The sequence below is a fragment of the Agrobacterium sp. O3.4 genome (assembly GCF_041414895.1).
Classification (GTDB): Bacteria; Pseudomonadota; Alphaproteobacteria; order Rhizobiales; family Rhizobiaceae; genus Agrobacterium; species Agrobacterium cucumeris.
The window spans coordinates 1-94,559 of the sequence record NZ_JALPZP010000010.1 but is presented as its reverse complement, the minus strand read 5'-3'; the positions used below and the strand labels follow the sequence as shown (position 1 = coordinate 94,559).

Genomic DNA, 94,559 nt, shown 5'->3' with positions numbered 1-94,559 from the left:
GCGCGTCGCCATCGGCCGCGCCATCGTGCGCGAACCGAAAGCCTTCCTGTTCGACGAGCCGCTTTCCAACCTCGATGCGGCGCTGCGCGGCACCATGCGGCTGGAAATCTCCGAGCTGCACAACACGTTGAAGACAACGATGATCTACGTCACCCACGACCAGGTGGAGGCCATGACCATGGCCGACAAGATCGTGGTGCTCAACCGCGGCAATATCGAGCAGGTCGGTTCGCCGATGGAGCTTTACCGCACCCCCGCCAACCTCTTCGTCGCCGGCTTCATCGGCTCACCGCGCATGAACCTCATCACCGGCGACTTTGCCCGCAGCAAGAACGCCACCACCGCCGGCGTGCGGCCGGAGCATCTGCTGCTGTCGAAGGAAAGCGGGCTGTGGCAGGGCAAGGTCACCGTTGCCGAACATCTCGGATCGGATACCTTCCTGCATCTCGAGGTGTCAGGCATCGGCCCGATCACCGCAAGGACCGATGGTGAGTTCGAATGCAAACATGGCGATACCGTGTTCATCACCCCGGACGAGACCAAGATACACAGGTTTGATGAGAAGGGTATCGCACTATGACGGGAAGACTGGAGGGCAAATCCGCGCTGATAACCGGCTCGGCACGCGGCATCGGCCGCGCCTTCGCTGAAGCCTATCTGCGCGAGGGTGCGACGGTTGCCATCGCCGATATCGATTTCGAGCGGGCGAGCAAGACCGCCCGCGAGATCGGCGAGAACGCCTATGCCGTCGAACTCGATGTGACCAAACAGCATTCCATCGATACCGCCATCCGCACCGTGGAAGGTCAGGCGGGCGGGCTCGATATCCTCATCAACAATGCCGCACTCTTTGACCTCGCACCGATTGTCGAGATCAAACGCGAGAGCTACGAGCGGCTGTTTTCGATTAACGTATCCGGCACGCTGTTCATGATGCAGGCCGCCGCAAAAACAATGATTGCTCGGGGAAAAGGCGGCAAGATCATCAACATGGCAAGCCAGGCGGGCCGGCGCGGTGAGGCCTTGGTGGCGGTTTATTGCGCCACCAAGGCCGCCGTCATCAGCCTCACGCAATCGGCCGGTCTCGACCTCATCAAACACGGCATCAACGTCAATGCGATTGCGCCCGGTGTGGTCGATGGCGAGCACTGGGACGGTGTGGATGCGCTGTTTGCGAAATATGAAAACCGCCCGGCCGGCGAAAAGAAGCGGCTGGTCGGCGAGGCGGTACCTTTCGGCCGTATGGGCCGTGCCGAAGACCTGACCGGCATGGCGGTCTTCCTTGCTTCTGATGAAGCCGAATACATCGTCGCCCAGACCTATAATGTCGATGGCGGCAACTGGATGAGCTGACCACCGGGGCTTCCCGGTGACCGGCACGAACAACGTTTCCCCTTTCGAGGATCGTGACATGACATGCAAACTCTCCCTCGCAACGCTTGACGAAGCCCAAAAAACGGCGGCGATTCCGACCTATTCCCGTGCTGATCTCTCCGCCGGCATCGTGCATTTCGGCGTTGGTAATTTCCATCGCGCCCATCAGGCGGTCTATCTGGATGATCTGTTCAATACGGGCACGGACCATGACTTCGCCATCATCGGTGCGGGCGTGCTGCCGTCCGATGCGGTGATGCGCGAAAAGCTTGCGGCGCAGGATTTCCTGACCACTGTCGTGGAACAGGACAATAACCGCACCGGTGCGCGCGTTACCGGGCCGATGATCGACATTCTGCAGGTCGGCGACACAAAGACGATTATCGATACCCTTGCCGATCCGAAGATCCGCATCGTCTCGATGACGATTACCGAGGGCGGTTATTTCATTGATGCTTCCGGTTCCTTCAACCCGCAGCATCCGGCGATTGCCGAAGACGGCAAGAACCCGGCTGCGCCAAAAACCGTGTTCGGCTTCATCGTCGCCGGGCTGAAGGCGCGGCGGGACAAGGGGTTGCAACCCTTTACCGTCATGTCCTGCGACAACATTCCGCATAATGGCAAGGTCACGAAAAATGCCGTGGTTGGGCTCGCGGCCTTGTCGGATCCGGCCTTCGCCAACTGGATCGGCGAAAATGTCGCTTTCCCCAATTCCATGGTTGACCGCATTACGCCTGCTACCGGCGAGCGTGAACGCACTATCGCCCGCGACGATTTCGGCATCGAGGATAACTGGCCGGTCTTTTGCGAAGAGTTCAAGCAATGGGTGATGGAGGATAATTTCCCCGCTGGTCGCCCGGCGCTGGAAAAGGCCGGCGTGCAGTTCGTTTCTGATGTTGCGCCCTATGAGCACATGAAAATCCGCATCCTCAATGGCGGCCATGCGGCAATTGCCTATCCGGCGGCACTGCTCGATATTCATTTTGTCCATGAGGCGATGGAGCATCCGCTGATCCGGGCGTTTCTGGCAAAGCTTGAAAATGAAGAGATCATTCCGGTCATTCCACCCGTTCCCGACACAAATCTTGCCGACTATTTCGGGCTGATCGAACGGCGTTTCCTCAATCCGAAAATCGGCGACACCATTCCGCGTCTGGCGCAGGACGGCTCCAATCGCCAGCCGAAATTCATTCTGCCATCCACCGCCGACCGGTTGGCGCGCGGCGAGGATATCGTCGGCCTTTCGCTGGTGTCTGCCCTGTGGTGCCGCTATTTCTACGGCACGTCCGACAGCGGCAAGCAAATCACCTTCAACGATGCAAGCGCCGAACGTTTGCAGGCGGCCGCCATCAGGGCCAAGGATGACCCTGCGGCTTTCCTCGTCTTCGACGATATTTTCGGGGAGGTTGCCGAATCGGAACTTTTCCGTAAACGCTTTGCCCATGCATTGAAGACGCTGTGGCAAGAAGGCACGGCGAAGACCTTGCAGCTTTATCTGGATGACAAGCTGGCTGAAAAGTGACGTGAAATGGAAGACCGGACCGGGCCTCTGCTGATTTTCGATTGCGACGGTGTTCTCGTCGACAGCGAGCCGGTCTCGGTCTCGGTGCTTCTCGACATGCTCTCCCATCTCGGTGTGACGATGGAAGAGGAAGAGGCTTATGAGCGTTTTCTCGGCCGCAGCGTCGCCAGCATGACGGCGACGCTGTTTGAGGATTACGGCGTCGAAACCGACATTGATTTTCTCGATCATATGCGGGCGACGCTGTTTGAACGCTTTCGCACCGAGCTGCGGCCGATCGACGGCATTGCGCAAACGCTGGACCGGCTTGTGCCCCTCAGACGCTGCGTGGCCTCTTCCAGCCAGCCGGAGCGCATTCGTTACTCGCTGGGGCTGACCGGCCTGATCGACCGCTTCGAGCCACATGTCTTTAGCGCCACGATGGTGAAGAATGGCAAGCCGGCACCCGATCTTTTCCTGCATGCGGCGCAGGCGATGGGCGCCGAGCCGCGTCACTGCATCGTGATTGAGGACAGCCCGGCCGGTATTGCCGCCGCAAAGGCTGCGGGCATGGGCGTTTTTGCCTTTACCGGCGGCTCGCATGCGCGCTTTCCCGCATTCCGCGAGAAGATCGCCGGGCTTGGTGCGGATGCCGTGTTTGACGCGATGCCGGATTTGGTCCAACTTGTCGGCAACTATGTGGGGAAGGGCGGTTTTGACGGCCAAGTGGAACGTGACGCAGGCTGAAGCGTATTTTGCCTGCCGTCGTCGGGTCGTTGCGCAAGGGATGGAATTACAGTCTTGATGCGTCAAAATCTCGTCGCTGTCGATGTCGGTACAGCCAGCGCGCGGGCTGGCATTTTCGATCCAACCGGCAGGCTTCTCGCCCGCTCCACCCACCCGATCCTGATGCAGCGGCCGCGTGAAAACCACGCCGAGCACGATTCCACCGATATATGGAATGCTGTCTGCATTGCCGTGAAAGCAGCCCTTGCCGATGCCGGCGTTCTGCCGCAAAGCATCGCCGCCATCGGTTTTGACGCCACCTGCTCGCTGGTCATTCGCGATGCGCGGGGAGAGCCGGTTTCAGTTTCGGTGACGGGTGAGGACAGGTTCGATACCATCGTCTGGCTCGACCACCGTGCGATCTCGGAGGCCGACCGGCTGACGGCCTCGGGCCATCGGGTGCTGGATTTTGCCGGCAACAGCGTGTCGCCGGAAATGCAGATGCCGAAGCTGATGTGGTTGAAGACGCATATGCCGGTAAGCTGGGGACGCATGTCCTTCGCCTTCGATCTGGCGGATTTTCTGACATGGAAAGCAACCGGTTCAACCAAGCGCTCAAATTGCACGCAGACGGCGAAGTGGAATTTTCTGGCGCAGGAAAATCCCGGCTGGCAGGCGGATTATCTGGAACTGGCGGGGCTTGCCGATCTGAAAGAGCGCGCCAGCCTTCCGGAAACCACGGTGATGCCAGGGGAGAGCATCGGCCCACTTTCGCCCGAGGCGGCGATGGAACTCGGTCTCGACACCGGCTGCCAGGTGGCGGCGGGCATGATCGATGCCTATGCCGGAGCGCTCGGTGCGCTGGGCGGTTGCCTTTCGGACGATGTCGGTCGGCACGTGGCGCTGATCGCCGGCACTTCCAGCTGCCTCGTTGCCATGTCCGAGCGGCAGATGCCCGGCCACAGCCTCTGGGGTCCCTATTGGCAGGCGATCCTTCCCGGTCACTGGCTGGTGGAGGGTGGGCAATCAGCCACCGGCGCGCTGCTTGATCATATCGTGCGCATGCATGCGGCGGGCGGTGAGCCGGATACGGCGCTGCATGCCCGCATCGTTGCCCGTGTCACTGAATTGCGCGCGCTTGAGGGAGAGGCCTTTGCCGAGCGGCTGCATGTGCTGCCGGATTTCCACGGCAACCGCTCGCCGCTTGCCGATCCGCATGCGGTTGGTGTCATCAGCGGGCTGACGCTGGATACGTCCTTCGACAGTCTTTGCCGCCTGTACTGGCGCACCGCCGTGGCGATTGCGCTCGGCGCGCGCCATGTACTCGATGCCATGGAGCGCTTCGGTTATTCGGTCGAAAGCCTGCACGTCACCGGCGGTCATGTGAAGAACCCGCTCTTGATGGAGCTTTACGCCGATGTGACGGGCAAGCGCATCGTGGTTCCCGCCACCGCCGATGCCGTGTTGCTCGGCACGGCGATGACGGCGGCCGCGGCCGGTGGGGTGCATGCGAGTATTGTGGCGGCTGGCGCGGCCATGTATCCGGGCAATGCGGAAATTTCCGGAAATCCGGCCCTCACTCCCCGTTATCAACGGGACTACCGCCGTTTTCTCGCCATGTATCGCCATCGCCAGGAACTGGAGAACCTCTGATTTTTGCCGGCAAATGGCGGGGCAAAATCAGGAGTGGACGGATACGGTTTGTTTGTTCTCCCCGGCGGGGAGAAGAAACAAGCGGCGCTCGCTCTAGGTCCCTGCTGCGAGCATACTGCCAATCAGATGCCCAGCGAACGCTTCAGCCCGGAGAGGTTTTTCATCCGCGTTTTGCGCGTTTCATCGGCCTCCGCCATCAGGCTGCAGAGGGTAAATTCCATCAGGGAGACGAGCTGCAGCAGACCTTGGCCGCCATTATGGGCTTGAGGTAGGGCCAGACAGATGTCAGCGCTTTCAGGACCCCATTCGTAAAACCGGGTGGTGATTAACAGCGTTCTGTAGCCGCCTTTGCGTGCGGTTGCCGACAGGTGCTGCAGGGGTGAAAGGCTGCCGCCGCAATCCATGATGACGAGAAGCGTCTGTGCCGGTTCGAAATCCCATAGGGCGACATAGGCGGCACTGTCGCTGCCGAGATAATGGACGTGGCCGCGACATTCCAGAAGTCGTCCGTGGAAGTGACGTGTGGCGCCAAGACCTTCCGGCGATGTCGCCAGAAAAACATCGGTTGCCGAGGTGATTTCGGTCATAGCCAGACGCCACATTGGCTGGGCGGTCATGTCGAATGCGGTCTGGATGGCCTGTATCTGCTGCGAGAGGAGTTGAGAAAACGGGTTGGACTGGCGCTCTCCGCTTTCGATCACCGTGGGCTGATCCGGGCCAGCCGTCTGTTCCGCATGGCGCAGATCGGCGCGGATGTCGCTGAACTGCCGATATCCGAGCGAACGCAAGAAACGTCCGACCGTCATCGGGCTGAGGCCGAGCTTGGCGGCCAGCGTCTGCGCCGTTTCGAAAGGTAGCTCGTCCAGATGCTCGATCAGATATTTGGCGATCTTGCGCTCGGAAGGTGTGCCGGCCTTCATGGCACGGGTAAGATTCAACAGCAGCTTTTCCACCAACGCCTCATTTTTTATCTTTATTGAACGATGATGCATCCGCGCGCTCGAAACGGGCGTGCGAACCACGATTTGACGGTGGGGGTAGCTTTCCCGGCCTTGCCCTCCACCGGACAGGAATGCGAAATATTATAGATAGATTATTATATTTTAGAGATACCTTTTATTCAAGGGAAATTCCATCTCCGGTTTAATTTCAGACGTTTGGCGGTTTTCACCCTGTCTTGCAGAGCACAGGCCCAGTTCTTATCTGTCGTCTGGTTAGAGAATTTCAACGCGAGAGGCCCCGGGGAGTTCCGAATGATTCTTGATGCAGCGAGGCTGGCATTCCAAAATCTGTTTGCGACCGAGACCCGGTCGGTGTTCTGGAAGGTTTTGGGGCTCACGCTTCTCGTGCTGGCGGCACTGTGGTTCGCCATCCGCTCCATCTTTATCTATTTCGCCCTGCCATGGGTGGATACGCTTATTCCCGGCATACCCGACTGGGCGGGGTGGCTGACCTTCGTTTTCGCCATTTTTGCCGGCATAGGACTGGCGCTGGCACTGGCATTGCTGATTTCGCCGGTCACCGCCGTCATTGCCGGGCTGTTTCTCGATGATGTCGCCGAAGTGGTGGAGAAAAAAACCTATCCAGATGATCCGCCGGGCAGGGCAATGCCCATTGGCGAGGCCGTGCTGTCGTCGATCAAGTTCTTCGGTGTCGTTATTGCCGGCAACCTCATTGCGCTTTTGCTGCTCCTGGTGCCGGGCGTCAACCTCATCGCGTTTTTCCTGGTGAACGGTTATCTGCTCGGCCGGGAATTCTTCGAATTTGCGGCAATGCGTTTTCGCTCGCCCGCCGAGGCACGGTTGTTCCGCTCCAAACACCGTACGACGGTGTTCATGGCCGGTCTGGTGATCGCCGCTTTCCTGGCCATCCCGTTCCTCAACCTTTTGACGCCGCTTTTTGCCGCCTCGATGATGGTCCATCTGCACAAGGCCGTCAGCCGGCGTGACCCCTCATTCGCTGCCGGCCGCACCGAACAGCTGCGCGGGTAGCTCCACCAGCGGGGCTGGAATGTCGAAGGTCTTTTCCGGCGACTTGCAGATATCGGCGATCACGCAGCGCTCGCATTCCGGCTTGCGCGCCTTGCAACAATAACGCCCGTGCAGGATCAGCCAGTGATGGGCATGGAACAGATATTGCTCGGGAATGATGCGGACGAGCCGGTCTTCCACTTCGTCCGGGGTTTTCCCCGGCGCAAGACAGAGCCGGTTGGCGATACGGAACACATGCGTGTCCACCGCAAGCGTGGGCACGCCGAAGGCCATCGACATCACCACATTGGCCGTCTTGCGGCCGACGCCGGGTAACATCACCAGCTCCTCGCGGGTCTTTGGCACTTCGCCGCCGAAGTTGTCGATCAGCATCTGCGACAAGGCGATGACGTTTTTCGCCTTGTTGCGGTAAAGGCCGATGGTCTTGATATGGTCAATCAGCTGCTCTTCGCCGAGCGCCAGCATCTTTTCCGGCCCGTCGGCCACCTTGAACAGTGCTCGTGTCGCCCGGTTCACGCCGACATCGGTCGCCTGCGCCGAAAGCGCCACCGCGACCAGGAGGGTGAAGGGATTGGTGTGTTCCAGCTCGCCTTTCGGCTCCGGCCGCTGAATGGAAAAACGCCGAAAGATCTCGGTCAGTTCGTCCTTCGAATAGGCCGTCTTCACCCGCGCTGGCTTACGCGCGGATGCCGGATTTGACTTTTTCAAGGTTTGGGTGCTGGATCGTTTTTTGGCGACTGTCATGGTCTATCTATAGCCAGCCCGCCCGAAGGAAAGCAACGTGGATACGCTTAACGACCAACCGATTTTCGCGGCGGAACTTGTTCCGCACCGTTCGCTTGGAAGAAGGGGATTCCGGCTGCTTCTTGCCCTGTCGGGGCTCGCCTGCCTGATCTATGGCGGCTTTTTCCTCGCCACCGGGGCATGGCCGGTCGGCCTGTTCTTCGGGCTGGATTTTCTGCTGCTCTACTTTGCTTTTCGCGCCAATTATCGCGCCGCAAAAGCACGGGAAGAGGTTCGCATCTCCCGCACCAGCCTGTCGATCCGCAAATTCTCTCCGGCCGGGCGCATGGTGGAACATCGCTTTAATCCCTTCTGGGCGCGCTTCAAGGTGCGGCGGCACGATGAGATCGGCATCGTTTCCATGCATGTGACGGGTGAGGGGCGGGCGACCGATGTCGGCTCGTTTCTCAATCCGGATGATCGGGAAAGTTTCGCCAAGGCATTCGGCGGCGCGCTCGCTACCGTGCGACGACGGACGTGACAGCGCGGCGCCTCTCATTCTCCGTTATGTCCGGGACAAGCACTGGGGTGGCGTTGCATAGGGGGGCGGGCGGGGAATCTACCCGCAAATGAAATCGGTGTTTCGCTCGCTCCGTGGTCGGCTCTTCAGCCTTTGCTGCCCGTAAGTTTCAAGCTGCCGTCGTCGTTGATGCTGACATCCAGTTCACCATAACCGCCAATGGAAAGATGCGCCGTTTCGATGGGATGGGAATGGGTGGCGTTGATGACCACCACTGTCGCGCCCATGCTTTCCCCGGCCTGAATACCAGCGGGCGCGTCTTCAAAGACAACACAGCGTTCCGGCGAGACGCCGAGCTTTTCCGCCGCCTTTTTATATCCTTCCGGGTCCGGCTTGCCGTTCACCACGTCTTCGGCGCAGATCATAATTGCGGGCGGTGTGAGGCCCGCCGCTGCCAGCCTGCGTTCGGCAAGCGCGCGAGCAGCCGAGGTGACGATGGCCCATTTGCCGGCCGGCAATTTTGCGAGAAACGCTGCCGCTTCGGGAATTTGAAGAATGCCGTCGACATCGTCCATTTCCTTCTGCAGCAGCATATCGGCCTCTGCCTGGACATCGAGACCCGGAACGGCCTCGCGGCGCACCACTTCCGAAGCGCGCATGCCGTGAATGCGCTGCAGGAAGGCGTTGGGCTCTATGCCATTATCCACGGCCCATTCGCGCCAGACCCGCTCCACCACAGCAATGGAATTGAGCAAAGTTCCATCCATGTCGAACAGGAAAGCGGCATAGTCTTGCGAAAATGTCTGGTTCTGCGGTGGGACTTTGCTGTGCATTTCATTCTTCCGTTGAAGGTGCCGGGCTTGCCCCCGTGTCTATAGCATCGGACGGCATAACGAAATCGCTTTTTCCCGCTTGAAGCCCATGACAGGCACTTGGCCGACGGCGGATAGTGTCCCGGAATCGGACGGTTCGCGTCTTACCGACTCGGGCAAGATGGGTTAGGGATGCTGGCGACGGATGCGGTCTCACGGAGCGTCAGGTTGCAGCAAGGCTCGACCGCTATCATGAGTTTTCGCAAGCGACGGAAATACGCAAAATCAAAAGCTAATGGATGTTTTTGAATGTTTTGCATGAGATTTTTCCTGACGAAAATTTCTTAACGAGACCGTCGCCTGGAGGGTGTCGTTAACCATTTGTTAACCATATTCGAGGTACCTAATTGTCAACGATTTGTTTACCAAGATGACCAAAGTGCTAACAGACCAGCGTTCGATCCGTATCAAAGGCCGCTCCTTCCTCGCGGTCGTCCTGTCCCCCGAATCTCCGGTCGATCAATGGCTGGAGCGGCTTGATGATCTCGCCGCCCGCTCGGCCGGCTTCTTCCTGTCGCGTCCGGTTGTTCTGGATGTGTCGGAACTGTCACTCGACAAGGCGGGACTGAAGTCGCTTCTCTCGGCGCTGACGGAGCGCAATGTCGGCATCATGGGCATTGAGGGCGTTCGCCCTTCGATGATCGAGCCGGGCATGCCGCCGTCGCTGAAGGGCGGGAAGCCCGCTTCCGATGTCGAGGTGGAGCCGGTTGCGGTTGCTGCCGAATTGCCGGAAGAAAAGCCGCGTGCTGCGGGCGAAATCCGTGCCGTGGTGCAGTCGCTGGTCATCAACGAGCCGGTTCGCTCCGGCCAGTCAATCATGTTTCCCGAAGGGGATGTGACCGTTATCGGTTCGGTCGCCTCGGGTGCGGAAATCATCGCCGGCGGTTCGGTGCATATCTACGGCGCCCTGCGTGGGCGTGCCATGGCCGGTTCGCTCGGCAACGTCTCGGCGCGCATCTTCTGCCGCAAGCTCGAGGCAGAGCTTCTGGCCATCGATGGCGTCTACAAGGTTGCCGAAGACATCGACGAAAAGCTGCGCGGCCAGCCGGTTCAGCTGTGGCTGGAAAACGATACGATCAGGGCCGAAAAACTTGGCTGATAAAACAGAGAAACAACTATTGGAACAGGAGAGCCATATGGGGAAGGTAGTCGTTGTTACTTCCGGCAAGGGCGGGGTTGGCAAGACCACCTCGACTGCAGCGCTTGGCGCCGCGCTGGCGCAGAACAAGCAGAAGGTCGTGGTCGTCGATTTTGATGTCGGCCTGCGTAACCTCGATCTCGTCATGGGTGCTGAACGCCGGGTGGTTTACGATCTCGTCAACGTCATTCAGGGCGATGCCAAGCTGACGCAGGCGCTGATCCGCGACAAGCGCCTCGAGACGCTGTTCCTGCTGCCTGCCTCGCAGACCCGCGACAAGGACAATCTGACGCCGGAAGGTGTCGAATGGGTCATCAACGAGTTGAAGAAACATTTCGACTGGGTGATCTGCGACAGCCCGGCCGGCATCGAACGCGGCGCAACGCTGGCCATGCGCCATGCGGATGTGGCCGTCGTCGTCACCAACCCGGAAGTCTCCTCGGTACGCGACAGCGACCGCATCATCGGCCTCCTGGATTCCAAGACGCTGAAGGCTGAACGCGGCGAGCGCATGGAAAAGCATCTGCTGCTGACGCGTTACGATTCCGCCCGCGCCGAACGCGGCGACATGCTGAAGGTGGATGACGTTTTGGAAATCCTCTCCATTCCGCTGCTCGGCATCATTCCGGAAAGCACGGATGTGCTGCGCGCCTCCAACGTTGGCGCTCCGGTAACGCTGGCGGATGCCCGCTGCGCCCCGGCCATGGCCTATTTCGACGCCGCTCGCCGCCTCTCCGGCGAGGACATTCCGGTCGTCATCCCCGGCGAGAAGCGTGGCATCTTCTCCAAGATCTTTGCAAGGAGGGCTGCATGAGCATCTTCAGTCTCTTCCGTAAACAGAAGTCGGCACCGCTTGCGCGTGAACGGCTGCAGGTGCTGCTGGCCCACGAGCGGGCATCGTCGGGAACCGATCTCGTCGCTGTCCTGCGGGAAGAAATTCTCGCCGTGATTGCCAAGCATGTGCAGATCGACAGCGATAGGGTGCATGTGAAGATGGATCGTGACGAGCATGTCTCCATCTTGGAGATTGATGTCGAGATACCGTTGAGTGCGGACCTGCGCGCTGCATAAGATATTTTGCGAAAGACGCCGCCCTTCAACGGGCGGCGTTTTCATTTGTCTGCCGTCGTATCAACGGGCCTTCGGAATACCTCGGCCAGATCGCCGGGCATTGGGCGCTTCAGGTTGATGCCGTTCGGCGGGATTGGCGCATTGAACCACTTTTCATAGATTTTTTCGATTTCTCCACTCTTGTAGATTTGCCCCAACGCTTCATTGACAGCATCCCGGAAACCGGTATCCCCGTGGCGGAGCATCAGGCCATAGGGCTGCGGCGGGGCGAGATATTCGTTCGATATGGAATAGTCGTCGGGCTTGCCTGTCTCGGCGACGAAGGACCGCAGAAGAATATCGTCCATGACAAAGGCAGAGGCACGGTTTTCCGTCACCATCTCGAAACCGCCTGCGGTGCTGTCATTCTGCAGAACGGCGATATTCAGCCCCAGCTTGCGGTTCAGCACATTCAACTGGCTGATATTGATGGTTCCGGTCGTCACCACCACGGTGCGGCCAGCGAGATCGGCAACCGTGTTCAAACGGCTGGATTTCAGCGCCACATAACGCGTGCCGGTGATGAAATGGCTGTAGGAAAACCACACCGCCTTGCGTCTTTCCTCCGTATTGGTACTTGCCACGCACTCAATGTCGATCGTGCCGTCATTGAGAAGCGTAATGCGGTTGCTGGGGGTGCGTTTGACGAAGTCGATCTTCAGGTCCGGCAAGCCCAGTTTCGTCTTGATGGAATCCGCCACCCTCAGGCAAAGCTCGATGCTGTAGCCGATCGGTTCTGCACCGGTGCCGAGATAGGAAAAGGGAATATTGTGATCGGCATAACCCAGCCGGATGGTGCCGGTCCTCGCAATGGTTTCGAGGGTCGGCGGCTGGCTATCTTCACTTGCCGCCTGGGTGGATAAAAGACTTAAAATTCCGAATGCAAGCCCCAATGTCGATCTCTGCATCGCGCATCTCCAGCTAAAATGATCTGTCAAAACATGTCTTCATAAAATGCAGGCGGGAGGGAGCGCCCTCAGTCACGATATTCACTCGGATGTTCGTAGGCCTGTTTCAAACTTGCCGCCATCGGCAGGTTCAGGTTCATGCCGTTGGGCGGAATGGGCTTGGTGAACCATTTTTCATAGAGGTCGTGAATGGCAGGACCGTCGAAAATCTGCTTGAGACTTTCGTTGACCGCCGCCTTGAAGGCTGGGTCGTCGCGCCGGAAAACCAGCCCATAAGGTTCCGGTGCGCTCAGCGTTTCCTGCGAAAGCGCATAAAGGTTCGGATTTTCGGATGTCGCAGCCAGGGCCGCTAGCAGGATACCATCCATGACGAAGGCGGAGGCCTTGCCGGAAACGACGAGCGCGAAGGCTTCCTCATTGGTTTTCGTCGGCATGACCGAGATATTGAGGTTCTTTTCCCGGTTTATGGCATTCAGCTGTTCGATATTGACGGTACCGGAAGCGGAGGTGACGGAGCGGCCAGCCAGATCGGCAAGGTTTTTCAGATTGTCCTGTCTGCGCGATAGAAACTGCGTCGCGGTCATGAAGTTCGGATAGGAGAAATCGACGATTTTCCGGCGTTCGCTGTTGTTGGTAGTGGCGGCGCATTCGATATCGATCTGGCCGCTGCGGACAAGAATGAAGCGGGTGGCGGGCGTGGCCTTGACATATTCGAGCTCGAGCCTGTCGAGCTTTAGCTTCTTGCGGATATCCTCACTGATCGTCCGACAGAGATCGGTCGAAAAACCCGTCACCTCTCCATCCGGCAGCTGGTAGGAAAAAGGCGGCTCGGCTTCGCGGTAGCCGATGCGGATTTTTGCGGTCCTGGCAATCTGCTGCAGCGTATCGCCTTCGCTGGCGGCCTGCAGCGGGGTGATGGGGGCAAAGCATGTGACGAAAAGGCAAAATACCGCAAGACGCATGTTATTTCCTTTTGGCCGGCGGCCGGTTTCTCAAATCGCTTTTTGTGGCGGGTTATAGGTTTCCTGCATTGGACGCCCGGTGTCGCGCAGCGACTGGTCGCCTCCGCTGCCAAACCCGTCTTTCCCGGCCGGCGTGATGATGGCGCGATTTTTGAGGATATGCGCAAGTGGCGCCGGTTCGGCGAAATAATAACCCTGCGCCTCGTCGCAGCCGCAAAGTTTCAATGCGGCAACCTGTTCGCTGTTTTCCACGCCCTCGGCGGTCACCTTCAGGCCGATCTGATCAGCCATGTCGATGATGGTGTTGACGATCGCCGAGCACATGGGATTGGCAGGCAGGCCGGAGACGAATTCGCGGTCGATCTTGATCTTGTCGAAGGCCACGTGGGTCAGCGTGCTCAAACCGGCATAGCCGGTGCCGAAATCGTCAAGGGCGAGACGGACGCCCCTTTCTTTCAACAGCTTCAGCGCTCTTGCGCTGCTGTCGCGCTCAAGCATTGCCGTTTCCGTCACTTCCAGTTCCAGCCGTTCCGCCGGGAAGCCGGATGTTTCAAGGGCGCGATCGACAACGGGGACGATGTCATCATTGCCGAGCTGGACAGCGGAGAGGTTGACGGCCAGCCTGATATCCTTTGGCCAGGCCATGGCATCCATGCAGGCCTGCGCCAGAACCCATTCGCCGAGCGGCTTGATGAAGTTGTTTTCTTCGGCAATTGCGATGAAGCGGTCCGGCGTGATGAGGCCAAGCTTGCTGTGACGCCAGCGGGCCAGCGCTTCATACGCGACGATGCGGCCGCTCTGCAGGTTGACCACGGGCTGGTAATGCAGCTCGAATTCGTGGTTTTCGAGGGCGGATTTCATGTCTATTTCCAGCGCATGCTTGTGCTGCGCCGCCATATCCATGCCGGGCTCGTAAAATACGAAAAGGCCGCAGCCCATGGATTTCGCGCGGTAAAGTCCGAGATCGGCCTGCTGCAGAAGCTGGGTGGCGGAGGTGCCGTGGTCCGGTGCGCAGGCGATGCCGATGCTGGTATCGACGCTGATGTCGCTGCCTTCGAGATTAAAGCTGCGTGAGACCGCGTGCACCACCCGTTTTGCCAACTGGGCTGCATCTGTCCGGTAGTCGTTGCTTCCCGCCTGAATGATGGCGAATTCGTCGCCACCGAGCCGGCTCACCATGTCGTTTTCACCGAGCACGGCGGAAATCCGTGAAGCGACGGCCACCAGCAAAGCATCGCCGGCGGCGTGGCCCAGCGTATCGTTGACGGCCTTGAAGCGGTCGAGATCGAGCAGCATGACGTTGAATGGCTGGCCGGATACGGCAAGATGTTCGAGACGGTTCTCCAGCGTCTTCATCAGCAATACGCGGTTGGGAAGACCGGTCAGCGCATCGTGATGCGCCATATGTTCCAGCTGCTCGGCCATATCCCGTATCTGCCTGAGGCGCCCGCGTTCCAGAACCGCTTCGCGCAGTGTTTCGATGGCGGTTGCCATGTCGCCAATCTCGTCTCTGCGTTCCTGAAACGGGGTAACAATATCGGTTTCCTCGCGGGCGATCCGCAGCGTTGCCTGCACCAGGGCCGGAACGGGCTTCAGGAAATGCCTCGCGATCACCGTAACAAGCACGCCCGTGACCGTCAGCACCACGATCAGGGCGGCGAGCGAATTGTAGATCAGCTTGCGCTGCGCGCCATAAAGCGCATCCGAACCGCCGATACTGACGGCGACCGCACCGATCGGCCTTTTTGTTTCCGTGCTGATGATCGGCAGCAGGCCGATGTAATGGCTGGACTCTCCGATGGTGGCAAAGCCGGTGGCGAACCGCGCCGCGACACCATCCTTCGCGAAAATGGGGTCCGTCGCGAGCGGTTTTTCGGCGTCATCGGTGGCGTTGTCGAAGGCTGCGGCGATCTGCCTGAAGCCGGAATCGGTTTCGTCATAACGGAAAAGCCAGACGGCATTTTTGGTCTGCGCGCCGATGAGGGCGAGAACATCGCTGGGATTGAAGCCGGTAACGAGAATGGATTCGTCGTCGCCGATCGGCTTGTCGGTCAATATGCCGTTGACCTGACCGCTCTCGTCGGCGGTAACGCTGACATAGGTGTAGATGCTGCGCAGCGTCGCGCTGGCGATCTGCGAATTGACGCGGGCCTGATTGAGCCATTGCTCGCTGGCGGCGGCAACGAACATGTACCAGCCGACGAGCGCACCGATGCTGTAGGAAAAGATCACACCGCCCAGAAATATGAGAGTTATCTTGCTGGCAAGCGAACGGCGGCGCGAAAACCGGGCATTTTCCGGCTGCGTCGTTGAGTCAAGCGTGTGGCCGGGTTCAGTCTGTCTATCTATCCCCCGATAGGCAGTCTCTTCCATTCGCGATATTCCCCCGCGATGTCGCGTTATGATTGTTTTATGGAATTTTATAGGGCATGCATTTCAATGCTGTCTGCTAAATAATTCAACAAAGTTTAGATGCGATTAAGAATTAATCCGTCTTTTTATAGTCGTCGCTTATATAAGGCGCTGCTTACCTGCACCCTGAGTTGAAAAAACCGGGTGCTGGTGATTATATTTTGCAGCGACACCACCAAGACTTTATGACACGCTTTACGTGTTCTTCAAGGTGGATTCCCGGCTGCAGGGGGACGACAATTGACCTTGCCAAGCAGCGGAGAAACGGCATGTTGTGCGCAACATGCCGGTTTCAGGGAAGATATCATGGCTCACAGGGGCAGAAACATCGCGCAACTTTCCGTTCTCATCCAGAGCGGCCATCTCGACCCTCGTAGTTTGGTGGAGGAGACGCTCGATGTGATTGGTCAGGACGACGACCAGGCGATTTTTATCCGCCTGACGGCCGAGCGCGCGATGGCGGAGGCGGAAGCGGCATCGAAACGCATTCGCGACGGCCGTTCCTGTGGCGTACTTGATGGTATTCCTGTGGCCTGGAAGGACCTTTTCGATCTCGAGGGCATGGCGACCACGGCCGGATCGACAGTGCTTGCGGAGAGCACAACGGCGTCCCGCGACGCGGATGTGGTAATGGCGCTGAAACAGGCGGGCATGATCTCAATCGGCCGCACCAATATGAGCGAGTTTGCTTTTTCCGGCCTCGGCGTCAATCCGCATTATGGCACGCCGCGTAACCCCGCCTCGCAGGATGGCCATCGGTTGCCCGGCGGTTCGTCCTCCGGCGCGGGTGTGGCTGTGGCCGCCGGGCTGGTGCCGGTGGCGATCGGTACGGATACCGGCGGATCCGTGCGCATTCCCGCCGCCTTCAACGGCGTGGTGGGCTACAAGGCAAGCCGCGGCCGTTATTCGATGCGCGGCGTCTATCCCCTGGCGAAAAGCCTTGATTCACTCGGTCCACTCACCCGCACCGTGCAGGATGCCGTCTGGGTGGATGCGGCCATGCGCGGCAAGGCCGCGGCTGATGTGGCGCACACACCTCTTTCCGGCCTGTCGCTGGTGGTGCCGGAGACAGTGTTTTTCGATGGTATCGAAGATGGTGTTGCTGCCGCCTTCGAGCAGGCGGTGGAGCGGCTGGTGCGTGCCGGCGCTTCGGTGCGGCGGCAGGCATTCCCGATTTTCTCCGAACTGTTCGATCTTATCAGGGAAAAAGGCGCGCTGGTAACGGCGGAAGCCTTTGCCCTGCATAAAGCCCGGCTGGAAGGTGCGGATGCCGCGCGTATGGACCCGCGTGTCGTTGCCCGAACGAAGCTTGGTGCGAATATCTCCATGCCTGACTATATCGCCATTCTCGAGGCGCGCGAACGCATGACGGTGGCGTTTTCCGGCATGGTCGGCCGGCACGAGCTTCTAGTCTCGCCAACATTGCCGCATGTCGCGGCAAAGGTCGCGCCGCTCATCGATGATGACGATGCCTTTTTCGCCATGAATGCGAAAACCCTGCGCAACACCCAGATCGGTAATTTCTTCGATCTCTGTGGTGTTTCGATCCCTTGTGGAACAGGCGAGGCAGAAATGCCGGTCGGCCTGCTGCTTTCCGGCCTGCATGGGACTGATGATCACCTGCTGGGTGTGGCGATGGCTGCGGAAGAGATTGTTCGGGGCTAAAAGAGTGCGGCACAAATAGCCACACTCTGTCACCCCAGACTTGATCCGGGGGCCAGCGCGATCAAGTCTTTGATCGCGAAAGGTTCCTGACGCCGCGCAGACGCGCGGCGGCTGGATGCCGGATCAGGTCCGGCATGACGGAGAGAATAGCTGACCACCTCCAGCCATTGTGTCACCGAGCCGCCCAGTTGGCGCCGCGGCGGAACATGGTTTTCATCTGCGGCACGGAGAACTCCTTGGCCTGATGCCCGAGCGCCGAATAGAAAACCCGGCCCTTGCCGTATTTGCGTTTCCACACCACCGGCATCACCACGCCGTCGATCCACCAGGCATGGTCGCCGGTGAATTTCGTCGTCGCCAGCACCTCGTTGGAGGGGTCGACATGCATGTAATATTGCTCCGACGTGTAGGGGAAATCGGAAATCCCCTCCATCAGCGGGTCATCGGGGCGGGTGATGTTGACGTGATAGTCGATGATGTTGCCGGGATGGGCGACCCACTGGCCGCCGATCATGAACTGGTATTCGACGCATTCGCGGAAACTGTCGCCCGCGCCCCCATGGAAACCGGCAATGCCGACGCCGTTTTCGACGGCGGCCGTGAGGTTCTTGATCTCTTCCTTCTCGATCTTCGACATGGTGACGATGGGCACGACGAGGCTCAGATCATGTACCGAAGGATCGGCGAAGGCCTCGGTTGAATGCTCCACATAGACCTTGAAACCGTCCTCCTCCAGCATGTCCTTGACGATGGTGGCGCATTCCTGCGGCTCGTGGCCGCTCCAGCCGCCCCAGACGATGAGTGCTTCACGCATTTATTTTCTCCTCCGGATTATTTGCCGAGCTGGCCGTCGACCAGCGATGTTTCAAGCGGAGCAGGACGCTCTGCCTTGGTGGTGATGGAAACGGTCGTGCCGCTGTCGGATGCCGTCTGGAAGGCTTCCATGACCTCCAGTACGTGCAAGGCCAGATCGCCATTGGCGCGGTGCGGGCGGTTCTCGCGGATCGCATGGGCCATGTCGGCGACGCCGATGGAACGGTAATTGCCGTCGGCATAGGGTGACGACAGCGCTTGCGGCTCGAACTGGCCACCCTTTTTCAGCAATTGCACTTCGCCGCCGAAATGGTTGGGATCGGGCACGATCAACGTGCCCTCTGTGCCGTAGAGTTCCAGCGGCACGTGTTTGTGACCCGCCACATCGAAGCTCATGCCCACCTGCACCACGGCGCCATTCTGGAAGGCCAGCACGCCGGAGACATGGGTGGCAACATGAACGGGAATTTTTTCGCCGTTCTTCGGTTCGCTGGTGATGAGGCGTTCATTACGCGGGGCGATGGCGAAACCCGCAACCTTGGCGACCGGGCCGAACAGGTTGACGAGATCGGTGATGTAATAGGGACCCATATCCAGCATCGGCCCGCCGCCGACCTCGTAATAAAAGGCCGGGTTGGGGTGCCAGCGCTCATGGCCGGGGCACATGAAGGTTGCCGTGCCGCCAACCGGTTGGCCCAGCACGCCTTCGTCGATCAGCCGGCGTGCGGTCTGGTGCCCGCCGCCGAGGAAGGTATCCGGGGCCGAGCCGATGCGCAGGCCCTTGGCTTTAGCGGCATCCGCAAGGCGTTTGCCTTCGGCGAAATTGATGCCGAGCGGCTTTTCGGAATAGGCGTGCTTGCCGGCGTCAAGGGCGCGCAGCCCCACCTCCACATGCGCCTTGGGGATCGTCAGGTTGACGATGATCTCCACGGAAGGATCGGCGAGAAGCGCGTCGATGCTGGTTGCCTGAAGGCCGAACTCATCGGCGCGGGCTTTCGCAGCCGCCTCGTTCATATCCGCAAGACCGCGAATGTCGAGAATGGGAAACGACGCCATGGCCTTGAGATAGGCGCTGGAGATGTTGCCGCAGCCGATGATGCCGATACCGACCCTGTTCATGTGATTTCCTCCCGTAAATCAGAAATGCTTAAAGCCTGCCGCTCCGCCCTGATGGCTAGAGCGCCGGCCCCGTCGTGTTCCATGGTGATTCGTAAAGTTCGTAGAGTGCTACGGCTGCAGCCCCCTGCGCCCACAACTCATCGCTCGCAACGTCGAAAACCAGCTCCGCGACGCCGGCCAGCGAAGGCGGCACGGCAGCGTTGTAGCTGTCGCGGATGCTGGTGATGAAGGGCTCGCCAAGTTCGAGGCTGGAGCCGGTGATGATGACCCGTGGCGGAGCAAACAGCGTGACGATATTGGCAAGTGTCAGGCCCAGCGCCGCGCCGGCGCGCAGGGCTGCCGCAATGAGATCGTGATCTTCAGCCGCAATCAGCGCATGGGCATGCTGCATGCCGCGACCGAGCCGGATCGCCTCGGCAAATCGCCCGTCCACCGGGCGTGAGCCCAAAATGGCATTTTCGCCGGCCTGGCTCGCCAGCCGCACCGTGCCTTCATTGGCAAGACCGATGACGAGGTCGCCGAGATTGTGGCTGAGGCCGCCGGCACCGCGAAACAGCTGGTTCTGATGCAAAACGCCAAGCCCGAGTGTCTGTTCAAGCGAAATCAGCACCATGTCTTCCAGATCGCGCGCATGGCCGAACCAGTGGTGGGCAAGGGTAATGGCGTGAGCGTCGCTTTCGATGATGGTCGGCGAGCTAAGACGCGCCGTCATTTCCTCGGCGAAATTGACGTTCACTTCGCGCAAAATCGGGCTGCTGCGGATTTTCCCGGTGCGATGCTCGATGACGCCGGGAAGGCCGAGACAGACCATGTCGACATCTTCCAGGGACAGGCCGGCATCGACCACGCAGCGGCGAACCCCATCCTCCACCAGATCGGCGATGACGCCAATCGGCTGGCGGTCGACACGGATCGGCAGGGCGAGGGTGGAAAGCACATTGCCGCAGAAATCGGTGACAACGAAAACCATGCGGCTTGCGGCGATCTTGGCGCCCACCACGCGGGCGGCATCCGGGTTCAGCTCCAGCATCACCCGCGGCCTGCCGCGTGCGCCTTCGGTGCGGATATCACCGAGATGACGGGTCAGTATAAGCCCGTCATCAAGCAGCGAGGCGGTAATCGCCGAAACGGTGGTGGTGGAAAGCTGCGTTCTTTCGCTGATTTCCACCCGCGAGATCGGCCCGTGGCGGCGGATGCTATCCAGCACGCTTAGCCTGTTGATCGCGCGCATCAATTCTGGGTCTGCGGTCTTCATGGTGTCCTGCTGCGATCAATGCCGGTTCGAGAACCGATTTATGTCGGGTTACGGATTAAATAACGGTCTAGGGGAGGGGGGTGTCAAGCGGTTCGCGCAAAAAATCGGCATAGCGCCTTGACATTATGCGAGGGCTAATGTGAATTAATCCGCATTGGGGAATAAATGAGGAAATCCCCGAGGGAGGATCACCATCATGACGATTTGGCACGCAGGCGCAAGCCTGAGCGGCAGGCTGACAGGCTTTGCCACAACGACAAGCATTGCTCTCATGCTCGGCACCGCCAGCGCCTCGGCCGCGACGGTGGTTAAATGGATGCATGTGGAACTGGACCCGAAAGCCGTGGCCGTCTGGGAGGAGATTGCCAAGGATTTCGAGACCAAGCACCCCGATGTGGATGTGCAGTTGCAATTCCTGGAAAACGAAGCCTTCAAGGCGAAATTGCCGACTTTGCTGCAATCCAATGACGTTCCGGATTTTTTCTATAGCTGGGGCGGCGGCGTTCTTGAGGAACAGTCCAAAACCGGTGCGCTGAAGGATCTGACCGAGGTTTTCGACGCCGATGGCGGCAAGCTGCGGCAGGCCTATAATGCTTCGGCGATCGACGGATTGTCTTTCGATGGCAAGGTCTGGGCCGTACCTTACAAGGTCAGCCTCGTCAGCTTCTTTTATAACAAGGAGCTGTTTGCCAAGGCCGGCGTGAAGGCGGAAGACATCAAGAGCTGGGATGATCTCGGCACCACGGTCAAGAAGATCAAGGAAGCCGGCATCGTGCCGATTGCCGGTGGCGGCGGTGAAAAATGGCCGATCCATTTCTACTGGAGCTACCTCGTCATGCGCAATGGCGGGCAGGCCGTGTTCGATGCCGCCCGCAAGGGTGAGGGCGACGGTTTCATGGATCCGGCCATCATCAAGGCCGGTGAGCAGCTGGCCGAATTTGGCAAGCTGGAACCCTTCCAGCCCGGTTATCTCGGCTCCACCTGGCCGCAGGCGCTCGGCGTCTTCGGTGACGGCAAGGCGGCGATGATCCTCGGTTTTGACAACACCGAAGCCAACCAGCGCAAGAATGCCGGTGATGGCAAAGGACTTGCCGCCGACAATATCGGCCGCTTCGCATTCCCCGCCGTCGAAGGCGGCGCCGGTAAGGCCACCGATACGCTGGGCGGCCTGAACGGCTGGGCAGTCACGAAAAACGCTTCCAAGGAAGCGATCGATTTCGCGACATTCCTGACCAGCAAGGAAAGTGAAGAGAAGATGGCTGCCGCCGGCATGATCCTGCCCGTTGCGACGGGTGCGGATGGTGCGGTGAAAAACCCGCTGCTGGCGGATTCGGCCAAGCAGCTTGCCGGCTCCACCTGGCACCAGAACTTCTTTGACCAGACGCTGGGCGCTGCCGTCGGCCGCGTCGTCAATGATGTCTCCGTCGAGATCGTCTCCGGCCAGATGAGCGCGGAAGAGGGTGCCAAGCAAATTCAGGACGCTTTCGAGCTTCGCTGATTGTCACCTGCATTGCGGCCGCCGCGCTAAAATGCGGCGCCGCGATATCTGCATAAAAGAAAGCGGATAGAGATGACGGATATTTCCATGACTTCTGCGTCCATACCGGCGCGCGGCGCGGCAAAGGCGAAGCGCAAGCAAAGTTCGGTTGCGCATGATCGGGCGCTGACCCTTCTGGTGTTTCTGCCGCCGGCATTGTTGCTCTTTACCCTGTTCGTCATCCTGCCCATGGGCGAGGCGGCGTGGTACAGCCTTTATCGCTGGAACGGCTATGGCACGCCGACGGATTTCGTCGGCTTAAGGAATTTTCAGGTCCTGTTCGGCAATGCCGCCTTCTCGCAGGCCCTGCTGAATAACGGCCTCATCATCCTGATTTCCATTCTGATCCAGATTCCATTGGCCATCTGGCTCGCCACGATGCTGGCGCACCGCATTCCGGGCGTCGTCGCCTTCCGGCTGGTGTTCTTTCTGCCCTATGTGCTGGCGGATGTGGCCGCGGGTCTGATCTGGCGTTTTGTTTATGACGGCGATTATGGCCTCTTCGCCGCCATTTCCAATTTCTTCGGCTTCGCCAACCCTTACGTGCTGGCCGACAAGGATGTGGCGATCTATGCCGTGCTTGGCGTCATCGTCTGGAAATATTTCGGTTTCCACATGATGCTGTTCATCGCCGGCCTTCAGTCCGTCGACAAGAACGTGCTGGAAGCCGCCGAAATCGATGGCGCTTCCGGCTGGCAGAAGTTCCGTTATGTAACCTTGCCGATGCTCGGCTCCACCGTTCGCCTGTCCGTCTTCTTTGCGGTTATCGGCTCACTGCAGCTGTTCGACATGATCATGCCGCTCACCGGCGGCGGTCCGTCCAACTCCACGCAGACCATGGTCACGTTCCTCTACACCTATGGCGTCATGCGCATGCAGGTGGGGCTTGGCAGTGCGGTCGGCGTCGTTCTTTTCGTCATCTGCGTGACGCTCGCCTTCGGTTACAAAAGGATTTTCATGCGCCATGACTGACACATCCACCTCCGTCCGCATGCCGCTGCAAACCAAGCTTTATCTCTATATATCGCTGAGCCTGATCGCGGCCATCGTACTCATCCCGTTGCTCACCACCGCACTTGGCGGCTTCAAGACACTGGGAGACCTGCGCGTCAACCCGTTCGGCATTCCGGCGGAATGGCAATGGGCCAATTACGGCGATATTCTCTTCGGCAAACGTTACTGGCTGCAGATTTTCAATTCGCTGGTCATCGCGCTGTTGACGGTGTTCCTGACGCTCACCGTTTCGGCCATGGCGGCCTTCACCTTCGCGCATGTGAAGTTCTTCGGCTCGTCCTTCCTGCTCAATTATTTCCTGCTGGGGCTGATGTTCCCGGCGGCCACCGCCATCCTGCCGCTGTTCATCCGCATCCGCGATCTCGGCCTGCTTGACACCTATTGGGGTGTGGTGCTGCCGCAGGTGGCCTTCGGGCTTGGCATGAGCATTCTCCTGTTCCGCAATTATTTCCGCAATCTGCCGGAGGAACTGTTTCAGGCTGCTTTCGTGGATGGCTGCGGTTATCTGCGGTTCTTCTGGCACATTTCCCTGCCGCTTTCGCGACCCATCGTCGCTACCGTCGGCATCGTTTCCTTCGTTGGCAGCTGGAACAGCTATATCCTGCCGCTGATCATGCTGAATTCGGAATCGAAATATCCCTGGCCGCTCGGCATCATGGTTTATCGTGGCGAATTCGGCACCGAGTGGCAGCTGGTGCTCGCCTTCATCACGCTGACGATCCTGCCGACCGTCATCGTCTTCTTCCTCGCACAGAAACACATTATCGCGGGCCTGACGGCCGGTGCCGTCAAATCGTGACCTGAAAGGAGCAAAACATGGCTTCCGTCGAACTTAAGGATATCGCCAAGTCCTATGCCTCGCTCGATGTCATCCACGGCATCTCGCTTGATATAGCGGATGGTGAGTTCATCGCGCTGGTCGGCCCTTCCGGTTGCGGCAAGTCCACACTTTTGCGCATGATCGCCGGGCTGGAGGAAATCACCGGCGGGGATATCCTCATCGGCGACAGGGTGGTCAACGGCATGACACCGCGCGAGCGCAACATCGCCATGGTGTTCCAGTCCTATGCGCTTTATCCGCATATGACGGTGGCCGAAAATATGGGCTTCAATCTGAAGCTCGCCGGCCACCCGAAAAACGTCATAGAGGAACGCGTGGCGGAAGCCGCCCGTATGCTCGATCTCGGCAAGCTTCTGGATCGCAAGCCCTCGCAGCTTTCCGGTGGCCAGCGCCAGCGCGTCGCCATGGGCCGCGCCGTGGTGCGTAACCCGGCGGTCTTCCTGTTTGATGAGCCGCTCTCCAATCTGGACGCCAAGCTGCGCGTGCAGATGCGCAGTGAAATCAAGGCGCTGCATCAGAAAGTTGGCACGACGTCGATCTATGTCACCCATGACCAGATCGAGGCGATGACGCTGGCCGACCGGGTGGTGGTACTTAATCACGGACGTATCGAACAGCAGGGCACGCCGCTGGAACTTTACAAGACGCCCGCTAATCTCTTCGTTGCCGCCTTCATCGGCTCACCGGCCATGAACCTCATCGAAGGTGTGGTCGATGGCGAGGGCGATCAGCCCGCCGCCCGGCTGAAGGACGGCACCGCGATCCGCATTGCCGCGACACGCAAGGTCAAGCGCGGCCAGCCGGTGACAATCGGGCTTCGCCCCGAACATATCGGCTCGACCATTGGCGGCGATATCTCGCTTTCCGGCCGCACCGTGCTGGTGGAACCAACCGGTGCGCAGACCCATGTGGTCTTTGAACTGGCGGGTGATCAGGTGACGGCCGTGGTGGATGGCGAGCAGCTGGTGAAGGTCAACGCACCCTTTGCCGCCACCGTGCATCATGAGCGCGTGCATGTGTTCGACAGGGCCAGCGGGCTGGCGCTTTAAACCTGTTTCGCTTTTTTAGTGAAATAGCGAAATTCTCTCGCCCCTCCGCTTTTGGGGCTTGTCTGAAAATTACGAGCGGTTAGCTTGGCGCTGGGAGTCAAAGCGGTTTTACCGCTCAACTGTATCGATACAGGGAGGTTATTTTATGAGAACGATCAAGGGACCGGGTCTTTTTCTCGGCCAGTTTGCCGGTGATGCTGCCCCCTTCAACAGCTGGGATGGCATTACCAAATGGGCGGCGGAAAAGGGTTATGCCGGCGTGCAGGTGCCGACATGGGCCGGGCAGCTGATCGATCTCAAAAAAGCGGCGGAATCGAAGGATTATTGCGATGAGTTCGCCGGCGTGGCGCGCCAGAACGGTGTGGAAGTAACCGAACTTTCCACCCATCTGCAGGGCCAGCTGGTTGCCGTTCATCCCGCTTATGACGAGGCCTTCGATGGCTTTGCAGCGCCTGAAGTGCGCGGCAACCCCAAGGCCCGGCAACAATGGGCCGTCGAGCAGGTGAAGCTTGCGCTGAAAGCCTCGAAAAACCTCGGCATCAAGGCACATGCGACCTTCTCCGGTGCGCTTGCCTGGCCGTTCGTTTATCCGTGGCCGCAGCGCCCGGCCGGGCTGGTGGAAGCCGCCTTTGACGAGCTGGCAAAACGCTGGACGCCTATCCTTGATTATGCCGATGAGCAGGGCGTGGATGTCTGCTACGAAATCCATCCGGGCGAAGACCTGCATGATGGCGTGACCTTCGAGATGTTCCTGGAACGCGTAAAGAACCACAGTCGCGCCAACATGCTCTACGACCCGTCGCATTACGTGCTGCAATGCCTCGATTATCTCGACAATATCGACATCTACAAAGACCGTATCAAGATGTTCCACGTCAAGGATGCGGAGTTCAACCCTACGGGCCGGCAGGGCGTTTATGGCGGTTATCAGGGCTGGGTGGAGCGCGCCGGTCGCTTCCGTTCGCTGGGCGACGGGCAGGTGGATTTCGGTGCGGTCTTCTCGAAAATGGCGGCCAATGATTTCGACGGCTGGGCCGTGGTCGAATGGGAATGCGCGCTGAAGCACCCTGAAGACGGTGCCCGCGAAGGGGCGGAATTCGTCAAGGCGCATATCATCCGCGTCACGGACAAAGCCTTTGACGATTTCGCATCTGGTGGCACCGACGATGCGGCCAACCGCCGTATGCTTGGGCTTTGAAAACGTTTCAGGGGAGATATTATGGCTATTGAAGGAAAGACAACCGACAAGGCGAACAAGCGGATTCGTCTTGGTATGGTCGGTGGTGGCTCGGGCGCATTTATCGGCGGCGTCCATCGTATGGCAGCAAGGCTGGACAATCGTTTCGATCTTGTGGCGGGGGCCCTGTCCTCAACGCCGGAAAAATCCCTCGCATCCGGCCGCGAGCTGGGGCTCGATCCCGAGCGTTGCTATGGCTCCTTCGAGGAAATGGCCGAGAAGGAAGCGCTGCGCGAGGATGGTATCGAGGCGGTGGCGATCGTCACGCCCAATCATGTGCATTATCCGGCCGCCAAAGCCTTTCTCGAGCGCGGTATCCATGTCATCTGCGACAAGCCGCTGACCTCCAATTTGGAAGACGCCAAAAAGCTGAAGGACGTGGCCGACAGGGCTGATGCGCTGTTCATCCTCACCCATAACTATACCGGTTATCCGATGGTGCGGCATGCCCGGGAACTGGTACAGGCCGGTGCACTCGGCACAATCCGTCTGGTGCAGATGGAATATCCCCAGGACTGGCTGACGGAAGCGGTGGAACAGACCGGCGCGAAACAGGCCATCTGGCGCACCGATCCGGCCCAATCCGGCGTCGGTGGCTCCACCGGCGATATCGGCACCCATGCCTATAATCTCGGTTGCTTCATTTCCGGTCTGGAAGCCGATGAACTGGCAGCGGATGTACATACCTTCGTCGAAGGCCGTCGGCTGGACGACAATGCGCATGTAATGCTTAGGTTCAAGGCCAAGGACGGCAAGCAGGCCGCCAAGGGTTTGCTCTGGTGCAGCCAGGTTGCGGTTGGCCATGAAAATGGTCTGAAAATCCGTGTTTATGGTGACAAGGCGGGCATCGAGTGGACGCAGGCCGATCCGAACTATCTGTGGTTTACGAAGCTGGGCGAGCCGAAACAGCTGATTACCCGCGGTGGTGCTGGCGCCGGGGCCGCCGCCGCCCGCGTCACCCGCATTCCGTCAGGCCATCCGGAAGGATATCTGGAAGCCTTCGCCACCATCTATACCGAAGCTGCGCATGCCATCGAGGCCCGCCGCACCGGCACAGCGCTGGACAAGGCGGTGATCTATCCGACCGTTGATGATGGGGTAAAGGGTGTTGCCTTCGTTACTGCCTGCATCGAATCCGGTAAAAACAATGGCGGCTGGGTGAAGCTGTAAGACTGGATATGACGTTACTGCGCCATCTTCTCTCCGCCCGGAGCAGAAGATGGCGCGGGGTCGATCAATAAACGGACCATATGTCCGTCGCCGATGGTTTACCGTCCCAGATGCTGCTCGCCGCGCTTTTTCGCCAGCTCGATCTGCTGCTGGCGATCGCGGAAACGCTGGCGGTCCTCTTCCGTGCGGTCATCGAAACAGCTCGGGCAGGAAACGCCTTCCTCGAATTTGGGTGACAGGCGTACTTCCGGCGTTATCGGGTTACGGCAGGCATGGCAGAGCTGGTGGTTGCCTTCGGCAAGGCCGTGTACCACCGAGACGCGCTCGTCGAAGACGAAACAGGCGCCTTCCCAGAGGCTTTCTTCTTCCGGCACTTCTTCCAGATATTTCAGGATGCCGCCCTTGAGGTGGTAGACCTCATCGAAACCCTGTTCCTTCATGAAGGCGGTAGCCTTCTCGCAGCGAATGCCGCCGGTGCAATACATGGCGATCTTCGGCTTGTTGTGCAGGCCGGGATTGTTCTTCACCCAGTCGGGAAACTCGCGGAAGGTCTTGGTCTGCGGATCGACCGCGCCCTTGAAGACGCCGATGGCGGTCTCGTAGTCGTTGCGCGTATCGATGAGGATGGTGTCCGGATCGGAAATCAGCGCATTCCAGTCCTGTGGCTCGACATAGGTGCCGACGATGCGGTTTGGATCGATGTCCGGCACGCCCATGGTGACGATCTCTTTCTTGAGCTTCACCTTCAGCCGCACGAAAGGCATGTGCGAAGCGCGGCTTTCCTTGTGCTCCAGCGCGGCAAATTCCGGCTGTGCGCGCAGGAAGGCAAGCACCGTGTGAATGCCCGCATCCGGCCCGGCAATCGTGCCGTTGATACCTTCGGCGGCCAGCAGCAATGTGCCCTTGACGCCGTTTTTCTGGCAGAGCTCGAACAGCTGTTCGCGCAAGCTCTCGAACCGCGGCAGGCGGGCAAAATGGTAAAGTGCGGCCACAAGGAAATCACCAGAGACTTCCGGGCGGGGGAGAATGGTCGTGTCGGTCATGGGCGCTGAAATACAGCGACGGCGGCCGCAAAGCAATATTTATCCGCTGCGGCCAGCATTTTGAAAATCGTCAAATATCCAGGGGGGAAGAGGCGAATGGCAGGCGGTTGGTGCCTCAAATCCGGCATGGGCGAGAGGACAAGACCTCGCTTCCATCATCCTTGGGTTTGCCCCAAGGATCTAAGCACGGAGCATAAACCGACAGGTTGCAGATCCTCGGGACAAGCCCAAGGATGACGCCGAATGTGGTGTGACGCCTTTTCCCAACATCATCGTCGTCGGCCTATTTCGCCGCCTGCCGCCACAAAAGGCCGACGATACGACTTTCGGTGCGGGGGGACTCGGAAAAAACCTCGTCCGCCAGTTCAAGGCCTTCCGCGCGCAGCGCCTGCTGCCTTACGATGATCGCATCGAGAAGAAGCGCCAGCCGCTCGCCATTGCCGAAACGGTCCGGTTCCCGGTCGGCAACGGCGGCGAGGACCGAAAGATCATGCTCATGGCCGAGAATATCGACCAGCCGCTTGGTATCGGCACGCTTGGCGCGCATGGCGGAGGGCCAGAGGCGGCGCATGAGGCCGAGATGCATCCAGTGGGTCTGCCCCGCTTTGCGTAATTCGTGAAAATGCTCGACATCCGCCTGGTCCCGACAATCCGAGAGCGCTTTGCGTGCCTTCACCCGTTGTTTTGCCCAACTGCTTCTCACCAGCCTGGCCGTCTTTTTCAGGTCATCCGGCAGGGAGAGAGCCTCAAGCCTTTCGTGTCCCGCCTCGCAGCCGGCGATCGCCGCCGCTATGGCGTCGTCAAGATCCACCTCGTGGTTGAGGGCATCGTCGCGACGTTCGCGCAGCATTGCCGTGATCGATCGCAACGCCTCACCCTGCGCATCGGAGAGTGCAAAAGCCTCGAGATATTCCGCCGTTTCCATCAGCGCCGTCGCATCCCGCGCGAAGGCCAGTGAACGGGCGATATCGCGGAAACGGGCATTCTCCTCGCGGCTGAAATCGGGCGCCGCCTTGCGGATCAGGCGGTAGAGCGCCCGCAGCCGCTTGAAGCGCTTGCGCGCATCGTGCACCGCCTCATGTGATCCCGAGGGCTGGTCGCGCAGGATGGTGATCGCATCCTCGATCAGTTCCAGCCCGGCGCGGCGGATCTCGTCGCCGAAGGGCTTTTTCGGATCAATCCTGAAGGGCATCCGGCAAGTCTCCACTCGAACAGTCCATGGCGAGCGACTGGTTGGAAAAGCGACGGTCACCCGTCACTTCTTTCCCGAGCCAAGCGGGCAGGTCCGGGTTGGCGTTCTCATCGTTCATTTCGACTTCGGCGACGACCAACCCCTGATACCGGCCTTCGAAAACATCGATTTCCCAGGTGAAGCCGCCATGATCAACGGTGTGACGCGTCTTTTCTATCACCACACCCGGTGCACTTGCCATCAGCTCTTCTGCGTCCTTGAGGGGAATGGAATATTCATATTCGTCCCGGACAAGTGCACTTGCGCCGATCTTGATGGTCAGTGTCGCATCACGCCCATTGACGATCCTGACCCGGACCGAGCGATTTTCCAGCGAAGCGACATATGCCTGCCGGAAAGCCATGCTATGCGTCACCTCATCGCGCCATTCACCGCCTGCAACAAGAAACTTCCGTTCAATTTCCTTGGCCATGCTGTCTCCGCAAACTGGTGCGCCAGATTATCGCAAGATGACGTCGCGAAGAAGCGAATTGATTGAAGTATCTGGATAAAAAATGGCCCTGCCATGCCTCGACATCATAGCCGGGGCAGGCTAATCGGTAAACGGGATTTCAATCGTTTCAATCGTTTCAATCGTGCAAGGGAGGCTCATCGTGGCCCAGGACTCCGAAAAACTTCTTTCCATCCTCAAACTTCAGCCGGTCGTGCCGGTGCTGATCGTGGATGATGCCGCTTCCGCCGTGCCACTTGCGCGCGCTTTGGTCGCAGGCGGCCTGAAGGCAATCGAGATCACCATGCGCACACCGGCGGCACTGGATGCCATCCGCGCGGTTGCGGCGGAAGTGGAAGGCGCCAATGTCGGTGCCGGTACCATTCTCAACGCCCGGGATTTTGAAGCCGCTGCCGAAGCAGGCTCCACCTTCATCGTCAGCCCCGGCATCAATAAAAGCGTGCTGGAGGCGGCGCGCGGCTCCAACGTGCCGTTGCTTCCGGGCGCAGCCACCGCCAGCGAAGTCATGGCGCTGCGGGATGAGGGTTACAAGGTCCTGAAATTCTTCCCCGCCGAACAGGCTGGCGGTGCGCCTTACCTCAAGGCGCTGTCGTCGCCGCTCGCCGGCACGGTGTTCTGCCCGACCGGCAGCGTTTCGCTGAAGAATGCCAATGACTATCTGTCTCTGCCGAACGTCGTCTGCGTCGGCGGCTCCTGGGTTGCACCACGCGAACTGGTGGCGACCGGCGATTGGGCTGGCATCACCAAGCTCGCCGCTGAAGCCGCAGCACTGCGCGGCTGATTGACATTGCTTCAAACCCGTTCACGAAGGCGTGAGCGGGTTTGACATTTATATTCGCGCCGCGGCTTCCTATCTCACCTGTAGATTTTGACCTCTACAGGAGATTTTGATGTTCGACGCCAAGAAGCTTCTTGAACAATTCCTCGGCTCGCAGGTGCCGGGCCTTTCGGGAAGCGTCCGTGACAGAGCCGGGCAGGCCGCCGATATCGCCAAGAACAATCCCCTCAAGGCCGGTGCTCTCGCCGCCGCCATTCTGGGCACCAAGACCGGCCGCAAGCTCGCCGGCAATGTTGCCACCATCGGCGGTGTCGCCGCCATCGCCGGCCTCGGTTATCTCGCCTACAAGAATTACAAGTCCGGTCAGGCGCCCGAAGTCGCGCCGAAACCCGAGCCGGAACTGCTTGCTCCCCCCGCCGATTCCGCCTTCCATCCGCAGTCGCCCGCTCTTTCCAACGATTTTGCCCTGAAACTCATCCAGGCGATGATCGCTGCCGCCAAGGCAGACGGTCATATCGATGAGAAGGAGCGCGCCAATATCATGGACAAGGTACAGGTCTCCGGCCTCGATACCGAGGCAGAGCGGTTCCTCGAAAAGGAACTGGCCGATCCGCTGGATATCGATGCACTGGTGGCTGCCGCTCGCACCGAAGAGCAGAAAGTGGAGCTTTATACCGCCTCGCGGCTTGCCATCGAGGCCGATACGCGTGCGGAGCGGGGTTATCTCGATCTTCTTGCCGGGCGGCTGGGGTTGCCGGATGCGCTCGTGGACCACATTGAGGCGACCGTGGTGGCGGCGAAGGTCTAGGTCGAAGTTGGGGCTCACCCCCCTCTGCCCTGCCGGGGATCTCGCCCTCAAGGGGGGAGATCGACCCGAGGCGGCCTTTCGGCTATTTTCAACGTTGTGAGTGGGTGAGCGTTGCCTTCTGGCTGATCTCCCCCCTTGAGGGGGAGATGCCCGGCAGGGCAGAGGGGGGTGAACCACACCCACCAAAGCGGAAACGCGACCACTGCCGACATGTCCCACTTCCCGGTTGTCATCCCATCCCGCTTGCCCTAATCCTTGTCCCAGACAATGGGGAAGAGAATGCGCGATCTGAGTGATTTCAAGGGATGTCCGGCGCCAAAGCCGGTGGTGTTGAAGGGCCGTTACGTGACGGCGGAGCCGTTTGATCGTGGCAGCCATCTGACAAAGCTCTGGGCCGCACTTGGCGGTGAGGGCGTGAATGCACTTCTCAAATATTTCCCACAAAACGCCTTTCCCGATGCCGAGGCCTTTGGCGACTGGCTGATCGGTGCGGGGCAAAAACTCAACTGGGTGACGCTGGTCTTCGTGGAAAATGCCAGCGGTGATGTGGTGGGCATGGCGAGTTACATGCGGCCCGATCCTGCCAATGGCGTGGTCGAGGTCGGTTCCGTCGCCCATGGCGGCAAGATGAAGCGCTCGCCTTTGTCCACTGAGGCGCATTACCTGATGGCGAAACATGTTTTCGAAGATCTGGGTTACCGCCGCTATGAGTGGAAATGCCACAACGAAAACGAGCCGTCCAAGATCACCGCGAAACGTTATGGTTTCACCTTCGAGGGCGTTTTCCGTCAACATATGATCTCGAAAGGTGAGAACCGCGATACCGCGTGGTTTTCCATGATCGACGGCGAATGGCCGCTGATCGGCAAGGCCTTTGAAATTTGGCTTTCGCCGGAAAATTTTGCAGATGACGGAGCGCAGAAGCGCAAGCTCGAAGATATACGTGCGGAGCTTGCCAATGGCTGAGAAGAAGGATTGGTCGCCGGCTATAGCCGCCGCCCTCATCATCATCGGCTTCGGACTGGTGTTCTTCGTCATGCCGAAAATCATGCTGTGGCTGGGTGATTATTCGCCCTGGCTTGCGGCTGCATTCGGCACAGTTGCGGTGCTCTGTTTCTTCCTGCTGTTCTGGCTGCGCGCGCGTTACCAGCGCCGCCGCGACGGTTAGTTAGAGCACACGGGTGCTCTAACTCTTTTGTTTTAAGGCATTTCCAGAACGTAAGCCGCAAAGTATTTTTACTGGAACTGCCCTAGAGCCGAAGCGAAGCGCCGAGCAATAACAGCCCCATGATCAAAACGAACAGCGCACCGGCGATTTCGATCGCGTGGCTGATGCCGGCTGCCTTGCGGCTGCCGGGGCCGGCAAAACGCACCGCAAGCCCTTTGGCCGATACCGCCATGATGGCGAGAGCGGACACCATGATGGCGGTGCCGAGCGACATGGCCAGCACAGACAGCACACCACCGAGATAAAGCCCGTTCAGAAGCGCGAAGCTCATGACGATGATGGCACCCGAGCAGGGCCGCAGCCCGACCGCAATGATGGCCGACCAGGCCTCATGCAGGCTGAAATTCTTGCTTTTCAAAAGCATGGGATCGGGTGCGTGGGATTTGCCGCAGGCCGAGCAGAGGTCGCCGGTGCCATCATGGTCGTGATCAGCAAAGACCGGCTTGCCCTGGAACCGCAGCCCTGTGCCCATGCCGCTCGTTCTGCCCACCGATGTTTCGCCTGCCGTAGCGAAGACGGCGACGGGTTCACGCTTTATGCGCAGCGACCAGAGTTTGCGCAGCAGAAGCCAGGCGCCGAACAGCGCCACCATGGCGAAACTGGCGATCTCCATCGCCTGTGTCGCCTTGGTCATGGTGATCGAGGTGCCACGCAGCACGAGCCAGGCCGCGCCAACGAGGCCGATTGCGACTGCGCCCTGAATGAGCGCCGAGACGAAGGAAATCAGGATGCCGCGTCTCAGCTGTGTTTCATTGGCGATCATGTAGGACGAAATGACGGCCTTGCCATGGCCGGGCCCGGCGGCATGGAAAACGCCATAAGCAAAGGAGAGGCCGATCAGCGAGCCAAGCGCCCAGCCATCCTCGCGCATGGCTTTCAACGCGCCGGTCAGCGCCCGGTAGAACATCTGCTGATGTACATTGATCCATTGCATTAAAGGCGCAAATGGTCCGCCGACGGAAAATGACGGTTCGGCCGAACCGATGCCAAGTGGCGATTGCGCATGTGCCATGCCGGCAACGGCAAGCAGGCCGATGGCCGCAATGGCCAGGGGCCCGGCCAGACGGCCGCTGCGGCTCAGCATGTCACCTCCAGCCGGGTGGCGAAGAGCTTCGTCATGTCGGTACCGGTTGGATCATTGAAGAACGCATCGGTAAGCGAACTCTGGTTTTGCGAGATCACCTCGTCGGGGTCGGGGCGAACGACATGGTGCTTGCAGGCGTTCAGATCCTTGCCCTCGGTGGCAATATCGGCGTCCTTGGCAAAATCGATCGCCGTATACATGGTCGGATCCCAAGCGCCGAAACTCAGCTTGCCTTTCACCGCAAGCGGCTTGGCGGGTTTTACGGAAAAGAACATCAGGATCTGCTGATCCTTGTAATCCACGTGAATGGCGTCCGGTTTGGCAAATTCTACCGGTTTTCCGTTGGCGGTGATGAAGGTGTAATAGGAATATTCGGCAAGCGACTCCAGCACCGTGGTGCCGATTTCAGCCAATTCGTCCTTGTCCAGCTTCAGATCGCTGTTCTTGTCGTAGTCCATCACCACGCTTGCCGAGAACATCTCGTCAAAACGCCAGATATTGCGCACTTCCTGAACGGTGCCGTTCGGCCCCTCGACAATTTCCATGCGCGCTTCGGCGAAGATATGTGGATGCGCCGATGCCGCGACGGGAATACAGGCAAGGCCAGCCGCGAGAAGCAAAAATCGTCTGTTCATTATCCGGTCTGTCCTGCCTTCGAATCTCGAAGGCCAGAGTCTAGCAGAAATTGGGACCGAATTTCGACCCGGGGCCGACCGATGGGATATTTCAGAAGGTGCCGGTGAAACGTGAGGTGACGCTGGAGCCGCTATAAGAGAAGTCGGTGTCGCGCTCGCCATGCAGAAGGCGGTTGAATTCCACTTCAAGCTTGCTGCTCTTGCCGGTATCGATTGACAATGTGGCCACAAGCCTGCGTTCGCTGGTGTCGTAGTTGTAGTAAATCCAGTCCTTGTGAACGCGCTGCAGTGCAAGGTTGAGCCCCACCTTGTCCGTGAGCTTGCTTTTCACGACCAACTGCCAGCGCCGATGGAATTCGGCAATCGGGTCATCCGGGTCGAAAAGCGCATAGTCCTGCGAAAAACCGGCGCCGAAGGCGATGCGGTCAGTTGCTTTTACCTCGGCCTCCGTTCGCAGATAGGGCCGGATGCGTTTCACCTTGTCGCTGATCTCATCGCCGGAAATGGTTGTGAGGCCCGCCTCCGCCAGAACCGCGAAACGATCGGAGAACCTGTAACCATAGCCAAGCGAACCGCGCAGCGTATTGGCCTCGAACCGCTCGTATTTTTCCTGTTGGCTTTCCGGCACGACGATGCGGTCATAAGCGAGTGTCAGTCCGGCTTCGCCGCCGGCCAGCGGTCGTTCATGCTCAGCCTTGAAGGATAAAAGTGCCTCATTGGCCTCCAGCCGGGTGGGCAGGAAATAGGCCGGCCTGAAACGCGCCTTGCCTTTCATCAGGCTGGCGAGGCCTGCCGTCAGCGTGTTCTTGCCGCCCAAAGCGAGGATGCCGAGCTGGGAAGAGGCCTCCAGCTTGTGGTCCAGCCGCCGATAACCGATGTCTTCTTCTGGCAGATGCACGAAGATATCACCGGCATCGCTGCGCGTGCCACGCAACTCGATCGCCCATTCCAGTTTTTCGGAAAACCGCTTGGTCAACCCCAAGGAGGCAATGGTGTTGTGTTCATTGGCAAAACCATACCGGGGGAGACGGACCTCTTCATGCTCGAGCGCATAACGCAATTCCGCCCCTTCCAGCGCGACCTTGCCGTTGAGCCCGAAGCCGGCGCGCAGCGAAATCGCGCTTAGACGATTGGTATCGGCAAAATAATTTGTGTCATAGGCGACGCCCGACTTATAGGTGACAGCGTGCTCATCCGCACTTTCACCCGCCCGTGCGCCGGAGCCACAGGCAAGCCCAAGAACAAGCGCGATACATCCCCCCAGTCGCATTCGCATCTCCGGTCTCTAATTAAGCAATATCTTATATTTAGATGGTTAATAAAGTTTCCGGGGGTTTTTTACTGTCGCAGCGGCAAATGATTACTCGCAGCAATCAGGTTCAGCGCGATGTGCGCAGCGCAAGATAGATAAAACTTTATTAAATTCACAAGTATTAGTGTTAATTGTTTATTGTAATATTAGCCTTTGCTTGAATTAGAATTCTCTAAATATACAGTTCAGTTACGCCAGATGGCGTGATCAAACATAAGAGGAGAGAGAAATGATTGCTAAATTTGCTTGCGTAGCCGCTATTCTTACTGTCGCTTCCGTTGGTCAGGCCAATGCCGGCGGTCTTCTGGGCGGTATCCTTTCCGGAAACAGCAACAAGGGTGGCGCGCTCGTTGTGGTGTCGCCAAGCATCGATCTGGGGCTCAACGGCATCCTGTCCAACAACGGGATTCTGAACGGCAACAAGACCGGTATCCTGAGCGGTATCCTGAATGGCAACAAGACCTCTGTCGACGTCATCGACAACAAGAATGACGGCGGCAAGAAGCGCCGGCACTAAAAGACCAGACCGAAGATCGACAGGGATTTTCGACGAGAACGATGCGCGCAGGACTAAGCCGGGAACGATCCGAGTTGCGTTTGTATGACGCATGGCGCTTCCGGCAACAACAAACGGCGCATCGCACAACTGAAAGGGGGCCTCGTGGCCCCCTTTTTTTGTATATCTTTTTAAGTTGGCGCCGATCAGATGGTGCGAAAATAAATGGGTTGCCTTTGTTAGAAACCAAAAATGTGCGCTTCCTGACTTACGAGCTTGAACCGCGGTCGGTTTTGGTGAGATGGTGCGATCCTGTCCCGTCTCCCAGCATCCAGTCGATTCTCCATGCTACAGAAAAGCACTTCGCCGGGCGCTTTTGATCGTCAGGCCTATATGATCGCGCTGCTGGTCTTCGTTGCCGGCGGCACCAATGCGGCTGTTGTGCCGTTTATCGGATTTTACATTATTCAGGTGCTCGGCCACGCGCCTGCGACACTCGGCATTTACAGTGTTACGGCAATGGTCGCCTCGATTATAGCCAGTCGTATGTATGGCGAACGTGTCGATGCTGGTGTGCGCATACGGCCCCTGCTGCTTCTTTCCGTTGCCGGGGCTTTTGTTGCGGCGGCGGCGGCGACGTTCGGTCATCTGGCGCTGCTGGTGGCGGTCACGGCCACCGGCATGGGGCTTTCCAACGCCGCCAGTACGCTCGTTTTCAGTTATGGCCGATATCACGGCCGGGTGCAGGCGCTAGATACGACCTCCTACAACGCTTTCCTGCGGATGATGGTATCGCTGGCATGGATGCTGCTTCCAGCCGCCGCCTATCTGATCGTTGATCTCGCCGGTGCAAAAGCCGTGTTCATGAACGCCATGCTGATGGCAGCCATCTGGGGTGGGCTGGCCTTGGCCATCGTGCCGCGAGGCCAGACATGCCCTATGGAACGGCGACAGGACGGCGAGATCGATGAAGGGCGTAACCTGCCGCTGCTTATGGCGGCGGCGGCCAGTTTCTGCATGTCTTTCGCCCATTCCCTGTGCGCGTCGGCTCTGCCGGTGTTTCTTGTGCGCGAGGTTGGGTTGCCGGATTACGCGCCGGGCCTATCGCTCAGCATCAAATGCGCCATGGAGGTTCTGCTGATCCTGCTTGCGCCGAGGATCATGCGCCGGGTCAGCGCCCGCCTGTTGCTGAGCGGGGCGGCGGTAACGGCGATTATAGCCTTCAACATCATCGCCTCGGTCACGACATTGCCCGCCATGCTATTCGGCGCAGCCATGGAGGGAGCTTATTATGGCCTTTTCGCGGGCACGAGCCTGACCTTCATTCAGGGCTTTGCGCGCGGGCGCACGGCGCGGGCGACTGCGCTTTATATGAATTCCATCTTCCTTGCCGCATTGTTTGCGGTGCCCTTGATGGGGTTCGTGGCGCAATATTCCAGCTTCGGTGTGTCGATCCGGCTTGCCTCGGTGGGCGCCGGCGCTGCCCTGCTGTTATTGTTCCTGACGCGGCGTCAGGTGAGCGAATAGACAGAACCTCGCCCTCATTCCCGTGATAGGCGCAGGAATGAGGGGGAATAGAGCTAGTACAATGTCTGGCCCTTCGCCGCCTTAGGCCGAGATATCGATAATGCCGCAGTCGCCGGCCTCTGAAGCGAAGGCGAGCAGCTTGCCGGTGGCGCTCCAGTCCATGCTGGTAATGGCGCCCTTGCCGGGGCGGCGCAGCAGGGCTTCCTTGCCATCCGCCAGACGCACACCGAGGATCATGCCGTCGATGAAGCCGATGGCAAGCACGTCTTCCACCGGGTGGAAGGCGACATTGGTGACCATGATGTTGGCGCGGCTGCCGAGTTCTTCCGGTGCCTTGCCCATCGGGCCGTCCTTGCCGGCAAATGGCCAGACGATGGCGGCCGGCGCGCCGGAAGAGGCAAGCCATTTCCCCTTTGCCGACCAGGAAATGGATTTGACCTTGGCAGGATAGCCCGTCATGCGCATGTGGCGGGCTTCCATGCCGCCCTTGGTTGCTTCCATCTTCCAGCCGTGCAGGGCGTTTTCCTGCATGGTGGTGACGAGAAACTTGCCATCGGGCGAGAAGGTGACGCCGGTATGCGCGCCCTTCCATTCGAGATCGATCGGATCACCCGCGCTCGCCACCCAATGCAGCGTCACGCCGTTATAACGCGCGGCTGCGATGCGCAGGCCCTTTGGCGCAAAGGCAATCGCCTCCACCGTGCGCTCTTCCTTGAATTCCTTGACCGTGCCGTCTGAAAGCCGCACGAAGCTGGACTTGCCGACACCGTAAGCGACCGCCTTCTGCGGCCCGCCGGCCACGACGCCCACCCATTTGCGCGGTACGTTGGCGATTTCGCTGATGCTGCCGTCATGGCCGATACGCAGCACACGCCCGTCTTCGCCACCAGAAAGCAGCGTGGCGCTGTAGGGATCGCGAATGCAGGTCAGAAGCCCCTCATGCGCCTCGGTTACCTTCTCGCCGCCATCCAGCCGGTGAATGGTGCCGGCGGCGGTGGCAAACAGGGGAATGTCGCCGAGAAAATGGGTCGAGACCACGTGGCCTTCGATATCAAGCGGGGCAACAGTCGGCATGGGGCATCGGTCTTTCGTCTATGTGTCTGATGGCGGGGCGTCATTCCCGCCGGCTGGCATGGTTCTAGAGCATTTTCGGCAAAAGCGGAACCGCTTTACATCCCCTCAGCCTCATTCCTGTGCTTGTCACAGGAATCCAGCCGACGCGCGTCTGCGCGGCGAGAAAAGTTCCTTCAGCCCAAGGACTTGGGCTGGCTGGATCTCTGTGACAAGCACAGAGATGAGGGAAGATAACGATCATACCCCGGCGCAAGGCCGGGGCACGGAGGGATAAGGATCAGGCCGTCGCGAGGCAGGCGTTGAAGCTCTTTTCCAGCTTTTCGCGGTCCAGTTCGCGGCCGATGAAGACGAGGCGGCTTTCGCGCTTTTCGTCTTCCTTCCACGGGCGCTGGTGATCACCCTCGATGATCATGTGCACGCCCTGCACCACGTAACGCTCCGCATCGCCCTTGAAAGCGATGATGCCTTTCAGACGCAGGATGTTCGGGCCGTCCGTCTGGGTAACCTTCTGGATCCACGGGAAGAACCGCTCGGGGTTCATCTCGCCGCCGCGCAGTGAGACCGACTGCACCGTCACGTCATGGATCGGCGAAACCGCGCCATGGTGGTCGTGGCTATGGTCATGCCCATGGTCATGATCGTGGTGATGATGCCCGTGATCATGGTCATGGTCGTGATGATCATGATGATGATGCCCGTGATCGTGATTGTGGTCGCAATCAGGGCCGCAGACATGATCCTCATGGCCGTGTTCGAGGAAATGCGGATCGTTTTCGAGCGCGCGTTCCAGATTGAAGGCGCCTTGATCGAGAACCCGGGCGAGATCGACGCCAGAGCGGGTGGTCTTGTAGATGCGGGCGGAAGGGTTGATGGCGCGCACGATATCCTCGATGCGGGCGACTTCCTCGGGCGAAACAAGATCGGTCTTGTTGACGACGACGACATCGGCAAAGGCGATCTGGTCTTCGGCCTCGCGGCTGTCCTTCAGGCGCAGCGGCAGGTGCTTGGCGTCAACCAGGGCAACGACGGCGTCAAGCTCGGTCTTGGCGCGCACGTCGTCATCCATGAAGAAGGTCTGGGCGACGGGAACCGGGTCGGCAAGGCCTGTCGTCTCGACGATGATGCCGTCGAAACGGCCGGGCCGGCGCATCAGGCCTTCCACGACGCGGATCAGGTCGCCGCGCACCGTGCAGCACACGCAGCCATTGTTCATTTCGTAGATTTCTTCATCGGACTCGACGATCAGATCGTTGTCGATGCCGATCTCGCCGAATTCATTGACGATGACAGCGTATTTCTTGCCGTGGTTCTCGGAGAGAATGCGGTTGAGAAGCGTCGTCTTGCCGGCGCCGAGATATCCCGTCAGGACGGTGACTGGAATGGGCTTGGCTGGTGCTGTTTCGGTCATGGAAAACCCCGCGTGGAGACAAGGCCCGTAAAGGCCTCAAGGAAGAAGTGTCGACGTCCATATAGGCGCGACGTCCGGGCAGTTCAAAGAGATTTTGGCCGAATCCGGCCAAGTGGCTCAAATTTTGTTATGAAATAACGTTATGTCAAAAGCGTGGACATCTTCAAGCAGCTCGACAAGGCCTTTGACGGCGTGGGAGATGAGCCTCTCACCCTTTTCGGCCGTGGCCGCTGCGGCGTTTCCGGCAACACCATCGGGGTTGAGATCGCTCATCAGCCAGCCGAAGGCGTGCGGGCCATAGGCGCGCAGATGCTGGAAGCGGCTGGCGAAATCGCTCTGGCGTGAGGGGAAGTCGGCTGCCTTTTCCATTCTCACCCGGTTCGGGCAGAGCGCCAGCATGACGGAGGTTTCGATATCGCCGCCATGAATGTCGATCGCCTTGTCTTCCGGCTTCACCACATCGGCGGGCACGCCGAAACGGGTCCAACTGGTGGCAACCGCCAGCATGCCAAAACGGGCGCGGGCCTCGGTGGCGACGATGGTCATCAGCGGCGAATTGCCGCCATGGGCGTTCAGCATCACGAATCTACGCACGCCTTTTTCATATTCGGCTTCAGCAATGCCGAGCCAGCGCTCAACGGCCTCGTCGTAACGCAGTGTCTTCGTGCCCGGCACATCCATGTGTTCGATGGAATATCCGACGGGCTCCACCGGCAGGAAAGAGACCGGCAGATGGGAGGGCAGGGCGGCAGCAAGACGGGCAACGATACCCTCGGCAATCAGCGTATCTGTCTCGAAGGGCAGGTGCGGACCGTGCTGTTCATGGGCGCCCAGCGGCAGCACGGAAATTGCACCTGTTGCGCGAAGATGAGGGTCTGTTACGTTTTCGTCGTGATAATGCGTGTATGAGTTTGGCATCTGGCAGTCCGCGCGTGCATTCGGTAAGGATTTCCAGCAACATATATCGGTTCCGCCACAGGGTAAAAGGCACTCGCATATGAGCAAGGACAAAACTGGGCATAAGGACAAGGGCGCCAAGAAAGAAAAGGGCGGCAAGAAAATAAAGGACGCCAAAAAAAGGGATGAGAATTTCAACCCTGAAGAACTGGCGCAATCCATCACCCAGGCCGCCCGTTCCATGCGCACGGCGCTAAGCCACAGCCTTGCCGAAAGCGGGCTTTATGCCGGCCAGGACGGCGTTATTCTGGCACTGGCGCAGGAAGGCAGCCTCACACCGGGGCAGATCGCCCAGAAGCTCGGCGTCAAGGCGCCGACCATGACGCGCACCATCGGCCGCATGGAAGCCCAGGGTTTCGTGGAGCGCAGCGGCGACGACGAGGATGGCCGCGTGACACTGGTGAAGCTGACGGAGGCGGGCCTGCAAAGCGTCGAACACATCAACATCTCGATAGCCGATTGTGGCGCAAGGGCCATAGAGGGGCTTTCGGCCAAGGATGTGCGCACCGTGGTTAAACTTCTCAAGGCAATCGATACCAATCTTCAATAATTTGTTGAAATTTTTAAAAATAAAACTCTGTTTTGTGGCTATCTCTTAAACGGGTTGCGGATTTTGTTTAAATTGTTTAATTGTAATTTAAACAGGGACATCCGTCGCTGACATGCGTTTGGGAGGAATGCTGTGGCTCAAAAGGTCAAACTGTCCACGATTGCCGAAAGTCTTGGTCTTTCGACCGCTACCATTTCCCTTGCATTGCGTGACAGTCCGCTGGTTGCTTCCGATACGCGCGACAAGATCAAGGAACAGGCGCGGGCGCTGGGTTATATCTATAACCGCCGCGCCGCCAGCCTGCGCACCTCGCGCTCCGGCATTGTTGGCGTGGTGTTCCACGATGTGATGAACCCGTTCTACGGCGAAATTCTCAAAGCCATCGAAAGCGAGCTGGATCGCAGCCGCCAGACCTTCATTCTTTCCAACCATTACGATTCGGTGGAAAAACAGCGCACCTTCATCGAAACGCTGCTGCAGCTGGGTTCCGACGGCATCATCATGTCGCCGGCCATCGGCACGCCGATCGAGGATATGACGCTGGCCGAAGAAAACGGCATGCCCGCCATCCTCGTGGCCCGCTCCATGGACGGCGTCGACATGCCGACCTATCGCGGTGACGACAGCTACGGCATTTCGCTTGCCACCAACCATCTGATCAGCCTTGGCCACCGCACCATCGCCATGGTTGGTGGCACCGACCAGACCTCGACGGGGCGCGACCGTTACCAGGGTTATGTCAACGCGCTGCGCAAGGCGGGCATCGAGGTCGATCCGAACCTGCGCATTCCCGGCCCGCGCTCCAAGCAGGGCGGTTTCGAGGCCGCCGTGCATTTCCTCTCACTGCCGCAGAAGCCGACTGCCGCCGTCTGCTGGAACGATCTCGTCGCCATCGGTCTCATGAACGGCATTTCGCGCGCCGGTCTGGTGCCGGGTGTGGATATTTCCGTCACCGGCTACGACGATCTGGAGGAAGCGGCGATTGCTACCCCGGCTCTGACCACGGTTTCCAACGGTCAGGCGGAGGTGGGGCGCCTGGCGGCGCGTGCGCTGCTGGACAGGCTGGCGGGCAGCCATGAGCCTGATGGCATTCACCTCATCAAGCCGGAAATGCGCATCCGGCAATCGACCGGGCCGGTGCGGCCGCGGGTGTGAGTACATCCGTGAGTATGGATGCGGCAGGCTGCATGTTTCTGGTTGTTCGCGATGTTTCCTTCTTCCGTCATTCCGGCCTTGAGCCGGAATCCAGCCACCGCGTGTCTACGCGGTGAAAAGACTCTCCCAGCCCAAGTCCTTGGGCTGACTGAATGCCGGATCAAGTCCGGCATGACGGTGATGGGCGCTTAAAAAAAATCGACATGAAACTTCCGTCTGCCCCCATAGCATCCCCTTATTGCCCTTTTCACGGCCGCCTTTGTTTGAAAGGATCGCTGCCCAGGGGAGTGGTATGGCGAAAGGTTCGCCTGAAACCCACTTCGGCATATTGGAATGTTATCAGGAGGAATATCCGCTCATGTCTGACAAAAAGGCCGTCGTTCTCGTTCCCGGCAAGATAAACCCGCGCGTTCTCGAACGCCTCGAAGGCAAGGTCGAGATCGTGGCCGTACCTGCCGGTGCCGAGCCGGCCCTGCCTGATGGTGCGGCGGAGCGCGTCAATGCCATCGCCGTTTCCGGCGTTGTCAACGCCAAATGGATCGATGCGCTGCCGAAGCTCGAGATCATCGCCAATTTCGGCGTGGGTTATGACGGCGTTGACGCCAAACATGCCGCCAAGCGCGGCATTGTGGTGACGAATACGCCTGATGTGCTGAACGACGAGGTGGCCGATACGACGATTGCGCTTTTGATCAACACCGTGCGCCGGCTCTATCAGGCCGAGACCTGGTTGCGCGATGGCAAATGGGTTGGCGAAGGCCCATTCGCACTCTCGCCGTTTTCGCTGCGCGGCCGCAAGGTTGGTCTCTTCGGCATGGGTCGCATCGGCCAGGAAATCGCCAAGCGGCTGGAGCCCTTCAAGGTGGAGATTGGATACCACACCCGCAGCAAGCGGGATGGCCTCTCCTACACCTATTACGGCTCGCTGAAGGACATGGCGGAAGCGGTCGATATCCTGATCTGCATCGTGCCGGGCACGCCGGAAACGCACAAGGCGATCAATGCCGAAATCCTGACGGCGCTTGGGGCTCAGGGCGTGTTCATCAATGTGGGCCGCGGTTCCAGCGTCGATGAGGATGCGTTACTTGAGACGCTCAAGAGCGGCGCCTTGGGTGCTGCCGGTCTGGATGTGTTCTATGCCGAGCCGAAAGTGCCGGAAGCCTTCCTGTCGCTGCCGAACGTCTCCCTCCTGCCGCATGTCGCCTCCGCCTCGGTTCCGACGCGTAACGCCATGGCCGATCTGGTGGCCGACAATATTCTCGGCTGGTTCAAGGACGGCAAGGTGCTGACACCGGTGCCGGAAACGCCGGTCAAGGGGTGAGGCCTGTTGGCAAGCCCTGACCAATATCCCCTGGTGAGGCGAATGGCTTTGTCCGCTCACAAATCCCGCGCACCGTCACCCCGGACTTGATCCGGGGTCCAGCGCGGTCAAGTCTTTGATCGCAAAAGAATTGTTTCTCACGGCGCAGACGCGCCGTGGCTGGATGCCGGATCTAGTCCGGCATGACGGAAGAGAAGTTTGTGACGACGGCGGTCGACCCCGCGCCTGCACTCGTCCCTATTCCGCAATCTCCGAGCTTCCCACCCAACGCCCTTCGGCAAACGACCGGGCCATGGCATGGATGCTTCGCTCGATCTTCAACCCTTCCTCGAAATCGATGATATGGGCCTTTTTCCCCTCGATTGCCGCGATCAGTTCCCTGCATTCGATGACCTTCAGATCGTTGAAGCCGAGGCCGTGGCCCGGGGCGGGGATGAAGCGGTCATAGGGCTTGTGGTGCGGCGCGGTAAGGATGGTTCTGAAACCCTGCTCTTCCGGGCGTCCATCCGTGGTGTAAAGCTGGAACTCGTTCATCCGCTCCTGATCGAACAGGATCGAGCCCGTGGAGCCATAAATCTGGATGGCAATGCGGCCCTTGCGGCCCCAGGCGGAGCGGTTGGCGATGAGTACGGCGGAAATGCCGCCTTCGAGCTTTAAGAGAACGCTGGCAAGATCGTGTGTCTCGACGGCGCGCTCGCCGCCGCCGGCAAGCGGGCGGGTCTCGTAAGGTTTCACCATGTCGGTGATGGCGCTTTCGGCATGGCCGAAGAGGGCGAAGAGCAGCGACAGCGGATGCACGGCGAAATCATCCAGCGCGCCGTAACCGGAAGACGCCTCGCTCTTCCAGTAGAAGGGCTGAGTGGCATCGGCCATGAAGTCCTCGTCCATTTCGGCGCGGACTTGATAGACGTTGCCAATCGCGCCTTCGTCGATCAGGCGGCGGATGTGGCGGATGACGGGGTTCTGAATGTAATTATAACCCATCGCCGCGGCCTTGCCGGACCGGCGGGCGGCATCGCGCATCTTCACCGCGTCGGCAAAGGCGGGCGCCATCGGCTTTTCGCACCAGACATGTTTGCCGGCCTCAAGGGCGGCAATCGCCATTTCCGGATGGAAAGCATTCGGTGTGGTGACCGAGATGACATCGATCTCGGGATTGGAAAGCAGGTCGCGCCAGTTACCCGTCGAGTGGGCAAAGCCGAACTCGGCAGCTTTCTTCGCCGCAAGCTCGGGGTTTACTTCCGCGAGCGTCACGAGGCGGGGCCGTTCCACATCGCCGAAGACGCTCGTGACGTTATTCCACGCCAGCGCGTGGCATTTGCCCATGTAACCGGTGCCGATAAGGCCCACGCCAAGAGCGGCCATGGTATTCTCCTCCCGAAATTATTTGAATCAATTCAATTCGTTAATTGCGTTTGTTGTGTGCCAAGACAGTCTCAAGACGTATCTTCGCGCGCTCCCCCATTCCTGTGCCTGTCACAGGAAACCAGCCGACGCGGCTCTCGCGCGACGGAAAGACACCCTTTCAGCCCAAGGACTTGGGCTGGCTGGATCCCTGTGACGAGCACAGGGATGAGGCGGCGGCGGTGTTTGCCTGAACTGCTTACGGATTATCCCGCTTGAAAATCCAGTCGTGATCCGGGTGGTTCTTGAAGCGCCATTTGCGCATCGGCCCTGCCATCACGTTCAGATAATACATCTCATAACCATAGGGCGCGCCGCAGGGGTGGTGGCCCTTGGGCACCAGCACGACATCGCCGTCCGACACCGCCATGGTCTCATCCAGCGAACCGTCTTCGGTAAACACGCGCTGGAAACCGAAACCCTGCGCCGGGTTGAGACGATGATAATAGGTCTCCTCCAGATAGGTCATGTCTGGATAGTTATCCTCATCATGCCGGTGCGGCGGATAGGACGACCAGTTGCCCGACGGCGTGAAGACTTCCGTCACCAGCAGGCTGTCCGCCACATCGCGCTCTTCCATGGCGATGGGGAAGATGTAACGCGTATTGGCGCCCTTGCCGCGTTCGGTCAGCTGCACGCCATTGGGACCGATCTGCTGCGCCTCGCGGCTGCCTTTTTCGCCGGGAGCGGTGCAGACGCCGACGGTGCAATCGGTCGTGGCGGTCAGCGACCATTCGGAGCCGGCCGGAACATAGACGCAGTGCGGCGGCTTGCGTTCGAACACATTCATGCGGTCGCCGAGTTCACCGAAGTCCTTGCTGCCCGCGGAGATCGTCGCCTTGCCTTCCACCAGCACGAGGATGACTTCGGTATCGCCGGTGTTTTCCGCCGCCGTCTCGCCCGGCTTCAGGCGGTAGAGGCCGAAACCGACATAACCCCAATCCGCGCTTTGGGGCGTGATATCGTGCACCTTGCCGCTGGTCGCGACCGGCTTGCGCAGAAGTGAGGTCATGGTGGTGTTCCTTTTTGTGAGCAGTTCGATAATTCATGCCATCTCGTCATTCCGGCTTTGAGCCGGAATCCAGCCGACGCGCGTCCGCGCGGCGGGAAGACTCTTTTCAGCCCAAAGACTTGGGCTGGCTGGATTCCGGCTCAAGGCCGGAATGACGGATGGGGTAGGCCGCCCGCCTTCCTTTGCTCAGCTCAAGCAGCCTCGGCCTTATCCAGCCCCGCCTCGCGCGCAAAAGCCTTCAGCGATTTCAGCCCCAGGCTCTGATATTCGAACGGGTTGCGGACATCTGGGTCCTGTTCGGCCTCGATCACCAGCCAGCCGCTGTAGCCATGCTCCGCCGCCACTTTCAGCACCGGCGGAAAGTTCACGCCGCCTTCGCTGTCGCCCGGCACGGTGAACACGCCACGGCGAACGCCTTCGAGGAAGGAGAGCCGCTCACCCCGAACCTGATCGGCAATGACGGGGCGCACGTTCTTGGCATGGATATGGCCGACGCGGCCCATATATTTCTGCGCGACGCGCACGGGATCGCCGCCGCCGAACAGGCAATGGCCGGTATCGAGCAGCAGATGCGTCTTCGGACCGGTATGCTTCATCAGGAGATCGATTTCCTCTTCGCTCTCCACCACCGTGCCCATGTGGTGGTGATAAACGAGGGTGATGCCCTGTTCTGCGGCAAAAGCGGCCAGCGCTTCGACACCCGCACCGAATTTCGCCCAGTCGTCGGCCGCAAGGCGCGGCCGGTCAACCAGCGCCGTGTCGTCAGCACCATGGATGGCGTTGGAGGTTTCGCAGACGATGATGACCTTCGAGCCCATGGCCTTCAAGAGATCAAGCGCCGGCTGCATCGCCTTCTTTTCGGATTCGATGTCATCGGTCAGAAGGTTCAGCGAATGCCAGCCGGAGACGAAGGAGAGGCCGCGCGGCGAAAGCACGCCCTTCAGGCCTTCCGGCTCCGTCGGGAACTTGTGGCCTTTTTCGATGCCGTCGAAACCGATCTTGGCGGTTTCATCGAGGCATTGTTCGAGGCTGATATGCGCGCCCAGCGTGCGGTCGTCGTCGTTGGACCAGGCAATCGGGTTGGTACCGTAACGGATCATCTTACTGTCTTTCCTTGAGATGGTTTTCATAACGAGCGCGCGCGCCGGCAATTTCGCCGCGCTCGGAAATTTCAGGCACTGCGACATCCCACCAGTGACCGCCGGCCTGCGGCGTCGGGTAAGGATCGGTATCGATGACGATGACGGTGGTGCGGCTGGAGGCACGGGCCGCCGCAAGCGCCTCTTCCAGCTCGGTTATGGTGGAAACCTTGCGTGCATCCGCACCCATCGAGCCGGCATGGGCCACGAAATCGATGGCAATCGGGTTGACGTTGGTGTGGGCGTAGAGGTTGTTGAACTCGGCGCCGCCGGTTTCCATCTGCAGGCGGTTGATGCAGCCGTAGCCCCTGTTGTCGGTGATGACGAGCGTGATCTTCACGCCCATGGCAACCGATGTCGCAAGCTCGGAATTCATCATCATGTAGGAGCCGTCGCCGACCATGACGATCACGTCCCGGTCTGGTTCCGCCATCTTGATGCCGAGACCGCCGGCAACCTCGTAACCCATGCAGGAGAAGCCGTATTCCATGTGATAGGAGAGCGGCAGCTTGGATTTCCACAGCTGATGCAACTCACCCGGCATGGTACCGGCCGCGCACATGACAACGGTATTGTCACGCGACTGGCGCTGCACCGCGCCGATGACCTGCATGTCTGTCGGCAGGCTGTTGACGTGGTCTTCGCCCGGTGCCGCCGTATCGGCATCGGCCTTTTCGAACCATGCCGCCTTGAGGCCAGCATCCGGTGCCGCAAAACGGTGGCTGCCCAGGGCGGCGGAGAGCTTTTCAAGCCCGATCTTCGCATCCGCCGTCAGGCTGATCGCATCGTGCTTGGCGCTGTCATAGGGCTGGACATTGAGCGCCAGGATCTTGCGGTTCGGGTTCTTGAATAGCGCCCAGGAACCGGTGGTGAAATCCTGAAAACGGGTGCCGACGCCGAAGACGAGATCGGCTTTTTCGCTGACGATATTGGCGCTTTCCGCACCGGTGACACCGACGGGACCGAAATTCAGATCATGATCCCATGCGAGGGCCGATTTACCGGCCTGCGTTTCGACAACGGGAATGGAGTGGGTTTCGGCAAAGCGCTTCAGCGTCTCGGTCGCGCCGGCAAAATGCACACCGCCTCCGGCGACGATAACAGGGTTCTTCGCCGCCTTGAGCGCCGCGACCGCTTCTTCGAATTCCATCACATCCGGCTCGGGACGGCGCTGACGCCAGACCCGCTTTTCGAAGAAACTTTCAGGATAATCATAGGCTTCCGCCTGCACATCCTGGCAGAAGGCGAGCGTGACGGGGCCGCAATCGGCCGGGTCCGTCATGGTGCGCATGGCGCGGGGGAGCGCTGTCAGCAACTGTTCCGGCCGCATGATGCGGTCGAAATAACGGCTGACCGGGCGGAAGCAGTCATTCACCGTCATGGTGCCGTCGCCGAAATCTTCCAGCTGCTGCAGCACGGGATCGGGGCCGCGATTGGCGAAGACATCGCCGGGGATAAGCAGAACCGGCAGGCGGTTGACATGCGCGAGCGCTGCCGCCGTCACCATGTTTGCCGCACCCGGGCCGATGGAGGAGGTGACCGCCATGGCGCGGCGGCGACGCAGCTGCTTCGAATAGGCAATGGCCGCATGGGCCATGGATTGCTCGTTCTGGCCGCGATAGGTCGGCAGTTCGTCGCGGATGCCATAAAGCGCCTCGCCGATGCCGGCGACATTGCCATGGCCGAAAATGGCCCACATGCCGGCGATATAGGTTTCGCCGTGTTCATTCATCTGCGCTGCCAGGTAACGAACCATGGCCTGCGCAGCCGTCATTCTGATTGTCTTCACGCTGCCTCTCCCTTTTTGGCGCGCGCCTCATCCCAAATGCGGCACAGGCTGGTATAACGCTGCGCCATATCCTTTACCGCTTCCTCATCGGTCATCCTGCCACCGAGCCAGTTGCGGGCGGCATCCGCGAAAATCGTGCGGCCAACGGCGAAACCTTTGACCAGATCGAAGCCGGCAGCAAGGCGGAAGCTTTCTTCCAACTCGCTTTGCGGCGCGTCGAGACCGAGAACGACGATGCCCCGCACGTAAGGATCGTTGCGATGCACGGCGTCGCAGGCGTTCTTCCATGCGGCATGGGTCTTCATCGGCTCCAGCTTCCACCAGTCGGGATAGACCCCGATCTCGTAGAAGCGCTCGATGATACGGGCGGCGGTAAGATCATCGGTCGGACCAACCTTGGAGGGAATGACCTCCAGCAACATTTCCAGTCGGTTGCGGCGTGCGGCTTCGAACAGCCGTATCACGGTCTCTTCCTGCGCGGCGCGCATGTCTTCCGTATCATCAGGATGATAGAAACACAGAACCTTGACGACATTCTCAAGCGGCCATTCAGAAAGTCCGCCGAAATCCTTGCCGAGTTCGGGTTCCAGCGTCAACGGGCGCGAGCCGGGCCATTCCACCGGACGGCCGATCCAGAGGCCGGAGCCGCTGGCGGCAAACAACGCATCGCGGCCAAGACGACCATCGCAGAGAATGCCATAACCCGCCTCACCACCGGCCACCTGCTGCGCGGCCTGAAGGCATAGCTTCTTGAAAGCGCCGATCTGCTCGTGCTTGATGCCAAGCTCGTCGGCGATGGCCTCCAGCTGCATGCGATGGTCAAAGGCGAAGACGCGCATCGTGTCCCAGTCGCCCTTGCGGTTGGTGGACCAATGCACCTGTTCCAGCGCCTCGTCCTTGCGCAGCGCCTTGTTGCGAATGCCGGCCTTGAAGAAATATTGCAGCTCTTCCCAGCTCGGATAGGCGGGCGTGCAGCCATGGCGGGAGACGGCGAAAGCGCCGCAGGCATTGGCGTATTTCAGCGTCGTCGGCCAGTCTTCGCCGCGCAGCCAGCCACGGAACAGCCCGGCCATGAAACCATCGCCGGCACCCAGAACGTTGAAGACCTCGATCGGGAAACCTTCGCCCGTCTCGCCATCATCGAGGCTGGCAGGAATATCACCGGCGAAAACCGAAGCACCCATCGGCCCGCGCTTGCACACCAGCGTCGCGTTCGAAACCTTGCGCACGGCCTTCAACGCGGTCAGCGTATCGGTGGAGCCACCGGCGATGTGGAACTCTTCCTCGGTACCGACGATCAGGTCGAACAGATGCAGGGTGGATTGCAGCTTGGCGGTAACCTTCTGCGATTCGACAAAACGGCTTTCGCCATCGCCATGGCCGGCCACACCCCAGAGGTTGGGCCGGTAATCGATATCGAGCGCGGTCTTCGCGCCATTTTCGCGGGCGAGTTTCAGCGCCTTCAGCACCGCCGCTTCCGTCTTCGGATGCGACAGATGCGTGCCGGTGGCGCAGACGCAGCCGGCTTCGGCAATGAAGGCGGGATCGATGTCATCTTCGCTGAGCGCCATGTCGGCACAGTTTTCGCGATAGAAAATCAGCGGGAACTGGTTCTGGTCACGAATGCCGAGCAGCACCAGTGCGGTCAGTCGCTCCGGATCGGTTTTTACGCCACGCACGTCAACGCCTTCGCGAACCAGCTGCTCACGGATGAAGCGGCCCATATGTTCATCGCCAACGCGGGTGATGACGGCGCTGTTGAGACCCAGCCGGGCAGCCCCGGCGGCGATGTTGGTGGGAGAGCCGCCAATATATTTGGCAAAGGAGGCCATGTCCTCCAGACGGCCGCCGACCTGCGAACCATACAGGTCGACAGACGAGCGCCCGATCGTGATAAGATCAAGTTTTTTCAAAAGGTTCCTCCTTCGGGCCGCCCGTTGCGGCGGCCTGCCTCACATGTTTGGAGCGATATCGGGCAAAGCTGCCCGCACCTTTCGCCATCCCGCTCCGGCAGGCCTCCTCCGCCCGCTGTCACCCGTCACGAGACGGACGAATATGGAATGCCCGTTTCATGGATTTGGATCATAAATTCTATTTTTTCCATTTTCAATAAAAATATTCAGGCTGTTTTGCGGGTTCCCACAGCCACGGCCAGCGTAATCGCCAGACAGAGCGTGGCGGAAAGTGAGCGGAATGCACCGAAATCGATCTCCGTGACCGTCAGAAGCGTTGCGCCGGATTTGCGTAGCGGATTGACGGCAGAATCAGAGAGCGCAACCACAGGAATGCCATTGGCCCGGGCCGTTTCCGCCAGTTCCAGCGTCTCGGTGGAATAGGGGGAAAAGGTGATGGCGATCAGCGCGTCATCGCTGGAGATGGCGCTGATATTGCCAAGCCCGCCGACGGCGCTGTGCAGAACCGCCGGAACCTTCATCTTCTCGAAGGCATAGGCAAGGTAACTGGCGATGGGGAAAGAACGCCGCAAACCGACAATGTGGACGGTGCGCGCGCCGGCCAGCGCCGAAACGGCCTCGTCAAGCTGCCGTGTATCGACCGACTTCAGCAGCATTTCCAGCGAGGAACGGCCGGCTTCGACAAATTCCGCAAGCAGGCTGGAGGCACTTTCATCGCCCTTTTCACGCAGATGGTCGAGCCGTGTGGTGTAATCCGGCCAGCCGCCGACATAGGAATCGCGAAACAGCCGCTGCATTTCCGAAAACCCGGAAAAGCCCATGATCTGGCAAAACCGCATGAAGGCCGAAGGCTGCACGCCAGCACCCTCTGCCATTTCGGCGACGGTGGAAACGGCGATGCGGTCCTGATTGGAGGCGACATAATCGGCGCATTGCCGCAATCGTTTCGGCAGCCCCTCCGCAACCTGGAGCAATCGCTCCTCAAAAGCCTTCACCGATTCTGGCGCCTCGATTGCCGTCATTGTCGTTCCCTTATGCAGACTGAAATCGTGTGCACTTTAACTCCAGTGGAATTTTTATTCCATTGGGTTTTTTGAGGAAGGGCAAATGAGACGGCGGGGGCTTTGTGTGATCGGTCACCCTCCGTCATTGCGGCCTTGAGCCGGAATCCAGTCGGCGCGCGTCTGCACGGCGCAAAGAGTCTTTTCACCCCAAGGATTTGGGGTGGCTGGATACCGGCTCAAGGCCGGTATGACGGAGATTATATATATGAACGCGCAACGGCGATGCGTTGGCTCAGTGCAGTCCGCCAACCCCGAGATGCGTATCGACAATATCCGGGTTCTCCGCAAGCTCGCTGGATGGCCCTTCCCAGACGATGCGGCCGCGTTCCATGATGATGGCGTGGTCGGCGAAGTCGATGGCCATCTGGATGCGCTGTTCGACGAGAAGAATGGTCATTTCGCCGGATTGGGCGAGTTTGGAGAAGGCCGCCATCAGTTCTTCGCAGATGACGGGTGCGAGGCCTTCGAGCGGTTCGTCGAGCAGCAGCACGCGCGGCTGGCCGAGAATGGTGCGGGCGGTGGAGAGCATCTGCTGTTCGCCGCCGGAGAGCTGCGAGCCGAGATTGCGGCGGCGCTCCTTCAGGCGAGGAAACAGCGTGTAGGCTTCCTCGATGGCCGATTTCGGCCGGGTCTTGAGGCCGACGAACAGGTTCTCCTCAACGGTGAGCGTCGGGAATACATCCCGTGTCTGAGGCACGTAACCGAGGCCGGCTTTGGCACGGGCGGCACTCGGCAGGGCGGCAATGTCCTCTCCGCCGAGTCGGATATCGCCGGCGAAACGTTTTGTCTGGCCGGCCAGCGTGGCGAAGAGGCTGGTCTTGCCGACGCCGTTGCGGCCGAGAACGGCAAAACGCGAACCTGATGGCACCGAAAGCGACAGGCCTTCGATGACGCGGGTCGGGCCGTAACCGGCGGTCAGGTTGACGATTTCAAGCGGCGCTGCGGACATCGGCGTAACTTCCCAGATAGGCTTGGCGGACTTCCGCATTGCTGGTGACATCATCAGGCGAACCGTCGAAGATGACGGCGCCTGCGGCGAGCACCACGACACGTTTGGCAAAACGAAAGACCAAATCCATGTCGTGCTCGATCATCAATATGGCGAGATCGGCGGGCAGCCGGTCTAGTGCCTGTTCGATGCGCGCGGTTTCCGTGGAAGGCACGCCGGCGGCTGGTTCGTCGAGCAGCAGGATTTTCGGGCGAAGCGCCATGGCAAGCGCGATCTCGATCAGCCGCTGCTGGCCATAGGCGATTTCACGCACCCTTGTTTCGGCAAGCGCGAGAAGGCCGAGCGTGCCGAGAATATCGCGTGCTTCGCTCATCACCGATGGCATGGCGCGGTAACGGCCGAAAATCCGGCCGGTCTTTCCTTCCCGCTGGAGAATGGCAAGAGCCACGTGCTCCTCGGGCGTCATGTCCTGAAACAGCCGTGTGACCTGAAACGAGCGGACGAGGCCGCGTTTCACCCGCTGGCTGGCGCTGAGGCCTGTCACATCCTCGCCGGCGATGCGCACCGTGCCGGCCGAAGGCTTGATGTTGCCGGTGACGAGATTGACGAAGGTCGTCTTGCCGGCGCCGTTGGGGCCGATCAGCACCGTGCGATCTCCCGGCGATAGCGACAGCGAGACGTTGTTGGTGACGACGAGGCCACCGAAATTCTTCTGCAGGCCGGATACTTCAAAAATGGCGCTCATTTGCGATCTCCCCGCAGGCGCGCAATGATCTGTTCACCTGCGCCGTAAAGCCCGCGTGGTGCAAAGAGCACGACGGCAATCAGCAGCAGGCCGACGATGGTGAGCCAATGGAACGGATTGGCGGCCGAAACGACATCTTCGAACCACATGAATGTCACAGTGCCGATCAGCGCACCGTAAAGCGAACCCGCGCCGCCCAGCACCAGCATGACCAGCGCTTCGGCCGAAAGCGTGAAGCTGAGGCTATCGAGGCCGACGACCTGGGTTGAAATGGCGTTGAGCGCACCGCCAATGCCGGCGACGACACCCGATATGACGAACATCTTCAAAATCGTACCGTTGACGGAGCCGCCCATGGCCTGAATGCGGATGCTGTCCTGCTTGACGCCGCGACACAGCATGCCGAAGGGTGAATGGACGATGACCCTGAGAGCGACGAAAACGAGGAGCAGCAGACAGACGCCATAGATATAAGCGGTGCGGCCGAAAAGATCGAATTCGAAGGTGCCGAATAGGGCATCCGGCGAGACGCCGGCAAGGCCGTCGCTGCCGCCGGTCCAGTTCGACGCCTTGTTGGCCGCCTCGTGGAACAGATGGATGACGGCGATGGAAAGCACCAGCTGCGGCAGGCCATGGGCGCGCAGCAGAACCGTGCCGGAGAGCAGCCCTGCGACGCCGCCGGCTGCGGCGCCGATGGCGGTCATGAGCAGCGGATCGGTGATCTCGAAATGGGCGGCGGCAATGCCGGCGGCATAGGCGCCGGCACCAAAGAGCGCCGCATGGCCAAGCGTTGCGACGCCGCAATAACCCGTGACGAGATCGATCGACAGCACGAGCAGCGCAATGGCGATGATACGGGTCAGAAGCGCCAGATTATCCGGAAACAGAAAGTAACCGATGATGGCGGCGGCGATGATGATGAGCGGCCCGGCGACAGCGCGCAGCGGCGAGCGTGTCTTCGGGATCTCTGCCGTTTCAGTTACATCGTTCATAAGCACCGCCATCTCATTTCGCCCTTCCGAGAAGGCCGCGCGGGAACAAGGTGATAATCACGATGACCGCCAGATAAAAGAAGAATTCGCCATATTCGGGCGCAAGATACCGCCCGGTCGTATCGATGGCGCCGAGCAGCAGGCAGGCGATCAGCGCGCCCGGAATGGAGCCCGCGCCGCCGACCGAGACCACCACGAGGAAGGTGACCATGTAGCGCAGCGCATAATAGGGTTCGACCGGCAGCAGTTCCGCGCCGATGACGCCGCCCATGGCGGCAAGGCCGACGGCGATGGCAAAGCTGACGGCGTAGATGATCTCGGTGCGCACGCCGAGCGCGGCGGCCATCGCGGCATTGTCCACCGCCGCCCGCAGCTTGATACCGAAGGCAGTCTTTTCGAAGGTGAACCACAGCGCGCCGGCCACGGCAAGACCGCAGGCGATGGCGAAGATGCGGTGAGTGGCGATGGTGCGGAAACCGAGATCGGTGGGGCCGGCCAATTGTTGCGGCAAGGGAATGGTTTTGAGTGTCGGCCCGAACACAAAATTGGCGATGCCGATGATGCAAAACGTGATGCCGATGGTCATCAGCACCTGCGTCAGTTCAGGTGCGCCATAAATCCGCCGGTAAAGGAAACGTTCGAGCGGTATGGCAATAATGATGGTGCCGACGATGGCAACGAGGATCGCCGCCGCATAACCGAGACCGAGGCCGTGGGCGGCATAAGAGGCGAGGTAACCGCCGATCATGGCGAAAGCGCCATGCGCCAGATTGACCACGCGCATCAGCCCCATTGTCACCGATAGACCGATGGAAATGATGAACAGGACCATGCCATAGGCAAGTGCATCGATAAGGATGCTGAAGACCGTTTGCATGTTGAAAAAACTCCTCCCGGTGCTGTAACGCCCGTCCGGGCCGGAACCGAACCGCCATAGGGGCGGTTCGACCGTTTCAAGAATGCCGCCATTGTCGCGGCGAGGCCTGTGTTGCCGGTTATTTCGCGGCGGCGAGACCCGGATCGCCCTGTTTTTCGAAAGTCTGGACTTCCTTGTTGTAATAGCTGCCGTCATCGGCCTTGGCGACTTCGCGCAGATAGATGTTCTGCGTGATGTGGCGGCTTTCCGGATCGATGCTGACAGGGCCGCGCGGGCTTGTCCAGGAAAGACCCTTCACCGCCTCGACTGCCTTTTCCGCATCCTGCTTGCCGCCGGTGGCCTCGATCATCTTGCTGATGACATACATGCCGTCAAACGCGCTGACGGCCGGGAAGGACAGTTCCTTCGGATTGCCGATCGCCTTGGTGGCGGCTTCCACGAATGTCTTATTCTCCGGTGAATCATGCGAGACGGCGTAATGGAAGGTCGTCTGCATGCCGAGCGCGGCCTCGCCCAGTGCCGGCAGGTCGGATTCCTGCGTCAGGTCGCCCGGTGCGAAGAGCTTCACGCCTGCGGATTTCAGGCCGTTATCGTTGAAGGCCTTGACGAAGCCGAGTGTGGTCGGGCCTGACGGCAGGAAGGCGAAAACGCCTTGAGCACCGGAGTCCTTCACGCGCTGCATGATCGGGCTGAAATCATTGGTGGAAAGCGGCATGCGGATGGTTTCCACCACCTCGCCGCCGGCGGCGGTAAATGCCGCCTTGAAGGCGTTTTCGGCATCGACGCCCGGGCCGTAATCGCTGACCAGCGAAATGACCTTCTTCACACCGCCATCAAATGCCACCTTGGCGATGGGGGTGGAGGTCTGCCAGGTGGTGAACGAGGTACGCACCACATAGGGGCTTTTCGTCACGATGGCTGAGGTGGCGGCATTCATGATGACCATCGGCACATTGCCCTGCTTCAGAAGCGGCGTGACGGCCATGGCATCAGGGGTGAAATAGAAGCCGGCGAGATATTGCACGCGTTCCTTCACCACCAGCTCCTGCGCCAGCGCCTTGGACTGCGCCGGATCGGCCTGCGGCACATCGCGATAAACGACCTCGATCGTGTCATCGCCGACCTTGTTGCCGTGCAGCGCAAACCAGGCATCGATGCCGGCCTTGAAGTTCTTGCCCTGCAACGCAAATGGGCCGGAGAACGGACCGACCACGCCGACCTTGATCGTCTCGGCATAAGCAGCAGAACTGAAGCAGATGGCCGCGATTGCGGCGGTGATCCGTAATTTCATTGATTTCCTCCCAATTGATCCGTGGCTCCCATCCACCGATCCAGGCTGCCAGATTGATGAGTGTGGTGACCAAAGTAAAATGAAATAAGGGGGGTAATAAATAACCTGACGGTTATCAATCCCGGCTTCATCTGCTTTCGTCTGCAATGGGGTCACACAATAGGCATCGCCGGGCGATTCTCAATATGAGCCCGCCGGCGACCATTCCGAGCGGCCTGTCTGCAAGCCTCCACGTCCGGATGTCCCGTTATCAAACCGGCTATGACCGGGTGACGGGAGAACATGAATTTCATGCGCGTAAAATGATATGCCTTAACCAGTTCTAAGGGGATTGTTCGTAGTCTCGCGAAGCATATTTTGAAATTTATTTGGTGTCTGATGGGCGAATATCAAAATAAGGCTGTTGAGCTGATGCGAAATCGCGTCGGAGAAAGTATACTCAACAACAAGATCGAGCGCCGCGAGGCGTTTCTGCGTAAGGCGCTGGCTCTGTATCACGTCATGGGTGGTACGGCGGAGGGGGGTCAGGCGGCAACGAAGGATGTTGCAACCTTGCCGGTGCCGCCTGTCGATGTGGCGGTCGGCGATGTCATGTACAAGCTCGCCGCAATCGGCCATGTCGCCGATATCGATATCATTCAGGCTGGTTATAACAAGCTCGACGCCGCGAACCTGCATATCCTCAGCAAAGGCAAGAAGCTGTTGCAGAAACAGCGGGAAAACAAGCTTGCCGCCACCACCACGCCGGCAAAATAAGCCGCCCATTCAGGGCGGCCCAGTGGGGGCGGCTATGATATCAGGCCACTTCCCCGACCAGAATCTCCTGCCAGGCATCATAGGCCGATAGAACCGTTTCCATCTGCGCGGTATGGCCGGTGATGAAATCATTGCCGTAGATGGTTTCATCGGGATATTCGGTGATCAGCGTCATCGGTACGGTGTGGCGGTCGTCGATGGACGACAGACAGGGGAAGCCGTTGATGATGCGGAAACCGGTTTCGCCAGCGTGGATTTCATAAAGCGCGATCTGGCGATTATTGTAGTCCAGAAGTCCCGGAATGGCGCCAAGATGGCGGGTCACCCGGTCGAGCAGGGCTTCGGCTTGGTTTTCCCAGTCCGCATGGTGGCGGATGATGAGGAAGAACCCTTTCGGCAGCGTCCACATGGCGAAATTGCGCGGCACATAACCGGATAGAGGCCGGGTCCACTCGTGAGAGGGATAACCGTGCAGGTTCACATGCAGGCTCGCGCCACTCATCTCCTGCGCCTTGAAACGGATTTCCTTCTCGTTGAGATGCGCGCCCGAATTTTCCGGGGTGCGATATTCGAGGTCATCACCAAGAGCGGTGTAGCGCGCGGCATGGTGCATGTGGCGCGGATTGTCGACGCGAAGCCGCTGGTGCAGGGCGTAGCCGTCGGGATTTTCCAGTGGCGAGATGGTGAAATGCGCGCCCTTACGCTCCGCGAGTTTACGGGCGGCGCGGATGGCGCCGACGATGCCTGTGGTCTCGTTGGGGTGCTGGCCGCCACTCACCATCACGGCGGCATCGCTGCCGGCCACGTAGCGGGCGGAGAGGACGCGGCCGGAGCGCGAGCGGGCCTCGAAGGTCTCGCCCCCGATATCCGCCAGCAGTGCCGCCAGCTGGCCTGCCGCAACCGGTTCCCGTGCCTCATCGATCGGCTGATTGTCGCCATCAAGGAAGGTGGTGCTGAGCTTGCGGGTCTCGATGCGCAGCGAGACTTCGCCTGCGCTCTTGACGATTTCCGGCACGATCTGGCCGGGTTTCAGGCCCCGGTCACCCAGCGGCCGGCCGGATTTCTTCTGGAAGAACTCCAGGAGCGAGAAATAGAAATCCTCGTGCAGCGCTTCACGCAGGCTGACGACCTCATCGCCGACGGAGAGGGTCAAATCTTCGGCCGGGTGCGCGACGCGGATGTTCAGTTCTTCGAAATAGGGCTCCTCATCGCCCCAGCCGTGGTTGGCGACGGCATGGATAGCCGCTTCGAAAAGCCGCTCGTAATCCGTCTCCAGCCGCTCGCCCGCAACATCGCCGGCAGGCCGGAACCAGCCGGTTGGCGAGACATTGGTTTCGCCGACCATATCGGTATGAACCCGGTTTGGGGCCAAAACCTTCAGGGTTTCCTGCTTGCCATTGCGACTCAGCGTAACGTCATAATGGAAGGCGTCGTCGTCGCGGGCGATGAAATCGATCTTCGCATCGCCCACCAGAGCCGCCAGCGGATAGGCCTCCAGCCGGAAACGGTTGGCGGGGGCGTTGGCGTGCACGGGGTAACGCACCTCGATGATGTCGACGCCATCCAGATTGATCTCTTCCAGAAAGGTGAAGAGAAGCGGTTTATAGGCGCTGCGAATGCGGGCGCTGACGCCCTTTTTCTTCAGCCTCTCTTCGGCCTCGCGGCGGCTTTTGGCGTCATCAAAGGTCCATGCCTCGAAGGACTGGCCGGGTGTCGCGCGGCTGACGAGGATATCCAGAGTGCGTTCGAAAGTCTGGTCGAAAATCTGGCTCATCTGGGTTACCTCGAGGTTCTGCCTGTTGGGTCGAGGCTGTCGCGCAGCCAGTCGCCGAGAAGGTTGAGGCCAAGCACTGTCAGCAAGATGGCAAGGCCGGGGAAAACGCTGACCCACCATGCGGTCTGCAGATAGGTGCGGCCATCCGCCAGCATGCCGCCCCAGCTCGGTATGGTCGGATCAACGCCGAGGCCGAGGAAGGTGAGGCTGCTTTCCAGCAGGATGTTGTTGGCGACATTCAGCGTCATCAGCACGATGACCGGCCCGATGAGGTTCGGCAGCAGGTGCTGGAGAATGATGCGCCAGTCCTTCACGCCGATGGCGCGGGCGGAAAGGATGAATTCCCGCTCCCGAAGCGTCAGCACCGAGCCGCGCACGAGGCGGGCATATTGCACCCATTGCGATATGATCAGCAGGATGATGGTGTTGGTGAGGCTGCCGCCGACAATGGCGATGAAGGTGATGGCCAAGAGAATGAAGGGCATGGCGAGCTGGATATCGGCAAAGCGCATGACCAGCATGTCCCAGAAGCCGCGATAATAACCGGCGACCAGACCGACCGCGACGCCGAAGATGACCGCGCCGATAACAGAGGTGAAACCGACCAGCAGGGAGATCTTGCCGCCGGCGACGACACGGGCGAGCACGTCACGACCCAGCGGATCGGTGCCGAGTGGATGGGCGGCATTGGCGAAGGGCTTGGCAAGGCGGGCCATCAGGTCGATCTTGTCCGCACCGCCCGGAAACAGCACGTCGGAAAAGACGACGGCAAGGCAGATGACTGTCGTGAGGAACGCGCCGAGGACGAATTCGAGATTGGTGAAGCGCGCGAGACGCGAGGTTTTGGCAGCCATCGTCACTTACTCCGTGCGGATGCGCGGATCGACAAGCCCGTAGGCGATATCGACCAGAAGGTTGATGCCGACGATCATCAGCGACAGCACGGTGATGACGGCCTGAAGCACGGGATAATCACGCGCGCCGACCGCGTCGAAAGCCAGCGTGCCGAGGCCCGGCCAGTTGAAGACACGCTCGATAACGACGATGCCGCCGAGCAACCCGCCAAATTGCAGGCCGAAATAGGTGATGAGCGGAATGGCGCAGTTGCGCAGCGCGTGTTTGTAGAGAACCTTGCTTTCGCTGAGGCCCTTGGCGCGCGCCACCATGACATATTGCGAGCGCAGCGTATCGAGCATGGCGGTGCGCACGAGGCGCACATTGGTTGCCGTCAGGATCACACCCATCGTCACTGATGGCATGATGTAGCTGGCAAAACCGCCCATGCCGCTGGGCGGCAGCCAGCCGAGCGTGATGGAGAACAGCAGCACCAGCATCGTCGCCAGCCAGAAATTCGGGAAGGACAGGCCGATGAGCGAGAAGATGCGGATCACCTGATCGGCCGTCTTGCCGCGCGATGTCGCCGCCTTGATGCCGAGCGGGATGGAGAGCGCGATCGACACCGCCATGGAAATGAAGGCGAGCAGCAGCGTGGCGGGCAGGGCATCGGCGATGAGGCGCGAGACCGGCGTGCTGCCGGTGAAGCTGCGGCCGAAATCGAGTGTCACGAGGCCCTTGAGGAAACTGAAATATTGCACGAAGAACGGCCGGTCGGTGCCCAGCGCCGCGCGAATGCGCGCCAGATCGTCTTCCGTCATGCTGCCGCCGCCCTGGAACATGGTGACAGCCGGATCGCCGGTGAGGCGAATGGCGAAGGAAACGAGAAGGGTGATGGCGATGACGACAAAAATCGCCTGCAGCAATCGCTTGATGAGGAAACCGGCCACGTTTTTTACCTTGAAGAGAGACCCGGCCTTGCCCGCATTGCGGCGGGCAAGGTGTGTTGATCAGAAAACCAGCCTGATTATTCGACGGTGACGTCGGTCAGCTTAAGGCGGTTATCCGGCGGTGCAACGAAACCCTTGACCCGCTTGTTGATGCCGTAAATGGCGTTGGTGTTGTACAGCGGGATTTCCAGCGCGCGTTCGGCGGTATAGCTGCCGATTTCCTTGAGGATCTTTTCGCGCTCGGCACGGTCGGTCAGCGGACGCTGGGATTCAAGCAGCTTGTCCAGCTTTTCGTCCTTGTCGTAAGGGTTCCACTTTTCACCCGAGTGATACATGGAATAGGCCGTGTTGTCGTAATCGAAGGTCCAGCCGCCCCATTTCTGCTGGAACATCGCGCCGGTCTTGCCCTGCGGGATGATGTCGTTCAGCAGAACGTTGGTTTCGTAAGGCTTGATGGTGGCGGTGATGCCGACCATGGAGAGGTAGCTGGAAATAACCTGCGCCACCTCGTTCATCGTCGCGTCATTGCCGCGGATATCGATCTGCAGCGCCGCGCCTGCCTTGACACCGGCTTCCGCGAGCAGCTTTTTCGCGCCTTCCGGATCGTAAGGCAGCGGCTTCAGTTCCGGGTCGTAACCGAAGGACAGCGCGCTCTGGAAGCTTGCGATTTCCGATGCCTGACCGGCGAGGATAGACTTGACGATGGTGCCGCGATCGACGGCCATGATGATCGCCTTGCGCACCTTCGGATCGGCGGTAATGCCGTCACGGGTGTTGAAACGCAGCGCATCGACGGTCGGGCCGGGAACGCTGACGATCTCAAGCTTGGAATCGCCTTCGATGACCGGGATCATGCCGATCGGGATGGTGGGCGGAATGACGAGATCGACGCGGCCGGCCTGCAATTCGGCGACGGCGGTCGCCGGCTCGGCGATGAAGCGATATTCAAGCTCGGAAAGTTTTGGCGCGCCGCCCCAGTAATCGGGGTTGGCTTCCAGCTTGATATTGGTCTTCGGCGCGTAGGAAACGAATTTGAATGCACCGGTGCCGACTGGGTTGAGGTTGAAATTGTCCTCGCCCTTTTCCTTGATGTAGGCAGGCGGAACGATCATGCCGCCATAACCGGCAAGCTTGGTGAGCAGGACGGGATCCGGCGCCTTCAGCTTCATGTCGACGGTGTAATCGTCGATGACATCGACGCTTTCGATGGCAACATAGTTGGAGCGCTGCGGGCCCTTGGCACCCTGTTCGCCGAGAAGGCGCTCGAAGGTGAACTTGACGGCGGCGGCGTTGAAGGGTTCGCCATTGTGGAACTTGACGTTCTGGCGCAGCTTGAAGCGGATGCGCTTGCCCTCATCCAGCTCTTCCCAGGATTCGGCAAGGCCGGGCACAACCTTCAGGTCCGGGCCGCGATAGGTGAGGCCATCGAAGATGTTGGTGGCGACGGCAGCCCACTGTACGAGGAAGGTGTCGATCGGATCCCAGCTGCCCGGGTCCTGCGGGCTGGAAATGGTCATCTTGCCGGCGGCAAGAGCCGGTGCGGCGGTGAAGGCCGTGGCGGCCATGGCAAGCGCGACGAACGTTGTCGTCATCCCCTTCTTTATCATTGTCATCTACCTGTTCCTCTTCAGATGGTTGCGGTTCTGGTTGTTATTCAGGCGCTCTTCGCGATGAAGTGGCCCGGATTGATTTCCTCATGGGCGAGAATGGCCGGCTCATCGCCGACACGGCGCACGGGATTGGGTATTTCGCCCTCGATCATGGCGATGCGGCGCTCGATGGTCGGATCGGCAACCGGCACGGCCGACAGCAGGCGGCGGGTATAATCATGCGTCGGCGTTTCGAACACCTGTCGGCGGCTGCCCATTTCCATGATCTGGCCAAGATAAAGCACGGCAACGCGGTGGCTCATCTTTTCCACGACAGCCATGTCATGGCTGATGAAGAGATAAGCGAGGCCACGCTCGGCCTGCAAATCCATGAACAGATTGATGATCTGCGCCTGAATGGAGACATCGAGCGCCGAGAGCGCCTCATCGGCGATGATGAGCTTCGGATCGGAAGCCAACGCGCGGGCAATGCAGACGCGCTGGCGCTGACCGCCGGAAAACTCGTGCGGATAACGCGCGGCATGTTCGGAGCTGAGGCCCACACGCTCCAGCAATTCATCCACCCGCCGACGTACCGCCTTTTGATCATTGATCAAACTGTGGGTGTTGATCGGCTCGGCAATCGAAAAACCGACCGTCTTGCGCGGATCGAGCGAGGCGAAGGGATCCTGGAAGATATATTGCACTTCCTGGCGCATGCGGAAGCGCTCCCCAGCCGACATCTGCGAGTAGCTGCGGCCATTAAAGGCAATTTCACCTGACACGGCTGTCTGGAGCTGCTGGATGGTGCGGCCGATGGTGGATTTGCCCGACCCGGATTCGCCCACCAGCGCCAGCGTTTCGCCGGCGTGAATATCGAAGCTGACCTTCTGTACGGCGCTGCAACGGTGCGTCGCTTTGCCGAACAGGTTCTTGCGAATATCGAAACGCACGAACAGGTCCTTGACCGACAGAAGCGGCTTGGCGTCATATTTTGCGGTGTTTTGCACGCGCTCCTCGCCGATCACGACCGGCTGGCCATCCTGCAGCACGGTAAGCGGCAGGCGCTTCGGAAACTCTTCGCCGGTCATGCTTCCGAGGCGCGGTACGGCGGAAAGCAGGGCGCGCGTGTAAGGGTGCTGCGGGTTGGCGAAGATGTCTTTTACAGGACCTTCCTCGACCTTCTTGCCTTTCCACATGACAACGACGTCATCGGCCATTTCCGCCACCACGCCCATATCATGGGTGATGAAGACCATGCCCATGCCGAGCTTCTTCTGCAGATCGCGCATGATGTTGAGGATCTGCGCCTGAATGGTAACGTCAAGCGCCGTCGTCGGCTCGTCGGCGATCAAAAGCTTCGGCCGGCAGGCGAGCGCCATGGCGATCATCACCCGCTGGCGCATGCCGCCGGAAAGCTGGTGCGGGTAGCGTTTCAGAAGCTCGGCTGCATCGGGCAGTCGCACCATTTCAAGAAGTTCGCGGGCCTGCGCCATGGCAGCCGTCTTGCCCAGCTTTTCATGTAGCATCAGCACTTCGCAGATCTGGTCACCGATGGTGAAGACCGGATTGAGCGAGGTCATCGGCTCCTGGAAGATCATGGCGATCTCCTTGCCGCGGATCGATCGCATCTCTTTCTGCGAGGCCTTCAGCAGGTCCCGACCTTCAAACAGGATTTTGCCGGTGGGGTAGGTCGCGCCCATCATATCGGCAAGGCGCATGGTGGACAGCGAGGTGACCGATTTTCCCGATCCGGACTCGCCGACGATCGCCACGGTCCTGCCGGCTTCCACGGAAAAGGAGATGTCGTCCACGACGCGGCTGTCGCCGAACTCGACGCTCAGGCCTTCGACCGAGAGGAGGGCGTTGCGGTTTGCGGCAGTCATGTCAGCGTCTCCGGCTTGGCGTGCGCGGCAATTCTGGCGCGGCCATCTGAATTATGGAAGGGCAAAAGGGCGTCGGACAGGCGCGAGCATCAAGCGTGGCGCGAAAGAAGGCGAATGTCGCGGAAAAGCGCATGGTGGCTCACGCCGCCTCAAGGGCGCAATGCGCATCGGATGAGGCCGGCAGGCGCGGATATTGCGATCTTGCCCCGGTTCTGAAAGCCACCGCGTCGGTGCCGGCAAAATGCCCGGCATCGGCCCCGGAATCGATGTTGCGCATGAAACTGTATTCCCCACCCTTATTTTACAAAAAAGCTAACAAAAGCCGACAATCATGTCCAGAGTGTTGAACAATTTTTGTGTAATGCTCTACAAATGCGCAGGTGCATTTATTTTGGGCGCGGGTGTCCCTGAAGGTGCGGGACGTCTACCACAGCTTGTTTTCGGGGAAGACTGTCGCCGGTCGGCGAGTGTCGGAGATCGGTGACAACTCCGATATGTTTGACCTCATCCTCGGGCTTGACCTGACGATCCATAACCCGTTGAAGTCGATGGCTGCTCGGGTCAAGCCCGAGGATACGGAGGAAGCATAAGCGGGCAAATTTTATCGCGATGCCGCAGTGGTAGACGATTGTATCGTTGCTCGTGTCACAGGCGGATAAACAGTAATGCACAAGGATACCAACATGACGAATAGAACGGGCGCTGTCAGATTATCCGGTTTCCTGCGTTGCGCATCGGTGGAGGATATCCGGGTTGTGGAAATCCATCTTCCCGAACACCTTCGTCTGACCAGAGCGGAACCTGGCTGTATTTCCTTTGACGTCACTCAGACCGACAATCCTCTGGTCTGGCGGGTAGAGGAACTGTTTGCCGATCGCGCCGCTTTTGATTTCCATCAGCAGCGGACGCAGGCATCGGCGTGGTTCACCGCCACCTCCGCCATTCCACGGGATTATGAGATAGCGACACTGGCTTGAATGCGGGTTGGCCGCAGCGACATTCCTGTCGGCTGCGGCCTGATCGTATCGTGACGATGCCTATTCCCTCGGCATGCCGACCGGCGGGGCAAGGCGCCGTTGCGCGGCAATGCGGAAGGGTGCGTTCATGGCGCCATAGCCGGCATAGGCACCACGCCGCTCGATGATCTCGAAGAAGAAACCTTCACCGAAGGTGCGGCTGTAGATCTGGAAATATTCGCCGTTGTCGTCGCGGTCATAAAGAATGCTTGCTTCTCGCAGGGCATCGGAAAATTCCGGCTCCAGACCAAAGCGGGCTTCCAGATCGTCGTAATAATTGCGCGAGATCGGCAGGGCGTGGAAACCGCGCACCTGCATGGCCTTGGCTGTCGCGAAAATATCATCGGTGGCAAATGCGATGTGCTGGATGCTGGTGCCGAAACCCTCGGCCAGAAATTTGCCGGCGAAGGTCTTGCGGTTATCCGCACCGTTCATGGTCAGGCGGAAATGCGGTGCCGGCACGCTTTCGATCGCCTGACTGCGCACCAGCCCGCCGGGATCGACCACATCGACCATCGGTGTGCGGCGGGTGGAAAACAGCGAGGTGTAAAATAGAAGCCAGGTCAGCATTTCATCATAATGCGTTGTTTGCGCAAGGTGATCGATGCGCTTCAGGCCGGCATTGTCGGCTGCTTTCTGTCCCTGCGTCGGCACAAATTCATTGTCCCAGATGGAAGCGAGCGCCGGCGAAGCATCGAGAAAATAGATGACGCCGTTGCCCACGCCCTGAATGGCGGGAACAGCGACTTCACCCGTCTTGCGCGGTTCCGTGAAGGTCGGCGCGCCGAGCGCTTCGGCCCGGGCAAGGGCCGCCTGCGCATCATCCACCTTCAGGCCAAAGGCATAGGCATTGGTGCCGTGGATGGAATAGGACGCGCCAGCGAAACTGTCGCCTTCATCGCTGGTATTGATGACAATGCGGATATCGCCCTGCGTATAAAGATCGACATCGCGATTGCGGTGCCTGCCGGTTCTTTCGAAGCCTAGCGTGGCGAGCAATGCCTCCAGATGGGCCTTTTCCTCCGGTGCCGTGGTGAATTCGACGAATTCCACCCCTTGCGTTTGCGCCCGTTCCGGCATGGCCGGCACGTCGATGCGAATATCAGGCTCTAGACGGCGCACCTGATCCATGAGGTTGATGAGCGAACGATGACCGTCTTCGGCGAGCAGGCGGGCTGAGCCACCGCGAAACTGATCGTTGAAGATTTCCAGCGACAGCGGGCCGCTATAGCCGGTGGCGGCGACGGCGCGCATGAAATCCACGACAGGCAGATCGCCTTCGCCGGGCATGTTGCGGAAATGACGGCTCCAATAGAGCAGGTCCATGTCGATCAGCGGCGCATCGGCCAGCTGCACGATGAAAATCTTGTCGCCGGGAATGGAGCGGATCGAATTGGGGTCGATCTTGCGCGACAAAGTGTGGAAACTGTCGAGAATGATGCCGACATTGGCGTGGTCGGCACGGCGAACCACCTCCCATGCATCGCGGTGGTCACTGATATGGCGGCCCCAGGCCAGCGCCTCATAACCGACACGCACGCCATGTTTGGCCGCAAGCTCGCCCAGTTGATGGAAATCGGCGGCGGCGCGGTCGATGCCGCCGAGCGACACGGGTGACACGTTGGAGCAGATCAGCATCAGATCGGTGCCGAGTTCGCCCATGATGTCAAATTTCCGCTGCGCGCGTTCAAAGGCGCGGGCGCGGTGCGGCTCCGGCATGCCCTCGAAATCGCGGAATGGCTGGAAAAGCGTGATATCCAGCCCATGATCGGCGGCCAGCGCCTTCACCTCGCGCGGGGAGGCGTCATAGGTCAGGAAATCGTTTTCGAAAATCTCCACGCCGCTGAAGCCCGCCTTGGCGATGGCCGCCAGTTTTTCGGGGAATTCGCCGCTGATCGATACGGTTGCAATGGATGTGCGCATTGGCATGCCGTGTCTGCCTGTGTCATAGCTCGCCATATTGCCTTCCTTTTCAGCCTTATGTACTGATTGGTTAATAATCAGGGCGTGACCGCAGGCCGCTGCCCCACCGATGGAATGGATGATGACCAAAAGCGTAATTTCGAACGGAACCCGAGACAGCCGGCAGGCGAAGCGCGATCCGGAAGGGGTTCGCTGCGACATTCTTTCGGTGGCAATGGAAGAGTTTTCGCAGAACGGTCTCTCCGGCGCCCGCATTGATGAAATTGCGGCCCGCACGCGCACGTCCAAGCGCATGATCTATTATTACTTCAGCGACAAGGAGAGCCTTTATCAGCGTGTGCTGGAAGAGGCCTATGCCAAGGTGCGCGGCGGTGAGAGCGATCTGGAGCTGGACGACCTGGAGCCGGCAGCGGCGCTCGACAAGCTCTGTCGGTTCACCTTTGATCACCACCGGCGCAATCCGGCCTTCATCCGCATGGTGATGATCGAGAACATCCATCACGGCCGCCACATGCAGTCCTCCGAAACGATCCGCCAGTTGAACCGCCCGGCCATCGATGCGCTGGAAAGCGTGCTGCTGCGCGGCCAGAAAGGCGGCATCTTCCGCGATGGCATCGATGCGCTGGAACTGCACTGGCAGATCAGCGCGCTGTCTTTCTTCAACGTTTCGAACGCCGAGACCTTTTCGTTCATCTTCGGCGATAGCCTGTTTACCGAAAAGGGTCAGGAGACATTGTCGCGGCATGTCAGCGACATGGTGCTGCGTTATGTGCTGACGCCCGGCCATATCACGACGATCGGGAAAAACGGTTGATGAGATGGCGTAATGCCACCTCGTAACCTTCGATGCCGAGACCGGCGACTACGCCTTCGGCGCGGGTCGAGACGTAGGAATGGTGGCGGAAAACCTCGCGTTTGTGGATGTTGGAAATATGAACCTCGATGACAGGTGCTTCGAAGGCATTCAGCGCATCGAGGATCGCCACTGACGTGTGGGTGAAGGCCCCAGGATTGATGACGATGCCTGATGACTTGCCCCGCGCTTCGTGAATCCAGTCAATCAGCTCATATTCGCGGTTGCTCTGGGCAAAGAACAGCTCATGGCCGGCAGCATCGGCCACCTTGCGGCAGTTGGCCTCCACATCGGCCATGGTCTCATGGCCGTAAATTTCCGGCTGGCGCTGGCCGAGCAGGTTGAGATTCGGTCCGTTCAAAACAGTAAAAAGGCTCATGCTACGCCTTCCGCCATGCAAAGCTCGGTGAAATGCGCCGTCATGCGCTCAGCATCCGGCTCGCGGCCGCAAAAGAGACGGAACGCGCCGACGGCCTGAAACACGGTCATGCCGCCGCCGGGCAGGGTGCGACAGCCTTTTTTCGCTGCCGTCGCCAGAAGTTCGGTGACGAGCGGCATATAGACGATATCGGCCACCCAGTGCCGCTGTTCGATGAGATCTGCCGCAACCGGCATGCCGGGATGCGCGGGCATGCCCATCGGCGTCGCATGGATGAGACCATCGGCGAAGGGCAGTGAGGAAGCCGGGTCTTTGACGGCAAAGGCGCGGCCCTCGCCGAAACGGGCGTTCAGCTCGTCGGCCAACCTTTCCGCCCGAGGGAAATCGCGGTCGAAAATATCGAGACGGGTGATGTCGAGCTTCAGTGCGGCATGGGCCACCGCCACACCCGCCCCGCCAGCGCCAACCAGCAGCGCCCGGCCACGTTTCGCATCCGGCAGGCCGCGCACGAAACTTTCATAAAAGCCGTACCAGTCGGTATTGTGGCCGATGCGGCGGCCATCCTTGAAGACAACGGTGTTGACCGCGCCAAGCATGCGGGCATCGTCAGAGAGTTCATCCAGATGCGGAATAACCGCCTGTTTGAACGGATGGGTGATGTTGGTACCGGCAAAACCGCGCGTTTCCAGCTCATCGAGCAGATCGGGAAGGGCGCTTGCCGGCAATTGGCGGGCGGTGACATCCACCAGCTCATAGGAGTAATCGAGGCCGTGGGCAGCCCCTTCGCGCATGTGCAGCGCGGGCGACTTGGAAAGCTGGATATCGGCGCCTATCAGGCCGACCTTGAAGGATTTTGTTTCTGTCATGATCGGGTCGTTCGTCGTTTCGGGGCAGGCTCCGCCTGCCTTCAGGTTGCTGGCGAGGTATTGAGACCTCTCCTTCGTCACCTCCCCGGGCTTGACCTGAGGATCCATAGCCCGTGGAAATCAGTGGTTCCTCGGGTCAAGCCCGAGGATGACGTTGCGTATGCCGGGAGGTCGCCACAAGTCTGAGGGCAGATGGACGAACCTCAGTGGTGGGCGAGAATTTCGCCGAGGAATGTGCGGGTGCGCTGGTGCTTGGGGTCGCGGAAGAACTCGTCCGGCGGGCCTTCCTCGATGATCTCGCCTTCCGACATGAAGATCACGCGGTCTGCCACCTGCCGGGCGAAACCCATTTCATGGGTGACGCAGATCATTGTCATGCCATCACGGGCAAGGCCGATCATGGTGTCGAGCACCTCTTTCACCATTTCCGGGTCGAGCGCCGAGGTCGGCTCGTCGAACAACATGGCTTTCGGCTCCATGCACAACGCCCGGGCAATCGCTGCGCGCTGCTGCTGGCCGCCGGAAAGCTGGGCCGGGTATTTATCGGCCTGATTGAGAATGCGCACGCGCTCCAGATATTTGCGCGCCGTCGCTTCCGCATCGGCTTTCGACAGGCCCTTCACCCGCATGGGGGCCAGCGTGCAGTTTTCCATGATGGTCTTGTGCGGGAAGAGATTGAAGCTCTGGAACACCATGCCCACCTCGCGGCGAACGGCATCGATGGCGCGGCTGGAATCCGAAAGCGTGGTTCCCTCGACCGTGATCTTGCCCTCCTGGATTTCCTCCAGATGGTTGATGCAGCGGATGAGGGTGGATTTTCCCGAACCGGACGGACCGCAAAGGACGATTTTTTCGCCCTTGCGAACCGTCATGTCGATATTCTTAAGCGCATGGAAGGCTCCATACCACTTTCCAACCCCTTGAAGGGCGATAAGCGGAACCTCGGCAGTGGCGGATTGCGGCATGGAAACCTCCTGCTTACTTCACGGTGAACGGGATGTCGGGCAGGCTGTCCGGGAAGGCCGGAACTTCGCGCTTCATCCACTTGTCGTAGATCTTGGCCAGCTGGCCATCGGACTTGATCTTGTCGAGGAAGGCGTTGACTGTTTCGTTCCAGTCCTTTTCACCCGGGCGGGTGCCGGCGCCGTTATAAAGCGTCGTCAGATCGAACTTCGGCTCGTATTTGCCTTCGGCCGCCTTGTTCAGCCGGTCACCATAAAACTGGTTGCCGCCGACAACCTCGACCTGGCCGGAGATCAGCGCCTGAATATTGGCGGCGTCATCGTCGAAACGCAGGATATTGGCCTTCGAGCCAGCGCCTGCCGTGATCGAAGTGTCCATCGCGCTCGACTTCGGCACACCGACGGAAACGCCGGTCAGGTCGTCATAACCGGCGATCTTCTTGTCTTTCGGGCCATAGACGGACAGCACGTTGCCGGCATAGGGCTTGGAATATTGAATGGTCTTGGCGCGTTCGGCGGTCATGCCCATGGTCGCGAACAACAGGTCGACCTTACCGGTCAGAAGTGCCGGAATACGGTTGGCCACGGCGAGCGGCACGAATTCGACCTTGACGCCGAGATAATCGGCAAAGGCCTTGCCGATATCGGCATCGAGGCCGTCCTGCACGCCGCTGGAATTGACGAAGCCCCATGGCGAATTGTCGCCCTGAATGCCGATGACGACCTTGCCCTTGGCTTTTGCCTCTTCCACCGTGCCGGCGAAAGCATCGACCGGTGCGACAAAGGGCAGGGCAACCGTTGCCGCGGCAAGCGCGAGCAGGGCGCGACGAGAGAATTTCATGCTGGTGGTTTTCATCTTTTGCTCCTCCTTACAAAGCTGATGAGATGGTTCTGGTTGTTAACGGGAATTGGCCTGCATCCGTCTCTCCACACCCGCACCCCATAGGGAAAGCGGCCAGCAGATCAGGAAATAGATGATGCCGACGATGGCAAACACGGTGAGCGGGCGGAACGTCTGGTTGGAGACAATCTGGCCGGCGCGCGACAGCTCGACGAAACCGACGATGGCGGCAAGCGAGGTGCCCTTGATGAGCTGCACGAGGAAACCGATGGTGGCCGGCAGCGAAATCTTGAAGGCCTGCGGCAGAACCACGTCCTTCATGCGGGAGATATAATGCAGGCCAAGCGCATTGGCGGCCTCCGTCTGGCCTTTTGGCACCGCCTGAATGCCGCCACGCCAGATTTCGCCGAGGAAGGCGCTGGCATGCAGGGTGAAGGCGATGGCGACAGCAATCCAGGCATCGACATTGAGGCCGGCAAGCGCCACGCCGTAATAAACCACGAAAAGCTGCATCAGGAGCGGCGTGCCCTGGAAGACGGCGATATAACCGGTGCTGGCGCGCTGGATCGCCGGGCTTTCGGCAACACGGGCAAGCGCCACGCAAAGGCCGAATATGCCACCGCCGATAAAGCCGATCACCGTCAGCGCCAGCGTCCATTTCAGGCCTTGCATCAGGAAGAAGAGTTCGTTGGGACCGATGGATTCCATTGTCTTTTCCTCACTTGACCGGATAGCTGAAGGATGCGCGGGAGATGAGCGAGAAGATGCCCATCATCAGCGAGGAAATGACCAGATAGAGCAGCGTGATCGAGAAATAGACCTCGAACGACCGGAAGGTGTCCGCCTCGATCTTCTGGGCTACGGATGTCAGTTCGTAAGCGGCGATCGAGGTGCAGACCGAGGTGGTCAGCGTCAGCATGATGAACTGGCTGGTGAGCGAGGGATAGACCGCGCGCAGCGCCGGCTTCAGAATGATGTGGCGGAATATCTGTGACCGGTGCAGGCCGAGCGCCAGCCCCGCCTCCACCTGTCCCTTGGGAATGGAATCCACGCCGCCGCGAATGATTTCAATGGCATAGGCACCGCCGTTGAGAGCCAGCGCAATGATGGCGGTAACGGTGGGGTTAAGCTTGATGCCAACCTGCGGCAGAGCGAAGAAAATGAAGAATATCTGCACCAGAAACGGCGTGTTGCGGATGGCTTCGACGAAGCCAATGACCAGACCGCGCAGCAGTTTGAACCGCGAACGACGGGCGACCACGCCGAGAACCCCGATGACGGTGGCAAGCGACATGCCGGCAATGGCAAGGCCGATCGTCGCCAGACAGGCCAAAAGCAGCTCGGGCAGGCGGTCCGCGACCACCGAAAAATCGAGACTGTAAGACATTCTTCCTCCCAACCCCTTCGGGCCCGGACAGGCTTTTCGCCTTGTCCTTATCGCTTTGGGAACCTTACGGCGCCAAAGCCCTCCATTCGTCTGGCCATGTCGAGAAGGGTCTTTTCCTCACCTGCGGCATAGCTTCAACAAGATTGTTTGTACCAGTTAGTTCATTTTTGTGTCAAGCGCTTCACCCGGTTAAAAAGCAGCGGAAAGCCGTTTTTTCTACATTCGATATTTTTAAGAAAATCGTGTGTTATCAATGTCTAATGCGCAAAGGCGCAAGCGTTTTCAACGCACGAAAACCCTGCCGCCGATGAGGTGGCGGGAGGGGCAGGAGAAGCTGATTTTAATCAAAAACCCGTGGGTCTTGCAGCTAGCTTTCTTCCGCGCCCAGTCTGTCTATCTGTCCTGCGAGGCGTTCGGCGATCAGCAGGGACGCCCCCGTTGCCGTCACCATTTGCGGCAGTGTCATCCATTCCAGCATCCAGCCCGCGCCTGACCTTTCCTGTTCATGGACAAGCGACTGGTGCAACGCGGAAATCTGCACGGCATTGAAGCGTGCCAGCGTCACCAGCGTTTCGGCATTGACCGGGTTCTGCTTGTGCGGCATGGCCGAGGAGCCGCCGCCGCCGGAGAAGCGGATTTCCGCACCGAGTTCAGCCATCAGCGCGATATCCTGGCCGAACTTGCCGAGCGCGCCGGTGATGAGGGACAGCAGATTGGCGAATTCGGCAATGCCGTCGCGCTGGCTCTGCCATTGCGGCCTGTCGGCAAGGCCAAGGCGTTTTGCAAGATCGGCGCGGACCGCGCCGGCATTGTCGCCAAGTTTTTCCAGCGTGCCGGCTGCGCCGCCGAACTGAAGGGCAAAGCCGTTCCGGGAAAAGGTTTCAAGCCGCAGCAGGTGGCGCTCCAGCGGCGCTATCCAGCTTGCCGCCCGGTCGGCGACGGTGATGCCGATGGCGGCCTGCATGCGGGTATAACCCGTCAGAGGGTTATGGCCGTCGCGCGAGGAGATGTCGCCAAGCGTATCGATGAGGTGGCCGAGGCGGGTCGTGATGATTTCCACCGCCATCTTCAGCCGCAGCATCAGGCTGGTATCGATGACATCCTGACTGGTCGCGCCGAAATGCACCTTGTCCGCCGCCTTGCCGGCGACTGCCGACCGCATCTGCCGCACCAGTTCCGGCACCACCACGCCATCCTTTGCGACGCCATGGCGAAGCGCCGTCATATCGGCCGCAAAGCTCGAAAGTCCCGAAACGATGGCTTCCGCCACCTCGTCCGTAATGATTCCGGCCTCCGCTTCCGCCTCAGCCAGTGCCATTTCGAAGCGGACCATTGCGTCGATATCCGCCTTTGCCGAAAACAGTTCGACGATCTCGCTATCACCGAAAAGGCCTGACAGAAACGGATGTTCGAAGGGGGAAAGGCTCATTTCACTCGTCCGTTGGGCTCAGATATCGAAAAACACGGTTTCGCCTTCGCCCTGAAGACGGATATCGAAACGATAGATATTTCCCTCTTCCTTCTTGGCGACAAGCGTGGCGATGCGGCTTTTCTGTTCGACGCGGGCCAGAACCGGGTCGGCCGCATTGGCCTCCTGTTCTTCCGGGAAATACATGCGGGTCTGCAGGCCGATATTGATGCCGCGCGCCACGATCCAGAAGGTGATGTGCGGCGCCATCGGCCGACCGTCGCGGAACGGCACCGTGCCCGGCTTGATGGTTTCGAAGATGAATTCGCCGGTATCCATGTCGCCCGGCGAACGGCCCCAGCCGATGAAATTCGGATCGGCCTTGCCGCGTGTTTCGCTCGGGCTGTTGTAATAACCGTCCGTGTCGGCCTGCCAGATTTCGATCAGGGCGTCCTTCAGCGGCATTCCCGCGCCGTCATAAACCGTGCCGCGCACACTGATGCGCTCACCGCGCGCCCTGTCGTTATAAAGCGGACCGGAACCGAGATCCTTTTCGAACACGCCTTCGATGCCGACGAAATTGGGCGTGCAGCCGATATGCACATAGGGTCCCGCCGTCTGCGAGGCGGTCTCTTTGAAATAATTGAGCGGCTGAACCATGGTCAGTTGCCCTCCATGCGGTTTTCGAAAAGGGTCGAGCGGCGACCGCGCAGGACGATATCGAACTTATAGGCCAGCATGTCCATCGGCAGCGTCGCATTCATGTCCAGCGGCGCGATCAGCCGTTTGATGGCATCCTCATCCGGAATGGTCTTGACGATGGGACATTTCCAGATCAGCGGATCGCCCTCGAAATACATCTGGGTGATCAGCCGCTGGGCAAAGCCGTGACCGAAGACCGAGAAATGGATATGGGCCGGCCGCCAGTCATTGACGCCGTTCGGCCAAGGGTAAGCACCCGGCTGGATGGTCTTGAACCAGTAATAACCATTCTCATCGGTGATCGTGCGGCCAACGCCGCCGAAATTCGGATCGATGGCGGCGAGGTAACTTTCCTTCTTGTGGCGGTAGCGGCCGCCGGCATTGGCTTGCCAGAACTCCACCAGCGCGCCATCCACACCGCGGCCGCGTTCGTCCAGTACCCGGCCATGCACCAGAATGCGCGGACCAACCGGCATTTCGCCGGGGCGGGCATAGTTGAGGATGAGGTCGTTATCCAGCGGGTTCAGCATGCCATGGCCGAAGACGGGGCCGGTGATCTCGCTCTTGGTGCCTTCCAGCGAAATCAGCGCGCGCTGTGGCGAGCGCAGGATCGAGGTTTTGTAGCCGGGCGCATAGGCGAGCGGATGAATGTCGCGATTGCGCGCAAAGAACGGCCCGGTTTCGGGTGGCTGGTTGCTCATCTTGTCTCCTCCCCATCGCCAGAATTATCAGTGTCAGAATTATCAGGGGAACTATCGGCCTTCATGCTGGCCAGGGCAAGCTTGGCGATCTTGAAAGCATGGTTGGCGGCGGGCACGCCGGCATAGATCGCCACATGCAGCAGCGCCTCGCGGATATCGGCTTCGGTGGCGCCGGTATTGGCGGTGGCGCGCACATGCATGGCCAGCTCTTCGTCCTGCCCGAGTGCTGCGAGCAGGGCAATAGTCACCATCGAGCGCTCGCGCTTCGTCCAGTGATTGCCGGACCACACCGTGCCCCAGGCGGCTTCGGTGATGAGCTGCTGGAAGGGCTGGTCGAAGCCGGATGTCATGGTCTGCGCCCGGTCGACATGGGCGTCGCCCAGTACCGAGCGGCGGGTCTTCATGCCCTGTTCGAAACGTTCATTCTTGTCGATATGGTCCGCCATCGGTCAATGCTCCGGCAAGGTATTGAGAAAAATGCACGCCGCCTGCGCATAGGTGAGCGGCTGTTCAAGGCAGGGAATATGGCCGCAGCCGGCAATGGTGACGAAGCGGCTTGCGGGAATGAGATCTGCCAGCGACTGCACCAGATCCGGCGGTGTCGAGCCGTCCTGATCACCCGCGACGCAGAGTGTGGGCACGGCGATGCGGCCCGCTTCATCGGTAAAATCGGCATCGCGAATGGCGGCACAGGTGCCGCTGTAACCGGCTTCCGGCTGCTGCGAAAGCATGTTGCGCGCACCGGCATAGGCAGCATTGTCAGGCTGGCGAAACGCTGGCGTGAACCAGCGTTCCATGACGGGATCGACCAGCGAGATGAGGCCATCTGCGGCGATCTTGTCGATGCGGGCATTCCACATCTCGGCCGTGCCGATCTTGTGGGCTGTGTTGCTAAGCACGAGCGCGCGCACCAGATCGGGACGGCGGGCATAAAGTCCCTGCGCAATCAGGCCGCCGACTGACAGGCCCCAGATGATCGCGCTTTTGACGCCGAGGTGATCGAGAAGTTCGATCAGGTCACCGGCATGATCGTCTATCGAATAGGGCGCGCGTCCGACATCCGAAAGTCCATGGCCGCGCTTGTCGTGCAGCACATAGGCATAATCATCGCCAAGCGCTTCGGTGACCGCATCCCAGATGCGGAAATCGGTGCCGAGCGAATTGATGAAGGCGATGACCGGCTTGCCGCTGTCCAATCCCTTGACGCGATAATGGATCACGGTCTCGCCGCAGCGCAGAAAATCCATGATGTGCTCCTCCTGCCGGGGATATTGCAAGCCGGTTCCGGTTAAGTAAAATGACATTATCGATGAAAATCATAACCTATGGATTATACGAGCGATGGTCGACCAGCGTATCAAGTTCCGCCACCTGCAGACTTTCGTGGAGGTGGCGCGCCAGAAAAGCGTCATCCGCGCCGCCGAAATCCTGCATGTCAGCCAGCCGGCGGTGACGAAGACCATCCGTGAACTGGAAGAGATTCTTGGCGTGTCATTGTTCGACCGGGAGGGGCGCGGCATCCGCATCAGCCGTTATGGCGAGGTGTTTCTGCGCCACGCCGGTGCGACGATGACGGCGCTGCGACAGGCGGTCGATTCGGTCTCGCAGGAGGCGGCGCGGGCCGGTCCGCCGGTGCGGGTCGGCGCTCTGCCCACGGTTTCGGTGCGGATCATGCCGCAGGCAATGGCCGGTTTCCTGGCGGAAAAGACCGGCAGCCCGGTGAAGATCGTGACGGGCGAAAACGCCGTGCTTCTGGAGCAGCTGCGTGTCGGCGATCTCGATCTCGTCGTTGGCCGTCTCGCCGCGCCGCAGAAAATGGCGGGCTTTTCCTTCGAACATCTCTATTCTGAAAAGGTGCGCTTCGTGGTGCGCGCCGGCCACCCGCTGCTGTCACCCGGCCTTTCGGTGTTCGATCACCTGCATGAATATCCGGTACTGATGCCGACACGGCAATCGGTGATTGGCCCTGTCGTCGAGCAGTTCCTGATCGCCAACGGCGTGCCGGCCCTGCCGATCCGCATCGAAACCGTGTCCGACGCCTTCGGCCGCGCCTTCCTGCGCACCAGCGATGCGATCTGGATCATCTCTGAAGGTGTGGTGGCGGCGGATGTGACGGACGGCATTCTGGCGATCCTGCCGGTCGAAACCGGCGATACCAGCGGGCCGGTGGGGCTGACGGTCCGGGCCGATACGCAGCCCTCGCTGCCGCTGTCGCTGTTGATGCAGGCTATTCGCGAGGCGGCGGGCGAGTTGCTGGATGGGAGGGCGGAGGCGGGTTCCTGAGATGAGGGTGAGGGTCGGAAAAGTCTGAAAAGCTCTCCTCCGTCATTCCGGCCTTGAGCCGGAATCCAGCCACGGCGCGTCTGCGCCGTGAGAAGAGTCTTTTGCGATCAAAGACTTGATCGCGCTGGACCCCGGATCGGGTCCGGGGTGACGGGTGTGGAAACGGTAGAGATAAAAGCCGCGTGTCTGGGGCAGCCCCTAATAAGGAAGCCCGACATAATTCTCCGCAAGCGCTGTCGAGGCGGCGCGCGATTGCACGAGGTAATCCAATTCCGCTTCCTGGATGCGCTGGCCAAAATCTCCCGTATCGGAAAAACTATGCATCATCGTCGTCATCCACCACGAGAAGCGGACGGCTTTCCAGACGCGGGAAAGCGCCTTCTGCGAATAGGCATCGATGCCGGCTTTAGATTTTTCGCGATAAAATTCGATCAACGCCTCGCTCAGATAATGCACGTCGCTGGCGGCAAGGTTCAGGCCCTTGGCGCCGGTCGGCGGCACGATATGGGCGGCGTCGCCGGCGAGAAACAGCCGTCCGAACCGCATGGGTTCACTAACGAAGGACCGGAGCGGCGCGATGGATTTTTCGAAGGACGGGCCGGTCACCATGGCATCCGCATGGTTTTCCGGCAGACGGCGGCGGATTTCATCCCAGAAGCGCTCGTCGCTCCAGTCCTCCGGCCGGTCCTCCAGCGAACATTGGATGTAATACCGGCTGCGCGTGTTTGAGCGCATGGAACAGAGGGCAAAACCGCGCGGGTGGTTGGCATAGATGAGTTCGTGGTTGACCGGCGGCACATCGGCGAGAATGCCGAGCCAGCCGAAGGGATAGACCTTCTCGAATTCCTTGATCGCGCCTTGCGGCACGGATTTGCGGCTGACCCCGTGAAAACCGTCGCAGCCGGCGATGAAATCGCAATCGATCCGGTGGCTTACGCCGTCTTTCTGATAGGTGACATAGGGGCTTGCGCCATCGAAATCATGCGGCTCGACATTTCCGGCGTCGTAGATGGTGACGAGGTTTGCCGCTTCGCGCACATCCATCAGATCATGCGTCACTTCGGTCTGGCCATAGACCATAACGCGTTTGCCGCCCGTCAGATCGAACAGATCCATGCGGTGGTCTCGGCCGTCAAAGGTCAGCGAAAAACCGTCATGCGGCAGGCCCTCGCGGCGCAGGCGCTTGTCCGCACCGACCTTTTCCATCAGCTGCACGGTGCCTTCTTCCAGCACGCCGGCGCGAACACGGCCGAGGATATAATCCTTGCTGACCCTATCGAGAATGACGGTCTCGACACCGGCTCCCGCCAGAAGCTGGCCTAGCAGCAGCCCCGATGGGCCGGAGCCGATGATGACGACCTGTGTGCGCATTGTTTCCTCCCGAACTTGTCTCCGGTCAAGAAATTGACCAAGGCGGGTCACAAGCTCAATGGACTTTCCGGTCCGTAAATTGCACAATCCGACCATCAGGCGCAGGAGTGGAGTGAGATGCGGGCGACTGCCAATGAAGGGCTTTATGGCGAAGAAGCCTTGCAAGGCACCGATTTTCGCTTCCATTGCGAGACGCTTTTTTCGCGAAGCAGCCTGCATCGCTTTGAAATCGGCCTGCACCGTCATGTCGCCTTTCTGCAAATCTTGTACATTTTTGGCGGCGAGGGTGATGCGTTGCTGGATGGCCGCATCGAACCTATCCGCCCGCCGGTCGCCATTATCGTGCCGCCGGGCTTCGAACATGGCTTCCGCTTCTCACGCGATATTGGTGGGGTGATTGTCACCATGCTGCCGGGGGCGCTGCCGGCATCGGTGCAGGCGTTGTTGTTGCGAAATTTCCAGCAGCCGGTGCTTTTTCCCTTGCGGGATTTTGCCGAGAAAGACTGTCTGCGCAGTGGTTTTGAACGGATTTCCGCGGAATATGAGGCGCGCGAGATCGGTCGCGATGCGATGATCGAAGGCCAGCTCGCCACCGTGGTTGCGCTTCTTTCACGGGCGGCGCGACCGCTTTTGGAAACCAGCGGCGAGGGCCTTGCCGAGCAACGTTTCGAACGGTTGCTGTCGCTGATTGCCCGCCATATCCGCGAGCCGCAAAAAGCCGGGTTTTACGCGAAGAAACTCGGCCTTTCAGAAACCCATCTCAACCGGCTCGTTCGTTCGGTTTCCGGCCTCAGCCTGCAGCGGCTGATCGCTCGGCGGCAGATCGAGATCGCCCAGCAGGAACTGATCTTCACGGTTTCCAGCGTGCAGATGATCGCCGAAGGGCTGGGTTTTGCCGATCCCGCTTATTTCAACCGCTTCTTCAGGCGGGAGACCGGCATGACGCCGCGCGCCTGGCGGCTGGAGGAGCAGCGCAAAATGGGTGATATGGGCGGGCGGCTGACACCGCCTCAGTTTCAGACCAGCATTCGCGCCAGCTCCCGCTGAACGGAAAGAAGCGCCGGCAGATAACGCTCCACCAGATCCTCCATTGACGCAACCGAGGCGGCGAGCCCGACATTAAGCGCGGCAACCGTCTGGCCACGCATGGTTTTCAGCGGCACGGCGATGGAGCGAAGACCAATCTCTACTTCCTGATCGATCAGCGCATAACCGCGATAGCCGGTCACCTCGATTTCGGTGAGCAGGGCTTGCATGTCGGTGATCGTCTTTTCCGTGCGGGCAACCAGCCGGGAGGCTCCGAGAGTGTCGCGTTGCCGCTCGGATGTTTGCGCGGAAAGCAGAACGCGACCCATCGACGTGCAATAGGCTGGCAGGCGCGAACCCGGCATCAGCGCAATGGACATGACCCGCTGTTGCGCGGCGCGGGCGACATAAACGATTTCCGTCTCGTCCAGAATCGAAACCGACGTGCTCTGGCCGATCTCTTCTGAGAGATGGTCGATGAGCGGCTGGACGATCTTCGGCAGCGGCATGGTGGCGAGACAGCCGGTGCCAAGCCGCAGCACTTTCGGCGTGACGGTGAAGAACTTGCCGTCGTAAGCGGCGTAACCAAGCTCCGAAAGGGTCAGCAGACAGCGGCGCGTCGTGGCGCGGTCCAGCCCGGCGATCTCGGCGGCATCGGAGATGGACAGGCGCGGCCGCTCGGCGCTGAAAGCCTCGATCACCCGCAATCCCTTGGCGAGACCGCCCATCATGTCTCTTTCGCTGACGGCCATGCCCAAGCTCCATTTGTGCGATATACGAACAAAAATCATATAACGCACAAAATCCTTGCCGTCGAGGCGATTTCGGCCTTACCTCATGGCCACGCAGCCTTGTCGGTTCCATCCGCCTGGCTGGATGGAGGTTTTGAGAATGGACAAGACAATCAAGAACGCGGAAGAGGCGCTTGCCGGCATCGGTGATGGAGCGACGATCATGATCGGCGGTTTCGGCGGCTCCGGCGCGCCCATCGAGTTGATCCACGCGCTGATCGACAGGGGACCAAAGAACCTGACGGTCATCAACAACAATGCCGGCAACGGCCGCATCGGCATCGCCGCGATGATCGATGCCGGCATGGTCAGGAAGATGATCTGCTCCTTCCCGCGCTCTTCCGATCCGCGCGCCTTTACAGACCGCTATCTGGCCGGTGAAATCGAGCTGGAACTGGTGCCGCAAGGCACGCTCGCCGAGCGCATCCGCGCCGGCGGTTCTGGCATTCCGGCCTTCTACACCCCGACCGGTTTCGGCACGGAACTGGCTGAAGGCAAGGTTATCGCGGAATTCGACGGCCGCTCCTATGTGCAGGAACGCTGGCTGAAGGCGGATTTCGCCATCGTCAAGGCCGAGCTTGGCGATACCTATGGCAACCTCACCTACAACAAGGCGGGCCGCAATTTTAACCCGCTGATGTGCATGGCCGCGAAGACCACCATCGCGCAGGTCTCGAAGATCGTCGCCGCCGGTGAAATCGACCCGGAGCATGTTGTGACGCCAGGCATTTTCGTGAACGGCGTCGTGGAAATCCCCGATCCGCAACAGGAAGAAGTCCTCATTCGCGCCGGAGTAGCCTACGCATGACCCAGACCATCGACACCCGCGAAGACATCAAGCTTTCCAACGCCCAGATCGCGTGGCGCGCGGCGCAGGACATCGAAGACGGTGCTTACGTCAATCTCGGCATCGGCTTTCCTGAAATGGTGGCGCGTTACCAGCCGCCCGGTCGACAGGCGATTTTCCATACCGAAAACGGTATTCTCAATTTTGGCGAAGCGCCGCCGGAAGGTGAAGAGGACTGGAACCTTATCAATGCCGGCAAGAAGGCCGTCACACTGAAACCCGGTGCCGCCTTTTTCCACCATGCCGACAGCTTCGCCATGGTGCGCGGCGGGCATCTGGATGTGGCGATCCTCGGCGCCTATCAGGTGGCGCAGAATGGCGATCTCGCCAACTGGCGCGTTGGCTCCAAGGGCGTGCCGGCCGTCGGCGGCGCCATGGATCTGGTGCATGGCGCCAAGCAGGTCTTCGTCATCACCGAACATGTGACCAAGAACGGCGAACCGAAGCTCGTTGAGAAATGCGCTTTCCCACTGACCGGCGTTGGCTGCATCACCCGCATCTATACCAGCCATGCTGTCATCGACGTGGTGGATGGCCGTTTCGTGCTGCGCGAGAAACTGCCGGCGATGACGTTCGATGAATTGCAGGCCATGACCGGTGCGCCGCTTCATGTCGACGGCGAGGTCGCCGATCTCGTCGCCCCGGAACTTTAAGGAAAAACCGATGACCGACGCATTCATCTGCGATTATATCCGCACCCCCATCGGCCGCTTCGGCGGCGCGTTGTCCCCGGTGCGGGCCGATGATCTCGGCGCGGTGCCGCTGAAGGCGCTTGTCGAGCGCAACCCGTCCGTTGACTGGGAAGCCGTCGAGGATGTGATCTTCGGCTGCGCCAATCAGGCGGGTGAGGACAACCGCAATGTGGCGCGCATGTCGCTGCTGCTTGCCGGCCTGCCGGTCTCGGTAACCGGAACGACGATCAACCGGCTGTGCGGCTCCGGCATGGATGCCGTCATTGCAGCCGCCCGCGCCGTCAAATCCGGTGAGGCCGAATTGATGATCGCCGGCGGCGTGGAAAGCATGAGCCGCGCGCCCTTCGTTCTGCCGAAAGCCGAAAGCGCCTTTTCGCGCAATGCCGAAATCTATGACACCACCATCGGCTGGCGTTTCGTCAACCCGTTGATGAAGGCGCAATATGGCGTCGATTCCATGCCGGAAACGGGTGACAATGTCGCGGTCGATTATCGGGTCTCGCGCGAGGATCAGGATGCCTTCGCGGTGCGCAGCCAGCAGAAGGCGGCGGATGCGCAGGTCAATGGCCGTCTCGACAGGGAAATCGTCTCGGTGACGATCCCGCAGCGCAAGGGCGATCCGCTTGTTGTCTCCAGAGATGAACATCCGCGTGCGACCAGTCTTGAGGCGCTGGCGAAGCTGAAGCCGGTCAACAGGCGCGATGGCGCGACGGTGACGGCGGGCAATGCGTCTGGTGTCAATGACGGCGCGGCCGCGCTCATCATAGCCTCGGCGGAAGCGGCGAAGAAATACGGTCTGACGCCGATTGCCCGCATTCTCGGCGGTGCCGCCGCCGGCGTGCCGCCGCGCGTCATGGGCATCGGCCCGGCCCCGGCCTCGGCCAAGCTCCTGGCGCGGCTCGGGTTGAAGCAGGAACAGCTTGACGTGATCGAGCTGAACGAGGCCTTCGCCAGCCAGGGCCTTGCGACCCTTCGCCAGCTCGGCATTGCCGATGACGATGCGCGGGTCAACGCAAACGGCGGCGCAATTGCACTCGGCCATCCGCTCGGCATGTCCGGTGCGCGCATTGCCGGCACGGCGGCGCTTGAACTTTCGCTGACCGGCAAGCGGCTTGCGCTCGCCACCATGTGCATTGGCGTCGGGCAGGGTATTGCCGTGGCGCTGGAACGGGTCTGACGGGACAAGCGGCTTCGGTATCGGGATACAGGCGAGTGCTGTCGTGATAAGACGCAGCCTCAGCATTTTTCCCGTGACGCTCGCCGCCATATCCCTTCACCATGTTGGATTCCATCATCATCCGTGACATGTTTTGCGAGATATGACGGAAATCTTTCCGCCTGCGGGAGCCAACATGAAGCGTCCAACCATCACCGATGTTGCAAAAGCCGCCGGCGTCAGCGTCGCCACCGTCGACCGGGTGCTGAACGGCCGCCTGCCGGTGCGGGAGGAGACCGCGCGGCGGGTGTTTGAGGCGGCGGAGAAGATCGGTTTTCATGCCACCAACATCATTCGCCAGCGCATGCTGGCTGATATGCCGTCCTATAGTCTCGGCATCATCTTGCGCAAGGAAAGGCATGCCTTTTATCAGACCTTCGCCGACGAGCTGGAGCTTGCGGCGCGCAACATCCGCGATCGCCACCTCAATTTGCGCATCGAATTCGCCCAGTCCGGCGAACCGGGCGAGCTTGCGGCGCTGCTGACCGGCATGAAGGGCCGCGTGCAGGCTGTTGCCGCCACGGGGCCGGACCATCACGATGTCACGGCCGCTGTCGAGGGGTTGAAAGCCAAGGGTATACCGACCTTTTCGCTGCTGTCCGATTTTGCTCAAGGCGTGCGGGAGGCCTATCTCGGCGCCAACAACATGAAGGTGGGGCGCACGGCGGCCTGGATGATCTCGCAGCTGGCGCGCAGCAGGGGCAAGGTACTTCTGCTGCTGGGCGGGCACCGTTTCCACGGCCATTCGCTGCGCGAAACCGGCTTTCGCAGCTACATGCGGGAATATGCGCCGGAATTTGAGGTGATGGATGCCCTCATCACGCTGGAAACGCGTCGCCTGACCTATGAGCTTGTGATGGACACCATCGCCAAGCACCGCGATCTCGTCGGCATCTATTGCATCGGCGGTGGCATGGAAGGGGTGATCGAGGCGCTGCAGCAGGAAAACCGGCAGGAAAACATCGTCTGCCTCGTGAATGAACTGACGCCCGAATCCCGTCAGGCGCTGCTGGAAAGGCGCATCAGCGGCGTTTTCCAGACACCGTTACGCGAGCTATGCACCGACCTTCTGGCCACGATGGTTCACACCATCGAACACGGCATGGCGGAAACGCCGGGACAGCGTTTTGTGCCTGCACATCTGTGGGTTCCTGAGAGCCTTTGATGGTTTGATGGATTCCATCATAAATCCGATGCCCGTTTCTATCAGGCTTGATGGTTTCGGCGGTCTCTGACGCGTTGACGCCGGGGCCGGACTAGGAAATCTTGGCCGCCGGTGGAACGGGCAGGAGGCCGGACCCACACGACATTAGATTATTTCAAGGCTGTTTGACGCTGCGGGTTTTTCTTCGCGGCGAAGGCCAGCTTTTGCCGGAAGGCGGTGGCGGCGCGATGCGCTCAGGCCGGCTCGACCGGTCCTTTTCAAAGGGGTTTGGAGGAGAACGACATGAAAAGACATTTCGCAATTGCAGCTTTCGCCACGATGCTGGCAACGGGCGCTTCGGCGCAGACCGTCGGGGTTTCGATGGCCCTGTTCGACGATAATTTCCTGACCGTGCTGCGCAACGGCATGATCGATTATTCCAAGGGCATGAGCGGCGTTTCGCTGCAGGTCGAGGATGCGCAGAACGATGTCGGCAAGCAGCTGAGCCAGGTACAGAATTTCGTCGCTGCCGGCGTCGATGCCATCATCGTCAATCCCGTCGATACGGACGCGACCGTAGCACTTTCGCAGGCCGCTGCCGCCGCCGGCATTCCGCTCGTTTACGTCAACCGCCAGCCGGTCAATCTCGACAGCCTGCCGGACAAACAGGCCTTTGTCGCCTCCGATGAAAAACAATCGGGCACCCTGCAGACGCAGGAAGTCTGCCGGCTTTTGAAGGAAGCGGGCAAGACGGAAGCCAAGGCGGTGGTGATGATGGGCGAGCTTTCCAACCAGGCCGCCCGCATGCGCACGCAAGATATCAAGGATGTCGTCGCCACGCCCGAATGCAGCTTCATCAAGCTTGTCGAGGAACAATCCGCCAACTGGTCGCGCACGCAGGGCTCGGACCTGATGACCAACTGGCTTTCAGCCGGCGTTGAATTCGATGCCGTCATTTCCAACAATGACGAGATGGCCATTGGCGCTATTCAGTCGCTGAAGGCGGCAGGCCGGTCGATGGACAGCGTCATCATCGCCGGCATCGACGCCACGCAGGACGCGCTTGCCGCCATGGAGGCGGGCGATCTGGATGTGAGCGTTTTCCAGAATGCAGCAGGGCAGGGCAAGGGTGCGCTGGATGCGGCGTTGAAACTCGCCAAGGGCGATGCGGTGGACAAGAAGGTCTTCGTACCCTTCGAACTCGTCACGCCTGACAACCTAAAGAACTATCAGGCCAAGAACTGAGTCATCCAAGAAATGAGCCATGGCCTTGCCCAGGCGGCTTCTCCGCTCCCGGGGAGTGCCGCCGGGTAGGCCGAACGCGCCGGAGCCGGCAGGATGGCCGGCTCCGGTGACACGACATGAAGCAACCAGCAGCGATTTCCGTGGGAGGAAACCTTGAAGAAACTATTGATGGCGACGGCACTCTGCATTTTCGCGACACCGGCCCTTGCCGAGAACCGTATCGCGGTGTCCATGACGTCTTTCGACAATCCGTTTCTGACGATCCTGCTCAACGGCATCAGGGCCGAGGCCGGGCGCGATAAAAACATCGAGCTTCTGGTTGAGGATGCCCAGCTTGATCCGTCGAAACAGCTTAATCAGGTGCAGAATTTCATCGCCAATGGTGTCGACGCTATCATCGTCAATGCCGTGGATGGCGACGCCACTGCCGCAATCACCAAGGCCGCATCAGCCGCCAAAATTCCGCTTGTCTATGTCAACCATCCGCCGGCCGAGTTGGAAACCGGCCTGCCTGACGGCACGGCCTTTGTCGGTTCCAACGAACTCGATTCCGGCACCATGGAAGCTGAAGCCGCCTGCAAGCTGATGGGCGGCAAGGGCAAGGCCGTCATCCTGATGGGACCATTGGAAAACCACGCGGCGCTGGTGCGCACCAAGGATGTCGAAACGGTGTTTTCCAAACCGGAATGCAAGATCGAAATCCTCGAAAAGCAGACAGCGAACTGGAGCCGCACGCAGGCGCAGGACCTTGTCTCCTCCTGGCTGACGGCGGGCATACAGTTCGATGCCGTGATTGCCAATAATGATGAAATGGCGATCGGCGCCGCGCAGGCGCTCAAGGCAGCGGGCGTTTCCATGAAGGATGTCGTCATTGCCGGCATCGACGCCACGCCGGACGGTCTTGCCGCCATGCAGGCCGGCGATCTCGATATCACCGTTTACCAGAATGCGACGAAGCAGGGCGAGGTCTCCGTCCAGACGGCGGTGAAGGCCGCTGCCGGGCAAGGTACCGAGAAGACGCTCTGGGTGCCGTTTGAACTCGTCACCCCGGAAAACATGTCCGCCTACGCGAAATAGACGGGGCTTCGGCCCCGGTCCATCTATCACTCCACTGGAAACAGCCATGAAACATACGCTCGATCCCCACATGTTCCGGCTTTTCTCCCTGGCCGAAACCTGCCGCAAGGTCGCAGACCTCGGTTATGATTACGTCGAACTTTCGCCGCGTCCGGATTTTCTCTCGTGGTGGACACGGCCCAAGGTCTATCCCGAACGGGTCGCCGAATTCAAAAAGGCGCTGAAGGACCATGGTGTCGGCCTCGCCACGCTGCAGCCCATGTATCGCTGGGCAAGCCCCTATCCGGACGAATGGGAGGTGGCGATCGACAACTGGAAACGCGCCATCGAGATTGCCGTCGAGATGGAATGCCCGATGTTCGTTTCGGAATTCGGCCGTGGCGGCTCGCCGGAGCGCAGCCTTAACGACCGTTCCGGCCTGCACCGCCCGGAAACCTGCGAGGCGCAGTTCTTCCGCGCCATGGATATTCTGGTGCCGATCCTCGAACGGGAAGGGCTGGTGCTGTCGCTGGAGGCGCATCCCGAAGACTGGCTCGAGGAGATCGCCCCGGCCATCGACATCATCAAGACCATCAATTCCAAGGCGGTAAAGGCATCCTTCATCGCGCCGCATACGTTCTTTTACGGGCCGGACATGGTGGCGAACCTGCGCGCGACCGAGGGCCATCTGGTGCATGTGCGCCTTGCCGATACCTATGACCACAACAAGTCGTCGCAGCTGCGTTACATCGTCAATCCGCCCGGCTCGAAGGTCAGGGTGCATCAGCATACCGATTTCGGCCAGGGCGAGATCGACTGGGAAACCTTCTTTGCGACGCTTGCCGACATGAAATTCGATGGCGTGCTGTCGAACTGCGTCTTTGCCTGGGAAGACCGCGTCGATGAAAGCGCGCGGTTCATGCTCAGCGAAACCCGGCGATACGTCGCCAAATACTGGAAATGAGGTTTTTCAGATGACTGTGAGAATTGGTGTCGTCGGCACCGGCGCAATCGGGCGTGATCACGCCCGCCGTATCAATCAAGTTCTGGGCGGCGCGAAGATCGTTGCGCTGAGCGACGTCAACCGCGCCTCGGCCGAGGCGGTTAAAAACGACATCGCCCCGGATGCCGTCGTGTTCGCCACCGGCGAAGAGCTGATCGCATCGCCGGACGTGGATGCCGTGCTCGTCACTTCATGGGGCGCAACCCATGAGCAATATGTGCTGGCGGCCATTGCCGCCGGCAAGCCGTGCTTCTGCGAAAAGCCGCTGGCGACAACGGCCGAAGGCGCAAGACGCATCGTCGACGCCGAAGTGGCGCATGGCAAACGGCTGGTTCAGGTGGGCTTCATGCGCCGTTATGATGCCGGTTACGTGGCGCTGAAACAGGCCGTGGATAACAGGATCGGCGCGCCGATCATGGTGCATGCCGCCCACCGCAACCCAACGGTTCCGGAGCAATATGTTACGCCCATGGCGATCCATGACACGATGATCCATGAGATCGACGTGCTGCGCTGGCTGCTTGACGATGACTATGTTTCGGCCCGCGTTCTCTTTCCCCGCTCCGCCGCCCGCAGCCATGCCAAGCTGAAGGACCCGCAGATCGTTATTCTGGAAACCGCCAAGGGCACGATCATCGACGTCGAAATCTTCGTCAATTGCCACTATGGCTACGATATCCAGTGCCAGGTGGTGGGCGAAGACGGCATTGCCAGCCTGCCGGAGCCGATGTCGGTGCAGACCCGCCTCGGCGCCAAGCTGCAGAACGATATCCTCACCGACTGGAAGGATCGCTTCATCGCCAGCTATGATGTCGAATTACAGGATTTCATCCACGCGGCGGCAAAGGGCACGGCCTCGGGACCGAACTCCTGGGACGGCTACGTGGCCGCCATCACCTCCGACGCCTGCGTGGCCGCGCAGGAGAAGGATGGGGCGGCCGTCGCAATCGAGCTTCCCACCCGTCCAGCCCTTTATCAGTGAGGTCTTTCATGCGTTTTGCCATCAACCACATCACCGCGCCGAAGCTTTCCCTTGAGGCGTTCTTCGCAACCGCCCGTGAACTCGGCCTCACCGAAGTCGAAATCCGCAACGACCTGCCAGACATCGTCGGCACGGTGGATCCGGCCGAGGTAAAAGCGGCGGCCGAAAAGGCGGGCGTGACGATCATCTCGATCAACGCGCTTTATCCCTTCAACGTCTGGTCGGGCGACCTGCCTGCGCGGGCCGTCGCGATGGCTGATTATGCCGCGGCGAGCGGTGCGAAGGCGCTGGTGATGTGCCCGCTCAATGACGGCACGGCGGTGTCTTTTGATAATCTCGTCACGGCACTGAAGGCTATGAAGCCGATCCTTGAGGAACGCGGCCTGATCGGTTTCGTAGAGCCGCTCGGCTTCCCGGTCTCCTCGCTGCGCACCAAGGCCGAAGCCATCAAGGCCATCGATGCGGCCGGTGGCGGCGATGTTTACAGGCTGGTGCACGACACCTTCCACCACCATCTCGCAGGCGAGACCGAGTTCTTCCCGGAGCGAACGGGACTGGTCCACATCTCCGGGGTGATCGATCCCGCCGTCTCCGTCGCCGACATGCTCGACGCCCACCGCGTTCTGGTGGATGGCGGCGACCGGCTGGAGAATATCGCCCAGATCAGGACACTTGACGCGGCCGGTTACAGGGGGCCTTACAGCTTCGAACCCTTCGCGACGGAAGTGCACGACCTTAAAGACCCTGTCGCTGCCGTAAAGGGCAGCATCGACCATATCTCCCAGGCGCTCTGACCGCCTTGCCGCCCGTGGTTCGCCGCGGGTGGTTTTTTCTTTATGTCAGTTTGAATTTGGCTCCAATAGCGACTGCTCGGAACGAAGAAGCTTTTCACTTTCGAACCTTGCACAAAAGATGACTAATTTCATGATTGTTTTGCTGTGATATTCGCTGCATGGAAGGCGACGTAGCCGATAATTCTGAGTATGTCTTCGGGTTTTTAGTTTTGTGGATTAAAAATTACAAATTAGAATATTGTATTATAAAATTTAATAATTCTAACTATTTAATATTTAATTTTTTTATTTATAGTTGACATTTGTGTGGAATTAATGTGTATTTTCTCCGGTAGGAGATTTATTATTATTTAAAATATGGTAGATTTACAGTATGTTTTTTATTTGTGATTAAAGATAGTAATGGCTATGATATATTATTATGTTACGGCGCCGCCAGCTTGGGTGGATTGGTCAGTTGCAGAAAAAGCGCATTTCGGGTGGTCATCTTCTGTCGGGTGCGTTTGTTGATGGCAAAGGAATGTCGCGGGTAGTGCTTCAAAGCGCGAGCGACTGAGGCCGTGGCAGTGCGCTGGCGTGTTGACGCCCACCGCCAGTTACATCAAAGGTTCAGAGGCTAACATCTACATGGCGCTTCGGTGATTTCGTTGGGTCAAGCCAAATCAGACGAAGCCGATATTTTGCAAGATTTAATTTTGGAGTTGACAATGGACGACGCTACCCCGCCCTGTGTACCCCGCCGCACGCAGAGTGAGAGGAAATTCTACGTTTTCGGCCCGGATATCCGGGGAGGTGGTTCAGGCCATGGTCTCATTTTCGTCAACGAAGAAAAACTGTTGACTCCGCCTCGCATGATAGTGCGTCCCGAAGGGGGCGGCTTCCCAGAGCTGAAAGAAAAACCACATATTGCCTATGACAAAAAGCAGGGGAAGCCTCCTCGTGATCTTGAGGGGACATTGAGTGGATACTGGTTCGTGTCTGAGCGACTGAAACAGATTTTTGAAGTTGTTGATCCAGATGCGTTTGTCTTCGCAGAGTGCGATTACACATTGAATGATGGATCAAAGGGTCCGAAACACTTCCTGTGTGATGTTATTAGGTCAATTGATGCGCTGGACGAAGAAGCGTCAGATGTTCGCGTAAAATATTATCCGGATCATCAGACCGGCGAAGATATGAAACTTTACAGCGTGGCGGGCGGCGCAAGCCTACACTTCCATGAAGAAATTGTTGGTACTGCCCACGTTTTTGTGCAGCCGAGGCTTGCAGCAGATCCTATCTGTGACGATGTTCTTTATGTGGCCTGCAAATCTACAAAAGATATTAAAGGCCTCTGGTTTTTAGACGCATTAACTCTTTGAATATCTAAAATTTTTTTCAAATTTATTTCAGGCGGAGCTATTTCAGTGGCTGATATTCCTGCTTTTCAAGACCATCATATCATAGAGCAGCGAGCAGCCGGCAAAAGCGCTTTGTTGCAGAATCTGAGTAAACTGGGATTGTTTGGCGTAGACAATTCGGTGAATCGGCTAAACATGCCAGCCAAGCGCGAATTAGCATTCAAAATGGGGTTGTCTCCCCACCCCGGGGGGCCGCTTGCGGAGTATTCAAAGAGTCTTACGCTGCATCTAGCGGAATTGGAGAAATCTCCTGATGGCCAGCTCACGCTTCGGGGCGACAAAGCTGCGGCTGGGCGCGTGGCAGAGCAAGTCAACGCGTTGTGCAATACAATGCGGGCGGGATTGGTTAATGGCGATTTGTTCACCAACAAGCCAATCAACATGACCGAAGCCGAAACAAATGCCAAAATCAATAGCTTCTTCCGCAATCTGAAATCCTATGCGAAAAACCACGGTGAACAGATTGGTACTTTTGCTAAGGGACAAATCAACAGTTGGGATGCCGTCACGGTGTCTGAGACGAGGATTCAAACGACCCTTGACGCGATTGAGCAGGTTGGAAAGAAGGCTGCAAAGAACTCTGCTGAAGTTGCTAAACTGGGTCTCGGGCTTGCGATCGCGGAGGCGCGACAAACCGGTCGTCTTGTGGTTTCGGCAGCTTTAGCACAGAAGCTCGATACCGTCTGGGACACGAAGCTGCTAAACGATGTCCTGAGCGGAAAAGCCACTGCCTCAAGCTATTACATGCCAAAGCTTTTGACGGGGCTGAAAATCCTAGGCATCGCCGGTCTGGTCTACGACATTGGCACAGGTACTGCGGAAGCCGCGGATTCAGTCAGCAAGGGGGATCGTGCTGCGGCAGCTGACATCATGGCTCGCCTTGCTGCCAGGCTGTATCTTGGCATGGAAGGAGCTGCGGCTGGCGCGGCAATCGGCGGTGCAATAGGTGCCCCGGGCGGTCCTGTTTCCCTCGCAAGCTCCGTTGTCGGTGCTCTTGTCGGGGGAGCCACGGGCACATTATTGGGTGATACCGCTGTCGACGCGCTTTGGAAAGCTGCCGATGATGTTATTTCGCTTCTGCAGGCAGGCACCCCCGAAGCGGGTGTTGAGACGCCGTTGCTGCAACCGTCGGGCAAATATTATCGTGGGTTGATCGCCAGTGGCATGCCGAAGGAACTGGCGGACAAACTCATGCGTGAATTGAACGCAGAATATAAAGAACGCCGCCTCGAGCAGCCGGACGCGTCCGTGGAATCTTTGATAGAAGGCGTCATCAAAGATGTTCGGGCAAATCAGGCAATAGAACCGGCAGAAGAAGCTGGCGCCAACATTACCGTCATTCGCGGCGGACAATATTCCAACGTGATTGTTACGAGCGAAGAAGGCAGAGCCGAAACAATAAGCGACATCAAAACCGGCAAGCCTGTCTCTTCCACCTTCTTCGACAGTCAGGGTAAAAAAACGGGCGATATCCTCTTCAATTCAGACGGATCGAGCACGGAAAAGACCTACGACCCATCCACGGGCCGAGTTGCTGCAACTACAGTACTTCGGGTCGACGACAGCAGTTCGAAAGAATTTTTCAATGCTGATGGTAGCCGTACCGAAAAAACTTTCAATTCAAAGGGCGAGGCGGTGCGAGAGCAACGTTATGACGTCTCTGGAAAGTTGATATTCGATTCCGAAACAGAGCGGCGCGCATTAAAAGCCGCGGCGTTGCGGCAGCAATGGGCCAGTGCCGAAACGACTATAAAGACTGCGAAAGCCGAATATGCGAAAAACGAGGCCGTGAAGGTCGAGGCAGCAAAACAAGAAGCTGCCAAGGCTCAGGCGACAGCGAAAGCCGAGGCAGAAAAACAGGCCGCCGCCAAGGCACAGGCTCCTGCGAAGGCAGAGGCAGAAAAACAGGCTGCCGCCAAGGCACAGGCTGCTGCGAAGGCCGAGGCAGAAAAACAGGCCGCCGCCAAGGCGCAGGCCGCAGCGAAAGCCGAAGCAGAAAAACAGGCCGCCGCCAAGGCACAGGTTGCTGCAAAGGCCG

90 protein-coding genes and 1 pseudogene are annotated in these 94,559 nt (G+C 59.5%); 42 read left to right on the top strand and 49 right to left on the bottom strand.

Going from position 1 to position 94,559, the window contains the following annotated elements:
- From M0412_RS25690 to M0412_RS25670, 5 genes are all read left to right on the top strand, one after another.
- Positions 1 to 580: ABC transporter ATP-binding protein (locus M0412_RS25690; protein ID WP_371338342.1), on the top strand; the 580-nt coding region annotated here is incomplete at its 5' end.
- On the top strand, positions 577 to 1,353 hold the full coding sequence (locus tag M0412_RS25685) for an L-iditol 2-dehydrogenase (RefSeq protein ID WP_135399306.1): 777 nt from the start codon (positions 577 to 579) through the stop codon (positions 1,351 to 1,353). The genes M0412_RS25690 and M0412_RS25685, both read left to right, overlap by 4 nt.
- A 58-nt stretch (positions 1,354 to 1,411) precedes the next feature.
- Complete coding sequence (locus M0412_RS25680) at positions 1,412 to 2,896, top strand: mannitol dehydrogenase family protein (protein ID WP_269699843.1); 1,485 nt, start codon at positions 1,412 to 1,414, stop codon at positions 2,894 to 2,896.
- 6 nt (positions 2,897 to 2,902) lie between these two features.
- Positions 2,903 to 3,622, top strand: coding sequence for an HAD family hydrolase (locus tag M0412_RS25675; protein ID WP_269699844.1), 720 nt, complete (start codon positions 2,903 to 2,905; stop codon positions 3,620 to 3,622).
- A 57-nt stretch (positions 3,623 to 3,679) separates the two neighbouring features.
- A complete protein-coding gene (locus M0412_RS25670) occupies positions 3,680 to 5,254 on the top strand; it encodes an FGGY-family carbohydrate kinase (RefSeq protein ID WP_269700059.1) in 1,575 nt (524 codons plus the stop codon).
- 122 nt (positions 5,255 to 5,376) lie between these two features.
- On the opposite strand, the gene M0412_RS25665 is transcribed toward M0412_RS25670, so the two are convergent.
- On the bottom strand, positions 5,377 to 6,210 hold the full coding sequence (locus tag M0412_RS25665; RefSeq protein WP_269699845.1) for a MurR/RpiR family transcriptional regulator: 834 nt from the start codon (positions 6,208 to 6,210) through the stop codon (positions 5,377 to 5,379).
- 297 nt (positions 6,211 to 6,507) lie between these two features.
- Here M0412_RS25665 and M0412_RS25660 point away from each other — a divergent pair, with 297 nt between their 5' ends.
- Complete coding sequence (locus M0412_RS25660) at positions 6,508 to 7,245, top strand: sulfate transporter family protein (protein ID WP_269699846.1); 738 nt, start codon at positions 6,508 to 6,510, stop codon at positions 7,243 to 7,245.
- On the opposite strand, the gene nth is transcribed toward M0412_RS25660, so the two are convergent.
- Positions 7,207 to 7,989: an endonuclease III gene (nth, locus tag M0412_RS25655; protein ID WP_269699847.1), complete on the bottom strand. Its 783-nt coding sequence runs from the start codon at positions 7,987 to 7,989 to the stop codon at positions 7,207 to 7,209. The genes M0412_RS25660 and nth overlap by 39 nt on opposite strands.
- Before the next feature lie 37 nt (positions 7,990 to 8,026).
- Here nth and M0412_RS25650 point away from each other — a divergent pair, with 37 nt between their 5' ends.
- Positions 8,027 to 8,509 (top strand): DUF2244 domain-containing protein, encoded by a 483-nt coding sequence (locus tag M0412_RS25650; protein WP_142841791.1) that lies wholly within the window; start codon positions 8,027 to 8,029, stop codon positions 8,507 to 8,509.
- Positions 8,510 to 8,634: 125 nt separating this feature from the next.
- Here the strand turns inward: M0412_RS25650 and M0412_RS25645 are convergent, their stop codons facing one another.
- A complete protein-coding gene (locus tag M0412_RS25645) occupies positions 8,635 to 9,321 on the bottom strand; it encodes an HAD family hydrolase (RefSeq protein ID WP_142841792.1) in 687 nt (228 codons plus the stop codon).
- 409 nt (positions 9,322 to 9,730) lie between these two features.
- On the opposite strand from M0412_RS25645, the gene minC reads away from it, so the two are divergent.
- The 3 genes from minC to minE are packed head-to-tail and all read left to right on the top strand — an operon-like array spanning position 9,731 to position 11,569.
- Entirely contained in the window at positions 9,731 to 10,459 is a 729-nt protein-coding gene (gene minC / locus M0412_RS25640; RefSeq protein ID WP_161991362.1) for a septum site-determining protein MinC, read from the top strand.
- A gap of 37 nt (positions 10,460 to 10,496) precedes the next feature.
- Positions 10,497 to 11,312 carry a septum site-determining protein MinD gene (gene minD / locus M0412_RS25635; RefSeq protein WP_046802075.1) on the top strand — a complete coding sequence of 272 codons (816 nt, stop codon included), beginning with the start codon at positions 10,497 to 10,499 and terminating at the stop codon, positions 11,310 to 11,312.
- Positions 11,309 to 11,569 (top strand): cell division topological specificity factor MinE, encoded by a 261-nt coding sequence (gene minE / locus M0412_RS25630; protein ID WP_046802074.1) that lies wholly within the window; start codon positions 11,309 to 11,311, stop codon positions 11,567 to 11,569. Before minD ends, minE begins: the two co-directional genes overlap by 4 nt.
- A gap of 41 nt (positions 11,570 to 11,610) precedes the next feature.
- Here minE and M0412_RS25625 read toward each other — a convergent pair whose 3' ends face one another.
- The 3 genes from M0412_RS25625 to M0412_RS25615 form a co-directional block, all read right to left on the bottom strand.
- Positions 11,611 to 12,516, bottom strand: coding sequence for an amino acid ABC transporter substrate-binding protein (locus M0412_RS25625; protein ID WP_269699848.1), 906 nt, complete (start codon positions 12,514 to 12,516; stop codon positions 11,611 to 11,613).
- Positions 12,517 to 12,584: 68 nt separating this feature from the next.
- Complete coding sequence (locus tag M0412_RS25620) at positions 12,585 to 13,478, bottom strand: amino acid ABC transporter substrate-binding protein (protein WP_142841794.1); 894 nt, start codon at positions 13,476 to 13,478, stop codon at positions 12,585 to 12,587.
- A 30-nt stretch (positions 13,479 to 13,508) separates the two neighbouring features.
- The gene (locus M0412_RS25615) at positions 13,509 to 15,851 is read right to left on the bottom strand and encodes an EAL domain-containing protein (protein ID WP_269699849.1); all 2,343 of its coding nucleotides are present in this window, start codon (positions 15,849 to 15,851) and stop codon (positions 13,509 to 13,511) included.
- A gap of 345 nt (positions 15,852 to 16,196) precedes the next feature.
- Between M0412_RS25615 and M0412_RS25610 the strand changes: the two genes are divergently transcribed.
- A complete protein-coding gene (locus M0412_RS25610; protein WP_269699850.1) occupies positions 16,197 to 17,555 on the top strand; it encodes an amidase in 1,359 nt (452 codons plus the stop codon).
- A 172-nt stretch (positions 17,556 to 17,727) separates the two neighbouring features.
- On the opposite strand, the gene M0412_RS25605 is transcribed toward M0412_RS25610, so the two are convergent.
- The 3 genes from M0412_RS25605 to M0412_RS25595 are packed head-to-tail and all read right to left on the bottom strand — an operon-like array spanning position 17,728 to position 20,742.
- Positions 17,728 to 18,369: a ThuA domain-containing protein gene (locus tag M0412_RS25605; protein WP_003523774.1), complete on the bottom strand. Its 642-nt coding sequence runs from the start codon at positions 18,367 to 18,369 to the stop codon at positions 17,728 to 17,730.
- 17 nt (positions 18,370 to 18,386) lie between these two features.
- Entirely contained in the window at positions 18,387 to 19,487 is a 1,101-nt protein-coding gene (locus tag M0412_RS25600) for a Gfo/Idh/MocA family protein (RefSeq protein WP_269699851.1), read from the bottom strand.
- Positions 19,488 to 19,542: 55 nt separating this feature from the next.
- Positions 19,543 to 20,742 (bottom strand): ROK family transcriptional regulator, encoded by a 1,200-nt coding sequence (locus M0412_RS25595; protein ID WP_142841798.1) that lies wholly within the window; start codon positions 20,740 to 20,742, stop codon positions 19,543 to 19,545.
- Positions 20,743 to 20,938: 196 nt separating this feature from the next.
- On the opposite strand from M0412_RS25595, the gene M0412_RS25590 reads away from it, so the two are divergent.
- The 6 genes from M0412_RS25590 to M0412_RS25565 all read left to right on the top strand — a co-directional run bounded on the left by M0412_RS25590 (position 20,939) and on the right by M0412_RS25565 (position 27,590).
- Positions 20,939 to 22,240, top strand: a complete 1,302-nt coding sequence (locus tag M0412_RS25590; RefSeq protein WP_269699852.1) for an ABC transporter substrate-binding protein — start codon at positions 20,939 to 20,941, stop codon at positions 22,238 to 22,240.
- 72 nt (positions 22,241 to 22,312) lie between these two features.
- Entirely contained in the window at positions 22,313 to 23,251 is a 939-nt protein-coding gene (locus M0412_RS25585; RefSeq protein WP_065117675.1) for a carbohydrate ABC transporter permease, read from the top strand.
- Complete coding sequence (locus M0412_RS25580) at positions 23,244 to 24,092, top strand: carbohydrate ABC transporter permease (RefSeq protein ID WP_035220775.1); 849 nt, start codon at positions 23,244 to 23,246, stop codon at positions 24,090 to 24,092. Before M0412_RS25585 ends, M0412_RS25580 begins: the two co-directional genes overlap by 8 nt.
- 17 nt (positions 24,093 to 24,109) lie before the next feature.
- Positions 24,110 to 25,183: an ABC transporter ATP-binding protein gene (locus tag M0412_RS25575; RefSeq protein ID WP_269699853.1), complete on the top strand. Its 1,074-nt coding sequence runs from the start codon at positions 24,110 to 24,112 to the stop codon at positions 25,181 to 25,183.
- A gap of 145 nt (positions 25,184 to 25,328) precedes the next feature.
- Positions 25,329 to 26,381 (top strand): sugar phosphate isomerase/epimerase, encoded by a 1,053-nt coding sequence (locus M0412_RS25570; protein ID WP_142841801.1) that lies wholly within the window; start codon positions 25,329 to 25,331, stop codon positions 26,379 to 26,381.
- 21 nt (positions 26,382 to 26,402) lie between these two features.
- Positions 26,403 to 27,590 carry a Gfo/Idh/MocA family protein gene (locus M0412_RS25565; protein ID WP_269699854.1) on the top strand — a complete coding sequence of 396 codons (1,188 nt, stop codon included), beginning with the start codon at positions 26,403 to 26,405 and terminating at the stop codon, positions 27,588 to 27,590.
- A gap of 98 nt (positions 27,591 to 27,688) precedes the next feature.
- On the opposite strand, the gene M0412_RS25560 is transcribed toward M0412_RS25565, so the two are convergent.
- The 3 genes from M0412_RS25560 to M0412_RS25550 all read right to left on the bottom strand — a co-directional run bounded on the left by M0412_RS25560 (position 27,689) and on the right by M0412_RS25550 (position 30,297).
- Positions 27,689 to 28,633 (bottom strand): rhodanese-related sulfurtransferase, encoded by a 945-nt coding sequence (locus M0412_RS25560; RefSeq protein WP_142841803.1) that lies wholly within the window; start codon positions 28,631 to 28,633, stop codon positions 27,689 to 27,691.
- A 283-nt stretch (positions 28,634 to 28,916) separates the two neighbouring features.
- Positions 28,917 to 29,825, bottom strand: a complete 909-nt coding sequence (locus M0412_RS25555; RefSeq protein ID WP_269699855.1) for a CHAD domain-containing protein — start codon at positions 29,823 to 29,825, stop codon at positions 28,917 to 28,919.
- Positions 29,809 to 30,297, bottom strand: a complete 489-nt coding sequence (locus M0412_RS25550; protein WP_269699856.1) for a CYTH domain-containing protein — start codon at positions 30,295 to 30,297, stop codon at positions 29,809 to 29,811. Before M0412_RS25550 ends, M0412_RS25555 begins: the two co-directional genes overlap by 17 nt.
- A gap of 181 nt (positions 30,298 to 30,478) precedes the next feature.
- Between M0412_RS25550 and M0412_RS25545 the strand changes: the two genes are divergently transcribed.
- The 4 genes from M0412_RS25545 (at position 30,479) to M0412_RS25530 (ending at position 33,090) form a co-directional block, all read left to right on the top strand.
- The gene (locus tag M0412_RS25545; RefSeq protein ID WP_052820675.1) at positions 30,479 to 31,117 is read left to right on the top strand and encodes a 2-dehydro-3-deoxy-phosphogluconate aldolase; all 639 of its coding nucleotides are present in this window, start codon (positions 30,479 to 30,481) and stop codon (positions 31,115 to 31,117) included.
- Between the two features lie 109 nt (positions 31,118 to 31,226).
- Positions 31,227 to 31,922, top strand: a complete 696-nt coding sequence (locus tag M0412_RS25540) for a tellurite resistance TerB family protein (RefSeq protein WP_046802057.1) — start codon at positions 31,227 to 31,229, stop codon at positions 31,920 to 31,922.
- 279 nt (positions 31,923 to 32,201) lie between these two features.
- Positions 32,202 to 32,888, top strand: coding sequence for a GNAT family N-acetyltransferase (locus M0412_RS25535; protein ID WP_269699857.1), 687 nt, complete (start codon positions 32,202 to 32,204; stop codon positions 32,886 to 32,888).
- Positions 32,881 to 33,090 (top strand): hypothetical protein, encoded by a 210-nt coding sequence (locus M0412_RS25530; protein WP_142841807.1) that lies wholly within the window; start codon positions 32,881 to 32,883, stop codon positions 33,088 to 33,090. The genes M0412_RS25535 and M0412_RS25530 overlap by 8 nt, the downstream gene beginning before the upstream one ends.
- An 82-nt stretch (positions 33,091 to 33,172) precedes the next feature.
- Here M0412_RS25530 and M0412_RS25525 read toward each other — a convergent pair whose 3' ends face one another.
- From M0412_RS25525 to M0412_RS25515, 3 genes are all read right to left on the bottom strand, one after another.
- A complete protein-coding gene (locus M0412_RS25525; protein ID WP_269699858.1) occupies positions 33,173 to 34,234 on the bottom strand; it encodes a nickel/cobalt transporter in 1,062 nt (353 codons plus the stop codon).
- The gene (locus tag M0412_RS25520; protein ID WP_046802053.1) at positions 34,228 to 34,869 is read right to left on the bottom strand and encodes a DUF1007 family protein; all 642 of its coding nucleotides are present in this window, start codon (positions 34,867 to 34,869) and stop codon (positions 34,228 to 34,230) included. Before M0412_RS25520 ends, M0412_RS25525 begins: the two co-directional genes overlap by 7 nt.
- Positions 34,870 to 34,960: 91 nt before the next feature.
- Positions 34,961 to 36,139 carry a hypothetical protein gene (locus M0412_RS25515; protein ID WP_269699859.1) on the bottom strand — a complete coding sequence of 393 codons (1,179 nt, stop codon included), beginning with the start codon at positions 36,137 to 36,139 and terminating at the stop codon, positions 34,961 to 34,963.
- A 271-nt stretch (positions 36,140 to 36,410) separates the two neighbouring features.
- Between M0412_RS25515 and M0412_RS25510 the strand changes: the two genes are divergently transcribed.
- Together M0412_RS25510 and M0412_RS25505 are read left to right on the top strand one after the other, a co-directional pair.
- Positions 36,411 to 36,698, top strand: a complete 288-nt coding sequence (locus M0412_RS25510; RefSeq protein WP_142841810.1) for a hypothetical protein — start codon at positions 36,411 to 36,413, stop codon at positions 36,696 to 36,698.
- A 324-nt stretch (positions 36,699 to 37,022) separates the two neighbouring features.
- Entirely contained in the window at positions 37,023 to 38,204 is a 1,182-nt protein-coding gene (locus tag M0412_RS25505; protein WP_269699860.1) for an MFS transporter, read from the top strand.
- 81 nt (positions 38,205 to 38,285) lie between these two features.
- On the opposite strand, the gene M0412_RS25500 is transcribed toward M0412_RS25505, so the two are convergent.
- The 3 genes from M0412_RS25500 to M0412_RS25490 all read right to left on the bottom strand — a co-directional run bounded on the left by M0412_RS25500 (position 38,286) and on the right by M0412_RS25490 (position 41,604).
- Positions 38,286 to 39,278 (bottom strand): WD40 repeat domain-containing protein, encoded by a 993-nt coding sequence (locus M0412_RS25500; RefSeq protein ID WP_142841813.1) that lies wholly within the window; start codon positions 39,276 to 39,278, stop codon positions 38,286 to 38,288.
- Between the two features lie 277 nt (positions 39,279 to 39,555).
- Positions 39,556 to 40,686, bottom strand: coding sequence for a GTP-binding protein (locus M0412_RS25495; RefSeq protein WP_269699861.1), 1,131 nt, complete (start codon positions 40,684 to 40,686; stop codon positions 39,556 to 39,558).
- Positions 40,687 to 40,803: 117 nt separating this feature from the next.
- Positions 40,804 to 41,604, bottom strand: coding sequence for a creatininase family protein (locus M0412_RS25490; RefSeq protein WP_269699862.1), 801 nt, complete (start codon positions 41,602 to 41,604; stop codon positions 40,804 to 40,806).
- A gap of 79 nt (positions 41,605 to 41,683) precedes the next feature.
- Here M0412_RS25490 and M0412_RS25485 point away from each other — a divergent pair, with 79 nt between their 5' ends.
- The 3 genes from M0412_RS25485 (at position 41,684) to M0412_RS25475 (ending at position 44,669) form a co-directional block, all read left to right on the top strand.
- Complete coding sequence (locus M0412_RS25485) at positions 41,684 to 42,193, top strand: MarR family winged helix-turn-helix transcriptional regulator (protein ID WP_142841816.1); 510 nt, start codon at positions 41,684 to 41,686, stop codon at positions 42,191 to 42,193.
- Between the two features lie 132 nt (positions 42,194 to 42,325).
- Positions 42,326 to 43,348 (top strand): LacI family DNA-binding transcriptional regulator, encoded by a 1,023-nt coding sequence (locus tag M0412_RS25480; RefSeq protein ID WP_004433466.1) that lies wholly within the window; start codon positions 42,326 to 42,328, stop codon positions 43,346 to 43,348.
- Between the two features lie 358 nt (positions 43,349 to 43,706).
- Entirely contained in the window at positions 43,707 to 44,669 is a 963-nt protein-coding gene (locus M0412_RS25475; RefSeq protein WP_269699863.1) for a 2-hydroxyacid dehydrogenase, read from the top strand.
- Between the two features lie 237 nt (positions 44,670 to 44,906).
- Here the strand turns inward: M0412_RS25475 and M0412_RS25470 are convergent, their stop codons facing one another.
- The 11 genes from M0412_RS25470 to M0412_RS25420 form a co-directional block, all read right to left on the bottom strand.
- Positions 44,907 to 46,034, bottom strand: coding sequence for a Gfo/Idh/MocA family protein (locus M0412_RS25470; protein WP_269699864.1), 1,128 nt, complete (start codon positions 46,032 to 46,034; stop codon positions 44,907 to 44,909).
- A gap of 238 nt (positions 46,035 to 46,272) precedes the next feature.
- Positions 46,273 to 47,085: a 5-deoxy-glucuronate isomerase gene (gene iolB, locus M0412_RS25465; protein WP_269699865.1), complete on the bottom strand. Its 813-nt coding sequence runs from the start codon at positions 47,083 to 47,085 to the stop codon at positions 46,273 to 46,275.
- A gap of 191 nt (positions 47,086 to 47,276) precedes the next feature.
- Positions 47,277 to 48,185, bottom strand: a complete 909-nt coding sequence (gene iolE, locus M0412_RS25460) for a myo-inosose-2 dehydratase (protein ID WP_269699866.1) — start codon at positions 48,183 to 48,185, stop codon at positions 47,277 to 47,279.
- Position 48,186: 1 nt separating this feature from the next.
- On the bottom strand, positions 48,187 to 50,013 hold the full coding sequence (gene iolD / locus M0412_RS25455; protein WP_269699867.1) for a 3D-(3,5/4)-trihydroxycyclohexane-1,2-dione acylhydrolase (decyclizing): 1,827 nt from the start codon (positions 50,011 to 50,013) through the stop codon (positions 48,187 to 48,189).
- On the bottom strand, positions 50,010 to 51,926 hold the full coding sequence (gene iolC, locus M0412_RS25450; protein WP_269699868.1) for a 5-dehydro-2-deoxygluconokinase: 1,917 nt from the start codon (positions 51,924 to 51,926) through the stop codon (positions 50,010 to 50,012). The genes iolD and iolC overlap by 4 nt, the downstream gene beginning before the upstream one ends.
- 206 nt (positions 51,927 to 52,132) lie before the next feature.
- Complete coding sequence (locus tag M0412_RS25445; RefSeq protein ID WP_046802038.1) at positions 52,133 to 52,948, bottom strand: MurR/RpiR family transcriptional regulator; 816 nt, start codon at positions 52,946 to 52,948, stop codon at positions 52,133 to 52,135.
- A 274-nt stretch (positions 52,949 to 53,222) separates the two neighbouring features.
- Positions 53,223 to 53,939 carry an ABC transporter ATP-binding protein gene (locus M0412_RS25440; RefSeq protein WP_269699869.1) on the bottom strand — a complete coding sequence of 239 codons (717 nt, stop codon included), beginning with the start codon at positions 53,937 to 53,939 and terminating at the stop codon, positions 53,223 to 53,225.
- A complete protein-coding gene (locus M0412_RS25435; RefSeq protein WP_269699870.1) occupies positions 53,920 to 54,684 on the bottom strand; it encodes an ABC transporter ATP-binding protein in 765 nt (254 codons plus the stop codon). Before M0412_RS25435 ends, M0412_RS25440 begins: the two co-directional genes overlap by 20 nt.
- Positions 54,681 to 55,688 (bottom strand): branched-chain amino acid ABC transporter permease, encoded by a 1,008-nt coding sequence (locus M0412_RS25430; RefSeq protein ID WP_269699871.1) that lies wholly within the window; start codon positions 55,686 to 55,688, stop codon positions 54,681 to 54,683. Before M0412_RS25430 ends, M0412_RS25435 begins: the two co-directional genes overlap by 4 nt.
- 1 nt (position 55,689) lies before the next feature.
- Positions 55,690 to 56,553, bottom strand: a complete 864-nt coding sequence (locus M0412_RS25425) for a branched-chain amino acid ABC transporter permease (RefSeq protein WP_046802034.1) — start codon at positions 56,551 to 56,553, stop codon at positions 55,690 to 55,692.
- A 118-nt stretch (positions 56,554 to 56,671) separates the two neighbouring features.
- Entirely contained in the window at positions 56,672 to 57,844 is a 1,173-nt protein-coding gene (locus M0412_RS25420; RefSeq protein ID WP_142841827.1) for an ABC transporter substrate-binding protein, read from the bottom strand.
- Between the two features lie 378 nt (positions 57,845 to 58,222).
- Between M0412_RS25420 and M0412_RS25415 the strand changes: the two genes are divergently transcribed.
- Positions 58,223 to 58,600: a hypothetical protein gene (locus tag M0412_RS25415; protein ID WP_283159212.1), complete on the top strand. Its 378-nt coding sequence runs from the start codon at positions 58,223 to 58,225 to the stop codon at positions 58,598 to 58,600.
- 40 nt (positions 58,601 to 58,640) lie between these two features.
- On the opposite strand, the gene M0412_RS25410 is transcribed toward M0412_RS25415, so the two are convergent.
- From M0412_RS25410 to M0412_RS25385, 6 genes are all read right to left on the bottom strand, one after another.
- Complete coding sequence (locus M0412_RS25410; protein ID WP_142841828.1) at positions 58,641 to 60,374, bottom strand: M14 family metallopeptidase; 1,734 nt, start codon at positions 60,372 to 60,374, stop codon at positions 58,641 to 58,643.
- 5 nt (positions 60,375 to 60,379) lie between these two features.
- On the bottom strand, positions 60,380 to 61,228 hold the full coding sequence (locus M0412_RS25405) for an ABC transporter permease (RefSeq protein WP_127758263.1): 849 nt from the start codon (positions 61,226 to 61,228) through the stop codon (positions 60,380 to 60,382).
- Between the two features lie 6 nt (positions 61,229 to 61,234).
- Positions 61,235 to 62,158 carry an ABC transporter permease gene (locus M0412_RS25400; protein WP_006316568.1) on the bottom strand — a complete coding sequence of 308 codons (924 nt, stop codon included), beginning with the start codon at positions 62,156 to 62,158 and terminating at the stop codon, positions 61,235 to 61,237.
- Positions 62,159 to 62,235: 77 nt separating this feature from the next.
- Positions 62,236 to 63,771 (bottom strand): ABC transporter substrate-binding protein, encoded by a 1,536-nt coding sequence (locus M0412_RS25395; RefSeq protein ID WP_142841829.1) that lies wholly within the window; start codon positions 63,769 to 63,771, stop codon positions 62,236 to 62,238.
- Positions 63,772 to 63,812: 41 nt separating this feature from the next.
- The gene (locus M0412_RS25390; RefSeq protein WP_142841830.1) at positions 63,813 to 65,633 is read right to left on the bottom strand and encodes an ABC transporter ATP-binding protein; all 1,821 of its coding nucleotides are present in this window, start codon (positions 65,631 to 65,633) and stop codon (positions 63,813 to 63,815) included.
- 139 nt (positions 65,634 to 65,772) lie between these two features.
- Positions 65,773 to 65,910 (bottom strand): hypothetical protein, encoded by a 138-nt coding sequence (locus tag M0412_RS25385; RefSeq protein WP_161991363.1) that lies wholly within the window; start codon positions 65,908 to 65,910, stop codon positions 65,773 to 65,775.
- Positions 65,911 to 66,316: 406 nt separating this feature from the next.
- On the opposite strand from M0412_RS25385, the gene M0412_RS25380 reads away from it, so the two are divergent.
- Positions 66,317 to 66,610, top strand: a complete 294-nt coding sequence (locus tag M0412_RS25380) for a putative quinol monooxygenase (RefSeq protein ID WP_269699872.1) — start codon at positions 66,317 to 66,319, stop codon at positions 66,608 to 66,610.
- 60 nt (positions 66,611 to 66,670) lie between these two features.
- Here M0412_RS25380 and M0412_RS25375 read toward each other — a convergent pair whose 3' ends face one another.
- Positions 66,671 to 68,572 carry a bifunctional sugar phosphate isomerase/epimerase/4-hydroxyphenylpyruvate dioxygenase family protein gene (locus tag M0412_RS25375; RefSeq protein WP_269700060.1) on the bottom strand — a complete coding sequence of 634 codons (1,902 nt, stop codon included), beginning with the start codon at positions 68,570 to 68,572 and terminating at the stop codon, positions 66,671 to 66,673.
- Between the two features lie 121 nt (positions 68,573 to 68,693).
- Here M0412_RS25375 and M0412_RS25370 point away from each other — a divergent pair, with 121 nt between their 5' ends.
- On the top strand, positions 68,694 to 69,386 hold the full coding sequence (locus M0412_RS25370) for a TetR/AcrR family transcriptional regulator (protein WP_269699873.1): 693 nt from the start codon (positions 68,694 to 68,696) through the stop codon (positions 69,384 to 69,386).
- Here M0412_RS25370 and aroQ read toward each other — a convergent pair.
- From aroQ to pcaD, 11 genes are all read right to left on the bottom strand, one after another.
- Complete coding sequence (gene aroQ, locus M0412_RS25365) at positions 69,361 to 69,804, bottom strand: type II 3-dehydroquinate dehydratase (protein ID WP_142841833.1); 444 nt, start codon at positions 69,802 to 69,804, stop codon at positions 69,361 to 69,363. The two genes, M0412_RS25370 and aroQ, sit on opposite strands and share 26 nt — an antisense overlap.
- A complete protein-coding gene (locus M0412_RS25360; RefSeq protein ID WP_142841834.1) occupies positions 69,801 to 70,670 on the bottom strand; it encodes a shikimate dehydrogenase in 870 nt (289 codons plus the stop codon). The genes aroQ and M0412_RS25360 overlap by 4 nt, the downstream gene beginning before the upstream one ends.
- Positions 70,671 to 70,873: 203 nt before the next feature.
- Complete coding sequence (locus tag M0412_RS25355) at positions 70,874 to 71,635, bottom strand: amino acid ABC transporter ATP-binding protein (RefSeq protein WP_142841835.1); 762 nt, start codon at positions 71,633 to 71,635, stop codon at positions 70,874 to 70,876.
- A gap of 13 nt (positions 71,636 to 71,648) precedes the next feature.
- Positions 71,649 to 72,488 carry a transporter substrate-binding domain-containing protein gene (locus tag M0412_RS25350; RefSeq protein ID WP_142841836.1) on the bottom strand — a complete coding sequence of 280 codons (840 nt, stop codon included), beginning with the start codon at positions 72,486 to 72,488 and terminating at the stop codon, positions 71,649 to 71,651.
- 42 nt (positions 72,489 to 72,530) lie between these two features.
- Positions 72,531 to 73,181, bottom strand: coding sequence for an amino acid ABC transporter permease (locus M0412_RS25345; RefSeq protein ID WP_142841837.1), 651 nt, complete (start codon positions 73,179 to 73,181; stop codon positions 72,531 to 72,533).
- Positions 73,182 to 73,191: 10 nt separating this feature from the next.
- Positions 73,192 to 73,860, bottom strand: a complete 669-nt coding sequence (locus M0412_RS25340; protein ID WP_142841838.1) for an amino acid ABC transporter permease — start codon at positions 73,858 to 73,860, stop codon at positions 73,192 to 73,194.
- Between the two features lie 367 nt (positions 73,861 to 74,227).
- A complete protein-coding gene (locus tag M0412_RS25335; RefSeq protein WP_269699874.1) occupies positions 74,228 to 75,289 on the bottom strand; it encodes a 3-carboxy-cis,cis-muconate cycloisomerase in 1,062 nt (353 codons plus the stop codon).
- An 18-nt stretch (positions 75,290 to 75,307) separates the two neighbouring features.
- Positions 75,308 to 75,928, bottom strand: a complete 621-nt coding sequence (gene pcaG, locus M0412_RS25330) for a protocatechuate 3,4-dioxygenase subunit alpha (RefSeq protein ID WP_269699875.1) — start codon at positions 75,926 to 75,928, stop codon at positions 75,308 to 75,310.
- A gap of 2 nt (positions 75,929 to 75,930) precedes the next feature.
- Positions 75,931 to 76,671, bottom strand: a complete 741-nt coding sequence (gene pcaH / locus M0412_RS25325) for a protocatechuate 3,4-dioxygenase subunit beta (protein WP_077984025.1) — start codon at positions 76,669 to 76,671, stop codon at positions 75,931 to 75,933.
- The gene (gene pcaC / locus M0412_RS25320) at positions 76,668 to 77,117 is read right to left on the bottom strand and encodes a 4-carboxymuconolactone decarboxylase (RefSeq protein ID WP_269699876.1); all 450 of its coding nucleotides are present in this window, start codon (positions 77,115 to 77,117) and stop codon (positions 76,668 to 76,670) included. Before pcaC ends, pcaH begins: the two co-directional genes overlap by 4 nt.
- A gap of 3 nt (positions 77,118 to 77,120) precedes the next feature.
- Entirely contained in the window at positions 77,121 to 77,918 is a 798-nt protein-coding gene (gene pcaD / locus M0412_RS25315) for a 3-oxoadipate enol-lactonase (protein ID WP_269699877.1), read from the bottom strand.
- Between the two features lie 94 nt (positions 77,919 to 78,012).
- On the opposite strand from pcaD, the gene pcaQ reads away from it, so the two are divergent.
- On the top strand, positions 78,013 to 78,954 hold the full coding sequence (gene pcaQ, locus M0412_RS25310) for a pca operon transcription factor PcaQ (protein WP_065116973.1): 942 nt from the start codon (positions 78,013 to 78,015) through the stop codon (positions 78,952 to 78,954).
- Positions 78,955 to 79,152: 198 nt separating this feature from the next.
- On the opposite strand, the gene pobA is transcribed toward pcaQ, so the two are convergent.
- Positions 79,153 to 80,325, bottom strand: a complete 1,173-nt coding sequence (gene pobA / locus M0412_RS25305; protein ID WP_269699878.1) for a 4-hydroxybenzoate 3-monooxygenase — start codon at positions 80,323 to 80,325, stop codon at positions 79,153 to 79,155.
- A 117-nt stretch (positions 80,326 to 80,442) separates the two neighbouring features.
- Here pobA and M0412_RS25300 point away from each other — a divergent pair, with 117 nt between their 5' ends.
- Positions 80,443 to 81,372 carry a helix-turn-helix domain-containing protein gene (locus tag M0412_RS25300; protein ID WP_269699880.1) on the top strand — a complete coding sequence of 310 codons (930 nt, stop codon included), beginning with the start codon at positions 80,443 to 80,445 and terminating at the stop codon, positions 81,370 to 81,372.
- On the opposite strand, the gene M0412_RS25295 is transcribed toward M0412_RS25300, so the two are convergent.
- Positions 81,342 to 82,103, bottom strand: a complete 762-nt coding sequence (locus M0412_RS25295; protein ID WP_269699881.1) for an IclR family transcriptional regulator — start codon at positions 82,101 to 82,103, stop codon at positions 81,342 to 81,344. The genes M0412_RS25300 and M0412_RS25295 overlap by 31 nt on opposite strands.
- Before the next feature lie 139 nt (positions 82,104 to 82,242).
- Between M0412_RS25295 and M0412_RS25290 the strand changes: the two genes are divergently transcribed.
- From M0412_RS25290 to M0412_RS25240, 11 genes and pseudogenes are all read left to right on the top strand, one after another.
- Positions 82,243 to 82,950, top strand: a complete 708-nt coding sequence (locus M0412_RS25290; protein WP_269699882.1) for a 3-oxoacid CoA-transferase subunit A — start codon at positions 82,243 to 82,245, stop codon at positions 82,948 to 82,950.
- On the top strand, positions 82,947 to 83,642 hold the full coding sequence (locus tag M0412_RS25285; protein WP_269699883.1) for a CoA transferase subunit B: 696 nt from the start codon (positions 82,947 to 82,949) through the stop codon (positions 83,640 to 83,642). The genes M0412_RS25290 and M0412_RS25285 overlap by 4 nt, the downstream gene beginning before the upstream one ends.
- 10 nt (positions 83,643 to 83,652) lie before the next feature.
- Positions 83,653 to 84,858 carry a 3-oxoadipyl-CoA thiolase gene (gene pcaF / locus M0412_RS25280; protein ID WP_269699884.1) on the top strand — a complete coding sequence of 402 codons (1,206 nt, stop codon included), beginning with the start codon at positions 83,653 to 83,655 and terminating at the stop codon, positions 84,856 to 84,858.
- A 175-nt stretch (positions 84,859 to 85,033) separates the two neighbouring features.
- Positions 85,034 to 86,062, top strand: coding sequence for a LacI family DNA-binding transcriptional regulator (locus tag M0412_RS25275; RefSeq protein WP_283159210.1), 1,029 nt, complete (start codon positions 85,034 to 85,036; stop codon positions 86,060 to 86,062).
- Between the two features lie 282 nt (positions 86,063 to 86,344).
- Complete coding sequence (locus M0412_RS25270) at positions 86,345 to 87,286, top strand: sugar ABC transporter substrate-binding protein (RefSeq protein WP_142841850.1); 942 nt, start codon at positions 86,345 to 86,347, stop codon at positions 87,284 to 87,286.
- Between the two features lie 168 nt (positions 87,287 to 87,454).
- On the top strand, positions 87,455 to 88,363 hold the full coding sequence (locus M0412_RS25265; RefSeq protein WP_161991373.1) for a substrate-binding domain-containing protein: 909 nt from the start codon (positions 87,455 to 87,457) through the stop codon (positions 88,361 to 88,363).
- Between the two features lie 46 nt (positions 88,364 to 88,409).
- A complete protein-coding gene (locus M0412_RS25260; RefSeq protein WP_142841852.1) occupies positions 88,410 to 89,306 on the top strand; it encodes a sugar phosphate isomerase/epimerase family protein in 897 nt (298 codons plus the stop codon).
- A 10-nt stretch (positions 89,307 to 89,316) separates the two neighbouring features.
- A complete protein-coding gene (locus tag M0412_RS25255) occupies positions 89,317 to 90,327 on the top strand; it encodes a Gfo/Idh/MocA family protein (protein WP_142841853.1) in 1,011 nt (336 codons plus the stop codon).
- An 8-nt stretch (positions 90,328 to 90,335) separates the two neighbouring features.
- Positions 90,336 to 91,121, top strand: coding sequence for a TIM barrel protein (locus tag M0412_RS25250; RefSeq protein WP_269699886.1), 786 nt, complete (start codon positions 90,336 to 90,338; stop codon positions 91,119 to 91,121).
- A gap of 707 nt (positions 91,122 to 91,828) precedes the next feature.
- On the top strand, positions 91,829 to 92,482 hold the full coding sequence (locus tag M0412_RS25245) for a DUF1629 domain-containing protein (RefSeq protein WP_142841855.1): 654 nt from the start codon (positions 91,829 to 91,831) through the stop codon (positions 92,480 to 92,482).
- A gap of 45 nt (positions 92,483 to 92,527) precedes the next feature.
- A pseudogene (locus tag M0412_RS25240) lies at positions 92,528 to 94,559 on the top strand (hypothetical protein); the annotation flags it as partial.

Excerpts from the sequence above, each read along its gene's own strand:
- M0412_RS25685 (WP_135399306.1), top strand. The coding sequence starts at position 577 with ATGACGGGAAGACTGGAGGGCAAATCCGCGCTGATAACCGGCTCGGCA.
- M0412_RS25680 (WP_269699843.1), top strand. The coding sequence starts at position 1,412 with ATGACATGCAAACTCTCCCTCGCAACGCTTGACGAAGCCCAAAAAACG.
- M0412_RS25675 (WP_269699844.1), top strand. The coding sequence starts at position 2,903 with ATGGAAGACCGGACCGGGCCTCTGCTGATTTTCGATTGCGACGGTGTT.
- M0412_RS25670 (WP_269700059.1), top strand. The coding sequence starts at position 3,680 with ATGCGTCAAAATCTCGTCGCTGTCGATGTCGGTACAGCCAGCGCGCGG.
- M0412_RS25660 (WP_269699846.1), top strand. The coding sequence starts at position 6,508 with ATGATTCTTGATGCAGCGAGGCTGGCATTCCAAAATCTGTTTGCGACC.
- nth (WP_269699847.1), bottom strand. The coding sequence starts at position 7,989 with ATGACAGTCGCCAAAAAACGATCCAGCACCCAAACCTTGAAAAAGTCA.
- M0412_RS25645 (WP_142841792.1), bottom strand. The coding sequence starts at position 9,321 with ATGCACAGCAAAGTCCCACCGCAGAACCAGACATTTTCGCAAGACTAT.
- minC (WP_161991362.1), top strand. The coding sequence starts at position 9,731 with ATGACCAAAGTGCTAACAGACCAGCGTTCGATCCGTATCAAAGGCCGC.
- minD (WP_046802075.1), top strand. The coding sequence starts at position 10,497 with ATGGGGAAGGTAGTCGTTGTTACTTCCGGCAAGGGCGGGGTTGGCAAG.
- minE (WP_046802074.1), top strand. The coding sequence starts at position 11,309 with ATGAGCATCTTCAGTCTCTTCCGTAAACAGAAGTCGGCACCGCTTGCG.
- M0412_RS25625 (WP_269699848.1), bottom strand. The coding sequence starts at position 12,516 with ATGCAGAGATCGACATTGGGGCTTGCATTCGGAATTTTAAGTCTTTTA.
- M0412_RS25620 (WP_142841794.1), bottom strand. The coding sequence starts at position 13,478 with ATGCGTCTTGCGGTATTTTGCCTTTTCGTCACATGCTTTGCCCCCATC.
- M0412_RS25615 (WP_269699849.1), bottom strand. The coding sequence starts at position 15,851 with ATGGAAGAGACTGCCTATCGGGGGATAGATAGACAGACTGAACCCGGC.
- M0412_RS25610 (WP_269699850.1), top strand. The coding sequence starts at position 16,197 with ATGGCTCACAGGGGCAGAAACATCGCGCAACTTTCCGTTCTCATCCAG.
- M0412_RS25605 (WP_003523774.1), bottom strand. The coding sequence starts at position 18,369 with ATGCGTGAAGCACTCATCGTCTGGGGCGGCTGGAGCGGCCACGAGCCG.
- M0412_RS25600 (WP_269699851.1), bottom strand. The coding sequence starts at position 19,487 with ATGAACAGGGTCGGTATCGGCATCATCGGCTGCGGCAACATCTCCAGC.
- M0412_RS25595 (WP_142841798.1), bottom strand. The coding sequence starts at position 20,742 with ATGAAGACCGCAGACCCAGAATTGATGCGCGCGATCAACAGGCTAAGC.
- M0412_RS25590 (WP_269699852.1), top strand. The coding sequence starts at position 20,939 with ATGACGATTTGGCACGCAGGCGCAAGCCTGAGCGGCAGGCTGACAGGC.
- M0412_RS25585 (WP_065117675.1), top strand. The coding sequence starts at position 22,313 with ATGACGGATATTTCCATGACTTCTGCGTCCATACCGGCGCGCGGCGCG.
- M0412_RS25580 (WP_035220775.1), top strand. The coding sequence starts at position 23,244 with ATGACTGACACATCCACCTCCGTCCGCATGCCGCTGCAAACCAAGCTT.
- M0412_RS25575 (WP_269699853.1), top strand. The coding sequence starts at position 24,110 with ATGGCTTCCGTCGAACTTAAGGATATCGCCAAGTCCTATGCCTCGCTC.
- M0412_RS25570 (WP_142841801.1), top strand. The coding sequence starts at position 25,329 with ATGAGAACGATCAAGGGACCGGGTCTTTTTCTCGGCCAGTTTGCCGGT.
- M0412_RS25565 (WP_269699854.1), top strand. The coding sequence starts at position 26,403 with ATGGCTATTGAAGGAAAGACAACCGACAAGGCGAACAAGCGGATTCGT.
- M0412_RS25560 (WP_142841803.1), bottom strand. The coding sequence starts at position 28,633 with ATGACCGACACGACCATTCTCCCCCGCCCGGAAGTCTCTGGTGATTTC.
- M0412_RS25555 (WP_269699855.1), bottom strand. The coding sequence starts at position 29,825 with ATGCCCTTCAGGATTGATCCGAAAAAGCCCTTCGGCGACGAGATCCGC.
- M0412_RS25550 (WP_269699856.1), bottom strand. The coding sequence starts at position 30,297 with ATGGCCAAGGAAATTGAACGGAAGTTTCTTGTTGCAGGCGGTGAATGG.
- M0412_RS25540 (WP_046802057.1), top strand. The coding sequence starts at position 31,227 with ATGTTCGACGCCAAGAAGCTTCTTGAACAATTCCTCGGCTCGCAGGTG.
- M0412_RS25535 (WP_269699857.1), top strand. The coding sequence starts at position 32,202 with ATGCGCGATCTGAGTGATTTCAAGGGATGTCCGGCGCCAAAGCCGGTG.
- M0412_RS25530 (WP_142841807.1), top strand. The coding sequence starts at position 32,881 with ATGGCTGAGAAGAAGGATTGGTCGCCGGCTATAGCCGCCGCCCTCATC.
- M0412_RS25525 (WP_269699858.1), bottom strand. The coding sequence starts at position 34,234 with ATGCTGAGCCGCAGCGGCCGTCTGGCCGGGCCCCTGGCCATTGCGGCC.
- M0412_RS25520 (WP_046802053.1), bottom strand. The coding sequence starts at position 34,869 with ATGAACAGACGATTTTTGCTTCTCGCGGCTGGCCTTGCCTGTATTCCC.
- M0412_RS25515 (WP_269699859.1), bottom strand. The coding sequence starts at position 36,139 with ATGCGACTGGGGGGATGTATCGCGCTTGTTCTTGGGCTTGCCTGTGGC.
- M0412_RS25510 (WP_142841810.1), top strand. The coding sequence starts at position 36,411 with ATGATTGCTAAATTTGCTTGCGTAGCCGCTATTCTTACTGTCGCTTCC.
- M0412_RS25505 (WP_269699860.1), top strand. The coding sequence starts at position 37,023 with ATGCTACAGAAAAGCACTTCGCCGGGCGCTTTTGATCGTCAGGCCTAT.
- M0412_RS25500 (WP_142841813.1), bottom strand. The coding sequence starts at position 39,278 with ATGCCGACTGTTGCCCCGCTTGATATCGAAGGCCACGTGGTCTCGACC.
- M0412_RS25495 (WP_269699861.1), bottom strand. The coding sequence starts at position 40,686 with ATGACCGAAACAGCACCAGCCAAGCCCATTCCAGTCACCGTCCTGACG.
- M0412_RS25490 (WP_269699862.1), bottom strand. The coding sequence starts at position 41,604 with ATGCCAAACTCATACACGCATTATCACGACGAAAACGTAACAGACCCT.
- M0412_RS25485 (WP_142841816.1), top strand. The coding sequence starts at position 41,684 with ATGAGCAAGGACAAAACTGGGCATAAGGACAAGGGCGCCAAGAAAGAA.
- M0412_RS25475 (WP_269699863.1), top strand. The coding sequence starts at position 43,707 with ATGTCTGACAAAAAGGCCGTCGTTCTCGTTCCCGGCAAGATAAACCCG.
- M0412_RS25470 (WP_269699864.1), bottom strand. The coding sequence starts at position 46,034 with ATGGCCGCTCTTGGCGTGGGCCTTATCGGCACCGGTTACATGGGCAAA.
- iolB (WP_269699865.1), bottom strand. The coding sequence starts at position 47,085 with ATGACCTCACTTCTGCGCAAGCCGGTCGCGACCAGCGGCAAGGTGCAC.
- iolE (WP_269699866.1), bottom strand. The coding sequence starts at position 48,185 with ATGATCCGTTACGGTACCAACCCGATTGCCTGGTCCAACGACGACGAC.
- M0412_RS25445 (WP_046802038.1), bottom strand. The coding sequence starts at position 52,948 with ATGACGGCAATCGAGGCGCCAGAATCGGTGAAGGCTTTTGAGGAGCGA.
- M0412_RS25440 (WP_269699869.1), bottom strand. The coding sequence starts at position 53,939 with ATGTCCGCAGCGCCGCTTGAAATCGTCAACCTGACCGCCGGTTACGGC.
- M0412_RS25435 (WP_269699870.1), bottom strand. The coding sequence starts at position 54,684 with ATGAGCGCCATTTTTGAAGTATCCGGCCTGCAGAAGAATTTCGGTGGC.
- M0412_RS25430 (WP_269699871.1), bottom strand. The coding sequence starts at position 55,688 with ATGGCGGTGCTTATGAACGATGTAACTGAAACGGCAGAGATCCCGAAG.
- M0412_RS25425 (WP_046802034.1), bottom strand. The coding sequence starts at position 56,553 with ATGCAAACGGTCTTCAGCATCCTTATCGATGCACTTGCCTATGGCATG.
- M0412_RS25420 (WP_142841827.1), bottom strand. The coding sequence starts at position 57,844 with ATGAAATTACGGATCACCGCCGCAATCGCGGCCATCTGCTTCAGTTCT.
- M0412_RS25415 (WP_283159212.1), top strand. The coding sequence starts at position 58,223 with ATGGGCGAATATCAAAATAAGGCTGTTGAGCTGATGCGAAATCGCGTC.
- M0412_RS25410 (WP_142841828.1), bottom strand. The coding sequence starts at position 60,374 with ATGAGCCAGATTTTCGACCAGACTTTCGAACGCACTCTGGATATCCTC.
- M0412_RS25405 (WP_127758263.1), bottom strand. The coding sequence starts at position 61,228 with ATGGCTGCCAAAACCTCGCGTCTCGCGCGCTTCACCAATCTCGAATTC.
- M0412_RS25395 (WP_142841829.1), bottom strand. The coding sequence starts at position 63,771 with ATGACAATGATAAAGAAGGGGATGACGACAACGTTCGTCGCGCTTGCC.
- M0412_RS25390 (WP_142841830.1), bottom strand. The coding sequence starts at position 65,633 with ATGACTGCCGCAAACCGCAACGCCCTCCTCTCGGTCGAAGGCCTGAGC.
- M0412_RS25385 (WP_161991363.1), bottom strand. The coding sequence starts at position 65,910 with ATGCGCAACATCGATTCCGGGGCCGATGCCGGGCATTTTGCCGGCACC.
- M0412_RS25380 (WP_269699872.1), top strand. The coding sequence starts at position 66,317 with ATGACGAATAGAACGGGCGCTGTCAGATTATCCGGTTTCCTGCGTTGC.
- M0412_RS25375 (WP_269700060.1), bottom strand. The coding sequence starts at position 68,572 with ATGCGCACATCCATTGCAACCGTATCGATCAGCGGCGAATTCCCCGAA.
- M0412_RS25370 (WP_269699873.1), top strand. The coding sequence starts at position 68,694 with ATGACCAAAAGCGTAATTTCGAACGGAACCCGAGACAGCCGGCAGGCG.
- aroQ (WP_142841833.1), bottom strand. The coding sequence starts at position 69,804 with ATGAGCCTTTTTACTGTTTTGAACGGACCGAATCTCAACCTGCTCGGC.
- M0412_RS25360 (WP_142841834.1), bottom strand. The coding sequence starts at position 70,670 with ATGACAGAAACAAAATCCTTCAAGGTCGGCCTGATAGGCGCCGATATC.
- M0412_RS25355 (WP_142841835.1), bottom strand. The coding sequence starts at position 71,635 with ATGCCGCAATCCGCCACTGCCGAGGTTCCGCTTATCGCCCTTCAAGGG.
- M0412_RS25350 (WP_142841836.1), bottom strand. The coding sequence starts at position 72,488 with ATGAAAACCACCAGCATGAAATTCTCTCGTCGCGCCCTGCTCGCGCTT.
- M0412_RS25345 (WP_142841837.1), bottom strand. The coding sequence starts at position 73,181 with ATGGAATCCATCGGTCCCAACGAACTCTTCTTCCTGATGCAAGGCCTG.
- M0412_RS25340 (WP_142841838.1), bottom strand. The coding sequence starts at position 73,860 with ATGTCTTACAGTCTCGATTTTTCGGTGGTCGCGGACCGCCTGCCCGAG.
- M0412_RS25335 (WP_269699874.1), bottom strand. The coding sequence starts at position 75,289 with ATGAGCCTTTCCCCCTTCGAACATCCGTTTCTGTCAGGCCTTTTCGGT.
- pcaG (WP_269699875.1), bottom strand. The coding sequence starts at position 75,928 with ATGGTTCAGCCGCTCAATTATTTCAAAGAGACCGCCTCGCAGACGGCG.
- pcaH (WP_077984025.1), bottom strand. The coding sequence starts at position 76,671 with ATGAGCAACCAGCCACCCGAAACCGGGCCGTTCTTTGCGCGCAATCGC.
- pcaC (WP_269699876.1), bottom strand. The coding sequence starts at position 77,117 with ATGGCGGACCATATCGACAAGAATGAACGTTTCGAACAGGGCATGAAG.
- pcaD (WP_269699877.1), bottom strand. The coding sequence starts at position 77,918 with ATGGATTTTCTGCGCTGCGGCGAGACCGTGATCCATTATCGCGTCAAG.
- pcaQ (WP_065116973.1), top strand. The coding sequence starts at position 78,013 with ATGGTCGACCAGCGTATCAAGTTCCGCCACCTGCAGACTTTCGTGGAG.
- pobA (WP_269699878.1), bottom strand. The coding sequence starts at position 80,325 with ATGCGCACACAGGTCGTCATCATCGGCTCCGGCCCATCGGGGCTGCTG.
- M0412_RS25300 (WP_269699880.1), top strand. The coding sequence starts at position 80,443 with ATGCGGGCGACTGCCAATGAAGGGCTTTATGGCGAAGAAGCCTTGCAA.
- M0412_RS25295 (WP_269699881.1), bottom strand. The coding sequence starts at position 82,103 with ATGGCCGTCAGCGAAAGAGACATGATGGGCGGTCTCGCCAAGGGATTG.
- M0412_RS25290 (WP_269699882.1), top strand. The coding sequence starts at position 82,243 with ATGGACAAGACAATCAAGAACGCGGAAGAGGCGCTTGCCGGCATCGGT.
- M0412_RS25285 (WP_269699883.1), top strand. The coding sequence starts at position 82,947 with ATGACCCAGACCATCGACACCCGCGAAGACATCAAGCTTTCCAACGCC.
- pcaF (WP_269699884.1), top strand. The coding sequence starts at position 83,653 with ATGACCGACGCATTCATCTGCGATTATATCCGCACCCCCATCGGCCGC.
- M0412_RS25275 (WP_283159210.1), top strand. The coding sequence starts at position 85,034 with ATGAAGCGTCCAACCATCACCGATGTTGCAAAAGCCGCCGGCGTCAGC.
- M0412_RS25270 (WP_142841850.1), top strand. The coding sequence starts at position 86,345 with ATGAAAAGACATTTCGCAATTGCAGCTTTCGCCACGATGCTGGCAACG.
- M0412_RS25265 (WP_161991373.1), top strand. The coding sequence starts at position 87,455 with ATGGCGACGGCACTCTGCATTTTCGCGACACCGGCCCTTGCCGAGAAC.
- M0412_RS25260 (WP_142841852.1), top strand. The coding sequence starts at position 88,410 with ATGAAACATACGCTCGATCCCCACATGTTCCGGCTTTTCTCCCTGGCC.
- M0412_RS25255 (WP_142841853.1), top strand. The coding sequence starts at position 89,317 with ATGACTGTGAGAATTGGTGTCGTCGGCACCGGCGCAATCGGGCGTGAT.
- M0412_RS25250 (WP_269699886.1), top strand. The coding sequence starts at position 90,336 with ATGCGTTTTGCCATCAACCACATCACCGCGCCGAAGCTTTCCCTTGAG.
- M0412_RS25245 (WP_142841855.1), top strand. The coding sequence starts at position 91,829 with ATGGACGACGCTACCCCGCCCTGTGTACCCCGCCGCACGCAGAGTGAG.